Raw genomic sequence first — 115,343 nt, 5'->3', positions numbered from 1 at the left:
CTGGGTGTAGTGATAGTCATGCGTGTGATGGGTAAACAAGAAATAGGTCAACTACAACCCTATGAGCTGGTTATCGCCTTGATGATCGCAGATTTAGCCGCCATCCCCATGAGCAATACCGGTGTGCCCCTGGCCAACGGCCTGGTACCGATTTTCGGCCTGCTCATCGCTCAGGTTTTTATATCATATGCGGCACTAAAAAATATTAAATTTAGGACTATTGTTTGCGGGGCTCCAAGCATTTTAGTAAAAAACGGACAGCTCGTGGAAAGTGAACTAAGACGTATTCGCTACAACATACATGATTTGCTGGAACAGCTAAGGGTAAAGAACATTGCCAATATTGCTGACGTTGAATTTGCCATTTTGGAAACCGGCGGCAAGCTAAGTGTTATTCCCAAGTCTCAGAAACGTCCTTTAATCCCGGAAGATCTACAGATATCCACTAAATATGAGGGAATACCTACAACACTGATCATAGACGGACAAATAATGAGTAATAACCTGCGGATGATTAAGTTGGATGAGAACTGGCTGGAAAGAGAACTAGCCAAATTTGGCATTGACAGTCATCAAAAAGTTTTATTTGCCAGTCTGGATACCAACGGTAAGTTATTCTGGCAGTTAAAATCTGATTAAGGAGGAACAATCTGTGCGTATTATCATTGGACTATCAATAATTTTACTGGCACTAGCCGCTACCGGTATCAGAGTAAACCACCACTTGGCTGCGACAGCCGGAGAAATGGATGTAAAGTTTACACATATAGAACAGGCAATAAAACAAAATAATTGGAGTAAGGCCCGAGAACAAGTAGATTCAACAAAAAAAGAGTGGGAAAAAAATAAAACCTGGTGGGCTGTAGTGATTGACCACCAGGAAATTGACAAAATAGAAATAGCTCTTGCCAGAATTAAAAGTTATATTGAAGTAAAAAATACCGGTCTATCATTAGGAGAATTAGCTATGCTCAGGCAATCAGTAGAACATATCCCCATAAAAGAAGCTGTTAGCATCGAAAATATTTTATAATAAGGTTACCTCCATATCTATTAACCGCCTATTAATAGCATCCAAGAGCCTTATTACCCGATAAGTACATTACAATGGCCTTAGCCCGCTCGTCAACAACACTGTAGAAAACCTCCGTGCCATTTCTACGGCCTTCAATAATACCCCTGGCTTTTAGAATGGCCAGTTGCTGAGATACTGTTGATTGAGGTAAAGAAAGACAATCTTTCATAGTGTTAACATTGCAATGCTCTCTCTCTATTAAACCATTAACTATGCATAATCTGGTCGGGTGGGCCAGCGCTTTCAGCAATTCAGCTTGTTCAAGGTATTTCTCTGTATTTTCCATCTAAGAATTCACCTCTTAATCTTACAAATGCTGCCGGGAATTTTAGTCCGGTATACTTATACCCGAATAATATCTGTGTAAACACAACTTGAAGAAATTAATTATTATTTTTTATAAATATATCTCTCTAGATCTTTAACCCAATCACTCCAGGCTTCATCTGAATCCACCCGATCCTCTGCCGCTCTGGTAAAAGCATCTACCCTGGCGTCAAGAAGATCTAACTGGTGCAGCAAATAGGCCTCCAAAAATTTTGGTCTTTTAGGAGACTGCCATTCATACTCGCCGTGATGACTGGCAATCATATGTAATAATTTAAGACGCAAATTATCCGAAAAACCGGGTAGAGCTTCAATTGCCCGGTCAACCATCTGTATGCCTATAATAATATGACCAAGTAATCTACCCTGATCACTCATGTCTATCATGCGTTCATATTTATATTCATCAATTTTTCCCACATCATGCAATATGGCTCCGGTAAGCAGCAGATCACGGTTAATCTGAGTATAAACCCGGGCAATTTGTTGACAGGCCTGAGCCACGTTTAAAGAATGCTCCAGCAAACCGCCCAAATAAGCCTGGTGGTGTTTTTTAGCCGCCGGAGCCGTGCTGTACTTATTCAACCATTCAGAATCGGAAAAAAATAAATTCAATAAAGCGGCCAAATCAGGATTATTTATAGACATAATTATACTATCCATAGACTTAAGCATTTCTTTTTTGTCCTTAGGACTCACAGGTAAAAAAGCAGACCAGTCAACATCTTTACCTCTGTATATATTTATAGAGGATATGTTGAGCTGCAATTTTCCCTTAAATTCACCTGTATCGGCCGAAATTTTAACCAGATCACCGGGATTGAATTTATCGTACAATTCCTCTCCGTTTTCCCAAATGCGTGCCTCCACACTGCCTGTCCTATCGCCCAGGACCACCAGAAGGAATTTTCCCGCCTTTCCCCTAAAACCCTGCAATCTTTTGGACTGCAGCAAATATACTGAATCAACTGGCAAACCATGTCTTATATTCTCAATATACTGTATCTTCATAAATTACCTCCGGCATTTACTCTTTACATATTATACACTAAAAACAGAAATGATTTCATTCTATTAAAACATTATTATAAAAATCTTCTACACTTTGACTCACATGATGATTTTTAAATATCCGGTTCAAAAACTTTTATTAAAAGCATAATTCCCGCTTTTATTTTAACCCAGGCACTCTCCCCCTGCAACACATTGCTAATTCCCAACGGTTGATTAAAGGTAAAAACACTGTCATGCAAGTTCCACTTTAACCCGTAACTATTTACACCCTGCACAGTTTGTGTTAAGGGTAAAAGGGATAATAAATCCCCTGGTTTACCCTCAATAACCGCCGTGTGTTCCGGCATAATCAGTGATATCATATGACAATCACTGATTATGCAGCATTCAATTTCCTTTGCTGCCGGTATTACAAGCAACTGGATATTGGCCAAAGTGTGATCCAGGCGGTCACCCAGCACACCCATAAGAAGAATTTGCTCAGGTTTCAGCTTAATAGCCTCAATAATTGCCAGTTCTGTATCCACCTGATCCTTCTCAGGTGGATATCTTTTCACCTGACTGCCTGCTGAAAGAAATTTTTCTAATGTTGACTCTGCAATAGAATCAAAATCACCTATCAGCATCTGGGGAATTATCTTTAATGCTTCAGCGTGCCTGGCTCCTCCGTCAACACAAATAATATAATCAGAGTCCTTTAAATACTTTTTATGGTGATTATAGTTATTAATTTCACCATTAGCAAATATTACGCAGCGCATTACCTGTCCTCCTTGAACTTTTTTCAAATAAATTGAGTATTTTTTTTCCCTTTAGGCATTAATTGTAGTAAAATAAATAAGTCAAGCATCCAGGTATAAATCTAAAAGAGGTTGCAAAATTATATGAGTATAAGTGTCAACAAGCAATCTTATCTAAAAGGAGCATTAATTCTCACTACAGCAGGTATTTTAATCAGGTTCTTAGGAGCAGCATACAGAATTCCTCTGGGTCGCATGCTGGGTGATGAAGGATTGGGCATTTACGCAATACCCAATCAATTTTACTATCTTCTGTTCACCATTTCCACTGCCGGCATCCCCGTAGCAGTGGCCAGGCTGGTTTCTGAGAAAATTGCTTCCGGCCAGTACAGGGACGCTTATACAACCTTTAAGCTGGCGCGGGCCGCTATGCTGTCCATCGGTTTATCTTTCTCTTTTCTACTGTTCTTCGGCGCCGAGTGGCTGGTGGAAACAGGTATTGTGGCTACCCCGGACAGTTTTTACGGGCTCAGGGCTGTGGCACCTATAGTTTTTTTTGCCGCCACCACTTCCGCCTACCGCGGCCTTTTTCAGGGGATGCAGAACATGACAGTAGTTGCCGTCTCCCAGATAGCAGATCAGGTACTGCTGGCTATTGGCACGGTCACTCTAAGTTACCTTCTATTACCCAAGGGACTGGCTATAGCAGCAGCCGGAGCCAATTTAGGAGCCCTGCCGGGTGCCGTATTAGCTGCCATGATTATGCTTTACTACCACTGGAGGGAACGGCATAATTTCAAAGAGTGGCAAAATACAGTTACCACTAAGGCCAAGAACTCGAACTGGGATATCTTTAAAGAAATATTTGCCACGGCTCTGCCAATTTCCTTTGCCAGTGTTGCTCTGTCTATAACAGGAATCATAGACAATAAGCTGATTATTGACCGCCTGCAATTAATAGGCTATACACAACAGCAGGCCACGGCTTTTTATGGGCAGTTTAACCAGATGGCCATGTCCTTTATAAATATCACCATTGCCTTTGCCCTGTCAATGGGAACGAGCCTGGTTCCATCTATAGCTGAAGCCTATGCAATTAAAGATTATGAAAAAATCAGGCAGCAAGCTGCTCAGGGTGTAAGGCTGGCTACCATTTTTGCACTGCCGGCAGCAGCGGGACTGTTCGTGCTGGCCCCTCACCTGACCCTTTTTATATTTAACAATGAGCCGGCGGGCGTTCCCCTTGCTTATGTAGCTTTCAGCATCGTATTCTGGTCAATACACCTGGTAACTACCGGAGTGCTCCAAGGAATAGGCAAAATATCTATTCCGGTCAGAAATTTATTAGTTGGGATAATCTTTAAAATTGGTTTTACTTATTACCTCACCCCAAGTCCATTAGGAATCAGAGCAGCAGCAATATCCCAGGTAATAATGTTTGTTATATCATCAACTCTCAATATTGCTACTATTGCCAAGTATGTCGGCTTTAATTTTAAATTTAAAGCAACTATTGTTAAACCCGGTCTGGCCACTTTATTAATGGCAGCCTGCGTGTGGGAGTCTTATCATCTAGTAATTACATACACCCAAAGCAACGGAATGGCCACAATCACAGGTATTATTATCGGAGCAGCTATCTATGCTTTAACGGTAATACTAGGTGGTATTCTAACCGCCGAGGAACTGGGGAGAATACCTAAATTAGGCCACTTAGCGGCCAAAACGGCCAGGATTTTCAACAAAGCCTAAGAAAGAGAGCAGATACCGAATCGGAATCTGCTCTCTTTTTTCTACAAATCAAATTTGATATTTTAACCCTATCTAATTATATAACTATTAGTAAAACACTCATGTGCCAGATTAGGCTTATTCGGCAAATAATGAATAGCTTTTATAGTTCTAACAGTACCTGTTTTAGCTCTGGTCACGAGAGAGGTAGTTTCAGCCCGATCCCCGCCTAAAAAACGAACGCCTTTTAACAGTTCACCGTCAGTTACACCGGTAGCGGCAAATATAGCATCGTCACCCTTAACCAAATCATCCATATACAGTATTTTCACCGGATCGCTTAAACCCATTTTTAAACACCGGTTATATTCTTCTTCACTTTCAGGAAGTAAACGTCCCTGCATTTCTCCACCCAGAGATTTCAGCGCAGCCGCGGCAATAACCCCTTCCGGGGCACCACCGCTGCCAACACAAATATCTATACCGGTAAAATCAAAAGCAACGTTAATAGCTGCCGCCACGTCACCATCTCCAATTAATCTTACCCTGGCTCCGGCACAGCGTACCGCTTCGATTAATTTCTCATGGCGGGGGCGCTCCAAGATCATAACGGTACAGTCACTTATCCGTTTATTATTAGCTTTTGCCACTATTTCCAAGGTTCTCTCTATAGGATCATCAATATGAACCTTTCCGGCAGCCCTGGGTCCCACAGCCAGCTTCTGCATGTACATATCCGGTGCATGCAGAAGATTGCCATGATCAGCAATAGCAATTACGCTCATGGCATTCTGATGGCCTTTAGCCAGTATATTGGTACCTTCCAGAGGATCAACCGCTACATCTACCTTCGGGGAACATGCACAGCCAACTTTTTCTCCGATATAGAGCATAGGAGCCTCATCCATCTCTCCCTCTCCGATAACTACCGTACCGCACATGGCTACCGAGTCAAACATATCTCGCATAGCATTGGTAGCGGCTTCATCAGCCTCCATTTTTTTACCCCTTCCCATCCAGTGGGCTGAAGCCAGAGCGGCAGCTTCCGTCACCCTAACCAGTTCTAAAGTTAATTCACGTTCCAATTTTACCACACTCCTGATATTGTTAAGTTATACTATATCTTTGAAAGGAAGATTTATACTAACTTTATTATAACATGATATAGACTTTGGTAAGGTTTAAGTTAATAAAAAAGTTACTTATAAATAGCAAAAAAAAATCCCGGTATTTAAATATATACCGGGAAATCTAAAAAAAGACAGGATGGGTAAAATTTTTAGAAAAATTAGGTTTATAAATTATAAAACCCCAGCCGCTTGACTAGAGTAATGTATCAATAACATTGTTACCTACATTACCTTCTACACCGAAAGGCCAATTATGTATAAAATGACAGGCAGGTCTCCTGACTTATGGCTCATCATTTGTTTCCGCCTTCCCATAAGTTTTTATACCTACAGTGGCTTTTCGAAAACAAATTCACCATTTACAGTGGCGGGACCGTACAGGACTCACACCTGTTTCCCTATTATCCTTGTTAAAGGTACCTGACAGATAATCATTATTTAGTTTTTTATGTATAAATAGTTTATCACCATATAAAAAAGATGTCAATACAAAAAATTTATAATTTATTAATCACAACCACATCATTCCACTAATATCATATTTTAGGAGGTGTTTAATAATGGTTAAAGATAAATATGCACGGTTGACCGTAAGAATTGATCCGGAATTAAAAATTAAATTAGATAATTACCGAGAAAAGAGTGGAAAACAATTGACAGCCATAATCCGGGAAGCACTAACTAATTACTTAAGTGAAAAGGATGCTTAATAGGCATAATTTCCTAGAGTAAAAAGTAAAGGCCGGCACACACTTTTGTCAGTGGTGCCGACCTACTTAACAGAGCTTTGCATATCCATAACAATCACCCCCCAGTTTAGTTCCTGTCTTACCATTCCATGTCTTCTTCTTCAGTTTCAATCTCATCCAAGCTTTCCAAACCGACATCTCTCAAAATCCGTTCAATTAATTCCCTGGTCATCTAAATAACACCTCCATTCACTAATCATTAATTATTCAACTCTTACTTATATAATAGCAGATTTATGTTAAAAAGCAATTAGCTAACCTTATACGGACGTAAAATTAATGTTAATTGTATTATATAAAGTCGAAAATTTCACAAACCCTCTCATCTCAAGAAAGCCGCCTTAAGGCGACTTTCTTGCAGTCACAGGAACTCATGCTCATTGAAAATTATGCAGTACTAACCTTAACTTATCCATGGATTCATTTCAACTATAATTTCCCTAAAAAAAACCGGCAGATATGCGGTTCCTTCATATCATGCCGGTTTAGAATTTTTATTGGCCTTGTAACGGTTGTCTTTGTCCAATATTTTTTTGCGCAGTCTCAGGCTCAAAGGCGTAATTTCCAGCAACTCATTATCATCTAAATACTCAAGCGCTTCCTCTAAACTAAAGTGCCTGGGTTCTTCCAATCTTAATGCGTTTTCAGCTGTACTGGATCTCATATTGGTCAAATGCTTCTTTTTACATACATTCACTTCCAGATCCTGTTCACGGCTGTTCTCACCAACGATCATGCCCTCATATACTTTTGTGCCCGGTGTAATAAACAGTGTGCCTCTTTCTTGTGCCGAATAAAGACCATAGGTTGTAGCCTCTCCTGTTTCCAGCGCCACCAAAACTCCCTGATAGCGGCTTTGCATTTCCCCCTTAAAAGGCTCGTAACCGTTAAAGGTGTGATTCATCACCGCATGACCGCGGGTTTCTGTTAGTAGATGAGAACGAAAACCAATCAAACCCCGAGCCGGAACATTGAATTCCAAGCGAAGCTGTCCCCCGCTCTGGCTGATCATATTGATCATTTCACCTTTGCGTACACCCAGCATCTCCATTACCGGGCCCATCTTATCTTCTGGAATATCAATAACCAACAGTTCCATGGGTTCTAAAAGCTGTCCTGCTTCTCTTTTATAGATTACCTCGGGTTTGGATACCTGCAATTCATAAGCTTCACGCCGCATATTTTCTATTAATATAGACAGGTGAAGTTCGCCTCTGCCGCTCACTACAAAGACATCGGTGTCTGCCGTCTCTTCCACTCTCATACTCACATTTTTCTCGATTTCTTTAAACAGGCGGGCGCGAATTTCCCGTGAAGTCAGGTGTTTTCCCTCCTGACCCGCAAAAGGACTGTCATTAACTATAAAGTTCATTTTTATTGTAGGTTCGTCGACAGTAATTGGCGGCAATTGCTGCGGGTTATCCTTACAGGCCACTGTATCACCGATATTAACCTCCGCTAAACCGGCAAAGGTCACTATTTCACCGCAACCTGCTTCCAGAGCCTCTACCCTCTCCAGGCCCTCATAAACGTATAACCTGCCTATTTTAGCTGCCGTAATTTTACCATCATGATTTATCAAAGCTACCTGCTGTCCACTGTTCATTTTACCTCTGCTGATTCTGCCAACAGCCATGCGTCCCTGATAAGAGTCATAATCGGTGTTATTGACCAATAACTGCAGCGGAGACTCTGCTTCACCCTGCGGTGCCTTAACATGCTCCAATATAGCTCCAAACAAAGGCCTCAGGTCGGTGCCGGACTGTTCTGAATCAAGAGAGGCCGTACCTGCTCTGGCTGAGGTATAGATTACCGGATATTCAAGCTGTTCTTCGCTGGCGCCTAAATCAATAAACAGTCCTAAAATTTCATCTTCCACTTCATATATCCTGGCATCCGGGCGATCAATCTTATTTATTACTACTATTGGCATAAGTTTAAGTTCCAGTGCTTTGCGCAGGACAAACTTGGTCTGCGGCATTGGTCCTTCAAAAGCATCCACTAAAAGCAGCACACCGTCTACCATTTTCAAGACGCGCTCAACTTCCCCCCCGAAATCCGAGTGACCGGGAGTATCGACTATATTTATCTTGGTCTCATCATAACGAACAGAAGTATTTTTGGCCAGTATGGTTATTCCCCGTTCCTTTTCCAGATCGTTGGAATCCATGATCCGTTCAGCCACATGCTGGTTATCCCGAAAAATACCGGATTGCTTTAACATACTGTCAACCAGTGTGGTTTTCCCATGATCGACGTGAGCAATTATAGCAATATTTCTTAAGTTCTCCTGTTTAATCATTACTCAATTCCTCCTATACAAACATTAAATATTATAACAGGTTTCTATGTTTTATACAATTATAATTTACTTTCTTTTGCCTTAAGGAGAATCAGCAAACTTTGCTTAAATTTATTGTCATCTTCCGTGGTTCTTTTGTGCGGGCCTTTAGTTTTCCCGCCACCCCGCCTGAATCTGGCCTTAATCTCTCTTTCTTCTAAGAGAAACTCTATTGTAGATGTCTGGTATATCCGGCCATACGGCGAAAGAGCGGCAGCACCTTTACCCAGCACCATAGCGGCTAATCCCCAGTCCTGAGTTACCACTATATCATCTTTGACAGTCATATTCATCAGATAAATATCCGCTTCCTGCGAAGCGTTGCCCACCACTACATGCCTGTGCGAATCTATGCAATGATTAAAACTTGCTACCGTCCATAGCGGTATAGAGAATTCATCTGCTGCCTGCCGGCATATATGAAGAACCTTTCTAGGCACAGCGTCTGCATCCACAATTATTTTTCTGCTCATATCGTTCCTCCGGTTATCTTGTTTAATTTTATCTGATTATACATACTATACTATATTATTTGAGACAGTGATAAGCAAGAAAGTCGTTTTAAGCAACTTTCTTGCAGCCATAGGCACTCGTGCCCGTTGAGAATTATGCAATATTGACCTCAACTTATCCTCAGATCCATCATAAGCATAATTTTTTACGAAAATCTTTTAATTCTATTCTGTGATTTGAGGCTCATGAGAGTTTCCTAAAGTATTAAAAAACAAGGCATAACCCCGCTTATTCGTGATAGTATTTTTTTATAATTTCAGCAATTGCATTCAGTGATGTTTTAACATCAAAATAAGCACTGTGTCCCTTAACCGGGTTATATCTGTTTACTGTTACTTTAACCTGCTCATCTAATCCCTCCACATAACGAGGCACTATTTGTGGATAGGCAATATCCAAAATGCCGGCCACATTTGTGAAGTGATTTAAGGTAGGTTTTACATGCAAATCAGCTCTTAATTTCATACCATGCCGCAACCAGAACAGTGGGCAACCCACCATTATAAAGTTTTTCACTTTACCGGTTAATTCCCGTCTCTGCTGCAGAGAACAAAAGCTTATTAAAGATCCCAAACTGTAGCCGATCAGGTGCACCTTATCCTCAACTGAGGCCAATTTATCATATAAACGCTTATTAATGCATTCATATACTTGATCATCGTGAAAATAATGGTACATTTGGCCAAAAAGCTTACTGCCATTATCCAATACATCCTCTATCTGACCACGCTGGTGAAAGGGTGTTTGCCTGTACATATCTTCCCGAGCATTATTTTTTACCTGCAAAATGAATCTTTCTTTCTGCAATTTATGGGATATATCAATCAAATTAACTGCAGCATATATATCGGCATAATAAACCCCGTCAAAGCTGCTCTCTGCAACATTAAGCTCAATGCACTTCAAGCTTTCAGCTAATGCAGCAGACCAGGGCTTCCAGTAATCTTCCCCGGTGTCCAAACCAATACCGTGAACAAAAATTATGCGGGTAATAGTAAACACCTGCCTAATTTGTTTTCTACAAATTATGCAGTTAAATTTAAAAGTGATATTCTGCAGAACTGACATTGATCATGCAATATAAATTTGTACTTCATCATATAATGGCTTATCCACAAATCTATTGTAAGCATAATTTTCCAGAGCAGAATAAAGCTTGCCAAGCATCTTTAAATTTGCTATACTAATATTATCGTTTAAGTGCCTGTAGCTCAATTGGATAGAGCGTTAGACTACGGATCTAAAGGTTAGGGGTTCGACTCCCTTCAGGCACGCCAAGTAGACAAACCTATTTTTTAACCTTAGTTAAAAGTGGGTTTGTCTTTTTTTATGCCTAAAATGGTCAATTTGCATAAGTTTAACCCTTAAAATTTTAAAAATTATAAAATTAATCCTTGAAAATAAAATTTATAACATGAATCGCAGTAGGTTTTGGCCTACTAAGAAAAATACAGCAGTTACTAAACCCACAAATAATAACGTTTACAAGGACTAAGGAAGAAAATAGAGCAGAAGCTATTGGATGCCGGAGCAGCTAAATGTAAATGACATACCCAGATTTCACCGTTCATCAGTCGGTAAAATTATGATTGGGAAACACGTTCAAGCATTGGATTGCCAATACCGGTGCGATAGGGATTACATCAAAGCAAGAAAAAACGGCGGTACTTTTGCTCATCCAGATATCTCCTGTGAGTTCAACATTTGGATTAATCCGGCCTTCGGGCTGGATGTTGTTAAAAAGTTCCTAGCTTACGATAATAGTGATTAAAGAATTCGATTTCCTTGTATTATGGGAATCTATAGACCTGTAATTAAGAGTTAAGTACAAGTAAAATAAATATATTTATGAAGAAAAACAAGAGCATCTTTTCTTGGAATGCCTACAGTGAATTGGATACAGTCATTTTCGGATACTCTGATTTCTGTAGACATTTTATGTGACGATGGTTCTTGCGGCGTATTCAGCACAACTTGGAAAATATCGGGTTTAGTGATATAATTGCGATAATAAGTCTTTATGAGGTTGCTTCATATGGAATCTGTTTTGATCAGGAATGGAATCAATATTCAATTTGGGGGCAAGGCATATTCCAATGACTTTATCATAAAGCGGATCATTTTCAACGCAAGAGCAAACAAATATGATCCGTTGTTTAACGACCTGATTTCAAGCAAAGGCACAAGGGCATCTTCAGAGCCTTCATTGATATTGCAAACAAAGCTCGAAACGGTGATTATGATGGAACCGGTAATTCCGATGACCAGGAAGCCATTGAGGATTTCAAGAACAGATATAGCTGCATGAAGGAGTTTTACCTTCATCCCTATTTATGCTGTACATAATGAATTATAAGGATTAGCGCAAATGGAAATCAAGAACTTTAGTAAGGATAAAATGGGTTCTTTTTTGACCAAACTTCCCACATTTTTGTCGAAAGAAGTCGATTACTGTTTTGGTTTTCTAAAAATACCTTAAGAGAGAAAATCTCGATATATTCTTTAAAATCGTTGTATAATAAATTAGTATGTGGTAATATAATAATATAAGGAGATTTTTTCTCTCAAATTTAAAACGAGGTGGTTTGAATGTTAATCAGATTTTCAGTAGAAAATTTTTTATCCTATAATAGAAAACAAATTTTTTCCATGATTGCTGGGCGAACTCAAAATCATCTTGACCATATATATAAAATTGAGGATATCAATTTGCTTAAATTAAGCGCTATTTATGGCGCAAATGCGTCTGGAAAAAGCAAGATATTTGAAGCGATGAGATTTGCTTCTCATGTAGCAAAATCAAATCTTCCACTAGATGCAGGAGATATGTTTTGCAAGCTTTCAGAAAAAAACAGAACCCAGCCATCAATATTTGAATTTGAATTCTATACCAATGGTTCATTTTATGCTTATGGGTTTTCGGCGATTTTATCTCAACAGACTGTGACTGCTGAATGGCTTTATCGATTATATCCCAGTAAAGATAAACAGGAGCATATTTATGAAAGAGAAATAGACAATCTTCAGGGTTCATATCGTTTGAATGTTAATAAAAGCTATCTTCATCTTTCAAACGAAGAAAGCCGGTTCTTAGATATTTCAAATGACTTTATGGATGATAAACGGATATTACTTCTTAACACAATTAATAAAAGCAAGAAAGCAACAAATAGCAAAAACTTACTATGCTTTGTTGATGTCTATAAGTACTTTGCTACAAATCTTGAATTTATAATGCCCGACACAGTAATTCAAAGTTTTGAGTGCTATGAAAATAGCGAAGATAATTTTCAATCATTTGTTGATGCTGTAAGTAGTTTTGATACAGGAATTGTTGATATTAAGAATGAGCATCTTGATATTACTGAATTGGAAACAAGGCTGCCAAGCGGAGTACATAAAGCAATAACCAAAACACTTGATGAAAATCTGAATAATTCAATAATTAAGGGATTTGCAATTATCCACTCGGGGCCTACTGGTTGGTATAGAATTGAGCAAAAAGGTAAGAATGAACCACTAAAAGTGACTACTATAGTACTTCATCATAAAAATAGCGTGTATGATTTTGCTTTTTCAGAGGAATCGGATGGAACCAAAAAAATATTTGACTTATTGCGAATTGTAATGCAAAACAAAGAAGGTGGAGTATATATTGTAGATGAGCTTGAACGGAGTCTGCATCCAAAGGTAACACAACGATTAATTGAGTTATTTGTGGAACTTACTAAGGGGAAAAGCACTCAACTCATTTTTACAACGCATGAATCTTCAATAATGTCACAGGATGTCCTTAGACGTGATGAGATTTGGTTTGTTGAAAAAAACGAAGAAAATGCTTCAGTCATTTATTCGCTTGATAAATTTAGTGAAAGATATGACCGCAAAATTGACAAAGCATATTTAGATGGAAGATATGGTGCGTTGCCCATCTTTACGCAGCTAGAATGCAAAGGCGGTGATAAGTAATGCCGCTTCGAGAATATCGTCCCCTTACCAGGGAGACTGATATTGGACAGTTAGGTGAATTTAGAATTGCATATTATGTCGTTTGTGAGGGTCAGAATACCGAATGGGTATACTTTACATGGCTATGCAATTATAAAAGAGAACTTGGCATACACAATGCAATTAAAATTGTTCCGCTTGAGAAAACAGGAATGCATCAAGGTTGGAGCAACCCCAAAAAACTTTTTGAACTTGCGGAGCAAAAGCGAGCAGAACTTAAAGCTGATGCAAACTCGACTTATTCAGAAGGCGACAAGTTTGTAGTCGTGTTTGATTTAGATATTTACAATGGCCCAGCAGGGGCCGGTTTTACTGAGTTACTATTAGCCGTAAAAGAAGATGAGATAATAGTTGTAACAAACCCATGTTTTGACATATGGTTGCTATTGCATACGCCTGACGCTTATGCACAACATATCCAAGGTGATGAACAACAGATATTATATAATAGTAAAGTTAGCAACAAGCATACTTATACCAGTAAGAAAGCATCAGAAATTTTAGGGTTTAATACAAAAGGCAACTTCCGTTGCGAATCTCTATTGAAGAATGTAGATAATGCAATAAAAGAAGAACGGCAAATTTGCGAGGACGAAAAAACAATGTTGGACAGAATAGGATGCAATATGGGATTATTCATAACAGAGCTACGAAAAAAGCAATTCGAATAATTGCGAATTGCCATTGCATTTTACTGAATATTCAAAAACAACGGCATCTTTTTTGACCTAACTTTCCCCCAAAAGACCTTTCCTCTATGGAGAAGGTCTTTTCTTTATTATCTTCAGTATAGCTCTTATATCACAAGAAACCCCGTACCTAAGTTTAGGACGGGGTTTCTTTTTTACATCCGAAATAAAAAGCCCTTAGTACGCTGCTGGGGATTTAGCCTGATAACTGCCCAGGCTATCAGCAAGCAACCAAAAATCAACCAAACACCGGTATAAATACCCCAGTATGGAATAATTAAATTAATTTCCTTGCCTGGAGATACGTCCTGTCCAAGTATGCGCAGCAATACAATAACAGGATTGATGTCAAGCAGCATTTGAACAATCAGAGGGGTTTCAGTAACAAACTGCGTGCGGTAGAATTGCCACAAAAAAGCTGCCAGAAAACCGGTACCTCCACCGATAAGAAAAATTATTCCATAAGCCGTTACAGTACTGACACCTGTACGTTTGAAGTAGGTCGAGCAGGCCATGCCCACTGAAGCAAACAAAAAAACTGTGATCAGGTAAAAACCCATCAAACCGGCTATCTGAACCGGAGAGATACCTCCGAAAATAAAAACCACACAGTAAAGCGGCATCGAAGCTATCATCAATAATATTGTAAAACCTGAGGAGGACAGCATCTTGCTGATTATTATACCCAACGGGGTTAGTTTTGTAGTCAATAGAACATTTAAGGTTTGGCGCTCACGCTCACCGCTAATCGTCCCTGCCGTCAACCCGGGTATGACAAAGGCCAACAGTATCAGTTGTGCTATACTGAGAACATAAAAAATATCTCTGCTGTTCCATGGTTGGAAATATCCTGTTGATTCTTTCATGCGCAGGTAAATAAAACCCAAACTAAAGCCTCCGATAACCAGAAGATATAAACTGATCATAAGTGCTGTTTTAGGTGTTCTGAATCTTTCTCTTAGTTCTTTTGTTAACACAGGGTTTATTCTCATCTTTAATTCACCTCGCCCGTTACTGACATAAATAGACGTTCCAAATCACCTTTGCTCTCATAAAATTGGAGAACCAGAAATTCCTGAGAAATTTCCTTGAGCAGGTTTCCCTGCTCGGCACGCGTACCGCTATATGTTAATTTTATTAAATTTTCGTTCTGCTGCACCTGGTTGACCTTATCCCTGGCCCGCACCAGAGCAACCAATTCCTGACCACGCTCCAGCACTTCAATAATCAGGTGCCGCATGCCGGATGCGGCGGAAGTAATTTCTGCCACAGGACCATTGGCTACCAAACGGCCTTTTTCCATGATGGCAACCTCATCGCACATCTCGGCCAACTCCGGCAAAATATGAGAACTAATCAGGACAGTTTTATTCATTTGCTTCAACTGGTAAACAATTTCCTTCATTTCCGCTCTGGCCCTGGGATCAAGACCCGAAGCCGGTTCATCCAGGATCAATACTTTAGGATCGTGCACCAGGCACCTGGCCAGCGCCAAACGCTGCTTCATACCGCGTGAAAGTGTATCCACATAGAAATCAGCCTTAACAGATAGGTTAACCAGTTCTAATAAATCAGAAATAATGGTTTTTTTCTGATTCTCCGGAACTTGAAAAGCATCGGCAAAAAACTCCAGATATTCAGTAACTTTTAGACCGTCATAGACACCAAAGAAATCGGGCATATAACCAATCATTTGACGTACTTCTCCGGGATTTAGCAAAACGTTATAACCGTTCACCTCCACCGTACCGCTGTCCGGCAGCAGCAGCGTTGCCAGAATAGACATGGCAGTGGTTTTACCGGCCCCGTTCGGTCCTATTAGGCCAAAGACTTTACCTTCCTTTATGCTAAAACTGACTTGATCCAGGGCTAACTGTTTACCAAATTTTTTACTCAAACCACTAATCGTTATCATTGGGTTACCCCCTCTATAGAGAGTTGCGGAGGCAGAATTATTTTTGGTTTTTGCTCCCCGCCGGATAGTTTCAGCCTCAGTTCTTTCTCCGTTGAGAGGCAACGGTTCAGGTCTTCTCCGCTTAAACTAACCATGCCTTGTGTCATTTCCACACCGGTTATACTCTTTTTCCCCGGCTTAAACTCTACCCAGGCATTCTTTTGCCAGTCGTAAATTTTTATACCGTTTTGCAAAGCTGTTTCCGGTAAATCACCTATATGCACTGTTTGCAAGACAAACTTTGCTTCCGCAAATAAACCGTTCAGGTTATACTCAAAAGTAATATCACCTCTTGAGACCACACCGCCGGGTTCCTCACCGTAAAAACCATCCGTTACCTGTGCCGGTACAAGACCAGGCGGCAGTTTAACCGGAACCCCGGCAGGCAGCTGCAGAGGAAAATACTGCCGCACCAGCGTCAGATTGTTTTGTTCTTGCCGGTTTTTCGCCTGTTTTATTTGAAATAGAGAGCTCTTTTGCTCACTCCAGCCGCTGAACTCGATTCTAGTAGAGAGTTGCCCATCAGTTCCCAACTTATCCGACAGCATGCGTTCCTCCCTGATGATACTCGTGTCCTTTTGTATGCGTTCCTGGCGCTGACGTTCCTCCATATTACCCCAACGGTTGAGAATCGGCCACTTGGATAAGTCCTCCGATACCTGAATTTCTTTGCCGATAGACAGTTCTCCTAAATCTATGAGGCGCCCGGCTACCTGTATTTTGCAATTTTTAAGATCTGTCTTTGTAGCATTTTTCACTTTACCCACGATACGGTTACCAGTCAATTGCAAATCAGCTTCTACCCGGCCGTAATCGCTCCATAGTGTATACAGTGATGCCTGTCTGATAGACCAATACTCTACATTACGGTAAGAAATCTCCTGAGAATTATTTTTTATTTCAACTTCATTAGGCTCTTTCATCGAGCTATAAACATTGACAGGAAAGACTATAGCGTCCTGCGGTGACTCAACCTGCAGCAAGCCGCCTTTTACAGTAATGAAACTTCCGGCGCTTCTTACTTCAGCCAGGTGCTCGTCCAATATTTCTATTATGGAAAGAGTTTGTCCAAAAGGATCCGGTAGTTTTTGAGAAGGTGAAGCCAGAAAAACTGCAACCGAGGCAACCAGTGAGAAAACAGGTATAACAATCCAGGCCAGTTCCCGGCGATCATAGCGTTTGAGAATATAATAAACAAGAGGACCGACCAGCAGCAAATATATAACCCAGAAAACTGCCAGGCTGCTGAGAGACGGAAACTTTAACTGCGGTATATATGAACTGGTGTCAACCAGATTACCGTTATTGCGCATACCTTCATTTATTATTACTTCTTTAACATTCTTATTATCTGAATCTGCATACTGTTTAATAAAACTTTCCCAGTACTCTTTATCAGTGCCCGACACATTCCCTACCCCTGGGCGTGAATAAATTACCGTACCACGACCGGCACTAATTTTAAACAAATCAGCTGTATTATTTGAAGGAGGACAAAACTCCGCAAAAGGCTGGTTAGCGGCAGTTCCCGCACCTTCGGATAAGATTAATTTCCCTCCCAGCTTAACCCAATCTTTTATCACGCTAACCTGTTTTGCATTCAGTTGACCTATTGATTCAGGTTCAACTACTATAACATCTGCCACAGACAGTGCAAAGTAATCTGCCGGAAGATCTGCAATCGGCAGATATTTAACCGTACTGTTAAGACCAAATGTTTTATCAGCATAACTCATTAAGCCGCCTTGCAGGGTTTTCTCATTTAAAGCCAGGATTATAGAGCCTCTTTGATCAACAGTTGTGCCCTGAATTTTAGCTTTAGCTAACCTGCTGTTTCCGCTCCACAACTCAACATCTGCTTTTAAGGGACCATTTTCTTCGAAAATAAGCATAACTGTTTTATAATTAGTCCCGGCAGGTATTTCTACAGAGCGGCGGTAAGCTGTCATATAATTAAGCGGTCTGCCCTCATCATCTTTGGGCACCAATTTAACGTAACCGTTTATTGCCGGCCCGTCATTATTTACCGAGATTTTTATCTCCAGAGGGCGGCTCTGTTTATATATTCCGTTTAAACCCGGAACTGCCTGAACAGTCACGCTGGCCTGAGAGGCAGCAGGTTGAGCAAAAATTAGCAATATAAAAATCACTGCTGCCGAAAAGGCAGGAAAAGTTTTTATCATATCCTTTATTAAGAGGATAAAACACTGGTTTCTCTCCATTACGGTTCCTCCTGAATTAATTACTTTAATTATAAGCTTTCTCTCAGATCAGCTCTCATAATTGAAACTGTTTCGCCTTCAGTACGAGTTAAATATAGGGTTTTACCCTGAGGGCCAAAACACTGGCTGATGTTTTTCTCTATATCATCCAGCATTAAAACCCTTGGATCTTTAACGCCATTTTCAGCCAAATCCCTGAGCCATTTTAGTTCAGTCAGGGAACCTTGATTATTTATATTAATTAAAAGATTACTCTGCTCGGCCAGTTTCTTTTCTTGAACCTTCTTAAGCGAAACTATGCCATTTTTACCTAAATATAAAGAGCGAATTTCTCCCACCTTCTGCTCTACCGTAAATTGAGGTTCACCATCAGGCATATAAGTTAGTATCCTCTCCTGTGACTTCATGTCGGTATATACCAAATATCCTTGCTGGCCCCAAACCGGGTTTTCACCTTTGGTTAAAGTTACTTCCTGGCCGTCCGGACCAATAATCAAAAGTTGAGAAGTATCCTTTTTTCTTTCGACTACCAAAGCGGATCCATCCGGTGACCAGGTAAGCTCCGAGCCTTCACCCCTATTATGAATTTTTTTCTCCTGATCCAGTATAATAACACTGTCTTGATTTTCTTTCCTGACTATAAAAGCCAGGTTATTTCCTACCGGCGACCAGTGTAAATTGCTTATCTCTTCACCTGCTTTTCCCCGGTACAAAAGCTCAGGCTTCTGACGAGAGAAACTTTCCAGATTATTCTTCCATTCTGAATGGCTTCCTTGGCTAACCCCACTGTTTAAAGCGGTTGCGGCCAATTGAATAATTTCCTCGTTTTGTCCATTGATTTTTTTGACCAAAGTAATTTTATTTCCGTCAGAAGTCCAGGACGGGTAAGTATATTTTTCATTTATCTGCGGCTGCAAGAGAACTCTTTGCGTACCGTCTTGATCCAGCATAAGCAATAAACCGCTTCTGGTCAGTAATAACTTTTTTCCGTCAGGACTAACAGCAGGTTGTAAATCTTCTTTGTCTGACCAGTAACGAGCCACTTCCTGCAAATCACCCACGGTTTCCAGTTTACTGTAACCTCCTGCTTGCCCAAACCAAATAATACATAATAATATCGCAAGAATTGCCGGAATACCGTACCACTTTAGTTTTTTTCTAAAACCTGTTTTACTCTCTGACTGTTGTTCTTTAATGTTTTCCGGCCCTGGTTCTACTGACTGCGACTCAGCAGCTTTGGGAAACATCTTCTGGCGCAATTCCTCTTTAAGCCGGTCATTTACCGGAACCGACTGCCTGACCATTCTCATGTGCTCCAGCAATAAACTCACACTGTCTCCGGAAACAGTCGTCTTCTCCTGACGCCATTTTTCCATTGGCAATACATTATCCGACTGCTGCTTGTAATCCTCCTTATCTCTCATCAGGCACCGCCCCCCTTTCAGCAAACATGCTGCGCAGTTGCTTGAGAGCTCTGTGATGAATAGTTCTCACCGCTCCCTCATGCTTGCCAAGTACTTCTCCAATCTGTTTGAACCGCAATTCACCGGCATAACGAAGGGAAAGTACATCTCTTTGCTCCCCTGGAAGCTTTAAAATTAATTCTCTCAGTAAGGCAACCTCTTCTCCGTATAAGGTTATTTCCTCCGGTTCGTTAGTGATACTATCCGTACGCATAACATAACTTAGATCAGAGGGTATATCCTTTTTCATTTTAAAGTAATCAACCATTGTATTGTGTGTTATACGAAAAAGCCAGGAGATAAAACTACCGCTGCCCGTAAACTGGTGATACTTTTCCATTGCCTTCATAAACACAATAGCGGTCAAATCATCGGCATCCCAGATGCTTACTACCCGGTACCTCAAATAACGGTTTACAGCGGCAAAATGGCGATCATACAATTCTTCAAAAGAAAGATCCTCGTCTCGCATGGTTTTAGTAAGTTCTCCGGTTGCTATCAACGCTTCTCTACCTCTTTATTTTAATATTTTGTATATATGACGTAACTTATTGGCAAAATGTTACGTCCATCTTAAAAAATATTATAACTTATTAAAACTTTTGTATTATAATGGTTATAGACAATATAAGGGGTGATATCTAATGAGGCAAAGTAAAAAAGTAATATTTATATACTTATTAACCATTTTGCTATTGACTTGTTTTTCTAATGGCGCCTGTATTGAGAATGCACTTGCCGGCCATGGCTGGCAACATCAAAACAGTGCTGCAATTCAGCCAGGCAGAACAATTAGAGAGACAGGAAAAAGCTTAGGCTCCTTTGCGGCAATATTTTTTATCATCAGCTTACTGCCCTATCTGCTGCGCCAACACGTCATTCCTAATCTGGGCAGCTCAAACCAGCATAAGGCCAAACAAATATTAAGGTGGTTAAACAAACATCATTATTTTGCGGGAGTAATTGCGGTTTCATTTGCGCTAGTTCACGGGTTAACTATGCTATTAACCTTTCCCTTCTGGAATCCAGTCATATGGTTGGGTTTACTATCACTTATCTTGTTATTAATAGCATCTGTCAAGGGAATTTTCATGAAAACACAATATACATGCTCAAAGGATCTGCTTAGAACGCACAAACTACTGGCTCTTCTGACTGGTTTGCTGACAGTTATTCATATTAGTCTCACATAAAAAAAACCTGAATCCCACAACCGGGTATTCAGGTTTTTTATGGACTATGGATTTTTAACGATAATCCAGCGAGGAATAATTTTTTCCCATATTGGCCTTCTTTTTTGTTTCTGCTCCTCGTATTTGGCCCTTATTATCATCTGAGTCTGTTTGATAATACTTATTTTTCTCAAAAATTCTTTGTCCCTAGCCACGAGATCAGAGCGATTAACAACTTGCTCCTGAACTTCCTCCGGCACTGCCGCAACTACCGACTCACTGTGCCTACACGCCTCTAACTCCATCAATTTTTCTTCCAGCGCTTCCATACGACTTTTCAGGCTTTCTACTTCATTAAGTGTCTTTCTCATAATTATTTTAAATGTTCTGGTCTTCATATTATCCCCACCCAACAAAAAATTAAATAATATCTTAGTAATTCTATCTAAAATTAAAATATCCTTCTTATTTATCCCAATTATGTTATTAAATTATTATTATGTTATTTAGTTACCATATAAGTAAAATTTCTCATTAATTAAATCCAGTGACGGAATTAAGTATTTTTAATAACAGAACGTAAACAATAATGAGACTTCTACATAACATCTACGTTTTCTTAGTAAGTTTCACCAATGGTTTTTTTAATAAGAAAGGAATTTACCCGGCTATTGTCGAATATCAGCCTTTAATATAAAACTTATAGATATGAGATTAGCAGACTTAAAAAATAAATTTTTGGGGATATACTACCGAAATAAAATAGGAGGATGCAACTGTTACTAGAAAACTAAATTAATATCAAAAAACCTGCCATAATATGATATAATTTTGGTAGATGATTAGGATGGAAAACCGTATAAGTATTGGCAAAGCAGCTAAATATTTAGGGATTAGTATTAATACTTTACGTGTTTGGGAAAAGAAAAAGATATTAGTTCCAGAAAGAACTCCTACTGGCCATCGCCGCTATAAAATATCCCAAGTAGAATCCTTTGAGGGCAAAAAATATATCCGAATTCAAAATACCGTATTTCTCTACGCCAGGGTATCTACACAAAAACAGGTTGATGCCGGGAATCTTGATCGATAAACGGGAAGGTTTACTAGAATATGCATCAAATAACAAATATGCTATTCAGGCTGTTTTTCATGATATTGCCAGTGGTTTAAATGGAAAACGTGGCGGCAGAGTAGCAAAAAAGCTGTCAAAGGTCATTGAAAGCGAGGTGACTACCAGTGAAGACAACGGCGATGGGAATAATCCTGGAACTGACAGCTAAACAGAAAGAATACATTGATAACCTCATGGATCGTTACTGTACCGCAGTTCGTTGGGCATTTAAAAGACTGCTGGATGGATGGAAAGTACAAGACATTCGTATAACTGTACAAGGAAAGTTCAGACTTAACTCCCGGCAGGCTAACGATGCAGTATATGATGCCCAGACCACAATCAAAAGCCAATATGAATTAGTGCAGATGCACTATGAAAACGCCAAAGCAAAGGTTGAATTTACAGAAAAGCGTATCGCCAAGGCTAAATCACTGTCTAAGATTGCCAAACTGCAAAAACGGTTAGAAAAGGAACAGCGTAAACTGGCCTTCTGGCAAAAGCACCTGGATAACAATACTTTTCCGCCTGTTGTATTCGGAGGAAAGAAGCTCTTTCAAGAACGCTGCAAAGGCAATATTACCAGAGAAGAGTGGCAGGAAGTCAGAAGTAACCGTTATCTGTCACGGGGAGATAAAACCAAAGGCGGCAACCTAAATACCCGCATATACAAAGGCCAAGACCAAATCTATCTTGATATAGCCGCCGACCCGGTACAGAAAGGGAAATCCGTTCGGTATAACCGCATAACGGTGCCGATCTATTTATCTCAAAAGCCATCGAAAAAGGCCGGCAAGATTAACGGTATCAACTACCGGCAAATGGTTTTGGATTATCTTAAAACAGGCAGTGCCTATCAGGTAGAAATCCTCCGCAGAGACGGGAAATATTACGTCCATGTGAGTATTGAAGAAGAAGTTCCGATGCCATATAACCATAAGGGTGCGTTTGGTGTAGACACCAATCCGGACGGATTAGGCGTAACCCAGGTAGACTGTCTGGGGCAATACCGGGGCAGTGAATGGCTTGGCCAAGGCGAATGGACTTATGCCAGAACAAACCGGAGAAATAACCAGACCTGCGAAATGGCTAAGAAAGTGATCCTCCGAGCTAAAGAAAAAGGTTACGCCCTGGCGGTAGAGGACTTGAAGTTTAAAAATGACAAGTCCGTAACGGCCAAGTTTAACCGAATGAGTCACAGTTTTGTCTGGTCGAAGTTTCTAAAAGCAGTTGACCGGTGTGCTGCCCGTGAGGGAGTGCCGATATTAAAGGTAAAACCGGCTTTTACTTCGGTCATAGGCATCCTAAAATACCAGCACATGTACGGCATAGCTGTTCACGAAGCGGCAGGCTATGTCATAGCCCGGCGTGGCTTGGGCTTTGATCATGAGAAGATACCCAAGATGTTGCTTGATAAACTGGTTAAAAAGAAACCTGAATTTAAACAAATGGCAAATTGGAAACAATGGTCAGCAGTTAAAAAGTCTGTGCTGGCCAAGATTAAAAAAATCACGAAAAGGAAGAGGGTGAATAGCCTGGTTTCATGGCAGATTCACCGGAAAAATGTGTTAGGTATAGGTTAATCCCTTTGCTATAAATTTTGCGGGCGGCACAGTACACGCAGCGAAAGGCTGTTGCCGCAAGTCGGAACCCAGGCGGAGGTAACACCTTCTCCGGGTAGTACACTCGCTTTAAGCAGTGGCGGGGAAACTCTTTTAGAGGAGACCACCCGGAACATAGGCGAGAGCCTATGGCCTAGCAGTTGAATCCTGTGACACTGCCACCCGTTTGTCGGACGGGTGAAAAAACTACTTGTAGTTTTTAGTAGGTTTTAGAAACCAGGTTATAACTGAATGCAAATAATGTATCATCTATCCACAAAAAATTTGTTGCCGCAAATACTGGAGGAAGGCATAAAGATGTCTGAAAAAGATATCTTACCCAGAATCTATTTAACCGATGACCGGCAATGGATTTTAAAAATGGCTGAATTTTTTACCGGGCTTAACAAAGATATACCCAAAGAAGAACTTATTATTATTGAACTGGATATCTCTGAGATAAGCACTAATCCCGATGATATGCCCGTTGATTTTTTGCCTAAACAGTGGGATCAATCAACTAAAAATGAGTACCCTCATCATTGTTTTTTTACTTCAGAGGATATTCCAATCTCACGAATTATAAAAATTTATGACCTTTATGGCAAACATTTAGTATCACCATTACAATAATAACCCAATAAGCCGAGCCGGAGTATTAAAAAAACCCTGTATCTAACAGGGTAAATTCAAAAACAACTCATATGTTCTTTTCTTTCCCGGTTTCTTCAGTTAAACTGAAGTTTTCAGTTAATGAAAATCCAGACTCGTACACAGAAATCATTTTTAAAACTAAGTAATCACCGATTGGGGTTGTCATCACAGCACTGTTTTTCTGAAAATCAGCTTTATATGTCATAGATCTACCCCTTTCAGTTCTTTACTTTAGTATAGGATAATTATTGGATACTATGTCTGGAATATAAATTTCTATTTTTTTATTTTTAGATCTAAGACCTGATCTTAGTATTTTAAAGCTTTGGCTTTTAATGAGTTTAATACAACCTTGAGCAGGAACCAGGCGATAACTTAGCTGATGAATTTAGCAGAAAAAATCAAAACACCTCAGGATTAACCCTGAAGGTGTTGATAATCAATATGTTTTATTAAAATGTTCCTGCCCAGGTAACCAAAGGCAGTTCAAAATCATTGGCAAAGTAAGTGCTGGAGGGTCTGATTCTTACCGTATAGCCAAAAGTTCCTTGCTGAGCATGCTGCAGTGAACCGGAATACCTGTAAAGACCGTCACCTACGGCTTCAACTAAATTCATTGGCTTGGTTTGTATATTATGAAGTGAATGTTCGCTTTCATAACCGTAAGCAATTTCAACCCTAACATCGTTATGGTTAATAGGTCCCAATCTGACAGTAGCGCTTAAAGTCAGCTCATCACCCACATTCATATCCTTTGTCCCATTAAAATTAACATTCTTAAAATCAACATGATGCCAGTTTTCCATTAAATATTGTTTAAATGCTCTAACACGGCCAGCCAGAGCAAAGTTTTCTTCTGAAAACATTAAACCGCGATCAATACAGTTGACATAAAATTGACTCGCATATTCCTGAACCATCCGTCCGGTATTAAAAACCGGAGAAAGAGTTTTAATTGAATCCTTTACTCTTTTAATCCATTCTCTTGGCAGGTGGTCTTCCCGATTATAATAAGACGGTATTATAACTTCCTCCAACAATGCATAGAGGGAATAACTGTCTTCACGGTCCAGTTCCTGTTCGCTTAAGTGGCTGTTATCAATTTCTCCAATAGCGAAACCGTTATACCCGTTATAACCTTCAGGCCACCACCCATCCAGCACGCTCCAATGCAATCCGCCGTTCATAGCTACCTTCATACCGCTGGTACCGCTGGCTTCCATAGGCCAACGCGGCGTATTTAACCAAACATCTACACCCTGGACTAAGTAGCGTGCTACATTTATATCATAATCCTCCAGGAAAACAATTTTACCCCGAAACGGTTCCTCATTAGCATACTGATATATTTTTTGAATAAATTCCTTACCGGCGTCATCAGCAGGGTGAGCCTTGCCGGAAAAGATTATTTGTAAAGGGCGCTCCGGATTATTGAAAAGGTGGGCCAACCTTTCCTTATTGCGAAAAAGCAAAGTTGCACGCTTATAGGTAGCAAAACGCCGGGCAAAACCTATGGTTAAACTGTCAGGACTTAAAAAGTTTTGTACCTCAGCGACACTTTCAGATGATTCATGGTTACGCAGTTTTTTCTGCTCCAGCCTGTGACGCACAAAAAAAATCATATCTTCTTTTTTCTTCTTATGTATATTCCAAATTCGTTCATCAGAAATATTATCCACTTTATGCCACTGTTCTTGATCAGAAATATTTTTGTCCCATTCATTCCCCAGGTACTCTCTGTATAAATCTTTAATTTCCTGTGCTATCCAGCTCTCCGCATGTACCCCGTTAGTAACTGATGTTATGGGGACTTCCTCCACCGGCAGTTGATCAAAAAAGATTTGAAACATTTTACGGGACACTTCCCCATGCAATCTACTCACGCCATTACAATAACTGGACAGGTTGAGAGCCAATACGGTCATATTAAAGGCCTTGTGTTCTTTATTCCATCCCAACTGCATAAATTGATCCCGGCTCATTCCCAACTGCCCGTATAAGTAACCAAAATAGTAATCTATTTTTTCTTCATCAAAAGTATCATGCCCGGCAGGAACAGGAGTATGGGTAGTAAACAATGTATTAGACTTAACCACCTCTTTAGCAGTAGCAACGGGAATACCGGTTTGTACCAGTTCCCTAATCCGTTCTATACATAAAAAAGAGGCATGTCCCTCATTAATATGCCAGGCATATGGGATAATACCCAAAGCTCTTAAAGCCTTGACTCCTCCAATACCCAAAATAATTTCCTGTTTTATGCGCATATCGCGATCGCCGCCATACAATTGCGCTGTGAGCGCCCTGTCTTCTTTGCTGTTACGGGCAACATCAGCATCAAGAAGATAGATTTTAGCCAGACCCACCTTCATCTCCCATACTTTGAGAAATACCGTTCCCTGTGGCAAATCAACCGGTATCTGCACTTCCGTACCGTTTTCATGAACTGCCGGGACAATGGGCATCTGATAAAAATTATAGTGGGGATAAAAAGCTTCCTGCCATCCCTCACGGTTAATTCTCTGGGTAAAGTAGCCTTGTTTATATAATAATCCAACACCTATAAAGGGTATACCCAGGTCACTGGCAGCCTTGGTGTGATCACCTGCCAATACACCGAGACCTCCCGAATAAATCGGCAAAGACTCATGAAGTCCGAATTCGGCTGAAAAATATGCAATACTTCTGTCTTTGTGCTGGTTATAATATTTGTGAAACCACTTTTCTTCGTTCATATAACGATCAAAATCACCAATTACCTGATCGTAAAGAGCCAGGTAATTGCTATCCTGCGCGGCTTCGTGCAGATCCTCTTGATGCAATTCCAATAAAAATTTAACAGGATTGTGGTAGCAGTCTTCCCAAAGAACTTCATTAAGCTGGCGATATAACTCAAGTGCCGGTTCATGCCAGCTAAACCACAGATTATATTGCAAATCCTGCAGTCTGGAAATACGCTCAGGCATTTTGGGATTAACAGAAACAGTTCTAAAATAAAACATAAGGTCACCCTCCAAAAAGATTCCAAAGACTCTTATTGATTTTTAAGTTATTATGCCAATTAATGATACCTATATGCATTATCTGTGAACTGCATAGCTTTTTCATGCTGGAGGGAATCATGCAATACTACATTACAACCGGAACCTGTCTCAGTGTTTTTCATTTAATGTCAGAGCCACTCTTTGCCTTTCCAGATCTACCGACAGAACTTTTACAGTTACAATATCTCCTACAGACAACACATCCATAGGATGACTGAAACGCCTGGTACCCAGTTCAGATTTGTGAACCATACCGTCAACCTTTACTCCAATATCTACGAATGCGCCGAAATCCACTACATTTCGTACTGTCCCTTTGAGTTCCATGCCTACCTGCAAATCTTCTATCTTTAGAACATCTGTTCTAAAGATAGGTTTGGGTAATTCCTCACGCGGGTCACGTCCGGGTTTTTCCAAACTCTCGATTATATCCTTCAATGTTGGTAATCCTATATCTAATTTAAGCGCCATTTCGTCTATAACTATATTTTTGAGCCTTTCTTTCATTTTACCGGAACCGACTTCCATCATAGAACAGCCAATTTCTTTCAAAAACTTTTTTACCTGATCATATGACTCAGGGTGTATGGGTGTCTTGTCCAGGGTATTTTCACCATCACTAATTCTCAGAAAACCAACGCATTGTTCAAAGGTTTTCGGTCCTAACCGGGGAACTTTCTTTAACTGGCTGCGGTTTTTAAATTTACCCTCATTTTCACGGAATTCAACTATTTTTTGAGCTACGGTCATATTAACTCCGGCTACATGTGACAATAGAGACGGAGAAGCCGTATTTAAATCTACCCCGACATGGTTAACTACCGATTCCACAACACTGGCCAGGCTTTCCTCCAGACGCTTATGAGCTACGTCATGCTGATACTGGCCGACACCAACTGCTTTAGGGTCTATTTTTACCAGTTCGGCCAGAGGATCCTGCAAACGCCTGGCAATGGAGACTGCGCTGCGTTCAGCCACATCCAGTTTTGGGAACTCCCTGGCAGCCAGTTCAGAGGCCGAATAAACACTGGCACCTGCCTCACTGACAATTATATATTGCAAGGGTCTCACATATTCTTTAATGAAATCAACAACTACCAGTTCTGTCTCACGGGAAGCAGTACCGTTGCCAATTGCAATAACAGTTATACCGTAACGATCAGCCAGTTGGCGAAAGATTTCTTTGGTTTCTGTAATTTTTTTCTGCGGCGGAGTAGGATAAACCACTCCCACCTCCCATAGTTTTCCAGTATCATCAACCACTGCCCATTTGCAACCAGTGCGAAAACCAGGGTCAACTCCCAACACAACTTCCCCTTTAACCGGTGGCTGCAGTAGAAGTTGGCGCAAGTTTTTGGAAAATATTTTTATTGCCTGCTCCTCAGCTTTTTCAGTTAATTCATTACGGACATCTCTTTCCACGGCAGGAAAGAGCAATCTTTTATAACCGTCAATAACCGCGCTCTGTACATAAGCAACAGTAACTGAGACGGGATTTTTTAACCAGCGACGGTTCAAGTATCCATATATCTCTTCTTCCGGCACCTCAATCCTAACTTTCAAAATGCCTTCCTTTTCACCCCGGTTAACGGCCAGTGTGCGATGAGGCGCCACGGTTCTTACAGCCTCACTGTATTCATAATACATCTCGTACACCGAACGAGTTTCTTTTTCTTTAGCCTCGGTTACCAGCAAACCATTTCTGAAAATATACCTTCTAACCCAGCCTCTGATCTCCGGATCGTCAGCAACTGTTTCGGCTATAATATCACAGGCACCTTGCAGAGCATCCTCCGCTGTCAGAATTCCTTTTTCTTCATTAACATATATTTGAGCTTCCAAGCCCGGATCACCGGTTTTAGGAAGAGACAGAATATAAAGGGCAAGAGGCTCAAGTCCTTTCTCTCTGGCTACACCGGCTCTTGTTTTGCGCTTCTGGCGATAAGGCCTGTATAAATCCTCCACTATGTTTAATTTACCGGCACTCATAATTTTTTGCTGAAGTTCATCCGTCAATTTACCCTGTTCTTCTATCAGCCTGACAACCTCTTCCTTACGCTGCTGGAGATTGCGCTGGTATTTTAATTGTTCTTCAATACTGCGTATCTCAACCTCATTTAATTCACCGGTCATTTCTTTACGGTAACGAGAGATAAAAGGTACAGTATTGCCTGCATCCAACAACTGAACAGTGCTCTCAACTTTTTTTAAAGGCAGTCCGGTATTGCCGGCTACATGCCTTATTATCAATTGTTCAATATCCATGTTTTCCTCCGCTAATGAATAATCGCTATATATGTATCACTTAACCGGTATTTTTGACCATTGGCGGTTAATCCCTTGAGAAGTATAATCTTTTCTTATTATAATATTTTCACCGCCAATTTCAAGTTTCTCTCTTTTATGTCTTTGATAAAAGGAGACACTAAAGTATTAAGCAGCCTTTTAGGCTGCTTAATACTTTAGATTTTTCTTTAGCCTGTTTACTTTTGTTTAACCCCTAAACTATTTCTACAAATTATTCTTCAACTATAGTAACCTTATTCATTTTATCCCCTTGCTCAATCTTATCAACTACTTCTAAACCGTCAATTACTTTACCAAAAACAGTATGCACACCGTCCAAATGAGGAAAAGCGTCATGACAGATAAAAAACTGGCTGCCGCCTGTGTCACGCCCGGCATGAGCCATTGACAAGGCGCCACGAACATGCTTATTAGGGTTTATTTCGCATTTAATAGTATACCCTGGGCCACCCGTGCCATTTCCCCTGGGACAACCACCCTGGATTACAAAACCAGGTATTACACGGTGAAAATTAAGTCCATCATAGAAACCTTGTCCTATAAGTTTTTCAAAATTGGCTACAGTATTAGGCGCGTCCTTATCAAACAATTCCAATACAACATTTCCCTTTTCCGTTTCAATAACAGCTTTCTTCAAAAATGTCACTCCTCCAAGCTATTTTGTGTTTATATGATTATTTTTAATTATACCCTGCTAAACACACAAATACCAGTTATAAACTAAAAATAACTTCTTAATAGGGTAAGCTTCATAGGAAAGCCACAGAAGAACGAATAAATTTAAGGTTGTCGAACAAATCGGTTTGACAGGGCAATAACCATATTCACCGTCAATCTAAAAAGAATAATAAAGCTACTGGGTTAATAAAAGCATAACCCAGGGTGTAAAACAAAGAAAAAGCCGACTCTTTCTCCCCAAAATATGGAATGAGAGTCGGCTTTTTTAATGAGGCTATGCAGTCATGATTATTAACCGAAGCTCTCTTTATTGAAAGAGATAGCAGCGACCCAGACTGTTTTACTACTTCTCAGCCTGATGTTGCATTAAATTATACCACTGTTTTTACAGGTTTTTTGCTCTATATGTTCACTGTTCAGTTATATATATGGCTAAAAAATAACTTTAACTTTTTTCCGCTTATTTCTGCGGTATGTCACCAGAAATGTTTACGCTATCCTCGGCAAAATATCTATTAATTGATAAAAACATATATGCCAATACTTGTTATGCCGCTGATTATATCTTCAACCTAGAAATCACCTTTTACATTTGGCTTAACAATATCTTTCTTATGATTTTTGATATTATTTTTAAAGGTATTTAATTCTTTAGACCCATGAACACTAGCTATCGTTTTGCCCGTGATTAAAAATTTTCCTTGATTCATACCTTTTAAAATATAGTAGTTGTTAGACTTGTCTTTATTATAGTTTGAATCATCGTTTGCAAGGAATAAAATTACACTTTCGCCCTGGGAGAAACTACCGTATGCATCCCCAGTGTCTATTTTTACAATATTTTCACCTTGGGGATAATCTCCTCTGTAAGTTCTTACTGTAATTTCATTTCCTTTTACATCCCCTTTTAAAACATCTGAAACAGATATTATATTATCTCTATAGAGCATATCATTTTCTGTATATTGGGATGGTTCTAGTCCTTTTGGGTTATTCCATTTGACAGAAGATACTGATTTTACTATCCCTTGAATTATTATAGGTGAACTTGCAGCCAAATCTTCATCAGACATATAAGGAATAGTATACTCCACATGGAGAGCATTTGCTCCTTTTTGATTTGATTTAGCATCAACAGTATTATGGTATAATTGAAGATAAGAAACACTAAAGATGCTTAAAATAGCAACTAAAAATATACCACTCATTATTACTTTTTTTTGTTTAACATATAAAGTCCTCCTTTTTACTGAAATTTTAAAGGTATATTATTACCATTTGATGTTGTTATACCCATTTCTATCATCTGTTCCGACGCTTCTATCCTGACCTTTACTAAAATATGCATACATAACAGCACTGGTAGAAGCACTATGATCTAATCCAATAACATGACCAAATTCATGTGCCATATTGCTTCGAACACTGTATTGATCTGCCGGACACGGAACAACATTAGAAAAAGGATAATCCACATTAATTCTTATATCCGCTTCTGTAATGTATTAAATGCTTGATAAAGATTCCAGTTCGTTTCTCCCGGTACAAAAATTTCTACACATTTAATATACGGGTCAACAATCCAATACTCCTTAACGCCATACTTGTAATATATCCTACTTTTTTCTGTACGATCATATATAGCAGTTGACGGTGACAGTATCTCAACTATCAAGTCCGGGGCACCTTGAATATTGTTTTCAGTAATAATGTCCAACCTGTCTTTTGAAATAAATAAAATATCCGGCTTCGGTTTTTCTGTAGATGACAGAACAACATCCATCGGAGCAGTAATAACCCTGCACAATTTATTTTTCCGCACATAATCCCGAAGTGTAGCAGCTAATTCAAACTAAGTATTTGATGTATTGATTTTGGAGAAGGTACCATAATTAACTTACCTCCAATTATCTCATATTGGTTATCGTCGTTTAGCTTTAAGTAATCATCGTAAGTATACAATGTTTCTTGCATCGGTTTCTCACCCTTTGCATTTTTTAGAAATTATAACACAGCCTAACTAGAATCCTCAATATTGCACTTTCAGAGCTGCCACCACTGCCGCACACATAAGTAAAAGTAAAGAAGCCGGAATTAATGCCCCCGACTCCATTCTCAGCTATTTAAAATTGAGACTGTCGCTGCAGTTTTGTCTCATTCATTAATGAACCCCCATAAATAGGAAACTCTACAAGTAACAAAAAAATTAACACCGGAAGAATTCAGACAATTTGCAACTTGGTTAATAAATGCACTAAGACCAAAGTTACCGCTATATATACAGAAAGACTTGGATGATGGTTTGAGTGAAAATTCCTCATTAGGGGTGGATATTATGATTATGAATTTAGAAATAACTTTGGATGAAATGCAGAAGAAAGCTAAGGATGAGGGTAAAAAGGAAGTTGCTTTAGCAGCTCTAAAAAAGGACTGCCTGTTGAAATTATTATTGATATTACTGGATTAACTGAAGAAGAGATTCAGAAGTTGAAAGATGAACTGAAGACGGTAAGCAAACAATATCAACAGGATTTATGACTCACAAAAAATAAAACGCAATCCTTGGCGGTCAAGTCTTTAACGAGTAAGACTTTATCCTTATTCCGAAGATTGCGTTTCATTATATACAAAAACAGAATTAATATTAAATAACTTTCGCAAAGCTCCAGCACCAAGTCGGCCTCGGTTTATTTGCCAGTTATAATAGGCCGGACTTATGCTTATTTACCTATATAGTGGTTCAATTGGCGTTGGTTACAAGCTTTTTTACTCGATATTTTCGGTATTAAGAAACGCCCCTGTACAAAAACACCAGGACGTTCCCCTTACTGTAATCACGATATAATCGTAATTATTAACCGAAGCTCTCTTTATTGAAAAAGATAGCAGCGACCCAGACTGTTTTACTACTTCTCAGCCTAAGGTTGCATTAAATTATAGCACTGTTTTTACAGGTTTTTTGCTCTATATGTTCACTGTTCCGTTATATATAGCTAAAAAACAACTTTAACTTTTTTCCGCTTATTTCTGCGGTATGTCACCAGAAATGTTTACGCTATCCTCGGCAAAATATCTATTAATCGATAAATATAAACGTTGCCAGGTAAATGTTGTTTGATTAGGAAAATTAGCTTTTTTAATTTTAGCTCTAAAACGTTCTAGCTTCTGTGTATCTACTGTTAACCCATTGCTACGATCAACCGCAGCTTTTTTAAAATTTATATACTCGTTTTTTAAATCTGGCCATAAATCAGCCAAAGAATTAATAACATTTCCATTTTTATTTATGGTTTTTTCAATAGATGGAGTAAAATCTAATAATGATACTGCGTCCATATAGGCAGACCATATACTAGAGGAAATTGAACATAATTGGTTGACATCGGACCAATTACTTTGTTTAGCCAAATCTAGCTCCTCTTCCAAACCATTGATGTAACCGAGCATATCATTTGCATATCTTTGGGCTAAATTAATAGATATACTTTGTGCTCTTGAAATAATAATATATTGTTGTATATTTGCTAGTAAGGAACAAATTAATATAATTAAAACTATTAATATCCAATTATTTTTAGTATTCAAAGATAAACTCCATAATATTTAATTATTAATTTACAGTATGCTGTACTCCTGCATAGTTTGTCCATAAATATATTGGGAAATTACCATTATAACTTACCCAATACTGTATTCTTGACTGAGGCCAAAGCCTATAAGATGTATTGTTTTTATTTCTGACGTCGTATCCAAACCAGACTTCAGCACTTGATCCCGTACTGTTGTTGGTGTAGGCATCAGCGTTACTGTACGAATATGAATTTGGTAAATTAATTTTTGTACTAGTTGCATTAAAAGTCTTAGATGCATCATAGGTACCAAGGCCTGATGACGAAATACCTGAAGCTAAAAAATTGTTAGCAAAAGCTGAAAGTGTATTTGTCGGAATACCTTTATAGTTTAAAATATCCCAAATAATTAGGGGTAAGTTCAACGATGTATCTGGAGGATTCATTCCTGTCATAAACATATAACTCCTACGAGAATCATCGCTGTATAATCTAGTTTGAGATCCGTTTATACCACAAAGATAACCAGAAGATGATGGATATATCTGCTGTACATTTTCTGTTCGTGCTCATGCTCTAACATGCTCTACACCAAATAGATATCCTGGTAATGAATAATTAGCAGATGCACTAACAACATTCATTTCCTTACTTGTATTAACACCGCCTAAAAAGGTCCCATATTACATTAACCACTGTAGCAGTTCGCGCTCCCTGGCGGTAAGCTAATATCCGCCACTGGCATTTAGCAATGGCCTTGGAATACTGTCAATGACGATATACCTTTAGATTTAAAACCAGTGCCAATAGCGATGGCTTCAACTTTTCAAAAGTCACCGCCACTGGCAGTGTACATTAATCAAGTGTAAAGTGCCAATTTAAACTGGAAAAAAGTCAGTCAGTCCTTTTTTTATTTTTTTATTAAGGTAACTGCAATTTGTTCGCCCCACCAATCTTTTTCATCATTTAATCGTAATTCAGTTATTCTTTTTAGTTTACCGGTTTCAATATTATAAACATGAACAGCACCCGGAAATTGTATATTCTTTGAATCATAGGTGAAACGATAAAAAACGTGAAGTTCTGAACCATTTATAATTGTTTTATCAATAAATCCACCACATTCAAGATATTTGTCTTCTAAAACCTTATCAGAAAGATAAAATTCATTAATGATATCATACTTATAATTAAGCATTTTAACTTTAGCATTATCGCCAATAACATATATCTTATTATTAAAAATTTCCAAAGCTATAGGGTGAAAACTTTCTTCAAACGTAATTTCTTTTTCAAATTTATTAGTTTTCATATTAAAAATACTTAAACAGGGATCTTTCTTATCATTTTCTGGATTAATATCTGAATTATATCCATATAATATCAAATAATCATTATAAACTTTTATAGGTTTTCCCTGCAATAAGGATAGGGATTTTCTGTATATTGGGATTTTATTAACTATAAGATTAGTTGATATGTCAATTACATAAATTCCCCCTGAATGTTTGACAGTATCATCGACATTGAAATAATGTGCATATATTTTATTTTCGAAAACGATAGCTGAATTTAGCAAACAACCCTTTAAATCTATAGATTGTTTTTTCCCATTTAGTCCGTTTTGATATATTAACTCATTAATATATCCTTCACCAAAGTCACCTATATTCATAGCATATAATAACCAGTTATTAGATGATAAGGTAAAGAAAGTACCGAAACCGGAGTCCGGTTTATATTTTTCCTTTAGTAAATAGATTGAGCTTATATTCCCTTGGCTATCAATTATAAAATGATGGTTAGTTCTTTTTGAAGTTACTATGTAATTTCCACTAAACGGTTCTAAGCAATGCAATGCTTGACCATCTTTAACATATCCTTGTTCCACAATTCTTCCATTCTGTTTATAAACAACAAATTTTGCTGGTTTAGTAAATTCTTTAGAAAAGCAAACTAAATATTCACCTTCATTTAGTTTTTTAAATGCAGTTAGATTACCTACCATTGTGTTACTGCACCCTATTAAAGTTATAACCGTAACTAAAAGGGCAATTATTATTAATATTGCCCTTTTAGTATTAAATTTTATTATAGTAAACATTTACATTTACATCCTTAACTAAGCTTTGTAATAAAAACTATACACATTATCATCAATTACTAATTCAGAAGGAGAAACCATAGTATTATAGGGCCAAGAATCAAGATCATACCCTTGTTGTTCCCATGAACGCCATACTAACTGAGAACACAAACCTACCGGCTTCAGCCGGTAGTCATTTAGTCAATGTTATAAATATTTGGTATTACATCCAAGTAAAAATTTATCATAATTTGTTTTATCGTGCAATAGGTGTATATTGTCGATAAAAGCAATATAATACGGTATAGATCCATTTTTATTATGAAGTAAATCTCTCCCATGAAATACACAAAAAGCCGAGGCAACAAATCCACGGCTTTTCATATACTTATTGTAGCTACAACATTCATTAAGACAGAAATATTGTGCCCTTCCGTAGTTCTGATGACCTATTGTGCTCTTCTTACTGGGTATATCGTTATGAGGGGGCTCTTAATGAGATTGCTAATGCTGTAGTCTTATTGTGTTTACCCGAAAAAGCTTTTAATGAGCCAAAGGCATTACATGCATTCTCATGCACAGATGTTTCTCTTGATAAACAGATTATTTTGGAATATTACAGCAACCGGTGGCCGGTGGAGATCTTCTTTCGCCAAACAAAGGGTAACTTAGGTTTAAATAAATACCAGGTTTGTTCTACGTTTCTATTGACTGGCTATTGTTACTAATTGCGCTTTCCTATTTGTTCTGTGTAATTGGAACCGGTACCTACCAACCATTTGGTATGGGTATTCGACATACCCTTAATATAACTGAAAGAGAAAACATCGCTTGGATTTATTAGTGTTGCAAGAATAATGTGCCATTATCTATCGTCTTAAATTGATTAAAGATTTCGTAAGGGTATCTGCGCTTTACATATGGTTAATTATGGTATTATTTTTACTCATTTATTACTTATTCAATTTCTGTTGGTTCTGACGAAGTTGCATTTCCCATTAAGTCCTCGCTAAAGTAATCGGAATATCGCACATCAATTCCAGTTCCTAAATATTCAATGTCTTTAATATCGACTTTTCCATCCATTATTATCATATATGGTTTGTTATTTGAGATAGAAACAGTCTTTTCTTTTCCGTTATCATAGATGACTTTGGCTTCGGAGAATTCGGTGGGCACGATCTTATCCAATGAATAATCATATACGCCATCTGCAATGTCACCAAATACGATAGTCATGCCATCTGTAACCAATACAGAAGCGGTAAATCCTGCAGATAGTGCTGCTTCAGCACTTTTAACCGCTTTGACTGAGTATTCATCCCCATGCTTCTGCATGGAAAAAACCCTAAACGAGGTATAGAGTCCGCTCACTTCCGGATGTTTATCTCCTGCCAAGATGATATAAAGGTCGTCATGCATTTCGCCGGCAAAGATCTCATATCTGCTTGCTTGCGATGTAAGCCATTCCTCTGCCTCTACCAATTTTGTACTATTATCATTCTCTTGTGATGTACAGCCAGATAAAAGCAAGAAGAATACAATACAAAGCGCAGGTGCTTTTTTCAATAAACGCATACTGTTTGTCCTCCTGAAAGAATGAAAGTCCATACATGCTTTGTGGAAGGTCAAAACCGACCTTCCACAAAGCATTGCTTGAAAGAGTTGTTTATCGGCCTAACGGAAAAGGCACAGGATACCGAGATATCCTGTGCCACTCCGAAAGTAAGTACGAACTTGCCTATGCCGCCTAAACCCCTAAGGCGGCATTTTTGTTTACTCTATTCAATTATATATACAATATCAGCAGTGGCCGCTATCTCTGATTCACCCGGATTGATTGAATTAGAGGATCCATAACCGGCAGCCATATCTTTGGAAAAATATATGGGACCAGGAATGTTAGTATTCCAACTGCCACTGGCAGATTTTACACCTGTAATTTTCTTGCCTAAAGCCGCAGCTAAAACATCTGCCTTGGCCCTGGCATCTGCCACAGCTTTTTGCAATGCTTGAACCTTTAACACTTGATCATTCTCAACATAAAAATTAATACTGTTTACCTGGTTAACACCGCTTTTTACTGCCACATCCAGTATATTACCTACCTGCTCGGTGTTTTTTACAGTAATCATAATATTGTTTTCCACTATATAGCTCACAATTTTAGGAGCTTCTTTTTCAGGGTAAACATAGTTTGGTCGCAGGCTATAATTCTTTGTTTTAATGTCACTCTCGGCTATTCCGCTGTTGATTAAGGCTTTAACGGCTGTATCTACTTTTTGAGCATTATCTGACTGGGCCTGATGAGCTGTTTGAGCTTCGGTAATTACGCCTAAAGTTACAGCCGCCCGGTCCGGTGCGGCTTTTACACTGCCCTGACCGCTAACATTAATAACATTAGTATCAATTTCTTCTGCCAGCACCGGTGTCGTCACCATAACAAGCAATAAAAATAAAATTACTTGCAAGACTAGCTTTTTACTTTTCATTGTTTATTCACTTTCCTTTCACTATTTTTTATTAACTTTTATCTATTCACTACACGTTTTCTTAATTCTTTTAATCCACCTCCTGTTTTCATCTCTGTTAAATAGACGAAACAAACGGATAACTTGTTCCATGTTTTAAAACGAATAAATTTTGAAACTATTTCATTCTGGTGTATAATATAGCAAGCGTTATAATTGATTAATTATAGAGGAGGAATTATATGTCAGCACTTCTTGATAACAAAACCAGGCAGCTTATTGCCATTGGTGCCAGTATGGCGGCAAACTGTGTTTCTTGCCTGCACCAGCACTATAATGCAGCCATGGCAGCCGGTGCTACTGTGGAAGAAGTCATTGAAGCTATAAAAGTCGGAGAAGCTATTAAAGCACAGCCGAGTGCTCAAATTAAGCAAGAAATTGCTATGTTATTGAATGACAAAGAAAACCTGTTTCCTCATCACCACCACGGTAAAAAGTCGTGCGGTTGCGGTTGCAATTAATTATACGAAAAATGCAAAAATTAAAGGACTTGCATGATTAATGCAAGTCCTTTATTGGTGGGCGATGACAGGATCGAACTGCCGACATCCTGCTTGTAAGGCAGGCGCTCTCCCAGCTGAGCTAATCGCCCAATTTAATTCCGGCAACGTCTTACTCTCCCAGGGGGTAACCCCAAGTACCATCAGCGCTGAAGAGCTTGACTTCCGTGTTCGGGATGGGAACGGGTATGACCTCTTCGCTATTGCCACCGGAAACTCTCTCAAAACTGCACAGCGTGAATATTAAGGTCAAGCGTTCGACCTATTAGTACCGGTCAGCTAAACACATTACTATGCTTACACACCCGGCCTATCTACCTGGTGGTCTTCCAGGGGTCTTATTCTTGCGAAGGGAAACCTAATCTTAAGGTGGGCTTCGCGCTTAGATGCTTTCAGCGCTTATCCCTTCCGGATATAACTACCCGGCATTGCCGCTGGCGCGACAACCGGTACACCAGTGATCCGTCCATCCCGGTCCTCTCGTACTAGGGACAGCTCCTTGCAAGTTTCCTGCGACTGCGATGGATAGGGACCGAACTGTCTCACGACGTTCTGAACCCAGCTCACGTACCGCTTTAATGGGCGAACAGCCCAACCCTTGGGACCTACTACAGCCCCAGGATGCGATGAGCCGACATCGAGGTGCCAAACCTCCCCGTCGATGTGAACTCTTGGGGGAGATAAGCCTGTTATCCCCGGGGTAGCTTTTATCCGTTGAGCGACGGCTCTTCCACTCGATACCGCCGGATCACTAAGCCCGACTTTCGTCCCTGCTCGACCTGTATGTCTCGCAGTCAAGCTCCCTTTTGCCTTTGCACTCTGTGAGCGCGATTTCCAACCGCGCTGAGGGAACCTTTGGGCGCCTCCGTTACTTTTTGGGAGGCGACCGCCCCAGTCAAACTGCCCGCCTGACAATGTCCACCGGCCTGATTCAAGGCCGTATGTTAGAACTTCAATACTGCAAGGGTGGTATCCCAACGTTGGCTCCGCCAAGGCTGGCGCCCTGGCTTCTCTGCCTCCCACCTATCCTGTACATGCAATACCAAAATCCAATATCAAGCTGCAGTAAAGCTCCACGGGGTCTTTCTGTCCTATCGCAGTTAGCCGGCATCTTTACCGGCAATTCAATTTCACCGAGCCCCTCGTTGAGACAGTGCCCAAATCGTTACGCCTTTCGTGCGGGTCAGAACTTACCTGACAAGGAATTTCGCTACCTTAGGACCGTTATAGTTACGGCCGCCGTTTACCGGGGCTTCAATTCAAAGCTTCGAGTTGCCTCTGACCTCTCCTCTTAACCTTCCGGCACCGGGCAGGCGTCAGCTCCTATACTTCATCTTAGCGATTTAGCAGGAACCTGTGTTTTTGGTAAACAGTCGCTTGGGCCTTTTCTCTGCGGCCTCTTCACGCTCCGAATGTATAAATCTTCACGTTAATGAGGCACCCCTTCTCCCGAAGTTACGGGGTCATTTTGCCGAGTTCCTTAACGAGGGTTCTCTCGCGCGCCTTAGGATTCTCACCCTACCTACCTGTGTCGGTTTGCGGTACGGGCACCAATGAGTCTCGTTAGAGGTTTTTCTTGACAGTATGGGTTCAACCACTTCGGTACTTATTTTCCCTCCCCATCACTTCTCAGGCTTTATATCAGACGGATTTACCTGCCTGACGCCCTACGAGCTTGGACGCGCTTTTCCATCCGCGCGCTTGGCCTACCCTCCTGTGTCACCCCATCCTGATAACGACTTTTGGTGGCATAGGATTTTCAACCTATTGTCCATCGCCTACGCCTTTCGGCCTCGGCTTAGGTCCCGGCTTACCCTGGGCGGACGAGCCTTCCCCAGGAATCCTTAGGTTTTCGGCGGGCAGGATTCTCACCTGCCTTTTCGCTTACTTATACCGGCATTCTCACTTCCATACGCTCCACCGCTCCTTACGGTACGACTTCGCTGCATATGGAACGCTCCTCTACCATGTCTTGCGACATCCGTGGCTTCGGTGACATGCTTTAGCCCCGTTACATTTTCGGCGCAGGGCCACTTGACCAGTGAGCTATTACGCACTCTTTGAATGGTGGCTGCTTCTAAGCCAACATCCTGGTTGTCTGTGCAACCCCACATCCTTTTCCACTTAGCATGTCTTTGGGACCTTAGCCGACGGTCTGGGCTGTTTCCCTTTTGACTATGAACCTTAGCACCCATAGTCTGACTCTTGAGTATTCTTTAATCCGGCATTCGGAGTTTGATTGAGTTCGGTAACCGGTGAAGGCCCCTAGCCCAGTCAGTGCTCTACCTCCGGATTTTTTTCTCAAGGCTAGCCCTAAAGCTATTTCGAGGAGAACCAGCTATCTCCGGGTTCGATTGGCATTTCACCCCTACCCACGTTTCATCCGCCTCCTTTTCAACGAAGGTCGGTTCGAGCCTCCACTTTATTTTACTAAAGCTTCACTCTGAACATGGGTAGATCACCCGGTTTCGGGTCTACTCCAACGGACTTGCCGCCCTGTTAAGACTTGCTTTCGCTTCGGCTCCGTCTTTTCTGACTTAACCTTGCCCGTTAGATGTAACTCGCCGGTCCGTTCTACAAAAAGTACGCCGTCACACTTTTAACGTGCTTCGACTGGCTTGTAAGCATACGGTTTCAGGTTCTTTTTCACTCCCCTTCCGGGGTGCTTTTCACCTTTCCCTCACGGTACTAATCACTATCGGTCGCTGCAGGTATTTAGCCTTGGGAGGTGGTCCTCCCTGTTTCCCACGGGGTTCCTCGTGTCCCGCGGTACTTGGGATCCACTCTAAACTTCTCGCCTTTTCGCCTACAGGGTTGTTACCTTTTATAACGGGCCTTTCCAGGCCGCTTCGGCTAAGGCAATGGTTTGTGATGAGTGTCCCGCTACCCCTAATCTGCAAGCAGTTTAGGTTTTGGCTGGTCCCTTTTCGCTCGCCGCTACTCGGGGAATCGCTGTTGCTTTCTTTTCCTCAGGGTACTAAGATGTTTCAGTTCCCCTGGTGCCCTCCTATAACCTATGGATTCAGTTATAGGTGACGAGGGTTTGCCTCGCCGGGTTGCCCCATTCGGATATCCACGGATCGTTGCCTGCTTGCGGCTTCCCGTGGCTTTTCGCAGCTTGCCGCGTCCTTCTTCGGCCTGCAGCACCTAGGCATTCGCCGTATGCTCTTTTTTGCTTGACCTATTTTTTGCGCTTGAGAGTTCTATTTGTGTTAATAAATAGAGCTTTCTTTTGCTTCACGCTGTGTAGTTTTCAAAGAGCTGGTGGAGATGAGGGGAATCGAACCCCTGACCTCTTGAATGCCATTCAAGCGCTCTCCCAACTGAGCTACATCCCCATACTCGATATTCGATGTTTGAAGTTCGAGATTCGATCGAATAGATCAAAATAGATATCCCACAAAATCAAACTCTAATTCGAGGTCTTTCAAAACTAAACAGTTTGTTGATGGATGTCGACCAATATTGAGAAGTATGAGTTGGACTTCAAGAAGAGTATATACTCTCTATCTGCTTGCCTCTGCTTCCAATATCCTTAGAAAGGAGGTGATCCAGCCGCACCTTCCGATACGGCTACCTTGTTACGACTTCACCCCAATCACCGACCCCACCTTCGACGGCTCTCTCTCTTGCGAGTTAAGTCACCGGCTTCGGGTGTTGCCGACTTTCGTGGTGTGACGGGCGGTGTGTACAAGGCCCGGGAACGTATTCACCGCAGTATGCTGACCTGCGATTACTAGCGATTCCGACTTCATGTAGGCGAGTTGCAGCCTACAATCCGAACTGGGACCTGTTTTTAGGGGTTGGCTCTACTTCACAGTTTCGCTTCCCTCTGTTCAGGCCATTGTAGTACGTGTGTAGCCCAAGACATAAGGGGCATGATGATTTGACGTCATCCCCACCTTCCTCCGTTTTGTCAACGGCAGTTCTGCCAGAGTTCCCACCTTTATGTGCTGGCAACTGGCTGTAGGGGTTGCGCTCGTTGCGGGACTTAACCCAACATCTCACGACACGAGCTGACGACAACCATGCACCACCTGTCTCCGTGTGCAAGTAAACTTGCAAGACCATGTTTCCACGGCGGTCACGGGATGTCAAGCCTTGGTAAGGTTCTTCGCGTTGCGTCGAATTAAACCACATACTCCACCGCTTGTGCGGGCCCCCGTCAATTCCTTTGAGTTTCAGTCTTGCGACCGTACTCCCCAGGCGGAGTGCTTATTGTGTTAACTGTGGCACCGAGGGGGTCGATACCCCCGACACCTAGCACTCATCGTTTACGGCGTGGACTACCAGGGTATCTAATCCTGTTTGATCCCCACGCTTTCGCGCCTCAGTGTCAGTTACAGGCCAGGAAGCCGCCTTCGCCACTGGTGTTCCTCCTAATATCTACGCATTTCACCGCTACACTAGGAATTCCGCTTCCCTCTCCTGCACTCAAGTCTACCAGTTTCAGAAGCAGTCTCCAGGTTGAGCCCGGAGTTTTCACTTCTGACTTAATAAACCACCTACTCGCCCTTTACGCCCAGTAATTCCGGACAACGTTTGCCACCTACGTATTACCGCGGCTGCTGGCACGTAGTTAGCCGTGGCTTCCTCTTATTGTACCGTCATTTTTCCTTGCTGTTTACAAGAAATCTGTTCGTCCAATATCACAGAGCTTTACAATCCGAAGACCTTCTTCGCTCACGCGGCGTTGCTCCGTCAGGCTTTCGCCCATTGCGGAAGATTCCCCACTGCTGCCTCCCGTAGGAGTCTGGACCGTGTCTCAGTTCCAGTGTGGCCGGTCACCCTCTCAGGCCGGCTACCCATCGTCGCTTTGGTGGGCCGTTACCCCACCAACTGGCTAATGGGACGCGGATTCATCTGTAAGCGGCAGCATTGTAAAGAGGCCGCCTTTTCTCTTTTCACCATGCGATAAAAAGAGGTTATCCGGTATTAGCACCGGTTTCCCGGCGTTATTCCTGTCTTACAGGCAGATTATCCACGCGTTACTCACCCGTCCGCCACTAAGTTAAGTAAAAAGTAAACTTTTTTCTTAACTCCGTTCGACTTGCATGTGTTAAGCACGCCGCCAACGTTCGTCCTGAGCCAGGATCAAACTCTCCGTTAAATATGTGAAAAGTTTGATTGCTCATTAAAATTTGGCTTATAGATTTTCGTTAAAAGTTAAAACTTTTGACGAGGTATGTTAAATTTCATCCATCTTACACTGTTTAGTTTTCAAAGACCTTTGTTAAATTATTGTTAACTCGAACGATTGTTATTATACCAACTTATTTTTTAATCGTCAAGTACTATTTTGGCTTCGCCGTTTTTATTACCTCACAGCGACATTGTTTATTTTAGCAGGATTAGATTGCAACGTCAATAGTTAAATTAATAAAATTAGAGAAAAAATATTCCTGCAAGGAGTAGAGCACGCCTGATTAATAACCCTGCGTGCTCTGCTTATCTCTAATACTCCAATAAAAGGTAGGCACTATACTGATATCGCTTTTAGAAAATGTGCTTTTGATTACTCTGCTGCCTGGTTCAGGTTACCCAATATCTCGGCAACAGTCTGAACATCCTTGTCACCACGTCCCGACAGGTTGACCACAACAACTTTATCCGCGGAAAGACCGGGTGCCAGTCGAATCACCTCAGCTAAAGCGTGGGAACTTTCCAAGGCCGGAATAATTCCGTCTGTACGACACAAAATTTGAAACGCATCCAGTGCTTCTTTATCTGTAGCACTAGTATAAATCACCCGTCCTGAATCCTTCAAATAGCTGTGTTCAGGACCCACTCCGGGATAGTCCAGACCGGCAGATACGGAATGCACCGGGGCAATCTGGCCGTATTCATCTTGCAGCAAATAGCTTAGTGAACCGTGTAAAACACCAGGTATGCCTTTAGATATAGTAGCCGCATGCATATCAGTTTCTGTACCGTGTCCTGCAGCCTCCACCCCAATGAGCTTAACTTCCGTGTCTTCCTTAAAAGGATGAAACATACCCATAGCATTGCTGCCGCCGCCTACACAGGCTATCACATAATCGGGCAATCTGCCTTCCGCCTCCATAATCTGCGCCCTGGTTTCCTCGCCTATAACAGCCTGAAAATCCCTTACCATCGCAGGATATGGGTGGGGACCTGCTACGGACCCGATAACATAATAAGTATCTTCAATATTAGCCACCCAATCACGCATTGCTTCATTCATTGCATCTTTTAAAGTACGGCTTCCAGTCTTTACTGGAACTACTTTTGACCCCAGCAATTCCATCCGGAATACATTTAGAGCCTGCCTGCGGGTATCTTCTTCTCCCATATATACTACACAATCAAAGTCTAAAAGTGCTGCTGCTGTAGCTGTAGCCACTCCATGCTGACCGGCACCGGTTTCAGCAATAATCCTGCGTTTCCCCATTCTTTTAGCCAGTAATGCCTGGCCAATAGTGTTGTTGATCTTATGTGCACCGGTATGATTCAAATCTTCTCGCTTCAAATATATCTTGGCTCCACCCAGATATTCGGTCAGTCCTTGCGCATAATAGAGCAAAGAAGGTCTGCCTACATAATTTTTAAAATAAAATTTCAATTCTCCTAAAAACACCGGATCATGCATAGCTTCCTTGTAAACACTGGTCAGGGTCTCCAGAGCCGGCATTAAAGTTTCCGGCACAAACATGCCCCCATAAGTTCCATAATAACCTCTTTCATCAGGAAATTGCTCAAACATCTCAAAAATCCTCCTCTCAGCTCTTCTCCACTCATTTTATTTACAAGCATATTAAAAGATTAAACTACAACAAATTATATCTTTTGCGGCTTAATCAAACCACCCTGCTGCAAGAGTTTTTAATTCAAATCAAAAACCGACGCTCAAATGAACGCCGGCAGTTAATAAACAAACATAAGGCCAGACTACTCATCTCAGCTCTTCTCAACTTAAATACTCATCAACTCTACTCATCTCCTAACTAAAATACCATACTAAGTATTAATATGTCAAGACTAACCGTTGAACAGTGAATACAAAGGATTAAACTTATTAAAAGAAGGTTTTAGGATATAATAGTATGCTAAAAAATTATTTTGCCTTCTAAACAACTCGCTAATATGATTAAAATATAATAGAATAAGGATAACTTTAATTTAAGGATGGATGATATGCTAAAAAAACTACTGCCGAAAAACAATTTTCTATTGGCTTTTAACAGTTCACTTATAATATTTACTTTAGGAATAATCTTTGGATGCGTTTTCTTAAGCTCTGTAACTGATACCACATCGGCTAAAGAATCAATGAATGAACTGGAAAAGCTTATAAAGGGTTCTTTCAATCTCCCTCACACTCTGCTGGGACTGGCACTCTTTATTTTGGGAAAAAACCTTTTGGCCAGTGCCTTAGCTGTAGTTGGGGGATTATTAACTTTGGGCATAGTACCTGTTTTAACATTGTTTTTTAACGGAATAGTTGTCGGCTATGCTATTAAACCCGTTCTTTACCTGCATGGAACCGGCTATCTTATGGCGAGTCTACTACCTCACGGTATAATTGAACTGCCGGCTTTTTTCCTGTCTGCTTCAGTCGGTATGTACTTAGGAGTGGAACAAGCGCTAAAGTTTATTCGCAACCGTCCCCCAACCTATTCAGTTAAAGATGCCGCAAAATTTTTCACATACATAATTTTTCCGGTACTATTGGCAGCAGCTTTTATTGAAGTCTTTATTACACCGCTGTTCATGATTTTCTTAACCTAGTATTATATCTTTAACTTTAATGGCAAACAGATCCAAACTAATTGCTAACATTAACCCATCAAGTTATAATGATAAAGATTTAAGTAAGCTAAGATCTTATGACAGAGGTGAATATATCATGATAAAACCTGCTGCGATTGGTCTCTTTGACTCGGGTGTAGGCGGCTTATCCATTATGAAAGAGGTTCGCAAACTATTGCCTGAAGAAGATTTAATTTATTTTGCTGATTCCGCATATTGTCCATACGGGATAAAAACACCTGAGGTCATTCGGGCCAGGTGTTTCAGTATATGTGATTTTTTATTGAAAGAGGGTGTAAAGTTAATTGTTGTGGCCAGCAATACCACCTCTGTGGCAGGTCTTGATCTCATTCGAAAGCATTACCGGATACCTATCGTGGGAGTTGAGCCGGCCATTAAACCGGCTGCGGAATTATCTCGCAACGGTAAAATCGGCATTCTGGCAACAGGTGTTACCATTAACGGGGAGAGATTTTCTTCACTTGTTGAAAGATTTGGCAGCAATATAGAAGTCTTCACCCAGCCTTGCCCCGGCCTGGTGGAATTAGTGGAAGAGGGTAAACTGGATTGCCCTCAAACAGAAGCATTGCTGCACCGCTACATGGATCCTATGCTGGTTCACGGAAGTGATACCATAGTACTGGGTTGTACCCACTACCCTTTCCTGCGTTCTTTAGTGGAAAAAATTGCTGGGCCGCAAATAACAGTTATAGACACAGGGGAAGCAGTTGCCCGCCAGGTCAGCAGAATCGTCAACACACTTAACCAGATTTCAACCGGCAAACAGGGAAAAGAGATATTCTATACCAGCGGATCTACCGCTAAAGTCACCCCCATAATTCAAGAATTATGGCAGGACAAGTCTCTAACTGTAAAACACATAGAACTTAATACATAGCTTAAACACGTGCACAAATAAGTAGGCGTGAGGTTACTTAAACTTCACGCTTTTCTTATGCCTTTTCATTTACTGAGAATGTTTTCTTTATAAACATCGAAAAGAAACCATATCTATATCCCAAATACCATGATCATGCTTCTCAAAATATAATCTGGAGTAGACCACTTTAGGTGGCGACTTACCAGTAATACAGGAAACATTTTGGTAATAGGTTTTTTCACCTGGTGTTATATAGAGTTTCATACCATAGCCTATTATTTCAGCATTGCTATTTAACCATAGCAATTTTATTGCCGGTGAACGAGCATGAGCAGCGGGAATCTTAAAATTACATTTGATTTCATAAAAGCAACCGGGAAGCACTACTATGTCCTGATAGATATAGGCTTTTTTTTCAGGGCTGCCGCCCAGTCTTATCGCATAAGTGCCGGTAAGAGCCTCCCTTGTTTTTAATACATTCTCAGTTTTCCAATTATGCGGTGTATTGTTTAACCAATCATTAAAAATACTGTTATCCGTCAATTCTCCCTGAGGCCTATTAGCATTATATATTATTATCTGTTTGGTTGGTGTGATTGCTTTTTTACCGGAACCAATTTGCCGCTTTACATCTGGCTGCCCAGCCGAATTATTAACGGCGGACTGAGTAAGCGCTGTTAATTTTATTCCAACATCCTCGCTATTCGAAAATTTGCCGCCTTTATTATTGGATAATGTTATTGGTCTTGCTTTTTCCAACTCCCTAATTTCTTTTTCTAAAATATTCTGCGGTATATCTTTAATTTGATCCACGGCATTTTTATTTTGTGAGTATAGTATCTTAGAACTGACAGTAAGAAGACGGCTGCTAAATCCAGATTTGCTTCTTGCATTATATTTGCCAACTGGCCTGCTTGGGCTTTTTTGCACTTCCGAAACATCTTGGCTGTACAATGATTTAGGGGTATATATTGTGGTGGAATTCTTTTCTTTTACATTATGTCCGAGCAGCACCATAAACCGCCCCACCTCCACATCAACAAACTATAATAAGACAGTCACCTCAGCAATCTTACAAAGCTGCTCATCTGCTTGTACTTGCAGGCGACTTATCCATAAGTTCATCATGAGCATAAGGTAAGTTACAAAAAACCGGCCAGATTATTCTGTCCAGCTTTAAACTGCCCGTTAAACCTGAATTTGCTGTTCTCTGGTCACTTTAATTGATATATCCACGATAAACTTCTGTGTGGCTGTCAAGATATTGCCACTATTGTCATAAGTCTGTGGAATAAAATAATTAGCCTTGACCGCATCTGTTTTCTCGATATGACAGGTATCTCCCTCCTGAACACCCTTAATTTCGAAAATTCCACCAAAATTGTAGCTTTCCTCATGATAGCGTACTCCACCTTCATTAAAAGCATTGGACGGTTCTTTATAGATGATATCTTTTTTGACCGTACCGTTAAAAACAACTGTATCCGGGCAAACCTTGCAATCATTGATTTTAATATCAAATTTTTCGTCTATCACCCCCGATACAGGTATTTTAAAGACAATTGTATCACTTAATACTAGAATCTGAGTAGAATCCTCTCCAATAACAACAGGTGTTTTAATAGTAGTTGCCATAAATTATCCCCCTGTAGCAAATAAAATCTTAAATATTTTTTATAATATGCAATTAGTTTTAGGGTGTTACGTATTATGTTGAAGTACAATATTTTTATTATAGTGGGGGAATTAATTTGGCCACTCAGCAAGACATTAAAAAAGCTGTCTCAAAGGGAACAGCCTGGCTAAAAGAAAAACAAAATCCGGATGGTAGTTTCGGCAGCTGGGATCTCGGGTCAACCTGCCTGGCCGTACTGGCACTGCTTCACAGCCGTTTAGACAGCATGTCTCCAGAGATTGAGAATGCTGTTGCTTATATTATGAATTCATCTCCTCCCCAATCTGTTCATTTTCGTGCCCTGACTGTGATGGTCTTAGTCGCCGGTAAGCATAAAACTCCGGAAACCTTAGACAGGGTGCAATCAGACATAAATTGGCTTATCCAAGCACAATGTACAGACACCGGCAATAATTTATCTTACGGAGGTTGGGGACCTTATGGCTACGACCACACCGACGGATCCAATACACAATTTGCCCTGCTGGCTCTCTACGCCGCCACCTTTTGGTCCATTTCAGTTCCTTATGACACCTGGCAAAGAACTTTAAGCTGGTATCAAAATAATCATGCTGTTAATAAAGACGGCAGTTTTTTCTACCAAACCCATGAGCCAACCGACTTAAACAATAATCAGTCAACCAGTTGCATGACAGCCGCTGCATTTTCCGGTTTAAAAATTATCAATATATTCAGCAAGGACGAAGCAAACAAAATACAAGTCAAAAAATTAATCAACAACGTTCAAAACTGGTTAGAAAACAATTACACGTATCTATATAGCAATTGTTCCGACGACTGGCACTTTTACTCTTTATACAGCTTCAAAAAGGGTTGTGTTATTTCACCTTATACCAAACTAATCGGCTCTCATAACTGGTATGATCAAATTTCAAGTCACCTGCTGGAACTGCAAAAAACAGATGGCAGTTGGATGTCTGGTGAGGATAGAAAAGTTACTAAAATTAAAGATACTGTATTTGCCCTGCTGACCCTTAGCAAAGAATACGTCGACAATTCAGAAGAGTATACCGGAGAAAATTTTAAATATACATTTATGAGCAATATTGCCTGTGGAATAATCAGAATGAACAAACACACTATCTGCTTTAGGACAAAATAAGGTTAAATTAACATACAAATTTATCTATTTATTGTAGCATATGTACACCTTAGATCATATCATATAAAACAATATAATATTTGGGAGGTAATTAAGTGTTTCAGACAACATCCAATTTCGGTATTGTCGTAGAACAGCATCTTAGACGCATCAGCTTTTTCAGCACTGATACGCTTGAGATTTTGAATCAGATTACCCTGGGCTACGATTTTGTTGATACAGCAATTACCAGCGATTGCTCCAATGTTGTGGTGACATCTGATTTTTGCCAGACTCTTGTACAAATAGAAACCCAGTTAGAACCGCCAAAAGTAGTCGCCATTCAAGAAGGACAATCCTCTATGGCTGATGTCGACATCACGCCGGATGATCAGTTTGCTGTAACTGTAACCGGTTTAAATCACCCTTTTAATATGCAATCTTACAGTTTCCTAAAAAATAAGTTTATTAGTACTATCCCCATACCTTACGATGCCGTGGGTATTGCTATATCGCCTAACGGCAACGGGCTAATCCTCATCGATCGTTCTTCAGCCAATACCGTAAGGCGCTTTAAAATTGATGCCGACGGTGTTCTTTTTGACACTGGTCAGGAGTTTATCTCCGGAGGCACCAGACCTTTTAACATTACTTTTACACCGGACGGCAATTTTGCCTTTGTAGCCAACTTAATTGGCAACAGCATAGGGATTCTGGAAACCCAAAACCCGGAAAATATAACCTTATTAAATGCAGTCGGCACAAACAACCTGCCAGGCACCATTGTAGTATCCCGTGACGGTAGTACAGTTTACGTTTTAACCGAAAGTACAGTTGATGTTTTCAATTTCAACCAGCTATCTGGAACATTAAGCTTTGTAAAATCTTTCGGTCATGGCTTGCTAATTGACCCTCGTCCCCTTTTTGGCGCAAATCAGATGGCACTGAACAAAACTGAAACCAAGCTCTTTATTTCTGCTAATATCAGCCGTGAATTAAAGGTGTTTACCATAAGCGGTAAAGTAGTCGGTTACGTTGCGGGCATTGAAGCCAACGGCGGCATTGCCATCTGCCACCCGGACAAACACAACCGGTTAAAATGATTAATGCCATACATAAAAAGAACTTTCTTGTTAACAAGGAAGTTCTTTTTAATCTTTTTAGTTGCCTTTAAAAAATGAAAACTCCCCGTCTTTTGTCCACGGGGAGTAGCAACTGCCATTCCTTATATGAGTTAAAGGTCTAGCAATCTACGGGACACGGGCACGGCGGGGTCTTAGTGGGGCAGCCGGGCGGCAGAACCTTTTCATTGCGCGTAACATCCTTTTGAACAACAAAAACGCATTTCATAATCAAATACGGCTCAATTACTCCACTGGTAGATGAAAGAAAAACAACACAGGTAGAGTTACCTTCATGCCGAACAAAGAACTCCGAAATATGATCAGTTGACAAAACGCCACAGGCTTCTTGTTCCTCCTGGAATACCAGAGAAACATCAAGGCATCCAAAGGAAGCGCCGCTGTTAGCATTCTTAACTAACAAAGCGCCTCTCACCCAACCACAGTTAATAATCTTGTTGTCTATTAATGTAGGTTTAAAGTGAGGCTCCTGGCAGCATAGCTCAAACTTGATAGGTACAATATTTCCTGTAACCGGATCTTTGGTAGTTGCCTGGCCATTGGTTTCATTCACATGAATTGCGATGGCCGGATGAAAAGTGCTGCAAATATGGTTAATTCTCACCCTTGCTTCAGCAACTTTTTGAGCACAATCAGTAAAGACTAAACACTTCTTAAAGGCAATATTCATAATATCACTCCTAATTCATTTTGTTATGCCAGTATAATTCCGGGCAGATAGGATTACCTATAATGGTTTATAATCTTTTTGCATTGATGTTGTTTAATGTCATAATATGAAATTAAAACCACGATTGTTACAGGTTTGCAGCTAGGTATTATGTATTTTTTCATAAATTTGCAATATATAATAATAACTGCTGCAAACCTAAGTATTAGTCAATGGATTTTCTGCCTTAAATAGAAAAACACACCTGGCAGGTGTGTTTCTAAAATTACTAACTTATTATTAAATATTAAATTCAGCCATTATAAAAGTATGATCTGAAGGCTTTTCCAGTTTTCTCGGTTCAATATCAACCCACGAATCCATAGACCGGTCGGCTATAGCCCTGGTACCCCAAATATGGTCAACCCGCCAGCCCAGATTTCTTTCCACTCCCCTGGGCACACGATAGTCCCAGAATGTATAATGACCTCCCTCAGGCTTATGCTTGCGAAATATATCCTGGAAACCCCATTCCTTTACATGGGCCAATACTTTATGCTCCTCCGGATGAAAGCCGACATGACCGAGAAGTCTCTTGGGATCATGTATATCTATAGGCTCCGGGGCCACATTAAAATCACCTAACCAAAGAACGGGCTGCTCAGGAGTAAAATTACGCGTAAAATAATCACGCATGGCTCTAATCCAATTCAGTTTATGTATGAATTTGGGACTTTTGGGATCTTGTCCCTGCGGTATATAAGTATTAACTACATATATTCCTTTAACCTGAGCAGCCAGCAGTCTGGCTTCACCCGGTTCGGCTGCCTCTCCTAAATCACTGTCCACTCGCGTTAAATCATGCGGGCTAAGTATGGCAACCCCGTTATAAGACTTTTGTCCTTTAAATAGCGTATTATAACCGATATCTCTGAAATCCTGAACAGGAAAATCTTTATCCATAACCTTGGTTTCTTGCAGGCAAAGCAGATCAGGTTTGCTCTGCAACAGCCAGTTGATAAGCAATTCTTTACGGGCCCGTATAGAATTAATATTAAAACTGGCGGCTTTGAATGTCATATTCACCAACCCTTACTACAAAATTTTATTCTACTCCAGGAAAATTATACTTATGATGGATTTGCGGATAAGTTAAGGTTAGTACCGCATAATTTCTAACTGGCATAAGCGCACACGGCTGCCAGAAAGTCGCTTAAAGCGACTTTCTGGCAAAACTCATTAACTAAGTATTTCCGCATTATTTTCATAAATCCTTCTACATTCTCTGTTTTCTCTAATTAAAATTCAAAATTAAACCAACTGTTTGACATAAACAGCCCGACAGGTCTCAATATTGGCATTGAACTGGATCTATGATATAATCACAAACAAGCTGACAGCAGCAAAAATTTCCTTCGATAAAAATTATAATAAAGGCGGTATTTATGAATCATCTGGTTATTCAAATCTGCTCTGATGAGAATTGCCCGGGCAACAGGTATTTTCAAAATGCTATAAAGACAAACTCTTTACAGGAAGCAAAAGCACTGAGCCAGGCACTGAAAAAAGAACCCGAAAACCTTGGCTATTGCGCCTACTGCCAGGCTAAATTAATTCCCATTGTAGTTGAGTCAGGCTAATAACAAAATACCCGGAGGTTACTATGTTAACACTGACAACCTTATCAGAAAACAGCGCTAACAGAAAAGGGCTTTTAGCTGAACACGGCTTATCCATACTGGTAGAATACGGTAAGTACAGACTGCTTTTCGATACAGGACAGAGCATATCCTGCCTTCACAATGCAGAAAAGCTGGGCATTAACCTGCAAGATATCAACGAAATAGCTTTAAGCCACGGTCATTTCGATCATACTGGCGGATTGAAACATATCCTGGCCAAAGGTCCTAAAAAGGTTTACACACATCCTGACAGTCTGCTTGCTAAGTACCGCAAACTGGAGAATAATGAGTACAAGCCTATGGGCTTGCCCTGTGCGGTTGAAGAACTGGAAGCACTGGGAGCCAATTTTATATTTAACCGGCAACCGGTGGAAATATGCCCCGGCCTATTGCTAACAGGAGAAATTCCACGTAATGTAAATTTTGAACCAACAGCCAGTGGTCATGTTATTTTAGAAGGGAACGAATACCGCAGGGATTTCCTTCTGGACGATCAAGCCCTGGTAATAAAAACATCTTCCGGGACAGTAGTGCTGCTTGGCTGCTCCCATTCCGGCATTATAAATACGCTGAACTATGCCAGAGTATTAACAAATTCCGAGAGAATCCATGCGGTTATCGGCGGCACTCACTTAATTGAAGCAAATTCTGAGCGTTTAGAGTTAACCATAAATGCTTTAAAAGCTATGCGCATCGAAAAAATTGCCGTATCGCATTGCACCGGGTTTAAAGCGCAAATGGCCCTTAAGCAAGCCTTCGGAGACCATTTTATATTGAATAACTGCGGCCATAGCATCCATATTAATTAATATTAAACAATGTGGTTTTACTGACTCAGGCTAATATATTTAACCGGGAAGTCAACTTCCACCAGCGCTTGAGCCACATGGGGATGGCAAGTAAAGAAAAGCACCTGGTGCTGACGGGACAATTCCCCGATTGCTTCAACTGCCGACCGCATGCGCCCGGGGTCAAAATTGACCAGAATATCATCCATGAGCACCGGTAAAGAAACCACCCTATCAGCAAACTCCCTGACTAAGGCAAAACGCATAGCAAGGTAAAGCTGTTCTGCAGTACCCCTGCTTAACTCACCGGTTCCTAAACGGGTTAAATCCTCTTTTTCCACCTCCGGGCAGCTTTTCCCCAGAGGAACCAGAATACGGTTGTATTTACCCCCGGTAAAAGTCTTAAAGTAACGGGAAGCTCTTTTTAATACTGCCGGTTGACGTTCCCTCTCGTAGCCCTCTCTGGCCTGAGCAAGCAATTTCTGACAAATGCTTGCTACGCTCCACTTTTCTATCAACTCGGACAGTTCAGCCAGTAAACCTTCTTTAGACAACATTAAACCCGCTAAACGATCGCTTTTTTCCAGATCAGCTATTCTTTGAGTCAACTGTCCTTTCCGTTCAGTAAGAAAAGAATATTCTTTTTCCATTTCCTCATATTCCTGCTGCAACTTGAGCAGATCTTCTTTTACATCATCGTCGTCTTGAACTTTTAAAATTTCATTTATCTCCGCCAACTTTTCTTTTGAACCGGCAATTAAACGCAAATTTTTTTCCGCCTCAGCTTTCTGGCAGATTAATTTTCTGCGTTCCTGCTGAAGAATTGATAACTGCCTAAATTCCTCAGCATTGTCAGTCTTACCCAGGAGCATTAAATTATACTGCTCCTGCTTAAGTTTATCTACTTCTAACCGCATCTCTTCTATATTCGTATTTATTTTATTTATTTCCCCCATGATTATCTTCTGGTTGTCTTTAGACAAGCGTGCTGCGGACAGATCATCTTTAATTTGCAGAACTGTTGCTGCGATGTCTTCCACCTTCACCTGCTGAAGATTGCTAAAAAAATTGGTTGGCTTTTTCACAGAAAAAGCCAGGGATAGGATAGTGTTGACACGCCTGGTATAGCTGGCAATTTCCTCTTCCACATAGCCAAGCTGCTGCTCAAGCTTATCCTTAGATTCCAGCACATTCTGAGCTTTCTCAATAGTTAGCAGTAACTCCTCCAGTCCACCGGGTGATATCTCCTGCTTAATTCCCAGTAAGTCCAAAACGCTATTCCAATCCTGCTTGAGAACAGTCAAGTTATCCTCAAGCAGTTTCATCTCAGCACTATACCTGTCCGAAAATTCCAAAAGCCGGTTCATTTCCTCTTCTTTAGCCATCAGTTCCTTCAGAAGAATAGCTTTATGCTGCTTAAAACGCTCCTCTTCTTCCAATTCCTTTACTGTTTGGAAAACTTCCTCCTCAACGGGATCACTTTTCCCACAAAAAATCATAGCCAATTGCTGCAGCTTCTGGCGTTCTTTTAAGATTTCACTTTGCACCGGGGCTAGCTGTCTATCCACTTCCTCAATTTTATGGAGCAGCAGTGACAATTCCTCTTGATACTGGTTATGCCTAATCCTGCGATTCTGGTACAAGACTATGTAGAGAACAAGAAGAGACGAAATAAAAATCATTAATACTGCCGCAACTATTAGTTGATTTCTGAAATAGAAAACACTTAGCAAACCAAATGTTATCAAAAATAAAAAAGCCAGCAGTTCAGCCACCCTATTGTCAGCAGGGTTGCTTTTTTTCAAATTGTCATGGCTTTCCCGCATATCCTTGCGCCGGTCGGCCAGGTAGCGTAAATCCTGTTCTCTCCTCTCTAATTTGGAGCAACCAGCCTGCCACTTTTGCAAAGAATTTGAACGAACTGTCCAGGTTTCTGAAGTTGGCGGCATAATTACCGGGCAGTCTTTTACAGCTTGCGCTGCTGCAGACTTCTCCAGGCGGCATTTTTCTAACAACCTATCATTTTCTCTTAACCTGAAGAGCTGCTCATTAATACGCTCTTCCTGGCGGCGAAAACTATCTTTAAAAGTACGAACTTGCTCTCTTGTAACCACTGAGCAGCTAAATTCACGTATACTGTCAAAAGACCAGGAATAACCTAGAGTTTTAAGTATACGAACTGACTCCTCAGACACTGATTTGGCCTCCTGCCTCAAACCGGACAGGCTATTGCAATACTCAACAAAAACACGTCTTTCTTCCAGAAGAAGTTCTATATCTAATGCTAGCTTTAAAATTTCTTCATTGACAGAAAGCTTCTCCAATTCCTCTCTTAATTCCCGCAAGCGAAACTGCTGCTTCTCCAGCATGGATGACTTCTCGGCCAGTTTATAGTCTGCTCTTTCCCATTTTTCCAGGGCATTCTCCGGGAAACCCTGCAGTTCCGGCATATGCTCAAGTGAAATATTAATCTGAAGCAATTGCTCATAGAATTCTCGTCCAAGCACAGCTTTTTCTGCCTTAGAAATCAGGCGACGCGTAAGCGACAACTTATTTCTGGTTTGTTCCAGCATTTCTGCAACTTCTTGTCTTTCTTTTTGCAGTTGATTGTACTCAAAAGGTATTTCCTTCAATACCTCAATTTCCTCATCCAGCTTTTCCATTTTTCTTATAATATTATTAATTTTAGGCTTCTGACCACCGCTTTTATAAAGCTCTTCCAATTTAATTTTTAATTTTTTCTCTACTTCCACCAGGGATACAGAACCCGTCCCCATCCCCGCACTGTAAATATAGCCGCTCACTTCGCTATTTTGCAAACTATCCAGTCGTTCCAGTTCTTCCAGTCCAAAGGCAAAAACATTTTTATATAAAGTGCCGGTAACACCGCCCCATATATTATGCAGCACAGATTCGCCGGCAACGGTTCGGTCAGGCAAATGCACCATAACCTTACCTGAGGCACCACCGGCATGGCGTTCAACAGTATAATGCAAACCCTTTTCATCCTCAAAAACCAGTGAACCGCCATAGCGCCTGCTACCTGATAATTCATAGCGGTTTTCACTGCCGCGCCTGCCGGCAAAACCAAAAAGCACCGCTCTGATAAAGGCCATTAAGGTTGATTTGCCCGCTTCGTTTGGCCCTTCAATAACGTTTAAACCAGGTGCCAGGCTATCCCAGAAAAAATCCCGGTAAATCCCGAAGCCATGTATATCAAGACGCATTATACGCATAGTTTTACTCCTCTTCCCAGGTTAAGTAATCCAATCCCAGCCACATAGCTTCTTCCAACCAATGCTTTAATTTTTCCTCAGTTAACCTGTAATCTGATTGTCTTATTCTCCTGTTATTTAACAGTGGGCTTAAAGACTCCTTAATCTCATTTAATCCCGACTGCTCCAGTTGTGCCGCTTTAACCAGGCGCAAAAAATCACCGGCCAGGCTGTCCTGTGATAATATCAACTCCATATCCAGGTTCGGCCTGCTCATAGATTTTATAGAGTCAAGCCAGATAAAAGGATTTCTATCCTCCAGGCTTTCCCTGAGCTCTGCCAGCAAATCAAACTGAAGTAAACTGTCATTTAGACGTTTATGCAGCTTACTGCGCCCTGTTAAACGCAAACGTAGGAGCAGAGGCACTCCAGCCATTTTTTCGCTTAACTGCTCCAAACGGCTATATAACTTGCTCAACAATAGCTGTTCAGAATCAATCCCATCCAATGAAATATCTTCAACCTGCCAGCGAACAGCCTCTGTCGGTTTAAAAACCAACTCAAACACCTGTCCCGCCTTTACCCGCACCAGGTAACAGCCTCTTGCACCGGTTTCACGAAAATGCCTGCCCTGGCTATTGCCCGGATATGCCACCACCGGCCTTTCCGGATGCATTATCTCTCTAGTATGTACATGACCCAGAGCCCAATAATCAAAGTCACACTCTAACAATTCCGACAAACTGCAGGGCGCGTAGTTTCCATGTCCGGGTTTCTCCCCGACATTGCAATGCAATACAGCTATATGAAAAAGGCTGTTATTACGTTTAAATTTACCGGCATAACTTTCCGTAACCTGACCGGCGGGGTAACTGATTCCCTGCAGCAAAGCCGAATCCTTTCCCGCGACTGAAACAATAACCTCCGCTACCTCACCGGGAGGAAAGAAAAAAACCTTGTCCGGCCAATCAATATGAACAGGAGATCCTCCGGCAAAATCATGGTTACCCCATGCAATAAAGGTTTGTATATTATGCTCAGCCAGTATGGTTAATTGCTCTCTCAGTTTTAGCCAGGCACGCAAGCTGTAGTTTGCATGATCAAAAATATCCCCGGATAAAACCAAAAAATTTGCTTTTTCTTTAATACATATTTCAACTATAGTTGCCAGCGACTTAAATGTAGCCTCGTGTAATACACGGGCTATTTCAGGAGAGACTTCTTTCAACCCTTGAAAAGGACTGTCCAGGTGTAAATCCGCAGCATGCACAAAAGTAAAACTGCTCATAAGCTATCGCCCCAAATATTAATCTGAATATGGTAACTCAATTCCCATACTGCTCATCTTCGACAAAAGCGGCAGGTTAAAAAACAAAATCATATAAAGAATTCCTGATGCTCTATAATATAATACTTTAATTCAGGAAACAAAAAAACAAAATTCATACAAAATTAATTCAATAAATGATTAATAGCCATTAATAAATTAATATTATACTTTTATTCCCAAAGAGGTGTCTATTTGACCGTATAACCGAAGGCTATTGCCATTTAAGTATTTTTTAGTGTGTTTTATAATTTATATTAATACAATAAGATTAATCATAGAAATAGCGGATGTTTAGTTGTATTAATATTTTGATTATTCGGATTATGAAGGGAGGATAGAGAACAAATAGACTAATCTTTATTTTATAAAACCATTTTAAAACAAAAGCAGCCTATACCCCAGTCAATCAGTCCTTTAAAAACATTTAATAAAATCATGCGAGGTGTTTTTATGAGTGCGAGCAACTCAAAAGGATGGACGGTTACAGGCGCAGCTATCTGTATTAACCTAGCGCTGGGTGTTCTTTACGCGTGGAGCATCTTTAAGAAGGATTTATCAACCCACTACGGCTTATCAAACACTGAAGCCGCTCTGCCATATACTATAGCCTGTGGTATATTTGCCTTAATGATGGTACCGGCAGGACGCTGGCAGGATAAAATTGGTCCTAGAGTTGTTGCCGCAACCGGCGGAGCATTAACAGGACTGGGGTTGATCCTGGCCTCATTTTTTATTCCGACATTGTCGGACGGCAATACCGTTATCTCCAGCACCGGTTTTTGGGGGATAACTATTGGATTTGGTGTTTTAGCCGGAACAGGCATCGGGCTCGGTTACGCATCAACTACACCCCCGGCAGTAAAATGGTTTCCACCAGCTAAAAAGGGTCTTATTACAGGTCTGGTAGTCAGCGGTTTCGGATTGGCTTCGGTTTATATATCGCCTCTTTCAAAATACCTTCTAACTGAGTTTGCTTTGAAAAATGCTTTCCTTATTTTAGGAATAGGTTTTTTATTTGTGACTGTTAGCTTTGCTCAATTTCTAAAAAATCCCCCGCCAGGCTATCTACCGGGCGGAACTCCTTCTCCGGGCTGTAAAAACAGCGACAATGCAAAAATTGATTATATGCCCGGTGAAATGTTAAAAACCCCTCAGTTCTTTCTTTTATGGCTTATGTTTGCACTGGCCGCTTCTGCGGGACTTATGACTATCGGACATATTGCCTCTATTGCCAAGCAGCAAGTGCCCAGTGTTGACCTGGGATTCTTGCTGGTAGCTATTCTGGCCATTTTTAATGCCGGAGGAAGAATTATCGCCGGTATACTTTCCGATAAAATCGGTCGCACCAGAACCATGCTCCTGGTCTTTGTCTTTCAAGCCGCTATAATGTTCTTGTTTTCAGCTTTCAAAACACCGGCGCTTTTGATTATGGGAACTGCAGCAGTTGGTTTTAACTATGGTTCTTTGTTATCACTGTTCCCGTCAACTACCGCCGACTATTTCGGCACTAAAAACCTTGGTGCCAATTACGGTCTGGTTTTTACTGCCTGGGGAGTAGGCGGAGTTTTCGGGCCTATGCTGGCCGGTATGATTGCTGATGCCTTTAAAGTATACACTCTGGCTTTCCAAATATCCGCAGGTCTTTTAATTCTGGCAGCACTGATTTCTCTTATAGTTAATGCACCTAAAACAATTCCTCTGACAGATGACATAAAATTAAAGGCATAATACGCGGATAAAAGGTGGTCAGACCACCTTTTATCTGGTTACCGTTCATCCTTATTTTATGGCTTTTCAAGATATATTTATTGACTCTGAAATGATAGTAAATATAATTAGATCTGTATTATAAAAATATTAAGAATTTATGCAATATTCGCACATTATATCCGACAACTTCTGCAACAGAATCTTCCTTGGCAGGAGGTGACAAGAAAAAAAATTTGTATATAAATTCACATGTTAATAATATGATTATTTAATTTATATGTAGGAGGAAGATAATTTGAGTTCTCATCAAACTATGCATTGTAAAGAGGTTAATGCAGATCCTGGTGCCCTTGGCCTGTTCGGTCTGGCCATGGTAACACTGGTTGCAGCCTCGCAGAAACTAGGTTGGACAACCGGTTTGTCTTTTGTAGTTCCCTGGGCCATATTTTTAGGAGCAAGTGCCCAGTTAGTGGCCTCATTAAAAGATTTTAAACATAATAATACTTTTGGAGCAACAGCTTTTGGAGCTTATGCTTTCTTCTGGTACGCAGTGGCTATGTCCTGGTTAACTAAAATGGGCGCATTTGGCGACAAACTTGCAGGCGATGTAGACGGCAAACAACTTGGCATAGCTTTTTTGGGTTACCTGATTTTCACACTCTATATGACTATCGGCTCTATGGAAACCAATAAGGTCTTATTTATTATTTTCGTACTTATTGATTTTTTATTTATTGGTTTAACCTTTTCTACTTTTCAAATCAATGAACACTTTTTCCATAACATGGCGGCCTGGTCTGAGTTGTTGATTTCGATATTCTCTTTTTATGGTTCTGCTGCCGTAGTTCTAAACGTGCATTTCGGTAAGGTTTTCTTACCGGTAGGCAAGCCATTTGGAATTTTTAAATAAGTCATAATAATTTTGTGCCTTGGTGAAGAATAAAAGGGGTTAAGAGAAAATTCTCTTAACCCCTTTTATTCTTCATTAATATTTATTCTCTCAGGTCCTTTATAAAAAAACAAAATTTATGATATCGTAATATTAAAATTGAGATTTGAAAAAGTTGCTGCTATGAAATTCCTAATGTCCGCCTTCGGGACGGTTTTTTTCATTTAAATGGTTCAATTATTAACTTGACAACAAATAACTAATAGGTTATCTTAAATATAATAAATGAATAGGTGTTCATATGAACAAATAATACATATTGCTATTTAAATTTATTGATTTCATACAATTCTTATGCAGGGGGAGAAAAAATGCAGACAGTCATTGACCGTCCTACAACCAAGTACCTGTTAAAAGGCATGGCTTGTGCCGGCTGCGCGGCAAAAATTGAAAAACTACTGCAAGAACAGGAAGGCATGCATTATACCCAGTTAAACTTTGCAGCCAAATCTATTTATTTAAAAGAAGAGCATGTGTTCAGGGCACAACAAATTATTAACAGCATAGAGCCTGGAGTGGAATTGGTTCCTGTCAACCTGCAGGAAAAAAAATATAAATTAAAGGGTCTTCACTGCACAGGTTGTGCGGCTAAAATCCAGAGCACCTTAAGTAAGACCGGGGGACTGGAAAACTCCGCATTAAATTTTGCAGCCGGTACCCTGTTAATAAACCCGCAATATTTTCGACAAGCACAGGAGATTATTGACTCTATCGAGCCAGGTGTTATACTGGAAGAAATCAATAAGCCACAGGAAGAAAAATCAAATATCAAAAAGCCGTTGACTGTTATGGGCATTGCCTTTGTATTGCTGGCAACAGGCCTTGTTTTTGATGATAATCTGCGTAATACACGGTATACCTGGGCGGAATACACAGTTTTTTTATCAGCCTATTTTTTGGTTGGCTGGAAGGTATTGCTTACTGCTTTTCGAAACATATTTAAAGGTAATATGCTGGATGAAAATTTCTTAATGACTTTAGCTACCGGAGGCGCAATTGCCATCCACCTGCTGCCGGAAGCGGTAGGTGTAATGTTTTTCTTCTATGTGGGAGAATTCTTTCAAAACTTGGCTGTTAATCGCTCCCGCGCTTCAATAAAGGCTTTATTGGATATCAAACCGGAATATGCCAACCTAAAGCTAAACGGCAATATAGAAAAGGTTTCTCCGGAAACTGTTCATACAGGTGATTTTATTATTATTAAACCAGGAGAGAAAGTACCACTGGACGGTATTATAACAGAAGGCTTCTCCTTTTTTGATACTTCTGCTCTAACCGGAGAGTCAGTGCCCAAAAGATTAAAAACAGGAGAAGAAGTGTTGGCTGGTATGATTAATACCAGTGGTCTGATCACGATTCAGGTTAGCAGGCAATATGCCGATTCTGCAGTAGCTAAAATACTTGATTTAGTTGAGAATGCCGGAAGCAGAAAAGCACCGGTGGAAAAATTTATTACAAGATTTTCTTATTATTATACCCCTGCTGTGGTTTTGGGAGCTGCTGCGCTGGCTTTTGTACCACCGCTGGTTATACCGGGTGCTGTTTTTTCCGACTGGCTACACCGGGCACTGGTGCTTTTAGTAATCTCCTGTCCATGTGCACTGGTGGTCTCCATCCCTTTAGGCTATTTCGGAGGTATTGGCGGAGCTTCTAAAAGAGGTATTCTCGTTAAGGGAGCAAACTTTCTGGATGCTTTAACCGGTGTAAATACAGTGGTTTTTGATAAAACAGGTACTCTAACCAGAGGCGTGTTTCACGTTACTGATATAAAAGCGCAAAACAACTTCTCACCGGAGGATGTTTTAAAATACGCTGCAAAAGCCGAGGCTAATTCCTATCACCCGATTGCCCGCTCGATTATGGAAGCATACGACGGCAACAGCCCCTATGAACAAGCTGAGGCTTATGAGGAAATAGCCGGTTGCGGAATCAAGGCAAAATATAAAAGCCAGTTAATTATAGCCGGTAATGAAAAACTTTTAGATCTGGAAAACATTCCTTATGAAAGGTGTGTTGCCGAAGGCACGATAGTCTATATTGCTGTTAACGGTTTATTTGCCGGCTGCATTACTATCGCCGATGAGATTAAGGAAGATTCCTTTAGCGCTATAAGTAAATTAAGAAAATTAGGAGTCAAACAAGTTGTTATGCTGACCGGTGACGATGAAACTGCGGCCGCAGATGTTTCGTCCAGACTTGAATTGGATGCTGTATATTCCCGGTTATTGCCTCAAGACAAACTAGCCCGGCTGGAAAAACTGATGGCAAATCTATCTATCAAGGAAAAACTAGCCTTTGTCGGGGACGGAATTAACGATGCACCGGTTATAACAAGGGCAGACGTAGGAATAGCCATGGGTGGGCTAGGCTCTGACGCAGCCATAGAAGCTGCGGATATAGTTATTATGGATGATCAACCAGGCAAAGTTGCTGTGGCCATCGATATTGCCCGGCATACAAAAAAAATTGTCCTGCAAAACATTATCATGGCCTTAACTGTAAAAGGCATATTTGTTGCTCTGGGTTCGATAGGCCAGGCAAATATGTGGGAAGCTGTATTTGCTGATGTGGGTGTAGCCCTGCTGGCTGTACTTAATGCTACCCGGGTTCTTAAACATAAGGAGAATTATTAAGAAAGTCGCCTATAGCGACCGGATTCTTGTTGTCTTCCTGGCAGCAAAGCCGTTAAACAGAGGTGCACTGCTATGAATAAAGAAGAACTAACCTGTGAAATAGAATGTATCAATACAGAAGTTGTAAATGAAATAAAAAAGTACCTGCCGGATATTGAGGAAGTGCAAAAACTATCCGCCATTTATAAGGCACTTGGTGATCCAACCAGATTTAAAATTTTGTTCTGTTTGAAGCAGGAAGAAATGTGTGTATGCGATATTTCGGCCATACTTGATATGTCCCAGTCAGCTATATCACATCAATTAAGGGTTTTAAGAAACTTAAGGATAGTTAAATACCGCAAAGAAGGAAAAATGGTCTTCTATTCTTTAGATGATAAGCATATTTTCAGGATCTTAGATGAGGGAATAAACCATATTCGGCATGAATAACCCCTCTTTGAACATTAAATGGATAATCGCACACTTAAAAAGGATCTCCGTTTTTTGGGGAGATCCTTTTTAATCGATAGATAAATACTAGTTGTTATTGACAGAAGGGGCTCCCCACAAGGGGCACCCACCCATTTTTCCAAAACCCATGCCTCCACTGCCCATTCTTCCACTACCCATTGCGCATCCGGGCTTGCCACAAGGAGTTTGATAACCGTTTTGGGATAGAAACTCTTGATTCTGATCAAGACGTGCTTTCCAGGCCTGCCCCTGCTCAGCAGTTAACCTTCCGTCTGTTACTGCCTGATCAACCCAGGCTTTTTTTGTCGCAAACATCTGATCAAACCAGGCTTTAGCCGAACTGGTACTGTCAGCCGCAAATACGGTAGGAACCAGCACTGCAACCGCTAACAGCATTACAACAACTAAGATAAAGTATTTTTTCAATGACTTCACCTCCTCAATTTTTATCATTATAATAAATAAATATCACAAGACTGTAACATAAATGTCACAAATAATTAAATCTTATTTAGGACAATAAGTTCGGGAAGATTGAACTCAATACCAATAAAGTCGTTAAACCAATCATAATTATAGTAGTAATCCAGGCAATCATATTAAATATTTTGGAATTAGTATATTCCCCCATAATATCCTTATCATTAATAATCTCCAGCATAAAAATTAACACAAAGGGCAAAAGAATTCCATTTATCACCTGTGACCAGAGCATAATTGTGATCAGCGGAAGCTCTGGTATTAATATCAATCCGGCTCCGAGAACTATTAACAGAGTATACAACCAATAAAATATAGGTGCTTCCGACCATGTCTTATCAACTCCCGCTTCAAAGCCCAGAGCCTCACAGATCAGGTAGGCTGTAGAAAGAGGTAAAATAGAGGCAGCAAATAATGAGGCGTTAAACAAGCCGAATGCAAACAGTTCCGAAGCCCAGGGGCCGGCCAAAGGCTGGAGAGACATGGCAGCATCCTTAGCTGTCTCAATTGTAACACCATTTTTATATAGGGTTGCCGCGCAGGCAACCACAATAAATAAAGCTACAATATTGACCATAAAACAGCCAAAAATAACGTCAATACGTGATAATTTGTACTCTTCCGCCGTAATACCTTTTTCCACTACTGATGACTGGATGTAAAACTGCATCCAGGGTGCAATAGTGGTTCCCACCATACCTATCATCATAGAAATATAGCCACTCTCAAAAGAGAAATGAGGTGTTACTGTTTCTTTTAAAACCTCGCCCCAGGGAGGTTGAGCCAAAACACCCGAGACTATATAACACAGATACAAGGCTGAAGCAAATAAAAATATTTTTTCCACTCTGCTATAACTGCCTTTAACCACCAGCCACCAGACAATTATGGCTGCAACCGGCACCGACAGGTATTTGCTAATACCAAAAACCTCCATACTGGCTGCTACACCGGCAAATTCAGCCAGAGTGTTGCCCATAGCAGTCAACACCAACCCCAGCATGGCCAGCAAGGTGATTTTAACACCATATCTTTCCCTAATTAAATCTGCCAGGCCTTTGCCTGTTACGGCACCCATCCTGACACCCATTTCTTGAACTATGATTAAGGCAATAATCATAGGAATGAATGTCCACAAAAATTTATAACCAAAGGAAGCGCCTGCTACCGAATAAGTAGTTATGCCCCCGGCATCATTATCTACATTGGCAGTAATAATTCCGGGACCAACTACAGATAGAAACAACAATATATTTTTCCACATACCGGATTTTTTTGCCATATTCATCCCGTTACCTCCGAGCCGATACTTTGCGCATCATAAAGTAAGAAAAATTCTCCAAGCTCTTGCGATCGGGCAATAATGTATCTATAACGTCATCAACTGTTACAATACCCAGCATATGGTTTTCCTCATCTGTGACAGGTACAGCTATCAAGTCATATTTAGAAACAGCATTAAGCACTTCCTGGTGGGTATCGCTGTCCAAAACTTTGATAAAGCGCTTTTCCATTATACTGTTCAGTTCGGTTTCGGGTTTAGCAATAATAAGTTGTCTTAAAGAAACAACACCTAAAAGCTTATTTGCCTGATCAATAATGTAGATATAGTAGATTGTCTCAACTACGGGTGCCTCTTCGCGAAGTTTCTCAATTGCTTCCCTGGAAGTTATCGCAGCAGGCATAGAAATGTATTCCGTGGTCATTAAGGCTCCGGCAGTGTCATCAGGATAATTCATTAATTCCCGGACATCTTCGGCCTCTTCCGGTTCCATAAGTTTCAACAACTCATCGGATTTTTCTTCCGGCAATTCGCCCAGAATATCCGCTAATTCATCCGGGGCCATTTCCTCCAATATTTGCGACGCCCGTTCAACATCCAACTGTTCAATAATATCTACCTGAGTATCCAAATCCACTTCCGCCAGGGCTTCTGCTGCTACGACATTATCCAAATTGGCAAATAAAGTGGACCTTTCCCTGTGGTCTAAATCTTCGATAATATCAGCTAAATCTGCCGGGTGCAGCCGGTTAATCTTTCCTTCCTGTGAAGCAAGCCTGATGTTTGATGTGCGTCTTTCAATAGGCTCTAAATACTGCCACTTAACCAGGTTTTCTCTGGCCCGAAAAGCCAGGAATTCTGCCCCGACCCGTCTGAACAAGCCGCGTGTGCCGATATCGACAGCAGTAAGCATAATATCATATACATCATTATGCAGTACCCAGGACAGCTGAATATCGTTAACACGAACCAGCTTTGATCCTTTAATATCGACAATCTGTTTATCCAGCAGCCACTTCTTAACCATAATTTCGTCCGGTTTGAGGCTATACATTTCTATCTTTTCAAATTCATCTTTCAAAACAACATAGGGTAAAAAATAGCTTACCGCAGTTATTGGGATTAAGCTCTGTATATTTTTTGCATATTTTATACCCACTGTATGTGGAGATTTAGCGTCCCAGAGCACAGCCAAATCTCTGACCTCTCCAACTTTTCTCCCTTTGGCATCGACAATTTTTTTATACAAAATACCACTGATATAAAATTGTCCCAAGATTTTGATCCCGTTGGCTAACTCCATGATTTTCACCTCTTTACGGATCACAATCCGGGATGATTTCCCAGCAAGGTGATCAAACTTATATTTTCATTTTTATAACCGGACAAACCACTGTCCATATAGTTTGAACCACCTCCCGCAAATATAATAAGCTCTGTTAAAATACAAATAATTACCATAAAAAATAAAACAGCCTGGGAAAGACGTATGATTTTTACGCCACGGCTGTTAAAACAGTTCCCATTCCCCACTCGTACGAGTTTTGGCACATGCACAGCTAGAGACATAAATCTCAGCCACATTAGATAAAACCTTAATCCGGTAATACCTGTTAACCCGTTACGGTCTTTCGACCTATCCGGGCAGTGGCATATGTTCTATGCAGAAGCCTCACCTAACGAGGAATTATTAAGTTCAGTTTTAATATATAGAAAAAAGACTGTAATGTCAATGCATATTAAAAAGCCTTAACGTATTAAAATATTAAAGTATTAAAATTCTATTATAAAAACGACAGATTTTTATTACCAGAGGAGGAAAAAAAGCTTATTTATAGAATATTAAAAATTATCAAAATTGAGAGGTGATTGTGATGACAAAAAACAAGTCCCTTGGGTTCCTGCTGGCGCTGCTCCTTATAGCCTCACTAATGCTGATATCAGGTTGCACATCCCAGGGAAAAACGGCCGGCACCGCTGCGCCCGGGAAAATGACTTCCGCTGCTCCTGATTCCGTTTACAAAAGACCTGCCGATGTGGCAACCGCTGCTGACGCTAAAAAACTTCTTATTGAAGGCAATGAAAGGTTTGTCTCCGGCAAACTGGCTAATAAAGATTTAGGTCAGGCTAAAAGGGATGAATTATTAAAAGGTCAACATCCCTTTGCTGCCGTTGTAAGCTGTTCTGACTCGCGTGTACCGCCTGAACTTTTATTTGATCAAGGGCTCGGCGATATATTTATTATACGCGATGCGGGCAATATAGTTGATCCTGTGAGTATGGGTAGTGTAGAGTATGCTGTTGAACACGTAAAAGTTCCCCTCGTTGTAGTGCTGGGTCATGAAAAATGCGGTGCTGTTACCGCCACGGTCCAGGGCGGTGAAGCACCGGGCAGTATAGGAAGTATTGTGCAAACAATTAAACCGTCAGTAGATAAGGCCAAAGCATCAGGCAGCAATTCACAGGAAGAGCTGATTGAAAAATCTGCTGACGAAAATATTAAGGCTGTAGTAGCTGAAATTGAAAAGAGTCCTGTGGTTAAAGAAGCTATAGAACATGGTCATGTAAAAGTAATGGGAGCCAAGTACCATCTCGCTACCGGACAGGTTGAGTGGCTCGATGCAGGCAAGTAATATTGCAGCCGCGGTGCAGCACCACAGAGAACGGAAATTGTACTTTTGAGTTTATTTTCAGGGTAGTAGAAGTGACTGTAGCTGCCCGAAAGTCGATTAAGGCGACTTTCTTGAATCTTTAACATGTTTAAGCCTTTGCACGGTTCACCCGAAGCAAAGGCTTTTTCAATTCATTATCTTAAAGCTTTTCCATTCAAATAGTCAAAGTGTTTTCCCTGGTAGGTATCCTTTTCCTCCAGGCAATTCTCTACCATGTTTTTAATACGCCACCAACTGGCACCCCAGTTATTAAATAATGTTTTTTCCTTGGGTCCTTTGCCAACCAGGCGCTGAACCACAACATCCGGAGCAAGATACTCCAAAAACGCAACCACCCGATGAATGTAGTCCTCCAGGGTAATCACCGAAAATTCGTGGTTTCTATACATTTCACCCAGAACCGTGTTTTTTACAATATAAAGAGAATGCAGTTTAACATAATCTACCTTTAAAGCAGAAACGAGTTTGGCATTCTCAACAACATCAGTTAGATTATCCCAGGGTAAATTGAGTATTAAATGAGTACAAACATCAAAACCATGCTTTTTAATCCTGCAAACAGCGTCCACATACTCGGCCAGAGTGTGCCCCCGGTTAATTTTTTTCAGGGTATGATAATTAACCGTCTGCAAACCGAGCTCAATATTTATGTTCAACCTGCCTCTTTCCTGCCGCAAATCTTGTAAATATTGAAGATAACTGTCATTAATGCAATCAGGACGGGTAGATATAGAAATTCCGACAATATCTGCATCCTGGCAGGCAGCCCGCATTTTTTCCTTAAAGACGTTAAGAGGCATATATGTATTGGTGAAGGCCTGAAAATAGGCTATAAATTTATGAGCATTGAAACGCTGCTGAAAAAAAGCCTTGTTTTCAGCAATTTGCTCTTGAACAGTTAAAGTACCGGGTAAACATTCAAATCCGGCACCTTCCTCATCGCAAAAAATACAACCACCCCGTCCAACTTTTCCGTCCCGGTTAGGACAGGTGCCAGGCAGATTGACAGGCAACTTATAAACTTTTTGTCCAAATTTCTCCACCAGGTGTTTCGAATACTGGCTATAGCGGGAGTTTCTCTGAGTCACCAAAGGTACCACCTTTCTACTCGATCCCTTTCATCAACTATATCCTGAAGGTACTGCCAGCGCTCCCTCACCCGCTCAATTTCTTCCAGATCAACTGTAAATTGAAAAACACCCGGTTCGTTTCCACAGGTCAACAAACTATCACCACCCGGACAGGCTATAAAGCTTTGCCCGTTAACAGCACGTCCGTCGGGATAAGCTGTACCGGTATTGTTTGCCATGGCAACGAAAACAGTATTTTCACAGGCACGGGCTACCCCCAGCTTATGCCAGAGCGACATACGGCAGTCAGGAATATTCGCAGGGTTAAACACTATCTTCACATTTCTCAAGGCTAGGCCTCTCACCACTTCCGGGTAAAATAAATCGACACATACCACTCCGCCTATCCTTATGCCCTTAAAATCTATTACCGGCAGGTGACCTCCCCGTGCAACAAATTGCCTCTCTTTAATAGCGTGAGAAGGAAACTGCTTTTCAAAATATACAGCTTTTAATTCCCCGGGCAATACAAAAGCTCCCCTGGATAAAACCCTGCTGCCGGAAGACACATAATGAGCGCCTGCTACCAAAAGGCAGTTCTCATGAGGCAGATCTTGCACCAGAAACTCTAAAACAGCTATATACGAGGGCATATCCAGTATATCAGGTCCCAGCCAGCCTTCAGGCATTAGCACTATATCGGTATCTTTTTTGACACAGCGCAAGAAACTGCGCATAGCGGCCAGATTATACTCCTTATCGAGCTTTTTCCTTTCAAACTGAATAATCGAAATAACAATATTTTTCATAAGCCACCTCGGATAAATTCCTACATCATAATAATAACACTTATAACCAGAATTAAACAACCTGTATACATACAATACGGAAGACTTTTGTTACAATCTGTACACTTTTTAACTGCTTATTTGATTTTTTTTGTATAAAGAAGCAGGATTTTGAGCGTACTTGGGGAAGGTAATATATATTCAACATTAGATACAGCAGACTATATATAACGGGGGTGATAAGTTTTAATTAATTCCAGACGCAGCAGTATCCATCTTTTAATCTACGTTTCTTTTAATAAATGAAAGCAGCAATATTCTTAATTTATTTAGCGCAAGGAGGAAATTATAAGATGTCAGAGGCTGAAGCCAGAATACCAATGTTCGAGATAAAAGATGTCATCGTTGAATACGGTGGCGAAGAAATTACACTATGCATGCAGTGTGGCGTTTGTGTTGCCACCTGTCCATGGAAACGCGTTGGCAGCGAATTTACAATTCGCGAAATGTTGTATATGGGACGCATGGGTTTCGAAGGCTATGAAAGCGATGATGTATTGTTTGCCTGCACCACATGTAAACATTGTGCCGTCCGCTGTCCCCGTGGTATTGATATTTTTAACGTGGTCAGAGTTATGCGCAGCATGATCTGCGAATCAGGAGCTATGCCTAAAAACTTGAAAGCGGTTGTAGGCAGTATCAGCAGTCAGGGCAACCCCTGGGCTCAAGATAAAAGCAAGAGAGAAATTTGGGCTAAAGATGCTGCAGTGCCCGCTTTTACAGAGGACACTGAGTACCTTCTCTATGTATGCTGCACCTCGGCTTTTGATTCACGCAGCCAGAAAATTGCAAAATCCATCGCTGAACTGCTACAGAAAGCCGGAGTAAGCTTTGGTGTATTGTCGGCAGAGGAAAAATGCTGCGGTGAATCTATCCGTAAAATTGGCGCAGAAGAAGCTTTTACAGCTCTCGCTGAGCACAACATTAACCTCTTTAACAGCAAAGGTGTTAAGAAAATCATCACCACTTCACCTCATTGTCATTATACCTTTAAAAATGAGTACCCTGCTTTCGGTGGTGAATACGAAGTCTATCACTATACAGAGATAATCAATCAACTAGTTAAAGATGGTAAATTAAGCTTCACCAATCCGGTAGACCAAAAAGTAATTTACCATGAGCCCTGCTATTTAGGGCGTCACGCACGCTTGTTCGATGCCCCTCGTGAATTGATGTCAGCAGTACCCGAGTTAAAAGTAGTGGAATTTGATAATAATAAAGAGGACAGCCTTTGCTGTGGCGGCGGCGGCTCCCGTATCTGGATGGAGACTGAAGCCCACATGCGTTTCAGTGATGAAAAAGTAGAAGAAGCTGCAGCCAAGGAAGTAAATTATGTAGTAACAGCCTGCCCTTACTGCGTAGTAATGTTTGAAGACAGCGTTAAAACTAAAAACAAAGATGAAGTTTTAGCAGTAAAAGATTTAAGTGAAATACTAAAAGAAAGCCTGTAATACTATAGTAGGATTTGCAGCAAAGTTCACTTTAGATAACCTAATTAGGCAATAGAATTAAAACAGCATAGAAATACATCGCTTTTTTAATATAATCCCCCAAGTAGACACGGTAAAAGAACTATCGTTCTATTAAGGGGGTTTTTATTTATTTTCAATATTATTAATCCATGCCTTCCCCATCCTACGTTAAGCTATTTAATTTTTTACATCAATCTGTAATATTTTATTATATAAATTAATATATTCCATTTTAGAAGTATTTATTTAGGGGGCTTGAGCCCTATGGATTATATTAATGAATTCCTTCTTCTGTCCGATCAACTAGCGGATAAATTTAAGGTAGAGTTAATCAAACCGGAAATAGTTTTGTTGGGTTCTTATAACTCCGGCAAATCAACCCTGATTAACGGACTTTTACAAACTGAAATAAGCCCGGTTGATATAGCTCCTTCAACAAAGGGAGTTATCAGGCTGCAGTACGGTAAAGCTTTTCACGCAGAAATTAATTATGGCAAACTTAAATCACGCAAATTCAAGCAGGAAAAAGAATTTCTAAAAGCCCTGTCCGGCAAAAATAATGACCCCTTTGAACTGGCGGAGGTTTATCTGAATAACCCTTTACTCAAAAAAATGACCCTGGTAGACACCCCCGGTCTGGACAGTCCCTTTATCAACAATCGCTATCTGATTAAGTTAATAAGAGATGCGGACCTGCTGCTCTATTTATTTCATCAACGCGGTGTAGAGGAATTCAACAAACGCTGGCTGCTTCAATCAATAAGCTGCACTTTATTTAAAAACATTTCCAGGGTATCTTTCTGGATAAACTGCAACCTAACTAACTTTGACGGGACATCTCTGGAAGAAACACGGATTGTACTGCAAGAGATTCTACCCGGTGCTGCCCATCTGCATAGTATAAACACGTTGAATAAAGAAAATATTTCACTGATCAGACTATACCTGGAAACCAACTTGGCTGTACAAGTCATGAAGCAACTACGGCAAGTACTGGTGCAAAAAGATAAATCTCTGGAGCGGCAAGTCAAAGAAACATTTAATACTTTTTCTAACGGCAACTTTTTAATAAAATACTCTTACTTGCAACAAACAGTTAAAGAGCTGCTGGAATTTGAAACTAAATTGAATACTGCTCCTTATACCGAGCACCTGAATAGGTTATTAGAAGACAATGATAAAAGGAATACCAGTAAAACAGAGCAGAACACCGCTATTAAGCTTACTTATAAGAAATGCATGAATTTTTCAGAAATCAAGGAACAATTATTAGACTTGCTAAACCGTATCAGGGCATCCTGCCCTGCCGGCAATGATCGGGCAAATCCTCACAAAATTATCAAGAAATTAATCAAAAAAATAAATAAAGAGCGTTTTAACATAGTTGCTACCGGGGGCTTTTCCTCCGGCAAATCAACCTTTTTTAACGCTTTAATGGGTGAAGAAGTGCTCCCGGCAGAAAATAAACCGACCACCTTTGCTCTTACCCAAATAAGCTATGCGGATCATAAAAAAGCTATAATCTATCCCGCCTCTCAGGTAACTTTACAGCTATATGACAGGATAGACGGAAAAATAGAACCACGTGCCGGAGAAATAAAGGCATTATCCGACTGGTTAACCCAAAAACAAAAAGAAATCAAGTCAGTTGAAATCTTTGAAAACAAACGATTTAAAAACACCGGCAATGATCAGTACGACAAAATCAAACATGACCTCCAATTACTGTCAGGGAAAAGGAATGACATATATCAGTCAATAAACATATTGCAAAACAATCAAACAGCAACTATGCACTTGACCCTATCATCAAAGTACAAAACAGTTTCCGCAAAATTTTTTACACATAGATTTTTAACAGAAAAAGTTCGACTCACCTTTCACCAGGCTTCTCCAATGAGATTTGAACTGGAAACAGCTGCGGGAGTCAAGGCCTTTCAAGAAGCGATAACCAGCAGCAATGGCTTCAGAATTGAAAGGATTGAGGTTTACCACCCGGCTGAATACTTAAAAACTTCAGTCTTTGTTGATACACCGGGTTTGGATTCCACTCACAAGCACCACAGTGAAATTACAACTGATTACTTGCAAAACAGTGACATCTACCTGATCTTTTTCAACGTCCGTCATATTTTATTTAATCAAAACATATCGAACCCAATTGAAATAATTCTTAACAGAATCAGAGAATTTTTAAAAGTAGATCCAACGGCTTATAAAAAGATATTTTTCATTTTGAACTTTGCCGATACTTTAAGTAAGAATGAGAAGCAAAAAGCAACTCAACTTTTACAGCAATATATTACAGGTGTCAACCATAAGCTACCGATATATGCCATTTCATCCCTTGCCGCACTACTGCACAAAGATGACGGCAGTTTCCGAGGGTTATTAAATGATATTGAATCTTCAGTCTATGACTATAGGGGTAAAAAAGTGTTGTCCGGTTACATCCGGGAAATAAAATACATTCTTAATATTATAGATAATATTAAGAATGCTGAAGAAATGAGTCCTATCACTCAAAAAACTAATGCAGAAAACAACAAATCTCTGCTTACTGCACAGTTGATAAAATATAAAACAGAGACAATAGCGGAAATTGACAGGCGCTTCATCCAATTAGAATCTGTTATAAACAAATTAAGCAGCGAACAGGATTTCATAGGTTTTCTGACAGGGGTAAAAGAGTCTAAGACATACCTGTCTTTTTATAAAAATATAATAATCGAATGTCTCTCTTATTTTCAATGGGCTGCTGCCTTAAATAATTATATTATTGAAAACTGCCGGAAAGCGATAATGCTCACAGAACAGTATTTTCCGAGTTGCTCTTCAGAGCTTCCCCAAACATTGCAGATAAGCCCAACACTAAAAAATTTATGTTTAGCTCTGGAACAAAACCGCGGCTTTTTTAATCGTGTAAAAGAACTGGAAATTAGAAGTGATATAAAAAAGTTTATATTACAAGAACAGGATAATATAAAACTAGGTTTAGAAAATTGGTCAAACCAGTTGCTAAAAGAAATCGACAGGGATTCCAGAACAACAAACAACTCTCTCATAACTAAAACAACGGCTGCTGCACCCGGTCAGATACTGGTGTCGACTCAGATAAATTACAACCCAGCTTTAGGTGAATTCTATGAAAAACTTCAGGACATAAAAAATATACTGGAAACGGGGGGTAATTAAAATGGAAAACGCCAGAATTCTCGATGAAAGATTAAAAAAGATTGTTCGGGATATCAGTTCAAAAACCGGCCATAATATTAAGCTGGATTTAATACAGGACTTGGAAGAGCGGTTAAATAAAATGCTTAATCAACAATCCGAAAAAAAGCTTAATCAACTGTTAATAGCTTTTAAAAAAAACCTGGATGAGCTGTAAACCGGCATCTTAACTTAGGAGGGATTGGATTGAACAATTCTAATAATGACATGGATCTAGTAATGAAGGATATCCTGGTAGGGTTAAAGTTGAAATTTGTTAAGCCTATACTGGAAGATAATAACCGTACAGTCAGCAAGCTTGAAGATTTTAAGGAAAGAGAAGATCTTCATTTTCAACAAGTATTAAATAAAATAAACGAACTGGAAAAAAAAATCGACCAGTGTCCTGTATTAATCCTGGAAGCCATCCGCAACGCTATTGAACAGGCCGGGGAGAATTAAACAATGAACAATCTGGGGGAAACAACCGTAGTAAAATCACTGGCTACCGCTATTCATAGCAGGCTGGTTAACCCAACTGAAGAACATTATAAAAAGCTTGATTTAAAGATCAACAACCTGCTTAACAGTTCAAAAGCAGAAAAGGAAAAATTGCGGCAAGAATTAAATCAAGCAATCGAAAATATTATGCTTACAAAAACAGAACTGGACAGACTCTCAACTTCGCACAAAAACATCAGCCTTTTGTCATTTATTGCCATAGTTATTACCTTAATTAATTTTATTGCTATATTAACAAAATGACAAACTAATCAGGATATATATCCTGGTTAGTTTGTACAGCAGTTTTTATAAATCAAATACTTATTTAACGGGTAACCTGCTCGTCCGGGTTAAAAGCAGCTATTATAACTAACCTCTACCGCATATGCATCTCAAGCTTAAATTTATCCTTGCTGGCTAAGCACTCAGGACACTCCCAATCCTCGGGAAGCTCTTCAAAAGGTGTGCCGGGATCCACTCCTTCAGCACCTACCGCAGGATCATAAACGTAACCACAAAGCTCACATACCCATCTATCCATACTTTATATCCTCCTTAATAAAATATAGAACCTTGATTAATCATATCAAATAACACAGTTAAATTCCATAACTTCCTCAAAAAACATTTGTTATTGTTTTAATATAATTATTATTTCAAAAAAGTAGTCATGAGCGACTTTTGAACAGCCACAGGCATTTGTACCAATTAGAAATTATGCAGTACTAACCTTGCTAATGAAATATAAATTTCAATTACATTAAACAACAACTTATCCGCAGCTCCATCATAAGAATAATTTCCAATGATACAAATAAGAGATAAGACCCTTATGCACAGGCAAAGGGTCTTATCTCTTATTTCATAATACGATTGAAGGATAGCCCGGCCATCAAATTATGTCCTGTTTCCCGCCCCTTTTCCTTAACATAGCTCATAAAATTACCCAAAAAATCCTCCCAGACCCTTGTAATTTTCTCGTTATCAGTTGAATCCTTCATTCTCAGTGCTATACTTATGTCTACAGCTTCGTGCACTTTCTGACTCGCTTCGCTTAGTATACTTTCCAATTCAGTGAACTTCACTGTCTTTACTCAATCCTTCCGGTATATTATTTTCCGTTGCCTGCTGCGCTGAATCAGCAAGCCTGGCAAACTGCGCTTCGGCCACAATATCGCTTAAATCCTCCTGTGCCCGTGCAATTACAGTTTGCGTTTTTTCCGACATATTTATAAATTCTTCTACAATTTTACGAGCAAGTGGCCGCAAGCCCCCTCTGGCTGCGGGAATCAATAACAATCCCAGTAAAACTGCTCCCACACCCAAAGGAAATCTCTGTGAGTTAAATAACATATCTGACAGCCTGTTTCTTAAATTTGGTTTTCTGCCTGACATAGCTTGAATAAGTTCAGATACGGTCATACCTTTTTCTCTGGCTTCCTCCAAAAGTTCTCTGACCAGCCCTGCTGTGTGAGGGTTTGACCGGCGGGCCAATCGTTTTTCTATTTCCTCAACCGCACGCAGTTCCTTTAATATTTCTTCCCTAACAACATTATTGTCAGAGTATTGGAATCCGCTGTTCCTACTCCGGTCTTCTCTTAAATAGTTGCCGCTTCTACGTTCATATCTTCTTTCTTCTTCTTTTTGTGCTTTTAAATCAGCCAGTATTTCTTCTTTAATGCTGTTTACCATTTGCCGGTCAAGCTGATCCCGATACTGCATACCTTCCTGCATATCCCGGTGCACCTCTCTGTTCTCAAAATTTATAAAATTAATCTACCCCATTACTGTTAATTTATCCTACATATACGGCATTTTAAATTTTACCTGTCATAAAATTCTATGCAACAGGCTAATACTATCTGTCATGGAGGTGGTATTAACAATGAGATGGATGAGGATAAGCTCACTGGAACAATTTACACCGGTGGGGTTGATTGCTGCCGGTATTTTAATCGGAGCAGGTTCACCGGTAATCAAAAAAAGCTTGCGCGGACTGGCAGTACTTACAACTAAGGGAATACTTACTTTAGCTGATAGTCTAAAGGAAAGTGGAGACCAGCTAAACAACAACTGGCAGCAGCTAGTTGCTGAAGCACGTGAGCAGCAAACCAGCAAGTTTAATTTGAGGGATCACCTTCACACAGCTGGAGTAACGGCAGTAAGAGGGGGCTTATGCGCAGCAGATGAGGTTCAGGGAATGATTAACCAGGCCAGAGAAAAAATAAGTCTTTATGTTGAAGAGGCCCGCCGTGAACTGGAGAAATCAGTTGAGCAAACCGGCAGTATGCAAAAGCCGGTTGAGCAATCCGAATCAATGTGCAACTGCACAGATTCCAATTGCGGCAAAGACAAAGAAAATACGGAAGAAAACTATGAGCCACACATCGAAGAGCATAATTTCGACGATGCAAAGAAATATAAAAACTAGCAGCATATAGTCCATAACACTTAAGAAAAAATTTCTTCTTTTTATTTAACCGGCATCCCGATTAAGGATGCCGGTTTATTATTATATCAGTTTCTTATTGAGCGGGAAAAGAAAGTAAACTTTTTTTATCTTTTAGCTTCTCTTCAGGCAAAAGTTTGAATATAGCCCGGTCCAACGCTGATGTAAAGCCAACTCCCAGCAACACGGTAATCCAATCCTTAATACCCAACGAACAGGTTTTTAAGGTCCTCTGGGCAAACGGCAGGTGTACCGCACCCACTAATAAAGCAGCCGAGAAAATTACAGCCCCCCGCAGTTTCTTATTGGCAGGCAGTTTATTTATCTCAACCGGTTTATTGCAGCAGTTTTCCTGAATCCCTGATTTAAACAGGCCCTCTTGACTTTGCCTGTCGTGGCGACAATCAATAGCGTGCAATAATTGGCTGCCGCTTAAAGCAGCCAGAGTAATGGTTTGCGCCCGGCAGAGATCATTATACCTCAAACTCCAAGCAAATACACCCAAACCAGTGAATCCTATAGCTATACCACGTGATAAAATTTTCTGTTTCATACCCTCATCAAATATACTGCTGTCTTTCGCACGAGGCGGGCAACACATTAACTGTGGATCAGGCTGGTCAACGGCCAAAGCCAGAGCAGGCAAACCGTCGCCTAAAAGGTTAAGCCATAATAGTTGGATAGGTATCATGGCTAAAGGCATACCCAGTAGAACATTGCCAAACATCAAGATAACCTCACCGGCGTTGGTAGCCAGAAGATAACGAACTGCCCGTCGGATGTTTTCATATATCCCTCTGCCCTGCCCGACTGCAGTCACAACAGTGGCAAAATTATCATCAGTAATTATTATTTCAGCCGATTGTTTGGTCACATCAGTACCGGTCTTACCCATTGCAATACCAATATCTGCTTCCTTCACTGCCGGTGCGTCATTAACCCCGTCCCCAATCATCGCCACTACTTCACCCAGCCGCCGGAAAGCCTTAACCAAACGCAGTTTATGCTTTGGCAGTACCCTGGCAAAAATGCTGATTTCACTAATTATCTGCTCCAGCTCAGTTTCACTCATTTGATCCAATTCATAGCCTGTAATAACCTTTCTGGCGGCAGGTTGCTGCTCCTCTCCGATTAAAGCAAGTTCTTTTGCCACTGCCAGAGCTGTATTGCGATGATCACCGGTAATCATAACCACTTTAATCCCGGCATTTCGACAGCAGGACACAGCCTGGCGCACCTCTTCCCGGGGCGGATCAACCATACCGATTAAACCAAGAAAAACAGACCCCTGTTCACAACCCTGTTCCTCGTGCTCATAGTAGCGGTAAGCAACTCCCAAAACCCGCATGGCCTTCTGCGTAAGTTCTTCATTTATCGTAAGGATTTTATTTTTCGATTTTTCGTCCAGAGGTAAAAGTTTATTTTCTATCGGCAAATCCCATTCGCCTGTGGCACCATTACCCAACGTCCAAGCACAGGCATTGACTATTGTATCCGGAGCGCCTTTGATAAGCTCCATTCTTCTACCTTTTTTATCCTGGCAAAACACGGTCATGCGGCGTCTTTCCGCCTCAAAAGGGATTTCATTAATTCGTGTAAACTTATCCTGCAATTCTTGCAGGGTAAGACCTGCTTTACGGGCAGCCACAATGATGGCTCCTTCAGTCGGATCACCCCGAACGCTCCAAAGGCCGGAACCCTGTTCCTGAAAAAGTTCGGCATTGCTGCATAAAACAGCAGCAGTTAAAGTTCTGTTTAGTACATGCCTTTCTGAGGTAGTTTGACCTTCATCAATAACTCTACCGGCAGCCGGATTGTAACCTGTACCGCTAAAACGCCACAACCGGTCAAAGCAATATACAGACTGCACAGTCTGCTCATTTTTCGTTAAAGTACCTGTTTTATCCGTACATATTACTGTGGCACTGCCCAGAGTTTCAACAGCCGGCAGCCTGCGCACGACTGCGTTGGATTTAGCCATTTTCCCCACTCCGGCAGCCAAAGCCAGAGTCACTACAGCCGGCAAACCTTCAGGAATTGCTGCTACTGCCAGACTGACACCGGTCATAAACATCTCTAACATTGAACCGCCTCTGATAATACCCACCAGCACGATTAACCCGCTTGCCACGACAGATACCTTCAGCACCGATTTACCGACCTGAACCAGCCTGTTTTGCAAGGGTGTGGGTTCGTCTCCAACACCTTGCAGCATATCAGCAATTTTGCCGATCTCCGTATCCATGCCTGTTGCCACAACAATGGCAGTAGCCCGTCCCCTACTGACAGAAGTGCCCATAAAGGCAAGGTTATTGCAGTCTGTCAAAGTCAGGCAATCGGCAATTGTCCCTTCCCGTTTGGCTACGGGATAGGTTTCCCCGGTCAAAGCAGATTCATCTACTTCCAGACCATTGGCTGTAATAATCCTCACATCAGCCGGAATATTATCACCCTGCTCTAAAGTTATAATATCTCCGGGCACCAGTTCAGTTGCTTCTACATCACACAATTGACCGTCCCTAAAAACTTTGGCATTGGGAGCAGTCATTTGTTTTAAAGCAGTTAAAGCACCGTCCGACTTATACTCCTGCAACGCGCCTAAGAAAGCATTTACACCCAGAATAGTTAATATGGCCAGTGCGTCATAGTATTCACCCATAACAGCACATACCAGTGAAGAACCCAACAATACCCGGACTAAAAAATCTTTTAACTGAGCCATAAACCTGCTCAGGAATCCTGGGGTTTTACTCTCCCGCAGCAGATTGTGACCATAGTCCTGCAGTCTGCTTTTTGCCTCGGACACTGTCAATCCAAAATCCTTTGCAGTATCAAATATTTGGTACAGTTCCGCAAGCTCCAATTGGTAATAATTACTGGTGGGAGTGGAGGATGCACGTGCAGGGGTATGAGTTTTAACCGGCGAACCTTTTTCTATTAATACAGGCAAATTATTTTGTGTTTGAGCAGAGCACGCCTGCGCCTTGGATATTCCCACGTCATTAACAAGGCCGTGTTTCATGCCCATACTCAGCGTTACAGCTGCAGCAATACTGATTAAACTGTTGTAAACTGCCGCACCTGCAGGAGACAGTATACCAATGGCGGCCAGGCTTAGACCAAGCGCGTTAAAACCTCTGACAAGCAGTAGATTTTTGTTAAACATGCTTTCCGCTTGCCTGGCTATATACAGAAACTCCTTAATTTTAGGCAAATATTTCCCTGACAATAAAACCCCTGCCTGTGTAATCACTGAGTGGTCGCTTGCATACCCGGCCAGAGATAAATCTGCTGCTTGGAGTGCCGGAAGATCAAGTTCTGTCTTGCCTATATAAGCCACCGTTTTTCCATTACGTTTAAGCTCCTCTACCAGAGCCAGTCTTGCCTCCTCCGAATGGCTGCCATCCACAGTGATGATTTGTTCAATACCGAGCCTGTTCAACTCTTTCCGGTACTGAGAAATCCCCGAATTCAGTTCAGAGGGGGTATTTGAAGCAGGCAACAATAAGCAATTAACAAGAGCCATCTTTTCCAGATGTTCTGCGGACTTGATCATAATTCCCCGTCTGGCAGCTATCGTCATGCCCGCAGTTTGTACTATTGAGGTTCCCAGACCCGAAGGAGCGGGATTAGCCGCCAAAAGCATGGCCAGGCTATGACTGAAGCTGTTAACAGCCATACCTGTTATTCCGGCTAAGCCTGCACAGTAAGGCAAAGATTTTTTACTATGATAGAAGGCAATATCATGCCAAGCCTTTTGATTAGGCTTGCTGTCTAAATTTTTACTATCCTTGCTGCTAATGCCCGCATTAACTCTAGCCTTTATAATGGAGTGATCATGTTCATCCTCTTTTGCTACCTGTCCCAACAAGTGTATAATTGAATTGCGATAAGGAATGTTTAAATTTACTGCCAGTTCACCGGAAAACTCATCTTTAATATCCGGGTTAATTAAATCATTCTCTAATTCCTCTTTAACATTATGTGCTGCTGTACTTTTACCAAAATCTATGATGGCTTTTTGTGCCGCCAAACGAACCAGAGTTTGCAATAAGGCTGTAAGGTTAACAAGACAAATTACGGTCAACCCCGGAATACTCTCTCTGAGCAAAACGGTTGCAATACCAATAGCACTCATTACCAGGTCGTGGTTAAATCTACCTTGAGACAATTGTCCTACGCCGCTTCTAAGCACTGGATACCCTGATACCAAAGCAGTTAGCGCTGCCACGTTAAAAAGTTTTTGAGAACCGGAAAATACCGACTTTCCTATTGTATAACGTTTAACCGTAAGCATAGCCAGCACACTGCCACCTAAAATAACATTAAAAAGCTGCCTGCCTACAGGCAAATCCTCCGGTTCTACCAACTTCCGGTCAGAAGCGGACTTTGCTTTTGCATCAACGGTAGAGGCAGTTTCTAAATAGGCCAATTCCAACTGGTGAAAATTTTTAAGTAAATATGCAATTTCTTTTACAGATATGATTTTCTCATCAAAAACAACCAGAACACGCCCGGTCATGTGGTTGGCCCTCACCGAACTCAAACCTTCAAGCTGCACTAAAAGACGGTTAAATCTTTCAGCAGCGTTCCTGCAGCCAAACAATTGCTTGACAAAAAACCTCACCCTACCAGGCAGACAGTGCACTATACAGACGCCTTTATCTATCGCAATGTTCTTTCACCTCCTATGAATAAATAGTATTTTTCCCAACCGTAGCAGCTTAATATATTCAAAAGCAACAAAAAAACTGCGGAAATTATCCCCAGTTATTGCAAGTTTATTTTTTTAATTAATAATACCTTGTATTCTGGCCAAGCCAGTTCTGAAATGAGTTGTTGATTCTTTTATTGCTTCTAAAGCACCGGCAAACTCATCCAATTCATCTTCTGAGTTTGGCTGCATGCTTAGAATTAGCAGTATTAATATCAAAAATAAAGTAAAAGGATTAATTTCAAGACTCATTATGTAGCACTCCTTTTATGATTTTCTCTATCATCATATGTTAGTAAGAGTCTAGTTGTAACGTTTCTTTTTACAGTATAATTTTTCATAATAATCTAGCTTTATTGAACAAATTTAAAAAATTTGATCTATTTTGTAGATTTTTATGGTAAAAACTTTTCATCTATGATAATTTATTTATAAGCTTATGGTAGTACAATCTCACAAATTAAATTTTTATCATTATAATCAGATAATTATAAAGGAAACATTTAAAAATGAAAATTAGAAGCAACGACATGCCTGATTTCTCCGAAATAGATACTGATAAAATAGCTTCAGGCGGTCTGATTTTACTGGCTGAAGATAATATTATTAATCAGAAGGTAGTTGTACAACTGCTAAAAAATTTCGGCCTTATAGCCCATATAGTTGAAAGTGGGTATGGGGTGCTTGAAGCCATATCACGAATTAAATACGATCTGATTTTGATGGATATTCAGATGCCTGAAATGGACGGTTATGAAGCTACCCGATTAATACGTGAATCGGAGGCAGGCAGTGACCGTCACATACCCATAATTGCTATGACAGCCCACAGGATGCAGGGTGACAGGATGAATTACCTGGATGCGGGAATAGATGATTATATTAGCAAACCAATAAACCGAACGCAGCTGCTCAAGGTGTTGCAGCACTGGCTAAATTCAGCTGTTAAACAAAAAGAGCAACCACCTGTAAACAACGGACAGGAGTTGCTATCTATAGAATACAATGATGTCATTGATCTGAAGGTATTGGAGAGCTATCAGAATTTACATATAGAAGGAACAATTGATTTTGGCAATGAACTGATAAATATCTACCTTGGTGAAACACCCAAGCGGCTTTTAGCCCTAAAGGAGGCATTCCTGCAAAGAAATGCAATTGCCCTGGAGTTTGCCGCACATGTTCTCAAATCAAGCAGCGCTAACGTTGGAGCAATGAAACTTTTTGCCCTTGGTAATGAGTTGGAAATTATCGGGCGCAGCGGCAATCTTGATGATATAACAGAACAAGTTGCAAATACCGAAAAAGAATTTGAAAAAGTACGGGCAGCATTGGAAAAAATACAACGAGAGAAAAAGAAGCAATAGTTTTTACACATCATTTTCTTTTTCTAAATTACTGGCTTCTGACAGGCTTTCATTCAATTTTTTAACAAGGCTCTCTCGATATTTCCCAACTTCAGCTGTTAGCCTGTAGTGGTTATCTTCAAGTATTTCTAAAAATCCAGTTAGTGATTTTAATAAGTGACTGTCTCCAACATTCTTAACTGCATTCTGATAAACTTCCCTGGCTTCAGGATTTATAGTTTCTGAGTCATAGCTAAAAAGCGGGGTATTGTTTGTACCATATATAACAAAAGTAACGTATTTATTATATAATTTCTTTATTTCATTAATTTTTACGGAATCACTGTGGGAGTTAATAAACTTTTCCTGCTGCAGGGCTCTTTCCAGTACTTCATTCCAACTAATAACAAGCGCAGCGTCCTTTGCCGGGATTTTATTAGATTCCTCAGTCATTATTTTAATATAATCTTTCATATCATCAGTCACAAATGAACTAAAATTTTTGTAAAAGCCATAGTCAATAATAGGAAAGAAGAAACCTTCAGCTGTCTCTATCTTATAACCGCTCTTTTTTGTTACAGACATTAGTTCTTTTAGCTCAATATCACTAATATCGGAGTTAGAGGTAATAGCTTTGTATTCATTAATTATCTTATCTTGCATGCCATCTTCATTAAATTTATTTTCAAGTAGGGTAAGATAGTCTTTCTGTTCTTCTTCAAAACCAACTACCATCTTTGTAGCATCTTCTTTAGAAACACTGGAAATGTTCTTACTTAAGAATTCAGCAATCTCATCCACATTGGAATTCTTTTGAATAAGGGCCTGAAAATCACTCATAATTATGCCTGCCTCAGGTTTGTTTTGAGTATTAGGTTCAGTCTGCTTTTTAGCAGTGCAACCGGCAGAAATCAACAGGCTTATACAAAAAATAGCCAGAACAAGTTTTTTTAACAATTCATTACCTCCTAAATATTAGGTTGCATTTCTTGTCCCATACCTATGCAATTCATATCTCATAGATTAGTAAGAAGATGTCCTGTTAATTATAAGACGATTATTTGTGTGAAATGTTCCGGTGAATTTAATGTCATATTTTATCTTTTTAGTTATCAATCATATCAGATCGCGTTCAACAACATTAACTATGCCGCACAGCTATCCTTTCAAACATAGTTACTAAACCGGTGCAGAGCATATGAATTAGCTCAATGTTTAAATTATCTTCCGCTGTCTCGTCTAAAAAAATATTGAGTTTCGATTCAAGATCATCTATTGGCTTATAATAGTTAATTAGTATAGGAATCTTCGGCAGTGGATATAAAACGAGCGAAATATCCGACGAAAAGACATTAACCAACTGACTGCCACTGAAAACACTAATTATATCTTCTAACAGATCTGTATTTTTATCAATAATGTGTTTTAAAGCTTGTTCACACCGTTTTCGAAAAATGGCCTCTCTTGATTTACCGTTTTTTAATTCCCTGAAAGGAACCCAATTTCCGGCAGCATTGCTTCCCCTGGCATACTTAATGTAGGAAAGCAACGGTATTGTCACCCAGTAGTTCACATGGCAGTCAGAAATAATTATTCCATTAGAATCCACCATAAAATCCTTACCAAGAACCTTGATTTTTAAGTATTTCCCGGTATATGACGCACCCAGTCTTAGCGCTGAGGAAGGAAAATCGACTGAAGAAATTTCCCTTTGCAAAGACTTCAATAATTGCTCTTGAATTGTATCAGCAGTTTTAAGATTAACAATTTGTTTATTAAGTTGCTTAATTGTGTGGTCATCCAAATTAGTACATTCATTAAGATTTTTTTGACCCTTTATCACTGCAGCCGCAAAGGCCAAACACCCAGCCAGCTGACACTGTCCGCAATTTGATTTTGGCAAAAACTTATAGATATCCAGAGGAGTATTAAGTTTAGACAATTAAATAACCCCTTTCCATGCTCGCAATGTTTGGTATTAGCCGTGAACTGCAAACATTAACATCATGTTTCTGTTATAGATTCCGTTGTACTTGTTTACAGTATAAATTATAATATAAATAAGGTTAACGGTAAATTCACCAAAGGCCGTAAGTTGCCTGAGAAGGTCAAATGTGCACGGCTGAAGGTGTTGGCACTGAAAGGAGGCACTATATTTGCACCAGGAACAAGTCAAGGCTTTTCGTCTCTGGTTTTATCAATATACCAAAAGCTATTACAGCGACGATCCCAAAATACAAACCGGTATTAAGTTCAAAGAGGAGCATACAGACAGGGTGTGCCAAAACATTAATCGTATTGGTCAATCACTTAATCTGTCATTGGAAGATCTTTACCTGGCTGACACCGTCGCACTCTTTCACGATTTGGGCCGCTTTAAGCAATACACTGTTTACCGCAGCTTTAACGACCGTCGTACAGAAGATCATGCTCAAATGGGTCTACGTGAACTGGGGCTTACCGGAGTTCTGTCTGTTCTGTCAGAGGAAGAAAAAGCAATTATCAAAACAGCTATTGAATATCACAACCAGCGTGATTTGCCATTGTCACTGCCGGAACGCTGCCTAATGTTTGCGCGTTTAATCCGGGATGCAGACAAACTGGATATTCTTCATTCGTTTGTAGAATATTATACACATCCAACCAATGACGCATATTCAGTGATGGAGACAGGTCTGCCGGACACACCTGAGTATTCCCAAACTTTTGTGCAAAATTTACTCCAGCAGCAAAGCTGCAGCTACAGTGATGTTGCAAATTGCAATGATAGAAAACTATTGCAGTTATCCTGGATTTATGATATAAATTTTAAATTTACTCTTGCGGAAATTGCCCGACAAGGCTACATTACAAAAATTTTTGACACCTTACCCCAAACCACAGATTTACTGGCTGTTCAAGAGCACTTATTGTCTTTTATCAGCAATTAATCCATGTATATAGATTCATTGGCTTTGGATAGCATCTCCCAACAATCACTTATTTATCATTTTCTAATGTGTATTTTTATTTTTATTTAATATAGCCGGGACATCAAAAGACCCGGCTCTTTTTAAAATTGCGAAACACTTATCAGCTACAAGTGCGTCATAATCGCTATTTACTTATAACAGTCGCAACCTATAACCATTCATAGCGGTTTCGGCCAATTTATCCATCAACTGATAATTGGCATATGCTCCTACAACTGCCCCAATCCCAGGCATTAACTGCAGCATTTTAACCAAATCTATGTAATCACGGTACTCCTGTTGAAAGCTCCGCCAGTCAAAGGCTTCTAATTCTGTAGGCAACTGCTCATTTTTCATGTCCCAATTTAGTATAAAACTGTATACTTGTGATCGCTTTTCCTGGCTGGAAAAGGCTAATTCGAACAGGTATAAAATATATAAGCGCTCCCTGAATTCAGTTACGTCAAACCCATATAATACTGCAACATCAAATAAAAATTTGATTTTCAGGCCCAATAATATGGGAAAATCAGCCAGTCCCAGCAAAAGTCCTCCTGCGCCTGTACCTGCACCACTGGTAGCAGCTACTTTCTTGTAGAAATTGGCCTTCTCCAATACTAATTTTTCACTTTCCTCCAAAGAAAGTCCATGATCAGGATATTTGGAAATATACTCGGAACCGAATAAGACAGCTTTTACCATGTTTTTAATAGTAGCTGTTATCAGATCGTGCACCTTATCCGGAATGATATCATTAACCTTATGCTGCAGGCCTTTAGCTAACCGGTTTGTTAAAGAAGGCTTCTTTGTCATTTTCAGCTGCCATATTTTCAATTCATGCATAATTTTTTCTTCGTAAGATTCCGTATCCATAATTGCCCCTCATGACAAAGATTATTTTTAAAAAATTAATGAAAATTAAATTATTTAGGTTTATTTTAATGGTTTTAACTGGTAAAATATACTTATACATTAATTTTACCATACAAGACTGGAAGTATATATAATAAAAGTATTTTTTATAGAAATAAAAGGAGAAATCCAAATGTCTAATATCACTATAAGAAAATTAACACAATATAGTTACTCCGATTATCTAATGCTTCCCGATAAAAATAGATACGAAATATTAAATGGTAAACTATATACAATGACACCTTCACCATCAACAAAACACCAAATTGTATCTGGAAAATTATATTTGCATTTAGCAAACTATTTCGCTAATAAAGATTGTTTTGTTTTTTATTCACCCTATGATGTATTGCTGCCCGAAGGAAATGAGGAAGTTCAAAATATTAAGACTGTCGTTCAACCCGATTTACTGGTAGTCTGCGATAAATCAAAAATATGTGAAAAACACTGCCTGGGTTCGCCGGACTTTATAATAGAAATTGCTTCTCCGTCCTCTCCTTCCATTGATTATATAAAAAAGTTACATTTGTATGAAAAGCACAAAATCAAAGAATATTGGATTGTAAATTATGTGCGTAAAGAGATCGTGGTCTACAGTCTACAAGAAAATGATGAGTACGGTGAATTTGAAATTTATAAAAACGGTCAAATTTGTTCATCTATTTTTACAGATTTAACTATTAATCTTAAAGATATTTTTATATATTAATTACATCCTGGACTATGTCTGCTATGACTCGTCAATGCCGATATGAGACTAAATGGAATCCCCAGCCTTTCCATCTCCAAACAGTAAGTTTACGCTCATGAGGATTATTATAATTACCCTCTACGGCTATAAATTCGTTATTACCGTCCCGGTCTATGTCTGTATAAGCTGCGGCAAGAATAGGAAAATCCAAATTTGAAGACTGCCATAACGGTTTAATAACACCATCCTTTAGTTTAAAGACAAACAGATGGTTCTTTATGCTTTTATCAACAGTTTCTATCCAAAAAGGCATTTGTGTTCCAAAACTTCCGGATTTCCAGAGCAGTAAGCTGAGATCACAATTCCCGTCATTATTGGCATCTGCTAATAAGAAATCATCAACCCACCAGTATTCCGGTGTTTGCCAAAGCAAGTCCTTGTCTTTCGACACTGTTACACGGCCATCACATAAAGAATACTTTTCCACCTGACCATCCCCGTCCAAATCATAAGAAAGACTTTTTAGCAACTTCTTCTCCTGTAAAGATTTACGTGGAAAAACTACATACTTTTCTTCTTGTTTATATTTATTTTGATCAACTATTAAAATGTTATCTTGTATAGCATAATTTTGTGGGGCTAGAGGGTTTAGCAGCAATGGTAAGGCTGCTAAACCCCCGGTATTAATTGCTTCTTCATAATTCTCATTACTTTTAAGCATACTTAATATCTGGACCGGTAACATAATACCGTATTTTAAGTTCTGCTCACAAGTATTTCTAAGCATTTGAAAAGCTGCCGCATCCAAAACAGCCAGGTTAATTAAACTTACCCTGACCGGGAGTTTAAGCTTTTCTTTACGAAACTTTGTAAAGTCATCTCTGATCGAAACGCATCCAGGTAAAATTACTGCAAATACCAGACAAAGAATTAAAAGTGTCGTCAACTTTCTCATATCAGCGGGTTGTTATAAACATATTTGTCCATAGAGGCAGTGGCGGGTTAGCACCGGTTTCCAACATCTTATGCCACTTTGTATCCGTCAGGCGATCGTTTATCGGCCAGGTAAACTCATAGTAGGAATACACTCCACCCTTGCAAATCCTTAGCTTACCCTCCACCGGCACTACAACATATATATCAAATATGTGTCCGGTTGCCTCTTCTAAAATACTGCCGCCTTCCGGGTAATTTGCTATATCAGCTATCAGGGCCGCCGGTTTATCATAAATCGCCGAGCGGTGATCAATACCTTCATCACGCAGCGCCTCTAACCAGAAATGTTCCAGGTTTGCCCCATAAAAACGTATAAAATCATAGTCCTCTCCGGTTAATTGAAGATTGTTAATTTCTTTTTCAGCTATATTCTTTAAGGTAAGGGTCATCTCTTCCATCCTTCTAAGATTCTCTTTATCACGGTCATCTATGAGATTGGCCTCCTGCAAACCCTTTGACGTCATTTTTACCAATGAAGCCAGACGGGCAAATACATAGGGATTTGGCTCAACATAACCACGGTCATCAATATTATCTCCCCCGCCTCCCGCTTCAGCATAAACCGGCTTGGCGTATAAAATTGTATCGTGCTTTAATTCAGTCCAACTGCCCAGGAAAGCATTAATCTCTTTTCTGGCCCAGGCCTGGTTAAGCATAAAAGAAGGGTAACCTTGAGTTTTTTCCTGAAGCATGGGTAATAGCGAGTAAAGCCAGCCGTTATAAAGGTTCTGCGTCCAAGTATTTTTATCCATGCCCTCTGTTTCAGCCTTGATTCTTTCAAATTTTTCTTCATAGTAACGGTATTGGGTTTCATCTTCAGACTGCAAAATATTATAAGCTTGTTTTGAACCAAGTACTGCCGGGATATCCATCCCCTTGGGCAGCACCCTCATTTTGCCTCGCCGGTTATCCTTTACCTCAGGATAAACCAGTCTTTGAAGGATATATGCATCAACAGTAAAACGCTGTCCCATAAAACGAAAACCCTTTATTTCTTTTTCCCGTTCTTCTGCAGTTTGATTAACCGACTCAAGAGGTATGGAGTTAATGGACGGGCCTTTTAATTCTAAGACAGCTTTCATAAAAGCCTTCCATTTTTCCTTGTTGCCGGTTAATTCTCGCAGGTTAGCATTGGGTCCATAGACTTTTTCCAGTAACTCTCGTATCTGATAATAGGAAATATCGTCAGATTGACCGGCAAAATAACCTGTTGACTGATAAATTTTCTCCCAACCTAACCTGATTTGGTCGTCACTTAGTGCCAGAGCAGCCAAAACAGCAGATTTCAACTCATCTTCATTTTTAAGACAAAAGGTAATTCTACCATACCACATCATATTTCTAAAATAATTTCTCAGTATATCAGACTTTTCATAATGCCCGCGGGGTGTATATTGTGAGTAATCTTCCTTGGGAATGTTTTCATCACCATTACCCATACTCATAACCGGTGAAATTGCCATAGTATTGTGCTCATTTATTAGTTTTAGTTCTTCTGCCGCTTCCTTTTTAATAACTTCAGGTACTACGGCAGCATTATCAGACAGTTTGCTTCCTACAGCAAAAAATCCGGTATTTCTTTTGGCGGCATTCTCCCAGCCTGTACCTTTTAATGTATCATATTGATTTCTTGATTGCTCCAGCATAGCTTTGTTCAGTACTTTTAATTCTGATGCCAACTTGTCAGTTTCAATGGTTCGGAGTAAATGATCAAAAAATAAGTGGTAGTTATGTAGTATTGAATCTGTGGTGATAAAGAGAGGCACCGGTTCATATCTTTCTGTTTCGTAAAGTTCGAAAAACTCCCTGTAGTCGTTAGGGACTACCGCAAAACTGTTTTTAACCAGCATGTCTTTAGCCTGGTCACTAATTTGAAACATAGAACGGTTGGTGATATTGCTTAAGTCAGGATTTACTTTATATGGCACTACAGCAGGTTTAATGCTCACCGGCACATCTTCGTAAGCCGCAAATACAGGAACGTTAACCTTCTCTGACTGAGCAACAACACCTTTTGTGTTTAAAGTTCCTATTAGGGAGCTGCAACCTGTCAGGCTGACAAGTGCAATAAGAAAAACTGCCAGTAGACCCTGAAAAATAAACAATCTCCTGTTCATGATTCTTCACCCTTTCTTATATTTGCTCAAGTTAAGATTTTTAAATATATTAACCTTAACATGAATTTATAAATAATTCGCCGCAATAAACTTATTTACCTTTTTTTGAATATGGTACAACAATTTATCAAACGAATCAACAGATGTTTAATATCAGATTAACACAGAAAAAAGACCGGTCTAATCGATCCTTTTAGAAAAAAGTTAACTTGTTATGACAGTTAAAGTATAGAAGAACCTTTGAAGAATCAATTAAGGTGAGATTTGAAGATGTATTTTAAAATAGCTACGCACATAATAAGGAACCTTTCTCCTGAAGAGAAAAGGTTCCTTTAAGAGCCCACAATAACCTACGCTACAACTACCATGCATCTCTTCATAGCCCAAGACAATCTTTCGACTACCCTGAACCATTATGAAACCCATGATAACCTTTGCTCAACTAGCATGAATTCCTTAGAAGCCTATAATAATCTCACGACTATTATAGACCTCAAAAACTCATAAAAAGTTTTCTTCGAAACTCATACTAATCTTAGCTCAACCAATAGATATCTCATACGATCATATAGTAATCTTATAGATTACTATATGGCCTGCCTAAATACCTACCGATCTTCCCGCCAGCTAATACTAAGCTTATTATAACCTAATATTAACCTTTGACCGATTATTATACAGCCTGTTAAGACCCTGTAATAATCTTAGCTCGGTTATTGTGAACCCGTTGATATTATAATGGCTTTTTAGCTCTGGTTTTATTAGTGGTAAATTTTATCACTTATTATTTGCCTGAATTTACAATTATAACGGTAATAATAATTATACTCATCAAAGCTATTGAAAGTAATGAAATAATTAATTAGACAACAAAAACTGTAGAATTTTTTATCTACAGTTTTTGTTTAATTTATATAGCAATTTATAGTTTTTGGCTTTTAACCCAATCTCAATATAAAATTAAGATATATAAAAGAATAGGTTAATAATTTACTGTTATAATTACAAAAAATATAAAATTTTGCACAGTATATAGCAAATGTTTTTACAAGTATCTAAAATGAATGGGGGTGTTTTTATTGAAAATTTTAACGGACAACCGTTTTGGCTTGCATATCTCACAAGTTGAGCAAACATGTTCATTAGCTGATTCATCAGGTATAAAAACGAACGAATCAGAATTAAGCATTATGGCTTCAAAAGAATTAGAAAGCGCTAGAGCCACAATATCTGAACTTTTTGACGCAGCCAAGCTAGTACTTAAAACGTTTCACAGAAAAACCGGTTTATCTATGTCCGAGGAATTTGCTCTTAATGAATTATACCAGGTAATCAATAAATTGAAAGTCAATAAGATAATAACAAAATGAGATTTTCTATAAATTAATTTCCTGAAATCCACCTTTAAATCCACAAGGAGGCCTTTTACAAATGGGCAGAGGAAACACGGAAAAGAAGGAATTTATGCGTGAAGGGTAAAATATCTGTAAAGGATTTTAAATTATGGCTGGAAGAATGAAGCAAGTATAGCTATATGAAGGACAATACTATTTTATGTGCATTGCATTTGCAATGCACATAATTTGTGTTAAAATGTATATAATAATAACAAAGGAGTGATAGCAAATGTCTGAAACAACAAATTTAACCATTCGCATTAATAAAGAACTCAAAGAACAGGCAGAACAACTTTTCTCTGAATTGGGTATGAATATGACGACAGCATTCACTGTTTTCGTCCGACAGGCTGTTCGGCAGGGAAAAATACCCTTTGAAATTTCTTTAAATATTCCGAATGCTGAAACAATAGCGGCTATGGAAGAAGCCAATAGAATAAGCCGTGACCCAAATGCAAAACGCTATTCAAGTTTTGAAGAACTGATAGCGGAGGTCCGGAATGAAGTATGAGATTTTATCGACAGGTAGATTCAAAAAAGACTTAAAGACAATTATGAAGCGAGGGTATAATATCCAATTGCTGCAAGATGTTGTTTCTCTGTTGGCGGCTGGAATCCCCTTGCCGGAGAAAAACAAAGACCATATGTTAACAGGTTATTGGACCGGACATAGAGAATGCCATATTACTTCCGACTGGCTTTTGATTTACAAGATTGACAACGATGTTTTAGTTTTGACACTTACCAGAACAGGCACACACAGCGACTTATTTTGAGTGCAGGACGGCCCTATGGGGCCTCTTAGTTTTTATATTTTATTTGCCCGTATCGTTGTAATTGTAAATCTGCATTTGACGATGATACTACTTCATATTCAGATTTTAAAATTTGTCCTGGTAAGATTAGAGTAATTCATTAACCAGTAAATAAACATTCCGCCTATAAGCATTGCAAAAGTTATAGCTGCCCATAAGAAAGGTGAAATACTTAAAGCTGGCTCATAAAGTTTCTTTGCATCACGATAGACAATAATTGTTATAACCAAATGAGTAGCACTACTTACTATTACCCAAATCCACAATAAAACTCCAAAGAAAAGAGAAACTCCCAGCATACCACAAATCCCCTTCCAAAGAGCCCTTCCCTGATATTGATAAGAGCGGTTTTCGTGTTTCATGTCAGCGGCGTTTGTTCTCCGTTAAAGTCCTCAAGATATATGCCGGTCAGGTTGTTCACTTTCAGATAGGCTATAAGGCTCTCATGAATTTTAGCCGCCAATTCCTTATGCTTACCATACTGCTCAATAATTTTTTCTGCAACTCCACTTTTTTGTTTGCAAAACTCCTTTATGGACGGCACAAAACCGGCGCCATCCTTTGCTTCGATGTATTCAGCAAATGCATAGCTTCCATCAGACCCCTTGCACAGCTTTATAGCGGCAGGAACAACGCCTCCACTGATTTGAACAAGCTTTTTCTCATAGAGCAGATATTGCTGAAAATCCACCGTTGCCCATATGGTCAGCATATCGCCTTCTTCAAATTTATCAAACACATACGGAGCAACCATCACCACTCCATTTTCATTATACGGTTTATAACGCTTGAGGGCTGCCGCAGTTGCAAGCTCTTCAAGGGTTTTACCCTTGGGCGGATTTACAGGCGGCAATGGTACTATTTCCAGAGGCTTTAGCTGTGAATACCATTCCTCGCCGCTCTTCCAGCCTTTCGGAACATTGTTCCTGTATCCGAGTATTTCTATACAAGCCTCCGCCATTAAATCACCCCGTTCACCCTTTCCTTTACCATTTGCAAATTGTCCTGTCATGTATTTGTATGCCGGTTCTCCATAGTTGGCTATTTCAATCAAAGTGTTACTCTTGAATGCGTTTTTATTATGCTCCAATTCATCCGACTTCTGTGTGGATATTATAGCGGCAAGTTTCTGTTCAATCAGTGCAACCAGAAGTTCTCCTTTAGGATTGATAAAGCTGGAATCGGTAATTTCCCATGCACCGTTTTCCTTATTATCAAGCTTGAAGACAGTAGCTTGAAAGCTTGTGCCGTTTCCTAGATCAAATATCAGGTGCAGGCCTTTTTCATTACCTCTTTCCACAGTATCATTCTTTTTGGTCAGCCTGGCGTCATAACCGATGGATTTGAAGTAATCCACAAGCGTTTTTTCAGGATCTGCAAGCTTTAAGGGTATTGTAATTTTAATCGGACTTGAAATATCTTTTTGCAGTACAGTTGAAGATTTAGATGTATCGGATATACTGTCTTTACTTGCTTCAATCATCTTATTTCCAGTATTCTTCAGTGATCCTGCCAGCTTAAAAACTGAAACAACTAACAGTATAGCAACTGCGAAAATAATAGTTATTCTAAGTGTCTTGGGACGTCCGTCTACCATATTTATCCTCCCCTTCATTCTATTTTTTCCGGCAGTTCGCATTGGACATCAGTTAGTTGTGCTATACAATTATGAATATTATACCACAAGGCCAAACAATTATCAGTATTTAGGAAATGTTCAATTTGTGTAATAGTGAGTGGTGAGTTTTCCTATAGCAGTAACATCATTTTCCATTCAGAATCAATTGGCCCAACGTTTTTTTCATGAGATCTGTATTCCGTCTTGGCTTTCATTGTAGATCGTTCTTTTTCCGCCAACCATGTCCCTTGGGCTTAAGTATTGCCTGCTACATAAAAAATGACCGCATACACGGTCATTTCTGCTATTAAAAATCAATGCAAAAACTTCAAAGTTACCTCTGGCATATATCCCATTGCAGTGGCAAAAAGATCATTTTCCAGCCTTTCTTCATCATTTAGCATTTTCTCCAGTGTAGATTTTTCAACTATAGCATAAGGTTTTATGACTCCCAGGAACGGGTGCTTTATTTCCGGAGACAGCTCACCACAATCAACACTTGCCACATGAAGACCTTCCGTATGAAAAGTATATTCACCTATAGTCTTGCCGCTTTCTGTTACCACCATTCCAACTCTATTCTTTTTACCTGAAAGCATGCCATTCATCACAGATTCTATGTAGGGGTGTTTTTGAGCAAAGGATTCTAATATTCTCTCTCTAAGCGGAACCAATTTTTCTTTGATTAATAAATCTAATTCATTCATCAATACACATCCTTTTTATCATTTTAATTATTAATCTCACCATAGCCTTTTCTCAATAAAACCTCCAGTTCAGCCACCAACGGCAGCCGCGGGTTGGTCACGGTTACCTGATCGGCAAAAGCCTTTTCCGCCAGTGAGGGTATTTTAGCCTCATAATCCTTCCGATTAATACCCAACTGCATCAGTGTCGCAGGCAGGTTAATCTCCGCCATTAATATGCGCACAGCCCCGACCAGAGATGCCACACCCTGTTCAACGCTTGAGGACGCCAGTCCCAAAAGCTGCGCGGCCCGCCTGTACTTCTCCGGAGCCATGTAATATTCGTAATTAGGGTAGGAAACAAATTTGGACGGTTTTTGAGCATTGTATTCAATCACATGAGGCAAGAAAACTCCGTTAATCCTGCCGTGCGGGATACGAAACTCCCCGCCCACCTTATGCGCTAAACTGTGACAGATGCCCAAAAAGGCGTTGGTAAAAGCCATTCCCGCAATGCAGGAGGCATTATGCATTTTTTCTCTGGCCTTTTTATTGCCTCCGTCCCGGTACACCTGCGGTAAATACTCAAATACCATCTCCATAGCTTTTATAGCCATGGCATCGCTATAATCAGTAGCCATCACCGAAACATAAGCTTCCAGCGCATGAGTCAGTACATCTATGCCGGTATCGGCAGTCAAATCCGGCGGCACTGAATAAGTAAACTCTGAGTCAATAATGGCCACATCAGGAGTTAATTCGTAGTCGGCCAAAGGATATTTAATCTCAGCGCCTCTATCCGTAATTACGGTAAAGGCTGTAACCTCTGAACCGCTGCCGCTGGTGGTGGGTATTGCCACCATTTTCACCTTACGGCCCAGTTTGGGATATTTATAGGTTCTCTTCCTTATATCTAAAAACTTTAGTTTGAGCCAATCAAACTCTACATCCGGGTGCTCATAAAATAGCCACATAGCTTTAGCCGCGTCCATTACAGAACCGCCGCCCAATGCAATTAGAGTATCCGGCCGCAGGTTCTTGAGCATGGACACACCGCTCTGAACTGTTTCCAGTGACGGATCCGGCACCACTTCGCTGAAGACATCCGCCGCAACTTTATTGGAACGTTTGTTCAAGTGATAAAGCACCTTATCAACATAACCCAAATCGACCATAATCTTATCAGTAATTATTGCTGCCCTTGCCACCCCGGGCATCTTGGATAGGTATTGAACCGCACCTGGTGAAAAATATACTTTCTCCGGAACTTTAAACCACTGCATGCCTTCCCGGCGATAGGCCACGCGCTTAACGTTGATCAAATTAACCGCACTGACATTGGAGGTAGTTGAGTTATGTCCCATTGAACCACATCCCAGCGTTAGAGACGGCATATTAGTATTATATATATCCCCGATAGCGCCATGGCTGGAAGGTGAGTTGACCACAATCCTGCCGGTCATCATGCGCCGCGAAAACTTCCTGATTAGCTCATCATTCTCACTGTGAATCACCGAAGTATGTCCCATACCGCCAAATTCTATCATTTCCTGGCACAGCTTAAAGCCTTCCTCATACCCGTTTACCTCGTAATAAGCCAGTACAGGGCTTAATTTCTCTCTGGACAGAGGGTGATCCTTGCCCACCCCGTCAATTTGCGCGATCAGAATTTTAGTACCGAAAGGCACGGCAAAACCGGCTGTTTTGGCAATTTCCTCAGCAGGGTGTCCAACTATGTCCGGGTTTAAAGAGCAGGTACCGTTTCCGGTAACCATCCTCTGCAGCAGTCCGGTTTCCTCCGGTGAAAGAAAATAACAACCGTAGTCTGTAAACAGTCTCCTGACTTCCCTTGCTATTTCTCTGTCTGCAATAACTCCCTGCTCAGAAGCGCAAATCATCCCGTTATCAAAAGTCTTGCTCAGGATTATGTCATTAACCGCTCGCCGCAAGTTAGCCGATTTCTCAATGTAGCAGGGTACATTGCCCGGACCCACGCCCAGTGCCGGTTTACCTGTACTGTAAGCCGATTTGACCATCCCGCCTCCCCCGGTAGCTAATACCAGGGCAACTCCCGGGTGATTCATCAAGGCTCTCGTTGCTTCTACGGAAGGCTCTTTAATCCAACTGATACAGTTTTCAGGCGCTCCCGCCGATACAGCGGCCTCCAGCAAAGTCCGCACCGCGGCAGCACTGCACTTCTGAGCACCGGGATGGAAACTGAAAATCACCGGGTTTCTGGTTTTCATGCAGATTATAGCTTTAAACATAGCTGTGGAAGTAGGGTTGGTAACAGGCGTTACTCCGGCTACCACACCTACAGGTTCAGCTATTTCCAGGTAACCGGCCTCTTCATCTTCATTAATCACACCAACTGTTCTATGGTACTTAATACTATGGTAAATATACTCAGTAGCAAAGATGTTTTTAGTTATTTTGTCCTCATAAACACCCCGGCCGGTTTCCTCTACCGCCATTTTAGCCAGTTCCGCGTGTCTGTTCAGACCGGCCAAAGTCATAGCCCTGACAATATCATCCACCTGTTTCTGGTTATAATTTAAAAAATTGTCCCTGGCTCTTAAAGCCTTTTCTACCAGGTTCTCAATAGCTTCTTCGACTGATTTGTTTTCGGAAGTCTTTTGTACGTCCATTTGATTACCCCCGCAATAAGTACTCTTCAATAATCACATATCCAGCTTGATAGATTCGGTATCCGCAGCTTTGTAATATTCCTTCATCCATTGTAGGGCAAAGATATTGTCATCACTTTGCTGCTTTGGCGCCCTGTCTGCAAATTCTCTGACCAAAACCGCCGCCTCGGCAGCTTTGATATTGGTTCCCGGACCTCCGACACAGCCTTCCGGGCAGCCCATACCCTCCATAAAGTTGGCATCCAACCTGCCTTCTTCCAGCTGCTTCAGCAATTCGCTGCATTGTTTTAACCCGTTGCCTTTAACCGGCCTGAACTCTAAATCCGGCGCACGCCTCTGTACAGCCCTGTGAATAGCCTCGGAAACACCACCGGTATGTGCAAAAATACGCCCGTCATGCGATGCATCCTGCACCTCACTCTGCCCCAGTGAACCGTCAAGTGATAATTCAGCAGCCTCCAGTAAAGCTTTAGTTTCCTTAAATGTTAATACGCAATCAACAGCCGGCTGTAAATCAGGTCTTTTAGCTTCTGCTTTTTTAGCTATACAGGGACCGATAAAAACTACGCGACATTCTTCCTCCCTCCCCTTAAGCATTTTTCCCATAATAATCATCGGTGACATGGAAGGAGAAATCAGGTGGGCAACTTTAGGCCTCACCTTTTCCACCAATTTTATAAAAGCAGGACAGCAGCAGGAGGTGATCATAAACTTTTCCCTGCTCTTCATGCGCTCACAGAACTCTCTGGCTTCTTCAAGAACAACTATATCCGCGGCCATGGCTACTTCATAGACACCGCTAAAACCCAGCGCCTTGAGAGCGGCTTTTAATATTTCCGGGGTTACACCGGGCCCAAACTGCCCTACAAAAGAGGGTGCCAGTATGGCATATACTGGGTTGACCTTACTTTGCAGCAGCATAGTTGCAACCTGTGCGAATTCAGAGCGGGCTATAATCACACCCGAAATACATGTATCCACACACCATCCGCACTCCACGCACAGCGCGGTATTTATGCTGCCTTTACCATGCCGGTCATAAGTTATAGCTCCTGTAGGACATGCATGAACACAGGGCCGCTTTTCCACACTGCATTCCTCACAGCTTTCTTCAAGCAAGTGTACCAACAGCGGTTCTGATTCCTCCTGCCGGCTGTGTTGCAGCAAAAAATCCAGCCGCTTGTCTATCCTGTCACGCCAGATTTGCTCATCTTCGATTTTTTCAGGGAAACACTCGGCAATGATTTTATCCGAGAGCTTTTTTCTGTCAAGTATTTCTCCCAGTTTCATTTGGCGAGCCAGATTTACCAGTATACGGTGAGCAAAATCATTTTTGTTCATTTATTAATATGTCTCGCTGCCTTTATCTCACAGCGGTCACATACTGATGCATTGTATTTATTACGGCTGATTAAATAACCCGGCTTCTCCGGCTCACCGCATATGATGCAGCGCTTGCTGTCAAAAGTTATCCCCTTTAACATCCAGTATATTGCCCCCCTTTTCATCGCGACAAAAGCTTTCCAACTCACTGCTGACCAGTATCTCCCTGGTATTGCCGCACTGCTTGCAAACAATAGTTAATATATTATACAGATCATCTGTTCTGGTATAAATGTCATACTTTTCATCATTATCGTTACAGCATACCTGGCAAAAAAAACGAATCAACTGCTCACCTCCAATCCCATAAGAGATATTTTATATATCCCTAATAATTTCACTTCTATACAAAAAGCCAAGAAAGTCGCTTAAGCGACTTTCGAGACAGCCGCAGCCACTCGTGCTCGACGGAAATTATGCAAACACAAATTCTCTATTAATTTAACCAAATTATCACCGAAAATAAACTTACAGTTATCCACAGATCTATCATAAGCATAATTTCCCAGAGCACAAAAAAAACTACCCGTATATTACAGGCAGTTTGTTAAAATTATTTTTTTATTATCATATTATTATGATAAATCAAGCATTATTGCTAGCTGGCTCTTTTTTCCACCATGCGAACAACATCATTTAGTGTCATCATTTCATTTTCGATACCCTGGGAAGCGCAAATGTATTCTTTACCCAATGAGAAGCAGGCCAGAGCGCTGCCTAACAACCAGGCCCGGTCAATCAGCCTGCCGCCAGGCAGAATAGTTGTCGGTAAACCGGTTAATACAATGCCGTCATTGGATCTGATTACATCCAGCATCAGGTGAGCACCCACACCGAAAGTAAATCCGATTAACAAGGGGTTAGAAGCAAAATGCTTGATCATTTTAACCATGTCGGCTTTCACTATCTCTTCAACCGGAGTGAAATCAAATATTTCTTCCGATTTGAGAGCCATATCCAAAAGCCTCTTCAGACCAAGCACCGGTAAAATGCTGTGGGAAATAATTGACTGCTTGCTTAAACCCAGCATAGAAATTTTTAAATTAGGAGCCCCATAACCCAGCAAAAAGCCCAGTGTACCGGTACCCAGGTAGGAGTATTCTTCCAGTGTACCCACGGGATTTTCTTTAATCTCCTGAATCTTTTCCGTAACAGCTTCAATCAGATATTCGGGATTTTGGAGGTAAAACTTTACTTTCTCATCAGCAATCGTATCCTTGGCATCTAACGCCAGTTTAGTAATAAAATACAGCCCGTCTATAACGCGAACCTGCGATTTATCTCTCCACTCATAAATATTATCCTTATCCGAAAAATATTTTACCTGTGTTTCTATATACTCTTTGGCGAAAGTACCAACCTTACCAATAATATCAGCTATATTAATGTTTTCCAGCATACTTGTCATACCCTTCACCTCTATATAAAAATATTATTAAAAGCCAGTCCAACACATAGCGATAACTAAACGTTCATCGCATCACACTCCCTTAATCAAGATTAAAACTTTCAACCGAGGGCATAGCAACATCCCAGAAAATCTCTACCATACCCTCATTAATAATTACCTCTTTTATATCCACCACATCAATAAGCTTCAGGCCAAATATCTCTCTGCTATATATTTCATTTATGTATGCCATCTTCCTGAGATCCATGGTAATCCTGTTATCTGAATAGTCTATTCCTCTTTTATTGCCAAATAAATAATTAATGATAAATTCTTCACCCGAATTCATATGAGTTACTTTTGTACCAATACCGACAAATATATTTTGCAAAACACTGTTAGTTCTGATTTGAGGAGGTTCAGCCAGATGCAAAATTAAATAATTACTTTTTGCATTAATTTCAATTTTCTTAATTTTCAATAGACAGCCATACATATTTCGCTTTTTCTTAACCACTATTTTAAAACTAAGCGCATGCTTTTTAATATCCACATCAATCTTGTGCAGTTCTTCTTTCGCTTTTACCAGGACCAGTAAAAGTTTTTGTGCCAGATTTTGACTAATGCAAAGAGATCCCTTTAAAAGTATTTCACCCATAAAAGCAAGAGGCAACTCCCTGATTAAAGCATGCAAACTGCTTTCCTCATTGTTTATCTGGAGACCATCTAAGCTCTCTTTATGAATTCGTTCATTGATGAGAACCACCCCTAATTGACTAGTGCTGCAAAAAACATATTTCAGCTTAATTAATCTGTTCGACATCTGGCCTTAAACTCCTCCCAGAAAAAGATATTTTGTTAAACATAATATTTTTACCAGCCCGTAAAGTCTTTTAGGATAAGAAAAACCGCCACAGTTGTGACGGTTCCTCCAAGACATTAATCTTTCTAAGCTATTCGTTTTTAAATTCAGGTTTGCGCTTGTTTAAGAAAGCATCAATACCTTCGTTTCTGTCAGAGGTAGCAAACACCAAACCAAACAGGTCAGCTTCCAGAATAAATGCTTTTTCTAAATCCATTTCCAATCCGTCATTTACAGCTTCCTTGGTCAGGCGGCAGGCCACCGGACCGCGTGCAGCAATGCGCTTGGCCATACTCTTGGCAAAAGGCATTAATTCTTCAGGTGTTACCACATGATTTACCAGACCGATGCGCTGGGCTGCCTGTGCATCATACATATCGGCAGTCATTAGTATTTCTTTGGCAATGCCGGGGTTAACCAGGCGGGTTAATCGCTGGGTGCCGCCAAAACCGGCCATAATGCCGAGGTTAACTTCCGGTTGACCAAATTTAGCTTTATCAGAAGCAATGCGAATATCACAGCTCATAGACAGCTCGTTGCCGCCACCCAAAGCAAAACCGTTAATGGCAGCTATAACCGGCTTTTTCAGGTTTTCAATTTTACTGAAGACAGTTTGTCCCAGGCGGGCAAATTCTTTAGCTTGAATGGGAGTAAGTTTTTGCATGAAAGCAATGTCCGCACCGGCTACAAAAGCTTTATCTCCGGCACCGGTTAAAATAATTACGTTTACTTCAGCGTCATTTTCAAGGTGAGAGAAAGCATCCCCAAGCTCTTTTAAAGTTTCTTCATTAAGAGCATTTAAAACCTTTGGACGGTTAACAGAAAGAACCGCAATACCGTCTTCCTTTTCCAGTAATAGATTATTCCAGGTCATGTGAGACACCTCCTATTTGCTGTAATCGTATACGCCTTTACCTGTCTTTTGTCCCAACAAACCGGACTGTACATACTTGACCAGTAACGGGCAAGGACGGTATTTGGAATCTTTGAATCCTTCGTACAGAACATTCATAATGTTTAAACAGGTATCCAAACCGATTAAATCAGCTAAAGCCAGGGGCCCCATGGGATGAGCCATACCAAATTTCATTACATTGTCAATATCTTCAGCAGTGCCAAGACCTTCTGACAGAACAAAGAAAGCTTCGTTAATCATCGGCAGTAAGATTCTGTTAGATCCAAAGCCGGGGCTGTCTTTTACTTCAACGTTAACCTTGCCCATTTTTAACCCGATCTCGGCAATTGTATTATAAGTTTCGTCACTGGTCATAAAACCGCGAATAATTTCCAATAATTTCATAACCGGTACAGGGTTGAAGAAGTGCATGCCAATAACTTTGTCCGGGCGCTTGGTTACGGCCGCAATTTGGGTGATCGGCAGTGAGGATGTATTGGTAGCCAGGATGGCTTCCGGCTTGCAAACAACATCAAGAGTTTTGAAAATGTTTGCTTTCAGTTCCATATTTTCAATAGCGGCTTCAACAACCAGATCTGCATCCTTAGCATCGTCAAGGCTGGTAGATGTTTTAATTTTGGCCAGAACTGCATCCTTGGCGGCAGCTTCCATTTTACCTTTGGATACGGCGCGGGAAAGGTTTTTATCAATAATGCCCAAACCTCTTTGTACAAACTCGTCTTTAATATCGTTAAGAATTACATTATAACCGGCCTGAGCGGCAACCTGAGCAATACCTCCACCCATTTGACCGGCACCGATAACCATAATTGTTTGAACCATGCTAATCCCTCCTGAAGTTAATAACATATTTTTATAAAAATGCCGGGCAAATAAATCAAAACCCGGCACTATCAATCTAAACTAAGAACTAGGCCATCTCAACAACCAGAGCCGCTCCCTGGCCGCCACCGATACATAAAGTAGCCAAACCAAGCTTGCCGCCGGTACGCTTTAATTCATAAAGCAGGGTTACTAAAATCCTGCCACCGCTGGCACCAATCGGGTGACCGATAGCAATAGCCCCACCGTTGGGATTAAGCTTTTCTTCCGGGAAACCAAGTTCTCTGCCCACTGCCAGAGCCTGTGCCGCGAAAGCCTCATTTGCTTCAATAACATCGAGATCAGCTACGGTTATACCGGCTTTAGCCAAAGCTTTTTTAGAAGCGGGAACAGGACCCATACCCATAATAGAGGGATCTACGCCACCCGCACCGAAGCTCCTGATCACAGCCATAGGCTTAATGCCAAGTTCTTTGGCTTTATCCGCAGACATTATAACAAAGGCTGCTGCACCATCATTAATGCCGGAGGCATTACCGGCGGTCACACGTCCGTCTTTCTTAAATGCAGGCTTCAGCTTGGTTAAAGCTTCAATTGTTGATCCACGCTTGGGATATTCATCTGTATCGAAAAGTACGGGATCACCTTTTCTTTGAGGAATGGGAACCGGCACAATTTCATCTTTAAATTTACCTGCATCAATAGCTGCAACAGCCTTTAACTGACTGGACAGGGCAAACTTGTCCATGTCTTCGCGGGAAACATCATATTTCTCCGCTATGTTCTCAGCGGTAATACCCATATGATAATTATTAAAAGCATCCCACAGACCGTCTTTGATCATAGCGTCAACAACTTTACCGTCACCCATGCGCATGCCCCAGCGTGCTTTTTCCATTAAATACGGAGCCATACTCATGCTTTCAGTACCGCCGGCCACTACAATATCAGCCTCTTCAGCGCGTATCATCTGCATAGCCATGCCAACTGTTTTCAAACCGGAACCGCATACTTTATTTACTGAATATGTGGGAACCTCAATAGGAATACCTGCTTTAAGTGAACACTGGCGGGATACATTCTGTCCCAGACCTGCTCCCAATACGTTTCCGAAAATAACCTCATCAACCTGCTCACCGCTAATCCCGGCCCGTTTTAAAGCCTCAGCAATAACGATGGCACCCAGCTCCGCGGCAGGAATGTCCTTTAAAGCTCCGCCAAAGCTGCCTACAGCAGTACGAACCGCACTGACGATTACTGCATCACGCATAATTTATCTCCTCTCTGTAAAGCGTATTTTTATTTTTGTTTTACTGTAAATTTCTTTCCACTAATTCTGCCAGGTCAAAGGCTTTAATTGCTTCTGCTGCACCTTTATCCTTAATACCGTCTTCCATCATAGTTAAACAAAACGGACAGTTGGTTGCTACAACTTCAGAACCGGTTTCTAAAGCCTGCTCCGTACGCATAACATTAATCCTGGTGCCGTGTTCCTCCAACCACATTCTTCCGCCGCCGGCACCGCAACAAAAGCCTTTGGTCTTGTTGCGAACCATCTCAGTCAGGTTAATTCCGGGCAACTTATCGATAATCTGGCGGGGCGCCTCATACTCGTTTTGATAACGTCCTAAGAAGCAGGAGTCGTGATAAGTAATTTTCATTCCCGCACTGGCAGGTTTAAATCTTAACTTGCCTTCTTTAATCAACTGGTTAATTAATTGTGTATGGTGAATAACTTCATAATTACCTCCGAACTGCGGGTATTCATCTTTAAGCACAGTCAGGCAGTGCGGGCAGGTAGTCACAATTTTCTTAACTCCGTAACCGTTTAAGGCCTCTACATTCTCATTTATTAATGATTGAGCCAGGTACTCATTTCCCAGCCTTCTGGCCGAGTCACCACAGCATCTTTCTTCTGAGGCCAAAATAGCAAAGTTTACATTGGCTGCCTTTAATATTTTGACAAAAGATGTAGCTACTTTTTGACTGCGATCATCAAAGGCTGCAGCGCAACCGGCGAAATAAACTATATCGACATTACTGTCATCGGCCAGAACTTTAACATCCAGCTCACTGGCCCAATCTCCTCTGTTGTTCCAACCCACACCCCAGGGATTATAGTTGCGCTCCATATTGGTGAAAGCCAATTGAGCCTCAGCCGGAAACTCACTGTCCATCATAACAAGATTCTGCCTGATCTGAATAATTTTAGGCACATGTTCATTCATCACCGGACATTGTTCCATACAGCTGGCGCAGTTAGTACAATCCCAAATTTCTGCTTCACTAAACACATCAGGCACCAGGGTCTTTTCCATAACAGCTTCAGCGCTTTCACTGCTGATAGCCATCTCTGCTACAGGAGAATTGGACAATTGGGCTTGTTTTAAAGCAGGACCGAGGACCTGCACTTTTTCCTCAACATGCATTCTTAACTTGTGAATAAAATGCTTCGGTGACAGATGCTTACCGCTTAGATAGGCAGGACAATTAGCCTGACAGCGGCCGCATTCAGCGCAGGCAAAGCCTTCCATGATATCTTTCCAGGTAAAATGCTCTAACTTGGCCGCCCCATACTGCTCAATTTCCTCATTTTCAAAATCAATCGGCTCAATCATGCCGCCACGCGGCTTGAGTGTGCGGAAATACACATTCAGTGGTGCAAACACCGGGTGAACATGCGGTGAATAACGGAAGAAGACCATAAAACCGGATAAAAAAATCACATGAACCCAAAAAGATACTTCCACACCGGCTGCCAGTGCTTGTGCAGACATTCCGCTGAACAGATTGCCAAGAAAGCCGGTAATAGGGGCCAGTGAATACATAGGATCCTGAGTTAATGCATATTTAAAACCGTTGCCTGCCAGGACAGAGCCCATCATTATGAACAAGCCTGCAATCATGCCGAGGATTAGATTTTCAGCCGGTGTTCCAAAAGCCTCTGCTTCCAATCTTTCTACCTTTTGCACCCAGCGGCGCCAGCCGGAATACCAAATACCTATAATAGCTATCAAACCAATTACATCAACAAACAGATAAAACAGGGGGTTGTCTGTGATATAAGGAATATTGAAGCCGGGTATCAAACCTGCCAAAATGAACTGCAATATGCCTAAACCAAACAGGTTGGCTCCAAAAAAGATCATTAAGTGCATAATCCCGCCTTCCGGCTCACTAATAATCTTCTTTTGTCCTAACACATAGACCAACAGGCCTCTAACACGCTCTCCCGCATTGTCAGACCTGTTATCCTTTTTTCCCAGATAGGTTGCCATCATTCGCTCTTTAATACCCTGAACCATATTAAAAAGACCGAAGGCCACCAATGCTGCAAAAATAACAATTTTCAGGAGGCTCATGTTGACCTCTCCCTTCGACCATGTTTACAATTTTGGACAGGTATCCGCATACCTGGTCAACATACATCCAGGCTTACCCTCCATTTAATTTCAAAAAATATATAGCTGCTGGAACCGGTGGTTATTTATCTGTATACCATCAAAAGTTCCAGCAGATGCCACAGCTTACGTTAATATATCTATCTATAGATTAAGCCAGTAATTTCTTGAGTTCTTCTTTGAGAATCGGAACAACCTGGAATAAGTCACCTACGATACCGTAATCAGCTACTTTAAAGATATTGGCGTCTTCGTCTTTATTAATAGCTACGATACACTTGGAGGAACTCATACCGGCCAGGTGCTGAATAGCACCTGAAATGCCACAGGCAATGTAAAGGTTCGGTGATACGGTTTTACCTGTTTGTCCAACCTGTTGGGACTGCGGATACCAGCCTGCATCCACTACAGCACGTGAGCAACCTACGGCAGCGCCAATTGCATCCGCCAATTCTTCAATCAGCTTCATACTTTCGGCATTTTTAACACCACGGCCGCCGGAGACAATAATGTTGGCTTCTGTGAGTTCCGGGCGGGAAGAGATAGCCATAGCAACTTCTTTAATCTTTTGGCGAATGTCGCCTGTATTAGCATCAGCATTAACAACTTCAGCCTGCTTGCCAGCTGCCGGTTCATTAATAGCTAACACGTTAGGACGCATAGCTGCAATAACCGGGCGAGCTTCCGCGCAAGATGCGGTTACAAAGGCTTTGCCTGCATAAAGCGGGCGGTCAAATACCAGCTGGCCTCCATCTACTTTAACGCTGACAGCATCAGAAACCATACCTGTAGCCAAACGCTGGGCCAGACTGGCTCCCAGGTCACGGCCTACTGCCGTATAACCGAAGAAAACAGCGGTGGGCTCATTAGCTTTAGCTAAATCTGCTACTACGTTTACATATGCATCACAGGTATATTCGGCTAATTTTTCATTGTCTACAACATAAACTTTATCGGCACCATACTCACCAAGAGCCGCCGCCAGGCCGGCAACATCTTTACCGAGCAATACCGCACAAAGTTCTTCGCCAAGCTGGTCGGCTAAACCACGACCGGCACTCAACAATTCATAAGTCACTTTTTTTATTTTAGCGTCACGCTGTTCAGCAAATACCCAAATACCTTTTGCCATTTGTGATTACCCTCCCTTATATAACTTTAGCTTCTTCGCGCAGTAATTTGGCTACTTCCTTAGCCGCATCAGCAGCTTCGCTCTTGATAAGTTTTCCTGCTGCGCGGGCTGCCGGCAAATATACGTTCAACGGTTTAACTTTGGCTGCAACTGCCGCTGCGTCTAAACCTAAAGCACCTAAAGCAACCTTATCAATCGGCTTTTTCTTGGCTTTCATAATACCTTTCATGGACGGGTAACGGGGCTCATTCAAACCCTTTTGGCAGGTAATCACTGCCGGAAGCGCGACTTCCACAACTGCGGAACCGCCGTCGATTTCAGTGGTAGCAGTGGCTGTGCCGCCGGCTACTTCCAATTTAACTGCTAAATTAACTAACGGAATATTTAAGGCTTGAGCAACACGAGCGGCTACCTGAGCGGAACTGTCATCAATGGCTCTCCAGCCGGCCAGCACCAGGTCATACTCCATACCGCTGATTGCTTTAGCCAGAGCAACTGCTACGCCATATTCATCGGCATCTGCCATTGCCGCGTCATCAATTACATAACCCTTGTCAGCACCCATAGCCAACGCCTGGCGTACGGTCTGATCTACGTTAGAACCTACGGTAACAATGGTTACTTCACCTTTGGCAACCTCAGCAATTTTCAAAGCTTCCTCAACGGCAAACTCATCGTACGGGTTAATAATCTGGGTAACACCGGCATCACTGATTTTTCCACCAGAAATATTAATTGCGGCTTCAGTATCGAAAACTTGTTTTAAAAGCACTAAGATTTTCATACGCTACCTCCTTTGCTTTTCCCTTACTTATAATGATAGGCATCTAATGAGCGACCCCATGCGGAAGCCGCTCATAAAATACATCAACAAACTGTTATGAGCTTATTATTATCTCTTTCTCCCGCCAACACCCAGGTGGGCAGCAATAACAACGCGCTGAATCTCGTTGGTGCCTTCGTAGATTTGGGTAATTTTAGCATCACGCATCATACGCTCAACAGGATACTCTCTGGTGTAACCGTTGCCACCGCAGATTTGAACAGCCTCAGTGGTTACTTCCATAGCTGTGTCACCGGCAAAGCACTTGGCCATAGCTGAATATAAACCGTATCTCTTGTCTCCGGCATCCTTCATATAAGCAGCCTTTAAGGTTAACAGGCGGGAAGCTTCAATTTTCATAGCCATGTCAGCAAGTTTGAAAGCAATAGCTTGCTGTGCGGAAATCGGCTTGCCAAACTGTTCGCGAGTATTAGCATAATTTAAAGCATAGTCATAAGCGCCTTGGGCAATACCTACAGCCTGAGAAGCAATACCGATACGTCCGCCGTCTAAGGTAGCCATAGCTACTTTAAAGCCTTCGCCTTCTTTGCCCAGCATGTTTTCTTTGGGGATTTTGCAGTTATCAAATACTAATTCATAAGTAGCGGAAGCACGAATACCCATTTTTTCTTCTTTCTTACCAAAGGTGAAACCGGGGGTGCCTTTTTCTACGATGAAAGCAGTGATGCCCTTAAGTCCCTTGGACTTGTCGGTCATAGCGGTTATTACATAGATGTCGGCATAGTAACCGTTGGTAATAAAGATTTTAGTACCGTTAAGTACATAGTTGTCGCCTTCCAAAACGGCAGTGGTTTTGGTAGCGCCTGCGTCAGAACCGGCGGCAGGCTCAGTTAAACCGAAAGCACCGATTTTCTCGCCGTTGGCCAGCGGGGTTAAGAATTTTTGTTTTTGTTCTTCGGTGCCGAAACCATAAATCGGCCAGGCACACAGGGAAACGTGAGCAGAAAGCGTAACACCGGTGGAAGCACATGTACGGCTTAATTCTTCAACGGCTAAAGCGTAGCTAACATTGTCCATGCCAGTCCCGCCATACTCTTCGGGGAACGGAATACCGGGCAGACCGATTTCAGCCATCTTGTCCCACATTATTTCTTTTTCAAATGTTTCATGATGATCCCGTGCAGCCGCACCAGGAGCAATAACTTCATCAGAAAAATCTTTTACGGTTTTTTGCATCATTTCTTGGTCTTCAGTTAATTTAAAAATCACTTAGATACTCCTCCTCAAAGATGTATTTTAGCCCCTTACCATAACCCTGATCCAAATCAGGTTGCAAACGGACCTGTCTTCACAACTATACCTAGCAAAGACCATACCAATTTTTCGAAAACTCTGAAATACTGTAAAACAACGAATTTACAAGGCTGGAGCTATTGTAGAGGAGGATGATCTAAAGAACAGTGTTTTTTTAATTTACAGAAGAAACTTGCATCGGGCCTACCAACATTTGCTTTACACGCTGAAAAGGCAATGTATTCATGGTATACACAAAACACAATTGTATACACAAATCTACTGTTATGATTCAAGCTGTGAGCTTTTTCTATCTTACTGAAAATAAAGTTTTTTAGCTTAAATTTAAAAGCCTGCGCTCTTTTGAGCACAGGCTTATGATTTTATGCCGTTTTTACTGCTATATTACGTTTTGCAAGGGCGGTCTGGTACAGCTGAATATACTCGACTGCCGAGCGGGCCCAAGAAAAATCAAGTTCCATAGAGTTCTTGACCAGCTTGCGCCAGTTATGCGGTTCTTCACGATAGACCTTTAAGGCCCTTCTGACGGCCTGCCGAAAAGCATTGCCCTCATATTCCAGAAAAACAAAACCATTTCCTGTTCCAGGCGAAGCATGATAGTCTTTTACAGTATCGGCCAAACCTCCCGTAGCACGTACAATCGGAATTGTACCATAGCGAAAACTTATCAACTGTCCCAGCCCGCACGGTTCATAATGTGAAGGCATTAAAAACATATCCGAACCGGCATATATGCGCTGGGCCAAAACAGGATTAAAGGCAATATGGACAGCAACTTTTTGAGGATACTTTTCTTGAATTCTTTCAAAAAGGTCATGATAGTAAGGATCACCCAGTCCCAACATTATAAGCTGAACATCCTCTTTCATCAAATCGTCAATAACCGGTATAAACAAATCCAGGCCCTTCTGATCAACCAACCTGGAAATTAGGCCTAACACCGGCAAGTCCTTTACAGGCAGTCCCATTTCTTTCTGTAATAAAAACTTGTTTTCTCGTTTTTTATCCAAGCTTTCCGCATCATAATTCCTGTATATCCGGGGATCAGTTTTAGGATCAAATTCATGAATGTTTATACCATTTAAAATCCCGTACAAGTCATTGCTGCGCTTGCGCAGAAGTCCATCCATATGCTCACCCAGCTCCGGGCGTTGGATTTCTCTGGCATAGGTTTTACTTACCGTACTGACCAGGTCAGCATATAAAACACCGGTTTTTAAAAAACTGAGGTTACCGTAAAACTCCAGCAAATCAGGTGTGAAATACTCGTCCCCGACTCCAAAGTATCTTAAAAGTTCTTTCGAATAATTCCCCTGATATCTTAGATTATGAATAGTAAAAACCGTAGCCGTTTTATTATAAAAAGGATCATGCCGGTATTTTGTTTTCAGGAAAAACGGTATCGGTCCGGACTGCCAGTCATTGCAATGAATTATATCAGGCTGCCAATTAAGCTTGGGCAGCATCTCCAGCAGTGACCTGCAGAAAAATGTAAAACGAATGGGATCATCATCAAACATATACATACCGTCACGGTAAAAGTAGTGGTGATTATCGATCATATATACGGGAATAGCCTTATCCTGTCTTTTATAGTGAGCCTCTATAGAGGAAGTCCTAATGATCGCGGTTTCTACACGATCACCGAATTTAACCGGAAAATCCATAAGATAATCAGAACCTTCAATTTGCTTATAATGCGGCATAACCAATCTTACATCATTAATATTGTGATCAGTTCCGACCAGTGATAAGGCTTTGGGCAGTGAACCTGCCACATCGGCCAGTCCCCCAGTCTTGGCAAAAGGTGCCACTTCTGAGGATACAAGCAGTATTTTTAAAGGTCGATCAAACATATTACAACACCTTCCTGCCGCTAATATTCCAATTTTAATTATTTCAAGTTATCTTACCCAGTTTATGAATTTATTATATGCCAATACTAAAGTTTTTTTTACAATCAGGCAGGAATTAAGTCAGTTAAAATCGAAAATAAATATAAATATATGAAAATTGTGGGAAGGGGGCCTTTTTTCAAATGACCAAAGACCCGATCACTATTAAAGGCACCAAAAACGGTTTATTAATAATAATAGATCCGTTTTGTGAATATGATAATATAAAGCTAAAACTTACAGAGAAATTGGACTCTGCCAAAGGTTTTTTTAAAGGAGCAAAATTTATCCTGGACCAGTCCAAGAAATCTCTCACGATAACTGAGCAGCAAAGATCCGAATTAGAAGATATATGCCAAAATTTTGGACTTATCCCCAGTTTAAATTTAGAGAATATCTATGATTTGCCGGTGGAAAAAATCATAAGTTCAGCTAAATTAGCCAAACACAGTAAAGCAGAACCGGTAAACCCCCCGGGAGAACCAACGCTTTTTGTGCAAAAAAATTTGAGATCCGGGCAAAAAATAAGCTACCCTGGCCATGTGGTTATCCTTGGCAATGTCAATCGAGGCGCAGAAGTTATCGCGGAAGGAAACATTGTTATTTTAGGCAGCTGTCTGGGAAACATACATGCCGGATACCCGAGAAATCGAAACGTCAAGGTGATAGCTACATTTTTATCTCCCAGTCATTTGAGCATAGCTGAACATTCCTTTAAGATTCTTTCTGACCGGATCCCGGCCAACCCGGAAATTGCCTTTATTAAAAACGGTGAAATCATTATTTTAAATTTTCTCAGCAGTCATATGCAGGCACAGTAATCAGTTAAGCTGCCCTATAGGGGAAAGCAGCCTTAAACGACTTTCAAGCAGCCACAGGCATTCGTGCTCGGTGAAAATTATGCATTGTTAACCTTGTCTTATCCACAGTTCCACCATAAGCATAATTTCCCGGAATACAAGTAGAAGCCAGGCTTGGCCTGGCTTCTACTTGTATGATTCAGCTAAAAGAATCCCTACAATCGACTTAGCATCTCGTATCTCTCCCCGCCGGACCATATCAAGCGTATTCTGCAAGGGAACCGAAATTACCTGAATAAACTCATCTTCATCTAAATCCTGGCCAGTATAAGTCAAGTTGCGAGCCAGGAACAAATACATCTTTTCATTAGTGAAACCAGGTGTCGTAAAGAAAGAAGGCAATTCCCGCCATTCCTCCGCTTCCCAACCTGTCTCCTCTTTTAATTCTCTCTTAGCACAGATTAAAGGTTCTTCCCCCCGTTTTAAACCGCCGGCCGGCAGTTCCAACATAACTTCTCCCACTGAATAACGAAATTGTCTTACCAGCAGCACTTTTTGATCATTGGTAAT

The 115,343-nt window shown here is 40.7% G+C and carries 104 protein-coding genes, 3 tRNA genes, 3 rRNA genes and 2 riboswitches (2 of these 112 running past the window's edge); of the genes, 40 read left to right on the top strand and 70 right to left on the bottom strand.

The window, feature by feature from the left end:
- Positions 1-639: the 3' portion of a YetF domain-containing protein gene (locus tag DTOX_RS08805; RefSeq protein WP_015757363.1), read on the top strand. It extends 36 nt beyond the left edge of the window; only the last 639 of its 675 coding nucleotides appear in the window; the start codon falls outside the window, past its left edge; the stop codon is at positions 637-639.
- Positions 640-652: 13 nt separating this feature from the next.
- Positions 653-1,033: a DUF4363 family protein gene (locus tag DTOX_RS08800; RefSeq protein ID WP_015757362.1), complete on the top strand. Its 381-nt coding sequence runs from the start codon at positions 653-655 to the stop codon at positions 1,031-1,033.
- Positions 1,034-1,064: 31 nt separating this feature from the next.
- On the opposite strand, the gene DTOX_RS08795 is transcribed toward DTOX_RS08800, so the two are convergent.
- The 3 genes from DTOX_RS08795 to DTOX_RS08785 all read right to left on the bottom strand — a co-directional run bounded on the left by DTOX_RS08795 (position 1,065) and on the right by DTOX_RS08785 (position 3,177).
- The gene (locus DTOX_RS08795) at positions 1,065-1,361 is read right to left on the bottom strand and encodes an ArsR/SmtB family transcription factor (RefSeq protein ID WP_015757361.1); all 297 of its coding nucleotides are present in this window, start codon (positions 1,359-1,361) and stop codon (positions 1,065-1,067) included.
- Positions 1,362-1,465: 104 nt separating this feature from the next.
- The gene (locus tag DTOX_RS08790; RefSeq protein WP_015757360.1) at positions 1,466-2,413 is read right to left on the bottom strand and encodes a 3'-5' exoribonuclease YhaM family protein; all 948 of its coding nucleotides are present in this window, start codon (positions 2,411-2,413) and stop codon (positions 1,466-1,468) included.
- 113 nt (positions 2,414-2,526) lie between these two features.
- Positions 2,527-3,177, bottom strand: coding sequence for a thiamine diphosphokinase (locus DTOX_RS08785; protein WP_015757359.1), 651 nt, complete (start codon positions 3,175-3,177; stop codon positions 2,527-2,529).
- 123 nt (positions 3,178-3,300) lie between these two features.
- Between DTOX_RS08785 and DTOX_RS08780 the strand changes: the two genes are divergently transcribed.
- Positions 3,301-4,908, top strand: coding sequence for a putative polysaccharide biosynthesis protein (locus DTOX_RS08780; protein WP_015757358.1), 1,608 nt, complete (start codon positions 3,301-3,303; stop codon positions 4,906-4,908).
- A gap of 68 nt (positions 4,909-4,976) precedes the next feature.
- Here DTOX_RS08780 and glpX read toward each other — a convergent pair whose 3' ends face one another.
- Positions 4,977-5,972: a class II fructose-bisphosphatase gene (gene glpX, locus DTOX_RS08775; RefSeq protein WP_015757357.1), complete on the bottom strand. Its 996-nt coding sequence runs from the start codon at positions 5,970-5,972 to the stop codon at positions 4,977-4,979.
- 296 nt (positions 5,973-6,268) lie between these two features.
- Positions 6,269-6,456: riboswitch (cobalamin riboswitch) on the bottom strand.
- Between the two features lie 121 nt (positions 6,457-6,577).
- Here glpX and DTOX_RS22105 point away from each other — a divergent pair.
- Entirely contained in the window at positions 6,578-6,727 is a 150-nt protein-coding gene (locus DTOX_RS22105; protein WP_015757356.1) for a ribbon-helix-helix protein, CopG family, read from the top strand.
- A gap of 514 nt (positions 6,728-7,241) precedes the next feature.
- On the opposite strand, the gene typA is transcribed toward DTOX_RS22105, so the two are convergent.
- The 3 genes from typA to DTOX_RS08760 form a co-directional block, all read right to left on the bottom strand.
- Complete coding sequence (gene typA, locus DTOX_RS08770; RefSeq protein WP_015757354.1) at positions 7,242-9,068, bottom strand: translational GTPase TypA; 1,827 nt, start codon at positions 9,066-9,068, stop codon at positions 7,242-7,244.
- Between the two features lie 59 nt (positions 9,069-9,127).
- Complete coding sequence (locus DTOX_RS08765) at positions 9,128-9,580, bottom strand: YaiI/YqxD family protein (protein WP_015757353.1); 453 nt, start codon at positions 9,578-9,580, stop codon at positions 9,128-9,130.
- A 268-nt stretch (positions 9,581-9,848) separates the two neighbouring features.
- Positions 9,849-10,622 (bottom strand): lipase family protein, encoded by a 774-nt coding sequence (locus DTOX_RS08760; protein ID WP_157862887.1) that lies wholly within the window; start codon positions 10,620-10,622, stop codon positions 9,849-9,851.
- Between the two features lie 198 nt (positions 10,623-10,820).
- Between DTOX_RS08760 and DTOX_RS08755 the strand changes: the two genes are divergently transcribed.
- The 5 genes from DTOX_RS08755 to DTOX_RS08735 all read left to right on the top strand — a co-directional run bounded on the left by DTOX_RS08755 (position 10,821) and on the right by DTOX_RS08735 (position 14,299).
- A tRNA-Arg gene (locus DTOX_RS08755) sits at positions 10,821-10,897 on the top strand.
- Between the two features lie 245 nt (positions 10,898-11,142).
- Positions 11,143-11,391 (top strand): KilA-N domain-containing protein, encoded by a 249-nt coding sequence (locus DTOX_RS08750; protein ID WP_015757351.1) that lies wholly within the window; start codon positions 11,143-11,145, stop codon positions 11,389-11,391.
- Between the two features lie 264 nt (positions 11,392-11,655).
- Positions 11,656-11,928, top strand: coding sequence for a hypothetical protein (locus DTOX_RS08745; protein WP_015757350.1), 273 nt, complete (start codon positions 11,656-11,658; stop codon positions 11,926-11,928).
- Positions 11,929-12,209: 281 nt separating this feature from the next.
- The gene (locus DTOX_RS08740) at positions 12,210-13,589 is read left to right on the top strand and encodes an AAA family ATPase (protein ID WP_015757348.1); all 1,380 of its coding nucleotides are present in this window, start codon (positions 12,210-12,212) and stop codon (positions 13,587-13,589) included.
- Complete coding sequence (locus DTOX_RS08735) at positions 13,589-14,299, top strand: RloB family protein (RefSeq protein WP_015757347.1); 711 nt, start codon at positions 13,589-13,591, stop codon at positions 14,297-14,299. Before DTOX_RS08740 ends, DTOX_RS08735 begins: the two co-directional genes overlap by 1 nt.
- Positions 14,300-14,472: 173 nt before the next feature.
- On the opposite strand, the gene DTOX_RS08730 is transcribed toward DTOX_RS08735, so the two are convergent.
- From DTOX_RS08730 to DTOX_RS08710, 5 genes are read right to left on the bottom strand one after another with little or no spacing between them, the layout of a single operon-like run.
- Complete coding sequence (locus DTOX_RS08730; protein ID WP_015757346.1) at positions 14,473-15,309, bottom strand: ABC transporter permease; 837 nt, start codon at positions 15,307-15,309, stop codon at positions 14,473-14,475.
- Positions 15,310-15,311: 2 nt separating this feature from the next.
- A complete protein-coding gene (locus tag DTOX_RS08725) occupies positions 15,312-16,232 on the bottom strand; it encodes an ABC transporter ATP-binding protein (RefSeq protein ID WP_015757345.1) in 921 nt (306 codons plus the stop codon).
- Complete coding sequence (locus tag DTOX_RS08720) at positions 16,229-18,493, bottom strand: hypothetical protein (RefSeq protein WP_015757344.1); 2,265 nt, start codon at positions 18,491-18,493, stop codon at positions 16,229-16,231. The genes DTOX_RS08725 and DTOX_RS08720 overlap by 4 nt, the downstream gene beginning before the upstream one ends.
- Positions 18,494-18,522: 29 nt before the next feature.
- Positions 18,523-19,917, bottom strand: coding sequence for a hypothetical protein (locus tag DTOX_RS08715; RefSeq protein WP_015757343.1), 1,395 nt, complete (start codon positions 19,915-19,917; stop codon positions 18,523-18,525).
- Entirely contained in the window at positions 19,907-20,458 is a 552-nt protein-coding gene (locus DTOX_RS08710; protein ID WP_015757342.1) for an RNA polymerase sigma factor, read from the bottom strand. The genes DTOX_RS08715 and DTOX_RS08710 overlap by 11 nt, the downstream gene beginning before the upstream one ends.
- A 142-nt stretch (positions 20,459-20,600) precedes the next feature.
- Here DTOX_RS08710 and DTOX_RS08705 point away from each other — a divergent pair, with 142 nt between their 5' ends.
- Positions 20,601-21,149 carry a hypothetical protein gene (locus DTOX_RS08705; RefSeq protein ID WP_015757341.1) on the top strand — a complete coding sequence of 183 codons (549 nt, stop codon included), beginning with the start codon at positions 20,601-20,603 and terminating at the stop codon, positions 21,147-21,149.
- A gap of 44 nt (positions 21,150-21,193) precedes the next feature.
- Here DTOX_RS08705 and DTOX_RS08700 read toward each other — a convergent pair whose 3' ends face one another.
- Positions 21,194-21,526, bottom strand: a complete 333-nt coding sequence (locus DTOX_RS08700; RefSeq protein WP_015757340.1) for a hypothetical protein — start codon at positions 21,524-21,526, stop codon at positions 21,194-21,196.
- Between the two features lie 449 nt (positions 21,527-21,975).
- Between DTOX_RS08700 and DTOX_RS24220 the strand changes: the two genes are divergently transcribed.
- The 4 genes from DTOX_RS24220 to DTOX_RS08685 all read left to right on the top strand — a co-directional run bounded on the left by DTOX_RS24220 (position 21,976) and on the right by DTOX_RS08685 (position 24,476).
- Positions 21,976-22,221 carry a MerR family DNA-binding transcriptional regulator gene (locus tag DTOX_RS24220; RefSeq protein ID WP_242652567.1) on the top strand — a complete coding sequence of 82 codons (246 nt, stop codon included), beginning with the start codon at positions 21,976-21,978 and terminating at the stop codon, positions 22,219-22,221.
- Positions 22,211-22,411 carry a recombinase family protein gene (locus DTOX_RS24215; protein ID WP_242652573.1) on the top strand — a complete coding sequence of 67 codons (201 nt, stop codon included), beginning with the start codon at positions 22,211-22,213 and terminating at the stop codon, positions 22,409-22,411. Before DTOX_RS24220 ends, DTOX_RS24215 begins: the two co-directional genes overlap by 11 nt.
- Entirely contained in the window at positions 22,368-23,825 is a 1,458-nt protein-coding gene (locus DTOX_RS08690; protein ID WP_015757339.1) for an IS200/IS605 family element transposase accessory protein TnpB, read from the top strand. Before DTOX_RS24215 ends, DTOX_RS08690 begins: the two co-directional genes overlap by 44 nt.
- A 336-nt stretch (positions 23,826-24,161) precedes the next feature.
- On the top strand, positions 24,162-24,476 hold the full coding sequence (locus DTOX_RS08685; RefSeq protein ID WP_042315596.1) for a hypothetical protein: 315 nt from the start codon (positions 24,162-24,164) through the stop codon (positions 24,474-24,476).
- 67 nt (positions 24,477-24,543) lie between these two features.
- On the opposite strand, the gene DTOX_RS22920 is transcribed toward DTOX_RS08685, so the two are convergent.
- From DTOX_RS22920 to DTOX_RS08660, 7 genes are all read right to left on the bottom strand, one after another.
- The gene (locus DTOX_RS22920) at positions 24,544-24,702 is read right to left on the bottom strand and encodes a hypothetical protein (RefSeq protein WP_015757337.1); all 159 of its coding nucleotides are present in this window, start codon (positions 24,700-24,702) and stop codon (positions 24,544-24,546) included.
- Positions 24,703-24,949: 247 nt separating this feature from the next.
- Entirely contained in the window at positions 24,950-27,499 is a 2,550-nt protein-coding gene (glgP, locus tag DTOX_RS08680) for an alpha-glucan family phosphorylase (RefSeq protein ID WP_015757336.1), read from the bottom strand.
- A gap of 150 nt (positions 27,500-27,649) precedes the next feature.
- Positions 27,650-29,806 (bottom strand): Tex family protein, encoded by a 2,157-nt coding sequence (locus DTOX_RS08675; protein WP_015757335.1) that lies wholly within the window; start codon positions 29,804-29,806, stop codon positions 27,650-27,652.
- A gap of 253 nt (positions 29,807-30,059) precedes the next feature.
- Positions 30,060-30,485: a peptidylprolyl isomerase gene (locus tag DTOX_RS08670; RefSeq protein WP_015757334.1), complete on the bottom strand. Its 426-nt coding sequence runs from the start codon at positions 30,483-30,485 to the stop codon at positions 30,060-30,062.
- Between the two features lie 613 nt (positions 30,486-31,098).
- On the bottom strand, positions 31,099-31,734 hold the full coding sequence (locus DTOX_RS08665; RefSeq protein WP_015757333.1) for a hypothetical protein: 636 nt from the start codon (positions 31,732-31,734) through the stop codon (positions 31,099-31,101).
- Positions 31,735-31,797: 63 nt separating this feature from the next.
- Positions 31,798-32,001, bottom strand: coding sequence for a matrixin family metalloprotease (locus DTOX_RS25275; protein ID WP_157862885.1), 204 nt, complete (start codon positions 31,999-32,001; stop codon positions 31,798-31,800).
- An 8-nt stretch (positions 32,002-32,009) separates the two neighbouring features.
- Entirely contained in the window at positions 32,010-32,333 is a 324-nt protein-coding gene (locus DTOX_RS08660; protein WP_242652572.1) for a Uma2 family endonuclease, read from the bottom strand.
- Positions 32,334-32,861: 528 nt separating this feature from the next.
- Here DTOX_RS08660 and DTOX_RS24780 point away from each other — a divergent pair.
- The gene (locus tag DTOX_RS24780) at positions 32,862-32,993 is read left to right on the top strand and encodes a hypothetical protein (RefSeq protein WP_278184577.1); all 132 of its coding nucleotides are present in this window, start codon (positions 32,862-32,864) and stop codon (positions 32,991-32,993) included.
- A gap of 554 nt (positions 32,994-33,547) precedes the next feature.
- Here the strand turns inward: DTOX_RS24780 and DTOX_RS08655 are convergent.
- From DTOX_RS08655 to DTOX_RS08635, 5 genes are all read right to left on the bottom strand, one after another.
- Positions 33,548-34,111 (bottom strand): hypothetical protein, encoded by a 564-nt coding sequence (locus DTOX_RS08655; protein ID WP_015757331.1) that lies wholly within the window; start codon positions 34,109-34,111, stop codon positions 33,548-33,550.
- 25 nt (positions 34,112-34,136) lie between these two features.
- A complete protein-coding gene (locus tag DTOX_RS08650) occupies positions 34,137-34,550 on the bottom strand; it encodes a hypothetical protein (protein ID WP_015757330.1) in 414 nt (137 codons plus the stop codon).
- A 455-nt stretch (positions 34,551-35,005) separates the two neighbouring features.
- Positions 35,006-36,199 (bottom strand): hypothetical protein, encoded by a 1,194-nt coding sequence (locus tag DTOX_RS08645; protein WP_015757329.1) that lies wholly within the window; start codon positions 36,197-36,199, stop codon positions 35,006-35,008.
- 939 nt (positions 36,200-37,138) lie between these two features.
- Positions 37,139-37,759, bottom strand: coding sequence for a hypothetical protein (locus DTOX_RS08640; protein ID WP_015757328.1), 621 nt, complete (start codon positions 37,757-37,759; stop codon positions 37,139-37,141).
- A 203-nt stretch (positions 37,760-37,962) separates the two neighbouring features.
- Positions 37,963-38,673, bottom strand: a complete 711-nt coding sequence (locus DTOX_RS08635; protein ID WP_015757327.1) for an SIMPL domain-containing protein — start codon at positions 38,671-38,673, stop codon at positions 37,963-37,965.
- A gap of 221 nt (positions 38,674-38,894) precedes the next feature.
- Here DTOX_RS08635 and DTOX_RS08630 point away from each other — a divergent pair, with 221 nt between their 5' ends.
- Positions 38,895-39,173 (top strand): carboxymuconolactone decarboxylase family protein, encoded by a 279-nt coding sequence (locus DTOX_RS08630; RefSeq protein WP_015757326.1) that lies wholly within the window; start codon positions 38,895-38,897, stop codon positions 39,171-39,173.
- A 55-nt stretch (positions 39,174-39,228) separates the two neighbouring features.
- On the opposite strand, the gene DTOX_RS08625 is transcribed toward DTOX_RS08630, so the two are convergent.
- The 6 genes from DTOX_RS08625 to trpB form a co-directional block, all read right to left on the bottom strand.
- Positions 39,229-39,304, bottom strand: a tRNA-Val gene (locus DTOX_RS08625).
- Positions 39,305-39,311: 7 nt separating this feature from the next.
- A 5S ribosomal RNA gene (gene rrf, locus DTOX_RS08620) occupies positions 39,312-39,426 on the bottom strand.
- Positions 39,427-39,457: 31 nt separating this feature from the next.
- Positions 39,458-42,394 (bottom strand): 23S ribosomal RNA (locus DTOX_RS08615).
- A gap of 80 nt (positions 42,395-42,474) precedes the next feature.
- Positions 42,475-42,550 (bottom strand) — tRNA-Ala (locus DTOX_RS08610).
- 201 nt (positions 42,551-42,751) lie between these two features.
- Positions 42,752-44,322, bottom strand: a 16S ribosomal RNA gene (locus DTOX_RS08605).
- Together the 16S, 23S and 5S rRNA genes with 2 tRNA genes alongside form the textbook arrangement of a ribosomal RNA operon.
- 405 nt (positions 44,323-44,727) lie before the next feature.
- Positions 44,728-45,936, bottom strand: a complete 1,209-nt coding sequence (gene trpB, locus DTOX_RS08600) for a tryptophan synthase subunit beta (protein WP_015757325.1) — start codon at positions 45,934-45,936, stop codon at positions 44,728-44,730.
- Positions 45,937-46,367: 431 nt separating this feature from the next.
- Between trpB and DTOX_RS08595 the strand changes: the two genes are divergently transcribed.
- Both DTOX_RS08595 and murI read left to right on the top strand, forming a co-directional pair.
- Positions 46,368-46,961 carry a stage II sporulation protein M gene (locus DTOX_RS08595; protein ID WP_015757324.1) on the top strand — a complete coding sequence of 198 codons (594 nt, stop codon included), beginning with the start codon at positions 46,368-46,370 and terminating at the stop codon, positions 46,959-46,961.
- A gap of 118 nt (positions 46,962-47,079) precedes the next feature.
- The gene (murI, locus tag DTOX_RS08590) at positions 47,080-47,880 is read left to right on the top strand and encodes a glutamate racemase (protein WP_015757323.1); all 801 of its coding nucleotides are present in this window, start codon (positions 47,080-47,082) and stop codon (positions 47,878-47,880) included.
- 87 nt (positions 47,881-47,967) lie between these two features.
- On the opposite strand, the gene DTOX_RS08585 is transcribed toward murI, so the two are convergent.
- Positions 47,968-48,879 (bottom strand): hypothetical protein, encoded by a 912-nt coding sequence (locus tag DTOX_RS08585; RefSeq protein WP_015757322.1) that lies wholly within the window; start codon positions 48,877-48,879, stop codon positions 47,968-47,970.
- A 171-nt stretch (positions 48,880-49,050) separates the two neighbouring features.
- On the bottom strand, positions 49,051-49,497 hold the full coding sequence (locus tag DTOX_RS08580) for a DUF3794 domain-containing protein (RefSeq protein ID WP_015757321.1): 447 nt from the start codon (positions 49,495-49,497) through the stop codon (positions 49,051-49,053).
- A gap of 116 nt (positions 49,498-49,613) precedes the next feature.
- On the opposite strand from DTOX_RS08580, the gene DTOX_RS08575 reads away from it, so the two are divergent.
- A complete protein-coding gene (locus DTOX_RS08575) occupies positions 49,614-50,660 on the top strand; it encodes a prenyltransferase/squalene oxidase repeat-containing protein (RefSeq protein ID WP_015757320.1) in 1,047 nt (348 codons plus the stop codon).
- Between the two features lie 95 nt (positions 50,661-50,755).
- Positions 50,756-51,742 carry a beta-propeller fold lactonase family protein gene (locus DTOX_RS08570; RefSeq protein WP_015757319.1) on the top strand — a complete coding sequence of 329 codons (987 nt, stop codon included), beginning with the start codon at positions 50,756-50,758 and terminating at the stop codon, positions 51,740-51,742.
- 139 nt (positions 51,743-51,881) lie between these two features.
- Here the strand turns inward: DTOX_RS08570 and DTOX_RS08565 are convergent, their stop codons facing one another.
- Positions 51,882-52,451: a hypothetical protein gene (locus tag DTOX_RS08565; RefSeq protein WP_015757318.1), complete on the bottom strand. Its 570-nt coding sequence runs from the start codon at positions 52,449-52,451 to the stop codon at positions 51,882-51,884.
- A 279-nt stretch (positions 52,452-52,730) separates the two neighbouring features.
- The gene (gene xth, locus DTOX_RS08560; protein ID WP_015757317.1) at positions 52,731-53,510 is read right to left on the bottom strand and encodes an exodeoxyribonuclease III; all 780 of its coding nucleotides are present in this window, start codon (positions 53,508-53,510) and stop codon (positions 52,731-52,733) included.
- Positions 53,511-53,875: 365 nt separating this feature from the next.
- On the opposite strand from xth, the gene DTOX_RS08555 reads away from it, so the two are divergent.
- Both DTOX_RS08555 and DTOX_RS08550 read left to right on the top strand, forming a co-directional pair.
- Complete coding sequence (locus DTOX_RS08555; RefSeq protein ID WP_015757316.1) at positions 53,876-54,070, top strand: hypothetical protein; 195 nt, start codon at positions 53,876-53,878, stop codon at positions 54,068-54,070.
- Between the two features lie 23 nt (positions 54,071-54,093).
- Positions 54,094-54,921, top strand: coding sequence for an MBL fold metallo-hydrolase (locus tag DTOX_RS08550; protein WP_015757315.1), 828 nt, complete (start codon positions 54,094-54,096; stop codon positions 54,919-54,921).
- Positions 54,922-54,938: 17 nt separating this feature from the next.
- Here DTOX_RS08550 and DTOX_RS08545 read toward each other — a convergent pair whose 3' ends face one another.
- Together DTOX_RS08545 and DTOX_RS08540 are read right to left on the bottom strand one after the other, a co-directional pair.
- Positions 54,939-58,136: an AAA family ATPase gene (locus DTOX_RS08545; protein WP_015757314.1), complete on the bottom strand. Its 3,198-nt coding sequence runs from the start codon at positions 58,134-58,136 to the stop codon at positions 54,939-54,941.
- A gap of 4 nt (positions 58,137-58,140) precedes the next feature.
- Entirely contained in the window at positions 58,141-59,403 is a 1,263-nt protein-coding gene (locus DTOX_RS08540; protein ID WP_015757313.1) for a metallophosphoesterase family protein, read from the bottom strand.
- A 492-nt stretch (positions 59,404-59,895) separates the two neighbouring features.
- Here DTOX_RS08540 and DTOX_RS08535 point away from each other — a divergent pair, with 492 nt between their 5' ends.
- The 4 genes from DTOX_RS08535 (at position 59,896) to DTOX_RS08520 (ending at position 65,169) form a co-directional block, all read left to right on the top strand.
- The gene (locus DTOX_RS08535; RefSeq protein ID WP_015757312.1) at positions 59,896-61,173 is read left to right on the top strand and encodes an L-lactate MFS transporter; all 1,278 of its coding nucleotides are present in this window, start codon (positions 59,896-59,898) and stop codon (positions 61,171-61,173) included.
- Positions 61,174-61,450: 277 nt separating this feature from the next.
- Positions 61,451-62,065 (top strand): acetate uptake transporter, encoded by a 615-nt coding sequence (locus tag DTOX_RS08530; RefSeq protein ID WP_015757311.1) that lies wholly within the window; start codon positions 61,451-61,453, stop codon positions 62,063-62,065.
- A gap of 350 nt (positions 62,066-62,415) precedes the next feature.
- The gene (locus tag DTOX_RS08525; RefSeq protein WP_015757310.1) at positions 62,416-64,737 is read left to right on the top strand and encodes a heavy metal translocating P-type ATPase; all 2,322 of its coding nucleotides are present in this window, start codon (positions 62,416-62,418) and stop codon (positions 64,735-64,737) included.
- Between the two features lie 72 nt (positions 64,738-64,809).
- Positions 64,810-65,169 (top strand): ArsR/SmtB family transcription factor, encoded by a 360-nt coding sequence (locus DTOX_RS08520; protein WP_015757309.1) that lies wholly within the window; start codon positions 64,810-64,812, stop codon positions 65,167-65,169.
- An 87-nt stretch (positions 65,170-65,256) separates the two neighbouring features.
- Here the strand turns inward: DTOX_RS08520 and DTOX_RS08515 are convergent, their stop codons facing one another.
- From DTOX_RS08515 to DTOX_RS08505, 3 genes are all read right to left on the bottom strand, one after another.
- Positions 65,257-65,616 (bottom strand): DUF2680 domain-containing protein, encoded by a 360-nt coding sequence (locus DTOX_RS08515; protein ID WP_015757308.1) that lies wholly within the window; start codon positions 65,614-65,616, stop codon positions 65,257-65,259.
- Between the two features lie 85 nt (positions 65,617-65,701).
- Entirely contained in the window at positions 65,702-66,958 is a 1,257-nt protein-coding gene (locus DTOX_RS08510) for an Nramp family divalent metal transporter (protein ID WP_015757307.1), read from the bottom strand.
- A gap of 4 nt (positions 66,959-66,962) precedes the next feature.
- On the bottom strand, positions 66,963-68,255 hold the full coding sequence (locus DTOX_RS08505; protein ID WP_015757306.1) for a magnesium transporter: 1,293 nt from the start codon (positions 68,253-68,255) through the stop codon (positions 66,963-66,965).
- Positions 68,256-68,473: 218 nt separating this feature from the next.
- Positions 68,474-68,643, bottom strand: a riboswitch (M-box (ykoK) riboswitch).
- A 183-nt stretch (positions 68,644-68,826) separates the two neighbouring features.
- On the opposite strand from DTOX_RS08505, the gene DTOX_RS08495 reads away from it, so the two are divergent.
- On the top strand, positions 68,827-69,585 hold the full coding sequence (locus DTOX_RS08495) for a carbonic anhydrase (RefSeq protein WP_015757305.1): 759 nt from the start codon (positions 68,827-68,829) through the stop codon (positions 69,583-69,585).
- Positions 69,586-69,758: 173 nt separating this feature from the next.
- Here the strand turns inward: DTOX_RS08495 and mnmL are convergent, their stop codons facing one another.
- Complete coding sequence (gene mnmL, locus DTOX_RS08490) at positions 69,759-70,712, bottom strand: tRNA modification radical SAM protein MnmL/YtqA (protein WP_015757304.1); 954 nt, start codon at positions 70,710-70,712, stop codon at positions 69,759-69,761.
- Positions 70,709-71,503 carry a carbon-nitrogen hydrolase family protein gene (locus DTOX_RS08485; RefSeq protein WP_015757303.1) on the bottom strand — a complete coding sequence of 265 codons (795 nt, stop codon included), beginning with the start codon at positions 71,501-71,503 and terminating at the stop codon, positions 70,709-70,711. The genes mnmL and DTOX_RS08485 overlap by 4 nt, the downstream gene beginning before the upstream one ends.
- 332 nt (positions 71,504-71,835) lie before the next feature.
- Here DTOX_RS08485 and DTOX_RS08480 point away from each other — a divergent pair, with 332 nt between their 5' ends.
- The 5 genes from DTOX_RS08480 (at position 71,836) to DTOX_RS08460 (ending at position 76,992) form a co-directional block, all read left to right on the top strand.
- Positions 71,836-72,993 carry a (Fe-S)-binding protein gene (locus DTOX_RS08480; protein ID WP_015757302.1) on the top strand — a complete coding sequence of 386 codons (1,158 nt, stop codon included), beginning with the start codon at positions 71,836-71,838 and terminating at the stop codon, positions 72,991-72,993.
- 285 nt (positions 72,994-73,278) lie between these two features.
- A complete protein-coding gene (locus tag DTOX_RS08475) occupies positions 73,279-76,209 on the top strand; it encodes a dynamin family protein (RefSeq protein WP_015757301.1) in 2,931 nt (976 codons plus the stop codon).
- A 1-nt stretch (position 76,210) separates the two neighbouring features.
- Positions 76,211-76,405, top strand: coding sequence for a hypothetical protein (locus DTOX_RS08470; protein WP_015757300.1), 195 nt, complete (start codon positions 76,211-76,213; stop codon positions 76,403-76,405).
- A 29-nt stretch (positions 76,406-76,434) separates the two neighbouring features.
- Positions 76,435-76,689 carry a hypothetical protein gene (locus DTOX_RS08465; RefSeq protein WP_015757299.1) on the top strand — a complete coding sequence of 85 codons (255 nt, stop codon included), beginning with the start codon at positions 76,435-76,437 and terminating at the stop codon, positions 76,687-76,689.
- A 3-nt stretch (positions 76,690-76,692) separates the two neighbouring features.
- On the top strand, positions 76,693-76,992 hold the full coding sequence (locus tag DTOX_RS08460; protein ID WP_015757298.1) for a hypothetical protein: 300 nt from the start codon (positions 76,693-76,695) through the stop codon (positions 76,990-76,992).
- Positions 76,993-77,107: 115 nt separating this feature from the next.
- Here DTOX_RS08460 and DTOX_RS08455 read toward each other — a convergent pair whose 3' ends face one another.
- From DTOX_RS08455 to DTOX_RS21410, 3 genes are all read right to left on the bottom strand, one after another.
- Positions 77,108-77,272: a rubredoxin gene (locus tag DTOX_RS08455; protein ID WP_015757297.1), complete on the bottom strand. Its 165-nt coding sequence runs from the start codon at positions 77,270-77,272 to the stop codon at positions 77,108-77,110.
- Between the two features lie 316 nt (positions 77,273-77,588).
- Positions 77,589-77,816, bottom strand: a complete 228-nt coding sequence (locus tag DTOX_RS08450; RefSeq protein ID WP_015757296.1) for a hypothetical protein — start codon at positions 77,814-77,816, stop codon at positions 77,589-77,591.
- Positions 77,803-78,465 carry a DUF5132 domain-containing protein gene (locus DTOX_RS21410; protein WP_015757295.1) on the bottom strand — a complete coding sequence of 221 codons (663 nt, stop codon included), beginning with the start codon at positions 78,463-78,465 and terminating at the stop codon, positions 77,803-77,805. Before DTOX_RS21410 ends, DTOX_RS08450 begins: the two co-directional genes overlap by 14 nt.
- Before the next feature lie 151 nt (positions 78,466-78,616).
- On the opposite strand from DTOX_RS21410, the gene DTOX_RS08440 reads away from it, so the two are divergent.
- On the top strand, positions 78,617-79,162 hold the full coding sequence (locus DTOX_RS08440; RefSeq protein ID WP_015757294.1) for a hypothetical protein: 546 nt from the start codon (positions 78,617-78,619) through the stop codon (positions 79,160-79,162).
- Between the two features lie 94 nt (positions 79,163-79,256).
- Here the strand turns inward: DTOX_RS08440 and DTOX_RS24775 are convergent, their stop codons facing one another.
- Both DTOX_RS24775 and DTOX_RS22915 read right to left on the bottom strand, forming a co-directional pair.
- Positions 79,257-83,828, bottom strand: coding sequence for a cation-translocating P-type ATPase (locus tag DTOX_RS24775; RefSeq protein ID WP_015757293.1), 4,572 nt, complete (start codon positions 83,826-83,828; stop codon positions 79,257-79,259).
- A gap of 141 nt (positions 83,829-83,969) precedes the next feature.
- Positions 83,970-84,146, bottom strand: a complete 177-nt coding sequence (locus tag DTOX_RS22915) for a hypothetical protein (protein ID WP_015757292.1) — start codon at positions 84,144-84,146, stop codon at positions 83,970-83,972.
- 257 nt (positions 84,147-84,403) lie between these two features.
- Here DTOX_RS22915 and DTOX_RS08430 point away from each other — a divergent pair, with 257 nt between their 5' ends.
- A complete protein-coding gene (locus DTOX_RS08430; RefSeq protein WP_015757291.1) occupies positions 84,404-85,261 on the top strand; it encodes a response regulator in 858 nt (285 codons plus the stop codon).
- Between the two features lie 3 nt (positions 85,262-85,264).
- Here DTOX_RS08430 and DTOX_RS08425 read toward each other — a convergent pair whose 3' ends face one another.
- On the bottom strand, positions 85,265-86,197 hold the full coding sequence (locus DTOX_RS08425; protein WP_015757290.1) for an MltG/YceG/YrrL family protein: 933 nt from the start codon (positions 86,195-86,197) through the stop codon (positions 85,265-85,267).
- A 184-nt stretch (positions 86,198-86,381) separates the two neighbouring features.
- A complete protein-coding gene (locus DTOX_RS08420; protein WP_015757289.1) occupies positions 86,382-87,182 on the bottom strand; it encodes a DUF3786 domain-containing protein in 801 nt (266 codons plus the stop codon).
- 214 nt (positions 87,183-87,396) lie between these two features.
- On the opposite strand from DTOX_RS08420, the gene DTOX_RS08415 reads away from it, so the two are divergent.
- Positions 87,397-88,170 carry an HD domain-containing protein gene (locus tag DTOX_RS08415; protein ID WP_015757288.1) on the top strand — a complete coding sequence of 258 codons (774 nt, stop codon included), beginning with the start codon at positions 87,397-87,399 and terminating at the stop codon, positions 88,168-88,170.
- Between the two features lie 174 nt (positions 88,171-88,344).
- Here the strand turns inward: DTOX_RS08415 and DTOX_RS08410 are convergent, their stop codons facing one another.
- Positions 88,345-89,064, bottom strand: coding sequence for an EcsC family protein (locus DTOX_RS08410; RefSeq protein ID WP_015757287.1), 720 nt, complete (start codon positions 89,062-89,064; stop codon positions 88,345-88,347).
- Between the two features lie 172 nt (positions 89,065-89,236).
- Between DTOX_RS08410 and DTOX_RS08405 the strand changes: the two genes are divergently transcribed.
- Positions 89,237-89,815: a Uma2 family endonuclease gene (locus tag DTOX_RS08405; RefSeq protein ID WP_015757286.1), complete on the top strand. Its 579-nt coding sequence runs from the start codon at positions 89,237-89,239 to the stop codon at positions 89,813-89,815.
- Between the two features lie 31 nt (positions 89,816-89,846).
- Here DTOX_RS08405 and DTOX_RS21400 read toward each other — a convergent pair whose 3' ends face one another.
- Both DTOX_RS21400 and DTOX_RS08395 read right to left on the bottom strand, forming a co-directional pair.
- Positions 89,847-90,743, bottom strand: coding sequence for a hypothetical protein (locus DTOX_RS21400; protein ID WP_052292919.1), 897 nt, complete (start codon positions 90,741-90,743; stop codon positions 89,847-89,849).
- A gap of 10 nt (positions 90,744-90,753) precedes the next feature.
- Positions 90,754-92,910 carry a DUF3160 domain-containing protein gene (locus tag DTOX_RS08395; RefSeq protein WP_015757284.1) on the bottom strand — a complete coding sequence of 719 codons (2,157 nt, stop codon included), beginning with the start codon at positions 92,908-92,910 and terminating at the stop codon, positions 90,754-90,756.
- Positions 92,911-93,989: 1,079 nt separating this feature from the next.
- On the opposite strand from DTOX_RS08395, the gene DTOX_RS08390 reads away from it, so the two are divergent.
- The 3 genes from DTOX_RS08390 (at position 93,990) to DTOX_RS08380 (ending at position 95,083) form a co-directional block, all read left to right on the top strand.
- The gene (locus DTOX_RS08390) at positions 93,990-94,280 is read left to right on the top strand and encodes a hypothetical protein (protein ID WP_015757283.1); all 291 of its coding nucleotides are present in this window, start codon (positions 93,990-93,992) and stop codon (positions 94,278-94,280) included.
- A gap of 256 nt (positions 94,281-94,536) precedes the next feature.
- Positions 94,537-94,818 carry a type II toxin-antitoxin system RelB/DinJ family antitoxin gene (locus DTOX_RS08385; RefSeq protein WP_015757282.1) on the top strand — a complete coding sequence of 94 codons (282 nt, stop codon included), beginning with the start codon at positions 94,537-94,539 and terminating at the stop codon, positions 94,816-94,818.
- A complete protein-coding gene (locus DTOX_RS08380; protein ID WP_015757281.1) occupies positions 94,808-95,083 on the top strand; it encodes a type II toxin-antitoxin system YafQ family toxin in 276 nt (91 codons plus the stop codon). Before DTOX_RS08385 ends, DTOX_RS08380 begins: the two co-directional genes overlap by 11 nt.
- A 98-nt stretch (positions 95,084-95,181) precedes the next feature.
- Here the strand turns inward: DTOX_RS08380 and DTOX_RS08375 are convergent, their stop codons facing one another.
- The 17 genes from DTOX_RS08375 to DTOX_RS08300 all read right to left on the bottom strand — a co-directional run bounded on the left by DTOX_RS08375 (position 95,182) and on the right by DTOX_RS08300 (position 113,934).
- Positions 95,182-95,421 (bottom strand): hypothetical protein, encoded by a 240-nt coding sequence (locus DTOX_RS08375; RefSeq protein WP_157862881.1) that lies wholly within the window; start codon positions 95,419-95,421, stop codon positions 95,182-95,184.
- A 59-nt stretch (positions 95,422-95,480) separates the two neighbouring features.
- Entirely contained in the window at positions 95,481-96,719 is a 1,239-nt protein-coding gene (locus tag DTOX_RS08370) for a hypothetical protein (protein WP_015757279.1), read from the bottom strand.
- 335 nt (positions 96,720-97,054) lie between these two features.
- A complete protein-coding gene (locus DTOX_RS08365) occupies positions 97,055-97,447 on the bottom strand; it encodes a hypothetical protein (RefSeq protein ID WP_015757278.1) in 393 nt (130 codons plus the stop codon).
- Between the two features lie 23 nt (positions 97,448-97,470).
- Positions 97,471-100,074 (bottom strand): bifunctional acetaldehyde-CoA/alcohol dehydrogenase, encoded by a 2,604-nt coding sequence (gene adhE, locus DTOX_RS08360; protein ID WP_015757277.1) that lies wholly within the window; start codon positions 100,072-100,074, stop codon positions 97,471-97,473.
- 33 nt (positions 100,075-100,107) lie between these two features.
- A complete protein-coding gene (locus DTOX_RS08355; protein WP_015757276.1) occupies positions 100,108-101,415 on the bottom strand; it encodes a [Fe-Fe] hydrogenase large subunit C-terminal domain-containing protein in 1,308 nt (435 codons plus the stop codon).
- Positions 101,412-101,558 carry a hypothetical protein gene (locus DTOX_RS22910; RefSeq protein WP_015757275.1) on the bottom strand — a complete coding sequence of 49 codons (147 nt, stop codon included), beginning with the start codon at positions 101,556-101,558 and terminating at the stop codon, positions 101,412-101,414. Before DTOX_RS22910 ends, DTOX_RS08355 begins: the two co-directional genes overlap by 4 nt.
- Positions 101,536-101,745, bottom strand: a complete 210-nt coding sequence (locus tag DTOX_RS08350; RefSeq protein ID WP_015757274.1) for a hypothetical protein — start codon at positions 101,743-101,745, stop codon at positions 101,536-101,538. The genes DTOX_RS22910 and DTOX_RS08350 overlap by 23 nt, the downstream gene beginning before the upstream one ends.
- A 310-nt stretch (positions 101,746-102,055) precedes the next feature.
- The gene (locus DTOX_RS08345; RefSeq protein WP_015757273.1) at positions 102,056-102,865 is read right to left on the bottom strand and encodes a hypothetical protein; all 810 of its coding nucleotides are present in this window, start codon (positions 102,863-102,865) and stop codon (positions 102,056-102,058) included.
- Between the two features lie 82 nt (positions 102,866-102,947).
- Positions 102,948-103,670 (bottom strand): hypothetical protein, encoded by a 723-nt coding sequence (locus DTOX_RS08340; RefSeq protein WP_015757272.1) that lies wholly within the window; start codon positions 103,668-103,670, stop codon positions 102,948-102,950.
- Between the two features lie 130 nt (positions 103,671-103,800).
- A complete protein-coding gene (locus DTOX_RS08335) occupies positions 103,801-104,583 on the bottom strand; it encodes an enoyl-CoA hydratase-related protein (RefSeq protein ID WP_015757271.1) in 783 nt (260 codons plus the stop codon).
- Positions 104,584-104,595: 12 nt separating this feature from the next.
- The gene (locus DTOX_RS08330) at positions 104,596-105,447 is read right to left on the bottom strand and encodes a 3-hydroxybutyryl-CoA dehydrogenase (protein ID WP_015757270.1); all 852 of its coding nucleotides are present in this window, start codon (positions 105,445-105,447) and stop codon (positions 104,596-104,598) included.
- 88 nt (positions 105,448-105,535) lie between these two features.
- Positions 105,536-106,717 (bottom strand): acetyl-CoA C-acetyltransferase, encoded by a 1,182-nt coding sequence (locus tag DTOX_RS08325; protein WP_015757269.1) that lies wholly within the window; start codon positions 106,715-106,717, stop codon positions 105,536-105,538.
- Between the two features lie 40 nt (positions 106,718-106,757).
- Entirely contained in the window at positions 106,758-108,809 is a 2,052-nt protein-coding gene (locus DTOX_RS08320; protein WP_015757268.1) for a heterodisulfide reductase-related iron-sulfur binding cluster, read from the bottom strand.
- A gap of 190 nt (positions 108,810-108,999) precedes the next feature.
- Entirely contained in the window at positions 109,000-109,980 is a 981-nt protein-coding gene (locus DTOX_RS08315) for an electron transfer flavoprotein subunit alpha/FixB family protein (RefSeq protein WP_015757267.1), read from the bottom strand.
- A 16-nt stretch (positions 109,981-109,996) separates the two neighbouring features.
- Positions 109,997-110,764, bottom strand: coding sequence for an electron transfer flavoprotein subunit beta/FixA family protein (locus DTOX_RS08310; protein ID WP_015757266.1), 768 nt, complete (start codon positions 110,762-110,764; stop codon positions 109,997-109,999).
- Positions 110,765-110,872: 108 nt separating this feature from the next.
- Positions 110,873-112,033, bottom strand: a complete 1,161-nt coding sequence (locus tag DTOX_RS08305; protein ID WP_015757265.1) for an acyl-CoA dehydrogenase — start codon at positions 112,031-112,033, stop codon at positions 110,873-110,875.
- A 407-nt stretch (positions 112,034-112,440) separates the two neighbouring features.
- Entirely contained in the window at positions 112,441-113,934 is a 1,494-nt protein-coding gene (locus DTOX_RS08300) for a glycogen synthase (RefSeq protein ID WP_015757264.1), read from the bottom strand.
- Between the two features lie 182 nt (positions 113,935-114,116).
- Between DTOX_RS08300 and minC the strand changes: the two genes are divergently transcribed.
- A complete protein-coding gene (gene minC, locus DTOX_RS08295) occupies positions 114,117-114,794 on the top strand; it encodes a septum site-determining protein MinC (protein WP_015757263.1) in 678 nt (225 codons plus the stop codon).
- 165 nt (positions 114,795-114,959) lie between these two features.
- On the opposite strand, the gene DTOX_RS08290 is transcribed toward minC, so the two are convergent.
- Positions 114,960-115,343, bottom strand: the 3' portion of a protein-coding gene (locus tag DTOX_RS08290; protein WP_015757262.1) for an NUDIX domain-containing protein. It continues 150 nt past the right edge of the window; 384 of the gene's 534 nt are visible here — the last part of the coding sequence; its start codon lies beyond the right edge, outside the window; it ends in the stop codon at positions 114,960-114,962.

Origin of the sequence: Desulfofarcimen acetoxidans DSM 771, from assembly GCF_000024205.1 — a bacterium.
GTDB classification, from domain to species: domain Bacteria; phylum Bacillota; class Desulfotomaculia; order Desulfotomaculales; family Desulfofarciminaceae; genus Desulfofarcimen; species Desulfofarcimen acetoxidans.
The sequence above is the reverse complement of the archived record's forward strand: the minus strand, read 5'-3'. Positions and strand labels throughout refer to the sequence as shown.

Excerpts from the sequence above, each read along its gene's own strand:
- DTOX_RS08510 (WP_015757307.1), bottom strand. The coding sequence starts at position 66,958 with ATGAATATGGCAAAAAAATCCGGTATGTGGAAAAATATATTGTTGTTT.
- DTOX_RS08475 (WP_015757301.1), top strand. The coding sequence starts at position 73,279 with ATGGATTATATTAATGAATTCCTTCTTCTGTCCGATCAACTAGCGGAT.
- DTOX_RS08550 (WP_015757315.1), top strand. The coding sequence starts at position 54,094 with ATGTTAACACTGACAACCTTATCAGAAAACAGCGCTAACAGAAAAGGG.
- DTOX_RS08325 (WP_015757269.1), bottom strand. The coding sequence starts at position 106,717 with ATGCGTGATGCAGTAATCGTCAGTGCGGTTCGTACTGCTGTAGGCAGC.
- DTOX_RS08375 (WP_157862881.1), bottom strand. The coding sequence starts at position 95,421 with ATGCTGGGAGTTTCTCTTTTCTTTGGAGTTTTATTGTGGATTTGGGTA.
- DTOX_RS08650 (WP_015757330.1), bottom strand. The coding sequence starts at position 34,550 with ATGACAGGAATGAATCCTCCAGATACATCGTTGAACTTACCCCTAATT.
- DTOX_RS08300 (WP_015757264.1), bottom strand. The coding sequence starts at position 113,934 with ATGTTTGATCGACCTTTAAAAATACTGCTTGTATCCTCAGAAGTGGCA.
- DTOX_RS08580 (WP_015757321.1), bottom strand. The coding sequence starts at position 49,497 with ATGGCAACTACTATTAAAACACCTGTTGTTATTGGAGAGGATTCTACT.
- DTOX_RS08330 (WP_015757270.1), bottom strand. The coding sequence starts at position 105,447 with ATGGTTCAAACAATTATGGTTATCGGTGCCGGTCAAATGGGTGGAGGT.
- DTOX_RS08525 (WP_015757310.1), top strand. The coding sequence starts at position 62,416 with ATGCAGACAGTCATTGACCGTCCTACAACCAAGTACCTGTTAAAAGGC.
- DTOX_RS08795 (WP_015757361.1), bottom strand. The coding sequence starts at position 1,361 with ATGGAAAATACAGAGAAATACCTTGAACAAGCTGAATTGCTGAAAGCG.
- DTOX_RS08730 (WP_015757346.1), bottom strand. The coding sequence starts at position 15,309 with ATGAGAATAAACCCTGTGTTAACAAAAGAACTAAGAGAAAGATTCAGA.
- DTOX_RS08645 (WP_015757329.1), bottom strand. The coding sequence starts at position 36,199 with ATGTTTACTATAATAAAATTTAATACTAAAAGGGCAATATTAATAATA.
- DTOX_RS21410 (WP_015757295.1), bottom strand. The coding sequence starts at position 78,465 with ATGCAGGAAGGTATGCAGTATCGGGATCAGCTTGACCGGCAAATGGTA.
- DTOX_RS08780 (WP_015757358.1), top strand. The coding sequence starts at position 3,301 with ATGAGTATAAGTGTCAACAAGCAATCTTATCTAAAAGGAGCATTAATT.
- DTOX_RS08735 (WP_015757347.1), top strand. The coding sequence starts at position 13,589 with ATGCCGCTTCGAGAATATCGTCCCCTTACCAGGGAGACTGATATTGGA.
- DTOX_RS08555 (WP_015757316.1), top strand. The coding sequence starts at position 53,876 with ATGAATCATCTGGTTATTCAAATCTGCTCTGATGAGAATTGCCCGGGC.
- DTOX_RS08585 (WP_015757322.1), bottom strand. The coding sequence starts at position 48,879 with ATGGTGCTGCTCGGACATAATGTAAAAGAAAAGAATTCCACCACAATA.
- DTOX_RS08675 (WP_015757335.1), bottom strand. The coding sequence starts at position 29,806 with ATGGATATTGAACAATTGATAATAAGGCATGTAGCCGGCAATACCGGA.
- DTOX_RS08630 (WP_015757326.1), top strand. The coding sequence starts at position 38,895 with ATGTCAGCACTTCTTGATAACAAAACCAGGCAGCTTATTGCCATTGGT.
- DTOX_RS08410 (WP_015757287.1), bottom strand. The coding sequence starts at position 89,064 with ATGGATACGGAATCTTACGAAGAAAAAATTATGCATGAATTGAAAATA.
- DTOX_RS08720 (WP_015757344.1), bottom strand. The coding sequence starts at position 18,493 with ATGGAGAGAAACCAGTGTTTTATCCTCTTAATAAAGGATATGATAAAA.
- DTOX_RS08485 (WP_015757303.1), bottom strand. The coding sequence starts at position 71,503 with ATGAAAAATATTGTTATTTCGATTATTCAGTTTGAAAGGAAAAAGCTC.
- DTOX_RS08520 (WP_015757309.1), top strand. The coding sequence starts at position 64,810 with ATGAATAAAGAAGAACTAACCTGTGAAATAGAATGTATCAATACAGAA.
- DTOX_RS08700 (WP_015757340.1), bottom strand. The coding sequence starts at position 21,526 with ATGAAGACCAGAACATTTAAAATAATTATGAGAAAGACACTTAATGAA.
- DTOX_RS08480 (WP_015757302.1), top strand. The coding sequence starts at position 71,836 with ATGTCAGAGGCTGAAGCCAGAATACCAATGTTCGAGATAAAAGATGTC.
- DTOX_RS08740 (WP_015757348.1), top strand. The coding sequence starts at position 12,210 with ATGTTAATCAGATTTTCAGTAGAAAATTTTTTATCCTATAATAGAAAA.
- DTOX_RS08320 (WP_015757268.1), bottom strand. The coding sequence starts at position 108,809 with ATGAGCCTCCTGAAAATTGTTATTTTTGCAGCATTGGTGGCCTTCGGT.
- DTOX_RS08785 (WP_015757359.1), bottom strand. The coding sequence starts at position 3,177 with ATGCGCTGCGTAATATTTGCTAATGGTGAAATTAATAACTATAATCAC.
- DTOX_RS08405 (WP_015757286.1), top strand. The coding sequence starts at position 89,237 with ATGTCTAATATCACTATAAGAAAATTAACACAATATAGTTACTCCGAT.
- DTOX_RS08355 (WP_015757276.1), bottom strand. The coding sequence starts at position 101,415 with ATGAACAAAAATGATTTTGCTCACCGTATACTGGTAAATCTGGCTCGC.
- DTOX_RS08545 (WP_015757314.1), bottom strand. The coding sequence starts at position 58,136 with ATGCGTATAATGCGTCTTGATATACATGGCTTCGGGATTTACCGGGAT.
- DTOX_RS08370 (WP_015757279.1), bottom strand. The coding sequence starts at position 96,719 with ATGGTAGACGGACGTCCCAAGACACTTAGAATAACTATTATTTTCGCA.
- glgP (WP_015757336.1), bottom strand. The coding sequence starts at position 27,499 with ATGTTTTATTTTAGAACTGTTTCTGTTAATCCCAAAATGCCTGAGCGT.
- typA (WP_015757354.1), bottom strand. The coding sequence starts at position 9,068 with ATGATTAAACAGGAGAACTTAAGAAATATTGCTATAATTGCTCACGTC.
- DTOX_RS08705 (WP_015757341.1), top strand. The coding sequence starts at position 20,601 with ATGAGGCAAAGTAAAAAAGTAATATTTATATACTTATTAACCATTTTG.
- DTOX_RS22920 (WP_015757337.1), bottom strand. The coding sequence starts at position 24,702 with ATGACATATAAAGCTGATTTTCAGAAAAACAGTGCTGTGATGACAACC.
- DTOX_RS08440 (WP_015757294.1), top strand. The coding sequence starts at position 78,617 with ATGAGATGGATGAGGATAAGCTCACTGGAACAATTTACACCGGTGGGG.
- DTOX_RS08540 (WP_015757313.1), bottom strand. The coding sequence starts at position 59,403 with ATGAGCAGTTTTACTTTTGTGCATGCTGCGGATTTACACCTGGACAGT.
- DTOX_RS08745 (WP_015757350.1), top strand. The coding sequence starts at position 11,656 with ATGGAATCTGTTTTGATCAGGAATGGAATCAATATTCAATTTGGGGGC.
- DTOX_RS24220 (WP_242652567.1), top strand. The coding sequence starts at position 21,976 with ATGGAAAACCGTATAAGTATTGGCAAAGCAGCTAAATATTTAGGGATT.
- DTOX_RS08640 (WP_015757328.1), bottom strand. The coding sequence starts at position 37,759 with ATGCGTTTATTGAAAAAAGCACCTGCGCTTTGTATTGTATTCTTCTTG.
- DTOX_RS08685 (WP_042315596.1), top strand. The coding sequence starts at position 24,162 with ATGTCTGAAAAAGATATCTTACCCAGAATCTATTTAACCGATGACCGG.
- DTOX_RS08315 (WP_015757267.1), bottom strand. The coding sequence starts at position 109,980 with ATGGCAAAAGGTATTTGGGTATTTGCTGAACAGCGTGACGCTAAAATA.
- murI (WP_015757323.1), top strand. The coding sequence starts at position 47,080 with ATGATAAAACCTGCTGCGATTGGTCTCTTTGACTCGGGTGTAGGCGGC.
- DTOX_RS08725 (WP_015757345.1), bottom strand. The coding sequence starts at position 16,232 with ATGATAACGATTAGTGGTTTGAGTAAAAAATTTGGTAAACAGTTAGCC.
- DTOX_RS08380 (WP_015757281.1), top strand. The coding sequence starts at position 94,808 with ATGAAGTATGAGATTTTATCGACAGGTAGATTCAAAAAAGACTTAAAG.
- DTOX_RS22910 (WP_015757275.1), bottom strand. The coding sequence starts at position 101,558 with ATGTTAAAGGGGATAACTTTTGACAGCAAGCGCTGCATCATATGCGGT.
- DTOX_RS08470 (WP_015757300.1), top strand. The coding sequence starts at position 76,211 with ATGGAAAACGCCAGAATTCTCGATGAAAGATTAAAAAAGATTGTTCGG.
- DTOX_RS22105 (WP_015757356.1), top strand. The coding sequence starts at position 6,578 with ATGGTTAAAGATAAATATGCACGGTTGACCGTAAGAATTGATCCGGAA.
- trpB (WP_015757325.1), bottom strand. The coding sequence starts at position 45,936 with ATGTTTGAGCAATTTCCTGATGAAAGAGGTTATTATGGAACTTATGGG.
- DTOX_RS08765 (WP_015757353.1), bottom strand. The coding sequence starts at position 9,580 with ATGAGCAGAAAAATAATTGTGGATGCAGACGCTGTGCCTAGAAAGGTT.
- DTOX_RS22915 (WP_015757292.1), bottom strand. The coding sequence starts at position 84,146 with ATGAGTCTTGAAATTAATCCTTTTACTTTATTTTTGATATTAATACTG.
- DTOX_RS08460 (WP_015757298.1), top strand. The coding sequence starts at position 76,693 with ATGAACAATCTGGGGGAAACAACCGTAGTAAAATCACTGGCTACCGCT.
- DTOX_RS08365 (WP_015757278.1), bottom strand. The coding sequence starts at position 97,447 with ATGAATGAATTAGATTTATTAATCAAAGAAAAATTGGTTCCGCTTAGA.
- adhE (WP_015757277.1), bottom strand. The coding sequence starts at position 100,074 with ATGGACGTACAAAAGACTTCCGAAAACAAATCAGTCGAAGAAGCTATT.
- DTOX_RS08595 (WP_015757324.1), top strand. The coding sequence starts at position 46,368 with ATGCTAAAAAAACTACTGCCGAAAAACAATTTTCTATTGGCTTTTAAC.
- DTOX_RS08750 (WP_015757351.1), top strand. The coding sequence starts at position 11,143 with ATGCCGGAGCAGCTAAATGTAAATGACATACCCAGATTTCACCGTTCA.
- DTOX_RS08335 (WP_015757271.1), bottom strand. The coding sequence starts at position 104,583 with ATGACCTGGAATAATCTATTACTGGAAAAGGAAGACGGTATTGCGGTT.
- DTOX_RS08505 (WP_015757306.1), bottom strand. The coding sequence starts at position 68,255 with ATGGAGTTAGCCAACGGGATCAAAATCTTGGGACAATTTTATATCAGT.
- DTOX_RS08565 (WP_015757318.1), bottom strand. The coding sequence starts at position 52,451 with ATGAATATTGCCTTTAAGAAGTGTTTAGTCTTTACTGATTGTGCTCAA.
- DTOX_RS08345 (WP_015757273.1), bottom strand. The coding sequence starts at position 102,865 with ATGACAAGTATGCTGGAAAACATTAATATAGCTGATATTATTGGTAAG.
- xth (WP_015757317.1), bottom strand. The coding sequence starts at position 53,510 with ATGACATTCAAAGCCGCCAGTTTTAATATTAATTCTATACGGGCCCGT.
- DTOX_RS08385 (WP_015757282.1), top strand. The coding sequence starts at position 94,537 with ATGTCTGAAACAACAAATTTAACCATTCGCATTAATAAAGAACTCAAA.
- DTOX_RS08635 (WP_015757327.1), bottom strand. The coding sequence starts at position 38,673 with ATGAAAAGTAAAAAGCTAGTCTTGCAAGTAATTTTATTTTTATTGCTT.
- DTOX_RS08535 (WP_015757312.1), top strand. The coding sequence starts at position 59,896 with ATGAGTGCGAGCAACTCAAAAGGATGGACGGTTACAGGCGCAGCTATC.
- DTOX_RS08790 (WP_015757360.1), bottom strand. The coding sequence starts at position 2,413 with ATGAAGATACAGTATATTGAGAATATAAGACATGGTTTGCCAGTTGAT.
- DTOX_RS08340 (WP_015757272.1), bottom strand. The coding sequence starts at position 103,670 with ATGTCGAACAGATTAATTAAGCTGAAATATGTTTTTTGCAGCACTAGT.
- DTOX_RS08455 (WP_015757297.1), bottom strand. The coding sequence starts at position 77,272 with ATGGATAGATGGGTATGTGAGCTTTGTGGTTACGTTTATGATCCTGCG.
- DTOX_RS08310 (WP_015757266.1), bottom strand. The coding sequence starts at position 110,764 with ATGAAAATCTTAGTGCTTTTAAAACAAGTTTTCGATACTGAAGCCGCA.
- DTOX_RS08665 (WP_015757333.1), bottom strand. The coding sequence starts at position 31,734 with ATGAGTGGTATATTTTTAGTTGCTATTTTAAGCATCTTTAGTGTTTCT.
- DTOX_RS08395 (WP_015757284.1), bottom strand. The coding sequence starts at position 92,910 with ATGAACAGGAGATTGTTTATTTTTCAGGGTCTACTGGCAGTTTTTCTT.
- DTOX_RS08715 (WP_015757343.1), bottom strand. The coding sequence starts at position 19,917 with ATGAGAGATAAGGAGGATTACAAGCAGCAGTCGGATAATGTATTGCCA.
- DTOX_RS24780 (WP_278184577.1), top strand. The coding sequence starts at position 32,862 with ATGATTATGAATTTAGAAATAACTTTGGATGAAATGCAGAAGAAAGCT.
- minC (WP_015757263.1), top strand. The coding sequence starts at position 114,117 with ATGACCAAAGACCCGATCACTATTAAAGGCACCAAAAACGGTTTATTA.
- DTOX_RS08495 (WP_015757305.1), top strand. The coding sequence starts at position 68,827 with ATGACAAAAAACAAGTCCCTTGGGTTCCTGCTGGCGCTGCTCCTTATA.
- DTOX_RS08430 (WP_015757291.1), top strand. The coding sequence starts at position 84,404 with ATGAAAATTAGAAGCAACGACATGCCTGATTTCTCCGAAATAGATACT.